Source organism: Moritella viscosa (assembly GCF_900120065.1).
Taxonomy (GTDB): domain Bacteria; phylum Pseudomonadota; class Gammaproteobacteria; order Enterobacterales; family Moritellaceae; genus Moritella; species Moritella viscosa.
This window is the reverse complement of sequence record NZ_FPLG01000139.1, coordinates 115,344-197,385: the sequence shown is the minus strand read 5'-3', so window position 1 is coordinate 197,385 and position 82,042 is coordinate 115,344. Positions and strand designations below refer to the sequence as shown.

The 82,042-nt window shown below is 39.4% G+C and carries 72 protein-coding genes and 1 pseudogene (1 of these 73 running past the window's edge); 37 read left to right on the top strand and 36 right to left on the bottom strand.

What is annotated here, in order from left to right; translation table 11 throughout:
* Positions 1 to 336: 336 nt before the first annotated feature.
* Positions 337 to 654 carry a hypothetical protein gene (locus BT797_RS21595; RefSeq protein WP_139291731.1) on the bottom strand — a complete coding sequence of 106 codons (318 nt, stop codon included), beginning with the start codon at positions 652 to 654 and terminating at the stop codon, positions 337 to 339.
* Positions 655 to 765: 111 nt separating this feature from the next.
* A complete protein-coding gene (locus tag BT797_RS21590) occupies positions 766 to 1,944 on the bottom strand; it encodes a hypothetical protein (RefSeq protein WP_075473476.1) in 1,179 nt (392 codons plus the stop codon).
* A 1,048-nt stretch (positions 1,945 to 2,992) separates the two neighbouring features.
* Between BT797_RS21590 and BT797_RS21585 the strand changes: the two genes are divergently transcribed.
* The 3 genes from BT797_RS21585 to BT797_RS21575 all read left to right on the top strand — a co-directional run bounded on the left by BT797_RS21585 (position 2,993) and on the right by BT797_RS21575 (position 5,774).
* Positions 2,993 to 4,021 (top strand): phage integrase, encoded by a 1,029-nt coding sequence (locus tag BT797_RS21585; protein ID WP_075473475.1) that lies wholly within the window; start codon positions 2,993 to 2,995, stop codon positions 4,019 to 4,021.
* A gap of 356 nt (positions 4,022 to 4,377) precedes the next feature.
* Complete coding sequence (locus BT797_RS21580) at positions 4,378 to 5,139, top strand: SDR family NAD(P)-dependent oxidoreductase (protein ID WP_045110834.1); 762 nt, start codon at positions 4,378 to 4,380, stop codon at positions 5,137 to 5,139.
* The gene (locus BT797_RS21575; RefSeq protein ID WP_045110835.1) at positions 5,139 to 5,774 is read left to right on the top strand and encodes a TetR/AcrR family transcriptional regulator; all 636 of its coding nucleotides are present in this window, start codon (positions 5,139 to 5,141) and stop codon (positions 5,772 to 5,774) included. Before BT797_RS21580 ends, BT797_RS21575 begins: the two co-directional genes overlap by 1 nt.
* Before the next feature lie 20 nt (positions 5,775 to 5,794).
* Here BT797_RS21575 and yqfB read toward each other — a convergent pair whose 3' ends face one another.
* The 3 genes from yqfB to BT797_RS21560 form a co-directional block, all read right to left on the bottom strand.
* Positions 5,795 to 6,115, bottom strand: a complete 321-nt coding sequence (gene yqfB / locus BT797_RS21570; protein WP_075473474.1) for a N(4)-acetylcytidine aminohydrolase — start codon at positions 6,113 to 6,115, stop codon at positions 5,795 to 5,797.
* Between the two features lie 54 nt (positions 6,116 to 6,169).
* A complete protein-coding gene (locus BT797_RS21565) occupies positions 6,170 to 6,820 on the bottom strand; it encodes a DUF2268 domain-containing putative Zn-dependent protease (protein ID WP_075473473.1) in 651 nt (216 codons plus the stop codon).
* Positions 6,821 to 7,131: 311 nt separating this feature from the next.
* Positions 7,132 to 8,040: a LysR family transcriptional regulator gene (locus BT797_RS21560; RefSeq protein WP_075473472.1), complete on the bottom strand. Its 909-nt coding sequence runs from the start codon at positions 8,038 to 8,040 to the stop codon at positions 7,132 to 7,134.
* Positions 8,041 to 8,143: 103 nt separating this feature from the next.
* Between BT797_RS21560 and BT797_RS21555 the strand changes: the two genes are divergently transcribed.
* Both BT797_RS21555 and BT797_RS21550 read left to right on the top strand, forming a co-directional pair.
* On the top strand, positions 8,144 to 8,602 hold the full coding sequence (locus BT797_RS21555) for a DMT family transporter (protein ID WP_075473471.1): 459 nt from the start codon (positions 8,144 to 8,146) through the stop codon (positions 8,600 to 8,602).
* A 2-nt stretch (positions 8,603 to 8,604) separates the two neighbouring features.
* On the top strand, positions 8,605 to 9,048 hold the full coding sequence (locus tag BT797_RS21550) for a DMT family transporter (RefSeq protein WP_045110839.1): 444 nt from the start codon (positions 8,605 to 8,607) through the stop codon (positions 9,046 to 9,048).
* A gap of 189 nt (positions 9,049 to 9,237) precedes the next feature.
* Here the strand turns inward: BT797_RS21550 and BT797_RS24435 are convergent, their stop codons facing one another.
* The 3 genes from BT797_RS24435 to BT797_RS21535 form a co-directional block, all read right to left on the bottom strand.
* Positions 9,238 to 9,555 carry an EamA family transporter gene (locus BT797_RS24435; protein WP_244534281.1) on the bottom strand — a complete coding sequence of 106 codons (318 nt, stop codon included), beginning with the start codon at positions 9,553 to 9,555 and terminating at the stop codon, positions 9,238 to 9,240.
* A 2-nt stretch (positions 9,556 to 9,557) separates the two neighbouring features.
* Positions 9,558 to 9,782 (bottom strand): EamA family transporter, encoded by a 225-nt coding sequence (locus BT797_RS24430; protein ID WP_075473469.1) that lies wholly within the window; start codon positions 9,780 to 9,782, stop codon positions 9,558 to 9,560.
* A gap of 205 nt (positions 9,783 to 9,987) precedes the next feature.
* Positions 9,988 to 11,391: an alpha/beta fold hydrolase gene (locus tag BT797_RS21535; protein ID WP_082293756.1), complete on the bottom strand. Its 1,404-nt coding sequence runs from the start codon at positions 11,389 to 11,391 to the stop codon at positions 9,988 to 9,990.
* Positions 11,392 to 11,685: 294 nt separating this feature from the next.
* Here BT797_RS21535 and BT797_RS21530 point away from each other — a divergent pair, with 294 nt between their 5' ends.
* A complete protein-coding gene (locus BT797_RS21530; RefSeq protein ID WP_045110841.1) occupies positions 11,686 to 12,894 on the top strand; it encodes a multidrug effflux MFS transporter in 1,209 nt (402 codons plus the stop codon).
* A 15-nt stretch (positions 12,895 to 12,909) separates the two neighbouring features.
* Here BT797_RS21530 and BT797_RS21525 read toward each other — a convergent pair whose 3' ends face one another.
* From BT797_RS21525 to BT797_RS21505, 6 genes are all read right to left on the bottom strand, one after another.
* Entirely contained in the window at positions 12,910 to 14,001 is a 1,092-nt protein-coding gene (locus BT797_RS21525; protein WP_075473467.1) for a lipocalin-like domain-containing protein, read from the bottom strand.
* Positions 13,998 to 14,366 (bottom strand): FtsX-like permease family protein, encoded by a 369-nt coding sequence (locus tag BT797_RS24660; protein ID WP_339391029.1) that lies wholly within the window; start codon positions 14,364 to 14,366, stop codon positions 13,998 to 14,000. Before BT797_RS24660 ends, BT797_RS21525 begins: the two co-directional genes overlap by 4 nt.
* Before the next feature lie 38 nt (positions 14,367 to 14,404).
* Positions 14,405 to 16,432 (bottom strand): ABC transporter permease family protein, encoded by a 2,028-nt coding sequence (locus tag BT797_RS21520; RefSeq protein ID WP_339391028.1) that lies wholly within the window; start codon positions 16,430 to 16,432, stop codon positions 14,405 to 14,407.
* A 28-nt stretch (positions 16,433 to 16,460) separates the two neighbouring features.
* Positions 16,461 to 17,138, bottom strand: coding sequence for an ABC transporter ATP-binding protein (locus BT797_RS21515; protein ID WP_045110842.1), 678 nt, complete (start codon positions 17,136 to 17,138; stop codon positions 16,461 to 16,463).
* Between the two features lie 92 nt (positions 17,139 to 17,230).
* Complete coding sequence (locus BT797_RS21510) at positions 17,231 to 18,100, bottom strand: FHA domain-containing protein (RefSeq protein ID WP_075473466.1); 870 nt, start codon at positions 18,098 to 18,100, stop codon at positions 17,231 to 17,233.
* 39 nt (positions 18,101 to 18,139) lie between these two features.
* Positions 18,140 to 19,063, bottom strand: a complete 924-nt coding sequence (locus BT797_RS21505; RefSeq protein WP_075473465.1) for a GGDEF domain-containing protein — start codon at positions 19,061 to 19,063, stop codon at positions 18,140 to 18,142.
* Positions 19,064 to 19,579: 516 nt separating this feature from the next.
* On the opposite strand from BT797_RS21505, the gene BT797_RS21500 reads away from it, so the two are divergent.
* From BT797_RS21500 to BT797_RS21490, 3 genes are all read left to right on the top strand, one after another.
* Entirely contained in the window at positions 19,580 to 20,722 is a 1,143-nt protein-coding gene (locus BT797_RS21500) for an ABC transporter substrate-binding protein (RefSeq protein ID WP_244534282.1), read from the top strand.
* 78 nt (positions 20,723 to 20,800) lie between these two features.
* Positions 20,801 to 21,871: a FecCD family ABC transporter permease gene (locus BT797_RS21495; protein ID WP_045110845.1), complete on the top strand. Its 1,071-nt coding sequence runs from the start codon at positions 20,801 to 20,803 to the stop codon at positions 21,869 to 21,871.
* Positions 21,868 to 22,641 (top strand): ABC transporter ATP-binding protein, encoded by a 774-nt coding sequence (locus BT797_RS21490; RefSeq protein ID WP_045110846.1) that lies wholly within the window; start codon positions 21,868 to 21,870, stop codon positions 22,639 to 22,641. The genes BT797_RS21495 and BT797_RS21490 overlap by 4 nt, the downstream gene beginning before the upstream one ends.
* An 82-nt stretch (positions 22,642 to 22,723) precedes the next feature.
* Here the strand turns inward: BT797_RS21490 and BT797_RS21485 are convergent, their stop codons facing one another.
* The gene (locus BT797_RS21485) at positions 22,724 to 23,938 is read right to left on the bottom strand and encodes a DEAD/DEAH box helicase (RefSeq protein ID WP_075473464.1); all 1,215 of its coding nucleotides are present in this window, start codon (positions 23,936 to 23,938) and stop codon (positions 22,724 to 22,726) included.
* Between the two features lie 269 nt (positions 23,939 to 24,207).
* Positions 24,208 to 28,206 (bottom strand): Lcl C-terminal domain-containing protein, encoded by a 3,999-nt coding sequence (locus tag BT797_RS21480; RefSeq protein ID WP_075473463.1) that lies wholly within the window; start codon positions 28,204 to 28,206, stop codon positions 24,208 to 24,210.
* Positions 28,207 to 28,249: 43 nt separating this feature from the next.
* Here BT797_RS21480 and BT797_RS21475 point away from each other — a divergent pair, with 43 nt between their 5' ends.
* Positions 28,250 to 28,507: a 2Fe-2S iron-sulfur cluster-binding protein gene (locus BT797_RS21475; RefSeq protein ID WP_244534283.1), complete on the top strand. Its 258-nt coding sequence runs from the start codon at positions 28,250 to 28,252 to the stop codon at positions 28,505 to 28,507.
* Positions 28,508 to 28,866: 359 nt separating this feature from the next.
* Here BT797_RS21475 and BT797_RS21470 read toward each other — a convergent pair whose 3' ends face one another.
* Positions 28,867 to 31,131: a TonB-dependent hemoglobin/transferrin/lactoferrin family receptor gene (locus BT797_RS21470; protein ID WP_052678345.1), complete on the bottom strand. Its 2,265-nt coding sequence runs from the start codon at positions 31,129 to 31,131 to the stop codon at positions 28,867 to 28,869.
* Between the two features lie 402 nt (positions 31,132 to 31,533).
* Here BT797_RS21470 and BT797_RS21465 point away from each other — a divergent pair.
* Positions 31,534 to 31,981, top strand: a pseudogene (locus BT797_RS21465) (transposase); the annotation flags it as partial.
* 149 nt (positions 31,982 to 32,130) lie between these two features.
* On the opposite strand, the gene BT797_RS21460 reads toward BT797_RS21465, so the two are convergent.
* Positions 32,131 to 33,000: a LysR family transcriptional regulator gene (locus BT797_RS21460; RefSeq protein ID WP_075473462.1), complete on the bottom strand. Its 870-nt coding sequence runs from the start codon at positions 32,998 to 33,000 to the stop codon at positions 32,131 to 32,133.
* A gap of 231 nt (positions 33,001 to 33,231) precedes the next feature.
* Here BT797_RS21460 and BT797_RS21455 point away from each other — a divergent pair, with 231 nt between their 5' ends.
* Both BT797_RS21455 and BT797_RS21450 read left to right on the top strand, forming a co-directional pair.
* Positions 33,232 to 33,666: a rhodanese-like domain-containing protein gene (locus BT797_RS21455; RefSeq protein ID WP_075473461.1), complete on the top strand. Its 435-nt coding sequence runs from the start codon at positions 33,232 to 33,234 to the stop codon at positions 33,664 to 33,666.
* 74 nt (positions 33,667 to 33,740) lie between these two features.
* A complete protein-coding gene (locus BT797_RS21450; RefSeq protein WP_075473460.1) occupies positions 33,741 to 34,046 on the top strand; it encodes an NIPSNAP family protein in 306 nt (101 codons plus the stop codon).
* Positions 34,047 to 34,094: 48 nt separating this feature from the next.
* On the opposite strand, the gene BT797_RS21445 is transcribed toward BT797_RS21450, so the two are convergent.
* A complete protein-coding gene (locus BT797_RS21445) occupies positions 34,095 to 35,024 on the bottom strand; it encodes an AraC family transcriptional regulator (protein WP_075473459.1) in 930 nt (309 codons plus the stop codon).
* A gap of 118 nt (positions 35,025 to 35,142) precedes the next feature.
* Between BT797_RS21445 and exaC the strand changes: the two genes are divergently transcribed.
* The 8 genes from exaC (at position 35,143) to hutH (ending at position 45,076) form a co-directional block, all read left to right on the top strand.
* The gene (gene exaC / locus BT797_RS21440; RefSeq protein WP_075473458.1) at positions 35,143 to 36,663 is read left to right on the top strand and encodes an acetaldehyde dehydrogenase ExaC; all 1,521 of its coding nucleotides are present in this window, start codon (positions 35,143 to 35,145) and stop codon (positions 36,661 to 36,663) included.
* 366 nt (positions 36,664 to 37,029) lie between these two features.
* On the top strand, positions 37,030 to 37,368 hold the full coding sequence (locus tag BT797_RS21435; RefSeq protein ID WP_045110856.1) for a MerR family transcriptional regulator: 339 nt from the start codon (positions 37,030 to 37,032) through the stop codon (positions 37,366 to 37,368).
* A gap of 70 nt (positions 37,369 to 37,438) precedes the next feature.
* Positions 37,439 to 38,362, top strand: coding sequence for an NADP-dependent oxidoreductase (locus tag BT797_RS21430; RefSeq protein ID WP_075473457.1), 924 nt, complete (start codon positions 37,439 to 37,441; stop codon positions 38,360 to 38,362).
* 199 nt (positions 38,363 to 38,561) lie between these two features.
* Positions 38,562 to 39,266 carry a histidine utilization transcriptional repressor HutC gene (hutC, locus tag BT797_RS21425; RefSeq protein ID WP_075473456.1) on the top strand — a complete coding sequence of 235 codons (705 nt, stop codon included), beginning with the start codon at positions 38,562 to 38,564 and terminating at the stop codon, positions 39,264 to 39,266.
* Between the two features lie 183 nt (positions 39,267 to 39,449).
* Positions 39,450 to 40,661: an imidazolonepropionase gene (hutI, locus tag BT797_RS21420; RefSeq protein WP_075473455.1), complete on the top strand. Its 1,212-nt coding sequence runs from the start codon at positions 39,450 to 39,452 to the stop codon at positions 40,659 to 40,661.
* Positions 40,654 to 41,793, top strand: a complete 1,140-nt coding sequence (hutG, locus tag BT797_RS21415; protein ID WP_075473454.1) for a formimidoylglutamase — start codon at positions 40,654 to 40,656, stop codon at positions 41,791 to 41,793. The genes hutI and hutG overlap by 8 nt, the downstream gene beginning before the upstream one ends.
* 65 nt (positions 41,794 to 41,858) lie before the next feature.
* The gene (hutU, locus tag BT797_RS21410; RefSeq protein WP_075473453.1) at positions 41,859 to 43,529 is read left to right on the top strand and encodes a urocanate hydratase; all 1,671 of its coding nucleotides are present in this window, start codon (positions 41,859 to 41,861) and stop codon (positions 43,527 to 43,529) included.
* 14 nt (positions 43,530 to 43,543) lie between these two features.
* A complete protein-coding gene (hutH, locus tag BT797_RS21405) occupies positions 43,544 to 45,076 on the top strand; it encodes a histidine ammonia-lyase (RefSeq protein ID WP_075473452.1) in 1,533 nt (510 codons plus the stop codon).
* A 56-nt stretch (positions 45,077 to 45,132) separates the two neighbouring features.
* On the opposite strand, the gene BT797_RS21400 is transcribed toward hutH, so the two are convergent.
* Entirely contained in the window at positions 45,133 to 45,723 is a 591-nt protein-coding gene (locus BT797_RS21400) for a DUF2238 domain-containing protein (RefSeq protein ID WP_075473485.1), read from the bottom strand.
* A gap of 292 nt (positions 45,724 to 46,015) precedes the next feature.
* Between BT797_RS21400 and BT797_RS21395 the strand changes: the two genes are divergently transcribed.
* Positions 46,016 to 47,608, top strand: a complete 1,593-nt coding sequence (locus BT797_RS21395; RefSeq protein ID WP_045110863.1) for a BCCT family transporter — start codon at positions 46,016 to 46,018, stop codon at positions 47,606 to 47,608.
* A 234-nt stretch (positions 47,609 to 47,842) separates the two neighbouring features.
* Here the strand turns inward: BT797_RS21395 and BT797_RS21390 are convergent, their stop codons facing one another.
* From BT797_RS21390 to BT797_RS21375, 4 genes are all read right to left on the bottom strand, one after another.
* On the bottom strand, positions 47,843 to 48,181 hold the full coding sequence (locus BT797_RS21390) for a TehB family protein (RefSeq protein ID WP_045110864.1): 339 nt from the start codon (positions 48,179 to 48,181) through the stop codon (positions 47,843 to 47,845).
* Positions 48,182 to 48,276: 95 nt separating this feature from the next.
* Positions 48,277 to 49,668 carry a glycoside hydrolase family 1 protein gene (locus BT797_RS21385; RefSeq protein WP_075473451.1) on the bottom strand — a complete coding sequence of 464 codons (1,392 nt, stop codon included), beginning with the start codon at positions 49,666 to 49,668 and terminating at the stop codon, positions 48,277 to 48,279.
* Positions 49,669 to 49,744: 76 nt separating this feature from the next.
* Entirely contained in the window at positions 49,745 to 50,239 is a 495-nt protein-coding gene (locus BT797_RS21380; RefSeq protein WP_052678347.1) for an FMN-binding negative transcriptional regulator, read from the bottom strand.
* Positions 50,232 to 50,837 (bottom strand): GNAT family N-acetyltransferase, encoded by a 606-nt coding sequence (locus BT797_RS21375; protein ID WP_045110869.1) that lies wholly within the window; start codon positions 50,835 to 50,837, stop codon positions 50,232 to 50,234. The genes BT797_RS21380 and BT797_RS21375 overlap by 8 nt, the downstream gene beginning before the upstream one ends.
* Before the next feature lie 125 nt (positions 50,838 to 50,962).
* Here BT797_RS21375 and pdxR point away from each other — a divergent pair, with 125 nt between their 5' ends.
* Both pdxR and BT797_RS21365 read left to right on the top strand, forming a co-directional pair.
* The gene (pdxR, locus tag BT797_RS21370; protein ID WP_339391027.1) at positions 50,963 to 52,501 is read left to right on the top strand and encodes a MocR-like pyridoxine biosynthesis transcription factor PdxR; all 1,539 of its coding nucleotides are present in this window, start codon (positions 50,963 to 50,965) and stop codon (positions 52,499 to 52,501) included.
* A gap of 429 nt (positions 52,502 to 52,930) precedes the next feature.
* Entirely contained in the window at positions 52,931 to 55,024 is a 2,094-nt protein-coding gene (locus BT797_RS21365; protein WP_075473450.1) for a methyl-accepting chemotaxis protein, read from the top strand.
* Between the two features lie 85 nt (positions 55,025 to 55,109).
* Here the strand turns inward: BT797_RS21365 and glnD are convergent, their stop codons facing one another.
* Positions 55,110 to 57,686 (bottom strand): [protein-PII] uridylyltransferase, encoded by a 2,577-nt coding sequence (glnD, locus tag BT797_RS21360; protein WP_075473449.1) that lies wholly within the window; start codon positions 57,684 to 57,686, stop codon positions 55,110 to 55,112.
* A 417-nt stretch (positions 57,687 to 58,103) separates the two neighbouring features.
* Between glnD and BT797_RS21355 the strand changes: the two genes are divergently transcribed.
* Positions 58,104 to 58,910 carry a RecX family transcriptional regulator gene (locus BT797_RS21355; protein WP_075473448.1) on the top strand — a complete coding sequence of 269 codons (807 nt, stop codon included), beginning with the start codon at positions 58,104 to 58,106 and terminating at the stop codon, positions 58,908 to 58,910.
* A gap of 171 nt (positions 58,911 to 59,081) precedes the next feature.
* Positions 59,082 to 59,249 (top strand): SEC-C metal-binding domain-containing protein, encoded by a 168-nt coding sequence (locus BT797_RS21350; protein ID WP_045110872.1) that lies wholly within the window; start codon positions 59,082 to 59,084, stop codon positions 59,247 to 59,249.
* Between the two features lie 112 nt (positions 59,250 to 59,361).
* Here BT797_RS21350 and BT797_RS21345 read toward each other — a convergent pair whose 3' ends face one another.
* Together BT797_RS21345 and BT797_RS21340 are read right to left on the bottom strand one after the other, a co-directional pair.
* Entirely contained in the window at positions 59,362 to 60,294 is a 933-nt protein-coding gene (locus BT797_RS21345; protein WP_045110873.1) for an exopolyphosphatase, read from the bottom strand.
* Between the two features lie 249 nt (positions 60,295 to 60,543).
* On the bottom strand, positions 60,544 to 60,870 hold the full coding sequence (locus BT797_RS21340) for a hypothetical protein (protein ID WP_045110874.1): 327 nt from the start codon (positions 60,868 to 60,870) through the stop codon (positions 60,544 to 60,546).
* 396 nt (positions 60,871 to 61,266) lie between these two features.
* On the opposite strand from BT797_RS21340, the gene BT797_RS21335 reads away from it, so the two are divergent.
* Positions 61,267 to 63,390: a methyl-accepting chemotaxis protein gene (locus tag BT797_RS21335; protein WP_075473447.1), complete on the top strand. Its 2,124-nt coding sequence runs from the start codon at positions 61,267 to 61,269 to the stop codon at positions 63,388 to 63,390.
* Between the two features lie 105 nt (positions 63,391 to 63,495).
* On the opposite strand, the gene yghU is transcribed toward BT797_RS21335, so the two are convergent.
* From yghU to BT797_RS21320, 3 genes are all read right to left on the bottom strand, one after another.
* Positions 63,496 to 64,353 carry a glutathione-dependent disulfide-bond oxidoreductase gene (gene yghU, locus BT797_RS21330; protein ID WP_075473446.1) on the bottom strand — a complete coding sequence of 286 codons (858 nt, stop codon included), beginning with the start codon at positions 64,351 to 64,353 and terminating at the stop codon, positions 63,496 to 63,498.
* Positions 64,354 to 64,459: 106 nt separating this feature from the next.
* On the bottom strand, positions 64,460 to 66,241 hold the full coding sequence (locus BT797_RS21325; protein ID WP_075473445.1) for a NapC/NirT family cytochrome c: 1,782 nt from the start codon (positions 66,239 to 66,241) through the stop codon (positions 64,460 to 64,462).
* 97 nt (positions 66,242 to 66,338) lie between these two features.
* Complete coding sequence (locus BT797_RS21320; RefSeq protein ID WP_075473444.1) at positions 66,339 to 67,970, bottom strand: cytochrome D1 domain-containing protein; 1,632 nt, start codon at positions 67,968 to 67,970, stop codon at positions 66,339 to 66,341.
* 359 nt (positions 67,971 to 68,329) lie between these two features.
* Between BT797_RS21320 and BT797_RS21315 the strand changes: the two genes are divergently transcribed.
* The 10 genes from BT797_RS21315 to BT797_RS21270 all read left to right on the top strand — a co-directional run bounded on the left by BT797_RS21315 (position 68,330) and on the right by BT797_RS21270 (position 76,090).
* Complete coding sequence (locus tag BT797_RS21315) at positions 68,330 to 68,671, top strand: c-type cytochrome (protein WP_075473443.1); 342 nt, start codon at positions 68,330 to 68,332, stop codon at positions 68,669 to 68,671.
* On the top strand, positions 68,661 to 69,878 hold the full coding sequence (locus tag BT797_RS21310) for a cytochrome D1 domain-containing protein (protein ID WP_075473442.1): 1,218 nt from the start codon (positions 68,661 to 68,663) through the stop codon (positions 69,876 to 69,878). Before BT797_RS21315 ends, BT797_RS21310 begins: the two co-directional genes overlap by 11 nt.
* A gap of 9 nt (positions 69,879 to 69,887) precedes the next feature.
* Positions 69,888 to 70,358, top strand: coding sequence for an AsnC family protein (locus BT797_RS21305; RefSeq protein WP_075473441.1), 471 nt, complete (start codon positions 69,888 to 69,890; stop codon positions 70,356 to 70,358).
* Positions 70,351 to 70,899, top strand: coding sequence for a siroheme decarboxylase subunit beta (ahbB, locus tag BT797_RS21300; RefSeq protein WP_075473440.1), 549 nt, complete (start codon positions 70,351 to 70,353; stop codon positions 70,897 to 70,899). The genes BT797_RS21305 and ahbB (BT797_RS21300) overlap by 8 nt, the downstream gene beginning before the upstream one ends.
* Positions 70,896 to 71,393, top strand: a complete 498-nt coding sequence (locus BT797_RS21295) for an Lrp/AsnC family transcriptional regulator (RefSeq protein WP_075473439.1) — start codon at positions 70,896 to 70,898, stop codon at positions 71,391 to 71,393. Before ahbB (BT797_RS21300) ends, BT797_RS21295 begins: the two co-directional genes overlap by 4 nt.
* A complete protein-coding gene (ahbB, locus tag BT797_RS21290; protein WP_075473438.1) occupies positions 71,368 to 71,898 on the top strand; it encodes a siroheme decarboxylase subunit beta in 531 nt (176 codons plus the stop codon). Before BT797_RS21295 ends, ahbB (BT797_RS21290) begins: the two co-directional genes overlap by 26 nt.
* 2 nt (positions 71,899 to 71,900) lie before the next feature.
* Complete coding sequence (nirJ, locus tag BT797_RS21285; RefSeq protein ID WP_075473437.1) at positions 71,901 to 73,097, top strand: heme d1 biosynthesis radical SAM protein NirJ; 1,197 nt, start codon at positions 71,901 to 71,903, stop codon at positions 73,095 to 73,097.
* A 20-nt stretch (positions 73,098 to 73,117) separates the two neighbouring features.
* Positions 73,118 to 73,954, top strand: a complete 837-nt coding sequence (gene cobA / locus BT797_RS21280) for a uroporphyrinogen-III C-methyltransferase (protein WP_075473436.1) — start codon at positions 73,118 to 73,120, stop codon at positions 73,952 to 73,954.
* 15 nt (positions 73,955 to 73,969) lie between these two features.
* Entirely contained in the window at positions 73,970 to 75,541 is a 1,572-nt protein-coding gene (locus tag BT797_RS21275) for a nitrite reductase (RefSeq protein WP_082287495.1), read from the top strand.
* Between the two features lie 105 nt (positions 75,542 to 75,646).
* Entirely contained in the window at positions 75,647 to 76,090 is a 444-nt protein-coding gene (locus tag BT797_RS21270; protein ID WP_075473435.1) for a copper resistance protein CopD, read from the top strand.
* 43 nt (positions 76,091 to 76,133) lie between these two features.
* Here BT797_RS21270 and BT797_RS21265 read toward each other — a convergent pair whose 3' ends face one another.
* The 6 genes from BT797_RS21265 to nosR form a co-directional block, all read right to left on the bottom strand.
* The gene (locus BT797_RS21265; protein WP_075473434.1) at positions 76,134 to 76,628 is read right to left on the bottom strand and encodes a nitrous oxide reductase accessory protein NosL; all 495 of its coding nucleotides are present in this window, start codon (positions 76,626 to 76,628) and stop codon (positions 76,134 to 76,136) included.
* 52 nt (positions 76,629 to 76,680) lie between these two features.
* Positions 76,681 to 77,499: an ABC transporter permease gene (locus BT797_RS21260; protein ID WP_075473433.1), complete on the bottom strand. Its 819-nt coding sequence runs from the start codon at positions 77,497 to 77,499 to the stop codon at positions 76,681 to 76,683.
* Positions 77,499 to 78,404: an ABC transporter ATP-binding protein gene (locus tag BT797_RS21255; protein WP_075473432.1), complete on the bottom strand. Its 906-nt coding sequence runs from the start codon at positions 78,402 to 78,404 to the stop codon at positions 77,499 to 77,501. Before BT797_RS21255 ends, BT797_RS21260 begins: the two co-directional genes overlap by 1 nt.
* Positions 78,401 to 79,765 (bottom strand): nitrous oxide reductase family maturation protein NosD, encoded by a 1,365-nt coding sequence (locus BT797_RS21250; RefSeq protein WP_075473431.1) that lies wholly within the window; start codon positions 79,763 to 79,765, stop codon positions 78,401 to 78,403. Before BT797_RS21250 ends, BT797_RS21255 begins: the two co-directional genes overlap by 4 nt.
* Positions 79,766 to 79,881: 116 nt before the next feature.
* The gene (gene nosZ / locus BT797_RS21245; protein WP_075473430.1) at positions 79,882 to 81,780 is read right to left on the bottom strand and encodes a TAT-dependent nitrous-oxide reductase; all 1,899 of its coding nucleotides are present in this window, start codon (positions 81,778 to 81,780) and stop codon (positions 79,882 to 79,884) included.
* Positions 81,781 to 81,842: 62 nt separating this feature from the next.
* On the bottom strand, positions 81,843 to 82,042 hold the final stretch of the coding sequence (gene nosR / locus BT797_RS21240; protein ID WP_370429930.1) for a transcriptional regulator NosR. The gene runs 1,921 nt beyond the window's last position; only the last 200 of its 2,121 coding nucleotides appear in the window; the start codon falls outside the window, past its right edge; the stop codon is at positions 81,843 to 81,845.

The following is an 82,042-nucleotide window of genomic DNA, read 5'->3' as shown; positions in this document are numbered from 1 at the left end:
ACAGATTTCGGGACAGGGTCATCCTTGAGCACCAATCAAAAGTAAAACAGTAAGTATTGTGAATATTATATATTTCAATTTAACTCTCCGGATAAATGCTAATTTTGAAGTGGCACTAGCACATAACTCCTCAATAACGGGCGCAGTTTACTGCGCCCGGCGCCAAAGGCGCGAAGTTGATTGACTTGTCAGAAGCCTTCATGTTCGGCCCGTAACTTGAAAATATCCCAACGGCCTTGGCCTCTTTGCCTTGCTCTCTATGAGTATGAGGTAACCGATAACCTCTACCCAAGGCCGAAAACACACCTATTTCCACTATTTCTGTGGAATAACTTTCTACCTCGGAGTTGTTATACAAAATATCGAAAATGCTATTTCTCCTGGCTTTAAAATAACAGGAAGGCCAACTACTTCAGCGTTTACAATTCTTCCATTAGTTGAGAATTCAGCTTCTTTTACTACGATTTGCACATCTCCGACATTACTAACGGAGTACTCCATTTTTCTATCCCAGTCTCCATCATTTATTCCGATAGAGATCATGAAGCCAACTAAACACTCTTTCCTTCTAAGTTGCTGTACATAAAAATTGTATAGAAAAACACCGAGGGCAATAATAGATATTGTGAGCGTAATGTAATCCTTGAGTTGCAACTGATTCTTCTAGGCTTCTAGCGTCTTGCTCACCGGAAAATTAGGAGCGTGGCGAATAATTTTTCAGAGTACAACAACTTGTTAGCCATATATATAAAGTCACAGCTCTTCTTACATTGATAATCTAAACTGTTCTATTTGATTACCGAGTATTTCTTCAGGATTTCGACCATCCGATTTAGCTAACAGCATTGAAATTATATCGTCATCATTAAGTACAATTATCATTTTATTGTGAACTAACCATTGCTCCCGAAGCGTAAATTCACAGCCAGCTGCATCTCCACCTAGCCTGGAAATTATCAATCCGAATAGCCCAGCTCCATAAGGCTTCAAATAGTTTGAAACTTGTAAAACATCTTTTTTACCAACTTTCTTTGAATAATTCTTTGCATCAATAATAATGTAATCAGCAGAATACCTTTCCCGTAAGACAGCCCAAAAACCTTGATCAACATAGTTTGGCATAATGAAATCCCTTCGGTTTACTTTTGGCTTATCTGAGGACTCCGAAATTGGCTTGATCAAGGGAGGTGAGAATAAATGCTCAAGTATTTCACCTATAAGACTTTGATATACGTAACAATCTTTTCTCCCTGGGAAACATTGTCTTAAATCAGAAATGAGCTTTTCTTCTCTCGTGATACTTTGAGAACGTTCAGTGTGATGCAGGATGATAGAGTTATAATAATTTTCTGACATCTTTGGTATTAAGCTATGAAACTCTTTTGATAAAAACTCTAGATCCCAGACTTCAATATCTGAATTTTTTAGTAAAATTAAGTGCTCACTTTTCAGAGTTGCAGGTATTGCCAAAACCAATTTGTAGCTCGTATTGATGCTTTTATATGCGGTTAGCTGGCTTAATATTTGCTCAAACGGCCTTTGACCAGAAGGTGGAAATAACTTACATTCAATTAATAAGCAATCAACTCTTCCTTGATCACCTCTATCAGCTAAAATGTCGGCTCTATAACGCGTCTCGTTACCTATCAAAAGGTCTTTTGACACGGAACCGTAAGAAGGGTGTTTCTCCATGACTTCGGCTAGAAAATTTACAAATTCGATTTCTCTGAGTCCATTTCTTCCTTGGGCATTGTATTCACAAGCTAGAGAGTGCGGATAACTAGTCGAGGTCCTAAAATATGGTATCTTTCCCGGTCTATTTGCTCGCACAAAAACAAGGTCAGCATTACATGACGGGCATTGATATTTTTCAGATCCGCCTAAATTACAAGCCTCTTGTGCACTTACAATCTCATTTGTTATTAATCTTTGAGCGATATGCATAAATTACTCTGAATAATGGCTAACGTTTTAGATAAGCAGCTAATCCAGGCTGCAAAAAAAGAACCTTCTGAGAGGTTCAATACTGAATTAGTCTGCTTCATCTATTTTGTTGGACATCCGTCCACCATGTGGAAATGTCTTTCGTACTACGAGACTAAAATAGTCATTAACATCCCTAACCATAACACTTAAGGCATTGACTTACCTATATTAAAATCACATTTTATGAAATTCAGACGACACGATACCAAACTTTATGAAAACGCTATATATGACTCCGTTTCATCAACTCAATTTTTCTGACTTAACCTCTATACTATTACAGCCCAAACAGAGCAAATCAATTCTATTCCCAGCATTTTTAGTACTGCTTGCCAATCTGGTTTACTGGGCGCTTTATAAGCCGCTTGGACGTTTTAGATAAGCCGCTAATTATATGGAATTCCGTATGATGTGCATCGTATTTTAATTTTATGTCATTAACCATATTAAATTTACCTTATATTACAAGTGGATATATAAAAACATCTGTAATCTATTAAATAAAATAAAAACGTAAACAAGAAATCTATTTACTTGGGTCCATGTAAATAGATTTATTAAAAAATAAATTGTTATATTTCAGTGATATACTTTCTAACAGCACTTGAAACAAAGACTATTTGGCAGTAAATCCACAATTCCCACCAAAAATGGTTAAATCCTATTATACCTGTATATGAAACCTGGCTATCGATAACAAAATATATATAAAATTAATATGACGATATTGTAGATGAGTATTAATTCTAAAGCCAAAATGGGCAGAAACGATTTAGAGTTAAACCGAAAATTTGGGTAATGATTTATCTGCATCCCATCACTACATCTAATATCCCTTTTGTAAAATCATAAGCTTCCATAAAAAGGCATAAACATAATCCATCTATGTTTAAACCTGCGTGATAAAACATAGACTATTGCTACAATTTATATCACTGTATATAAAAACAGTGTTCGTTGTTTTATAATATCAAATACGTCATAAACAGTTATAAGGAAATTCACCATGTCTGTTCGTAACCTCAAAGACGGCCACAAGAAACCTTGGCTTTGTGAATGCTATCCGCAAGGCCGTAACGGAAAGCGTCTTCGCCAGCGCTTTGCCACCAAAGGCGAAGCAACAGCCTTCGAACGTTACACAATGAACGAGATTAATGATAAGCCCTGGTTAGGTGATAAGCCGGACACACGGAAGTTATCAGACTTGATTGAACTGTGGTGGCAACTACATGCTAAAAACCTAAAAAGTGGCGCACATGCACACAGACGTATGATTATAATTTGTGAACACCTTGATGATCCCATCGCAACTAATGTTACCGCCAGGGATTATGCTCACTATCGGGCAAGCAGACGTATGGTCGGTGCGAGTCAGCGGAATGGAATAGAGGAGCTGTCTGCAGCATCACAAAACTATGACCTCAAATGTATGCGGGCAATGTTCAATGAGTTGATCAGATTAAAAGAATGGAACTACCCTAACCCACTTACCAGCATTAATCTTATTCCAAAGTCAGAACCAGAATTAAACTACTTATCCCAGCAACAGATAATAACGCTGCTAAGCTTTGTTCAGGGTCAGTACCACGCAAAACAATTGACACAGATAATTAAGATTTGCCTAGCCACCGGTGCTAGGGTTAGTGAAGCAATGAACCTTAAAGGGTCACAACTATCCAAATATAAGATCACGTTCTCAAACACAAAAAGCCGTAAAAACAGAACAGTTCCTATCTCGGAAGCGCTTTATAACGAAATTTACCAGGATAGAAATGACAAGCTATTTACTTGTAATTACGTGGCAATATGGAAAGGTGTTTCACATTGTTTTACCGATTTACCAAAGGGACAAGCAACGCATATTTTACGACACACATTTGCCAGTTATTTTATGATGAACGGGGGGAATATTCTCGTTTTACAAAAGATATTAGGACACGCAGACATAAGCCAAACAATGCGGTATTCTCACTTCTCTCCAAGCCATTTGCAAGATGCTGTAAGCTTCAACCCACTCGTAAACCTAGCACTGTAACGTGGCGATAAAGTGGCGACAAATAATATTGATATGCACTCATATTCAGAATTATTTAAAAACTGGTTAATTTTATGCGTTAACCAGCCTTAAAAAATGCCCCTTCCCCGATATCACCCCTTGCTAACACTGCACTATAAAACCCTAAGCGATAAAGTTTAAAAACCATTCCGTATCAACAACTTAACTTAAACCCTGTTGTGCACACTGTAACAGAGCACGCTAAACCCAGCTCTCAAATCAACAAAATACTCACATCTTATGATTTACATTTTAAAGGCGCGCTTGTAGATTAAATAACTCAGGGTTATTTAATCCATTTACACTTTCTAATGACAAATACAAAAGGAGTTGCAATGAGTTATACAGTGATAACAGGGGCAAGTGCTGGTATCGGCAGTGAATTCGCGAAACAACTGGCACAGACAGGTCAAAACCTAATATTAGTTGCTCGCCGTAAAGAGAAGTTAGAAGAGCTAGCGCAAACGCTACAAGCCAAACATGGTATTGATGTTAAATGCTTTGCCATTGACCTTGCAGAGCCAACTGGAAGTGAGATATTAGCGACTGAGATCAGCATTAACAACCTTGCTGTCAATGGCCTAATTAACAATGCTGGCTTTGGTGACCGTGGTAACTTTGCAGATTTACCACTGCAGCGCCAAATGCAAATGATCCAATTGAATGTAAGTACCTTAGTCGAACTGACCCACCGTTTAGTACCAAACATGCGTGAACAGAAAAAGCCGTTCATCATCAATGTCGCGTCAACAGCAGCATTCCAAGCGGGTCCTAATATGGCGATATACTATGCAACGAAAGCTTTTGTACTGTCTTTCTCAGAAGCGATACACGAAGAACTTCGTCATCAAGGTATTGCAGTCAGTGCGCTCTGCCCTGGTCCAACTTTGTCTGAGTTTGCTGCAGAAGCCAATATTACCGATTCCAACCTATTTAAAGCTGGGGCGATGACATCAGCAGATGTTGCAAAACAAGCGTTAGCAAACCGTCACAGTGCAATTGTAGTTACAGGTATCAAAAACCAAGTAGGCGTATTGGTTGGCAAAGTATCCCCCCGCTTCATGACCCGTAAAATTGCTGGATGGTTACAAGCATAATGCAATGTATTATTAAATGCCGCGCGACGACACCAGAACAAAAAGCGTTACGTCTTACTCAGATCATAGATGTAACCGCCGCTCGTTTTACAACGCTCAGTTATGAAGACGTTAACCTAAAGCATATCGCTGCCGATGTGGGGATCACCAAAGCAGCCTTATATCGGTATTTCAGAAACAAAGAAACCTTATTTCTAGCTGTGTATACACAAGAAATAGCATGCTTAGCCCAAACAGCAGTGGGTGAAATGGATCAGCTACCGCTGACTGATTCAATTTGTAATACGCTAATAAAGCATCCATTATTTTGTAAACTCAGTGCGATAATGCACACAGCGCTGCAATGTAACTTGACACTAGACGAAGCGCGTCAGTTCAAAAATATATTATTACAGTTCATTGAGCAGTATGCAGCGATGATAAGTGCACATTATGTACTGAGTATCGAGCAAGCTACCGAGCTGTTATTACAGGTTCAGCAGGTGATAATTGGTTGCTGGCACATGAGCCATTCAGTGGGTTCAGTTGCAGAGGTAATTAAAGAAGGACCATTACAGTTATTTGAGCTGAATTTTGCAGACATATTACGCTCGCATATAGCTCGGCTTGTTACTAGCTATCAACAACAAGCCTAGGTTGCGCCGAACATTCAAACTTATCCGTCACTTAAAACCCTAAAACGTATGAAAAATAAGTTTTCTTCTGCCGGATAAATTTTACGAATGATCCACTTAAGAATACACACAAACGGCAAATTTTCAGCTTTTGCATGTGTCCGATTTAATTCACTAAATTTCACAGGCTCAATACTCAAAATTTCAATTTGGCATATTTTACGACTATCTTCGTGAGTACGAACATCTAGAACCTGACCAACTGCATAATGACTATCAAACTTATCACGGATCGTCGCAGTCTTTTTACCCAACAGAATTGAATGTTCCAACCGCTGGAAAAACGTCATACAATGACTCATCAATGACACCTAACTTCTTGTTGAATTGCCTTTAAACACATAACCGCTTGTTGCCTATAACGAAGTGACATCAAAAAACTCACTTGCCGATATATCCCACAACTGTGATGAAGGTATCCCTGTTTTTTTTATGTAATTTGAAACAATATAATACCCCAGTGTATAGCCTGCATGCAGAGGTATTGAATCAGGTTCAACTCCAAAAAACCAAGCATTATGATTGTACTTTAAATTAGTCGCTTCACTTAGCATTCTTGAATGTAAAACATCAATCATATCTTGGTTTATTGCTTTCGCATAAAATGGAATATCACCATTTCTAAGCTCTGTTTCAAAATGGCAGGCTAGCCCTTCGCTTATTAGTGCTTCCTGAAGAGTGTCTCCATACCCAACCCCTTTATGTCGAAAGCAGTGATGAATCTCATGGCCAAGGTTAGGTATAAACTCTGTATTAAGCGCCGTATTCAAGTTGTCATTATCCAAATCGAAGAACAACATTATTTGTTCAGATGATGGACTGTATCCACTAAAACCAAATTCTGGTATTACAAAGTTACCTTCAGAAATAACCACATCAATATTAACGTCTTCCAAAGGCAGTTTTTCACCAATACATTCAAGTGCTTTATCAAAAAGACTATCCAGCCTAGTCAGAAAGTCATCAAATTTTCCATGTGCATTTAACTTATGCAAGAAGATGTTCATATATACCCTAATCTCAACAGCTTATTATAGCAATTTACTTTTAAAATCAATAACACAAGAAGGATATACATGATAACAATATTGTGAATAAATTGAAGTTCTAAATCGCTTGAAGCAATTGGCTTAGAGCTCATGCTTCAAAGAGAACCTTTCGCATCACTGAAAGTATAGCGGCGTTGAGATAAACGACTTGTTAGCTTCTGTTAACTAGTGCTGACTAAAGACCTTAATACCATTACTTGTTAATAATGCAGTAGTAGCACGAAAAAATAGTGAGAAATAAGTATTACGAACATATATATAATAACCTTTTACTTATCCCAATAACCTGCACCACCACCTAACTTATGGCTAATGAACTCGATGAATACTCTTACTTTTTCAGGAAGGTGCTTTCTCTCTGGATACACCGCATATATTGCATGTTTTGGCAGAGCATATTCATCCATAAATGTAATTAATCTTTGAGATTTCAAGTGCTCTGCAACGATAAAAGTTGGCATTTGGCAAATACCTAATCCATTCAGTAATACTTCTAAAATAGCATCGCTATTATTCACGATGAAATTGCCTTTAGGCTCTAGCTTTAGCTTTTTACTATCTTTGTAAAAAGTCCATTCTGCTCCGCCCTGAAATAGGCTGTAATTTATGCAATTGTGATGAGATAAATCTTCTAGTTTTGATGGTGTACCGTGTTTTTTAAGATATTCTGGCGATGCACAGAGTACACTTTTACAATCAGCAAGTTTTTTGGCAATCAACGAAGAACTTTCGAGTTCACCTATTCGGATCCCGACATCATAACCGCCCTCAACTAAGCTTACAACGCGATCATCCATACTCAAGATAACCTTCACATCAGGGTACAAATCTAAGAACTCCTTTATGTAAGGCACGATATGCAAGCGTGTAAAAGTCATCGGTGCGTTTATTTTTAAGGTGCCTTTAGGTATGCCTTGCAGGTTATGCAAGGCAGCAAAACCTTCGTTTGCCATAACAACAGCATTCCTAGCATAATCCGAGAATCGTTCGCCAGCTTCAGTTAGCGTGATACTTCTGGTCGTGCGATTAAATAACCGCACGCCTATATTGTCTTCTAAAACCGATATCCTTTTACTTACTGCTGATTTTGTCATACCCAGCTTATCTGCTGCTGACGAGAAACTGCCATTTTCTACTACAGCAACAAACACTGGTATTGCCGAAAAATCCTCCTTCATATTGTCAACTTTTACTCACCAGTGATTATTTAAACTAGATATTATCATTTGTTTGGTAATAAATTAAAGTACTCTCAAATAATAAAGAGGAATAATTAAAAATATGAATATAAACAGATATTCAATATTGGCTATTGTCGGTGGGGGCTTATTGGCGTTAATGATTAATATCAACAGCCAACTCGCCTTAGAAACATCCGCAATCAATGCGTCATGGGTTGCTCATGGTCTAGGGAGTCTACTGGCATTCTTACTTTATCATATAGCTAAGAGAGCTATCGAATCACCAACTTCTCTAATGAAAGGTCATGTACCTAAATTATACTACTTAGGTGGATTTCCTGGCGCATTTACCGTCATCTTAGCGTCCATAACCGTTAATAGCGTAATCGGCTTATCAGGAACACTAGCATTGGGATTAATCGGACAATTAGTCTGCTCTATTTTTTGCGAAACATTAGGGCTATTTGGACTAGAAAAAAGTAAATTCACACTTATCGAGCTACTTCCGGTTTCCTTGGTTATTTTCGGTTCAATACTCATAATTTCGCTGAGGTATTAAAAATGACACTCTATATTTTACTGGCTTTATTGAACGGATTTTGTATCGCAATAAGTCGCATATGGAACGGACAACTAGCCCGATATTATGGTGCATTTAAGGCTTCATATGTAAATCATATAACAGGTTTTGTGTTCCTCTCAATTGTCATGATTTTATTACTTGAACCTCCACAACTTTCAAATGGTTCAAGTATGTTAGTTTATCTCGGTGGCTTTATCGGCGCTTTTTATGTGGCAATTAATAGTCTTGTCATGAGTCATCTAGGCTCGACTAATACAATAGTGTTGGTTATTGGGGGGCAAATGTGCTTCGGATTATTTTTGGATTCATCGACAAATTCACTCAGCGAATTATTCATCAAAGTACTGGGGGTTATGTCTATTGTCATCGGGGTATATTTAAAACAAGCCATACAACACAAGCGCACAAGTCTTTCGTCTTAATTTGAGTGTGGTATTTTTTAAAGTTTAGTTTGCAATAGAAACGTCTATAACTCACTTGGGAGGTAAAGTCGGCTTAGCGTTGAGACTTCAAAGACACTATTCACATTACATAAAGGGCTCTTCTCCGCTTACTTGACCACAACAGCCGCTGTTAATTTCCTTGTTACACTTTTATATACAGCCTTCGGATTATGTCCCCAAAGATTCATTTAGGAACAGCGACCCTAACAAAATAGCCGAGACAGGAACCAATAGCGTAACCAATAAAACATTAGTTGCTCCTGCCAACTCCAGTATTTTGAAGTAGAGAACATAGGTAATTGCAGTCGAGAGAACGGCAAGTCCTGTAATCGAAGACCATGTTTCTAAGCTAATTCCAACAACATCAAGTTGACCATCTACAGTTAAGGCAATAGGAAACAATACTAGTGTGGATGCTGTAACTTGCCCTGCGGCAGCGTTAAGAATAGATGCCAGTCCAGATGCTATTTGAGTTTGTCCCCACACAATCACGCAAATGGGAGCACGTTATTTAGCAATCCCATCCCTAGAAAAGCTCCCCACACACGTAGTTTCTTGGGTGGGCGCAGTCCAATCATTAGAGCAATAACCCATAACGTTATGGCAGCAATCCTTACCCTAAGGGTCACAATTGTCAACAGAGGAAGCTCTGTCACAACTATACCGACGAAGAAAAACGATCCTCCCCATAGCACGGAAAGCAAAATAAGCATCGCCCATACGCGTGCATTCATTGAGGTGTTAATAGAAATTACTCAGCAGGATACGGATGGAAACATGAACTGAGATGCGGTTAGATAAGTATGATTAACAGCTAAGTAGGATTACACCATATCCATACCATCTGAAATAGAAATGAGAATAATTAGTTTCTGTCATATTGCACTAACTATCTCAATCACAGACATAAAATCAACATTATTGCTCTATCAATGGCTGATTTCTAAGATAAAAAATACCATGTACCACCCCTTTATATTTAGGGCTATTAATATCACTGAGAGACACTGAGATTCGAGACCCATTACCTACCATCACCGCATCCCCTGTCGCCTGAATAGAAATGCCAGCCATATCCAAACGGCTACCATTAATTAACATTGTGTTATGCCCAGATATGTCAGCATTGGTCATGGTAACAACCGACTCGTCAAACGTTAGCGGACTGCTTTGGCTGGAAAAGGTTAAATTCTCAATTTCCACTACAGAATCTTTAATTAACAAACCTCCTGTACTGATGTCTATCAATCGAATCCTGCCACAGTCTTTCACTACAATCGCATCATAATGACCAGAATAAGTTTTATCATTTTCCCCCTGACAAGTTAAAATCCCTTGGTTTTTCTCTGTGCTTGGTAGACTATATTTATCTGTGATAGGTTCGTTGAGTGCAGTTTCTAAGGCACTCATAAAGTCAGCATGGTGGCTTTTCATCGGCACATGCCCTGCTCCTTTAATCACCTGTAAACGTGCGTGGCTCATTTGTTTATTAAGCACTTTCCCTGTGCGAAGTGGTGCGACATTATCTTTATCACCCCAAATAATATTAACCGGTACAGCAACCTGATTAACCGCTTGACTAAAATCTTCTTCAACCAAACTTAACGCAGCATTCATATTGCTTGAGTCGGATACTAACCAATTCCATACATAATCATTCGCTTGTAAAAAATTAGTTATCAAAGTACTTTTGGTCGTAGCCTCTATGATTGATGAGCTAACCTCGTTTAACCCTTCAATTTGCTGTTGCACAAATGTAGATGAATCATCACCAGGCTCAAAGGCCACAATGTGCTTAATAAATGCTGATTTTTCTAATAGTCCAGCAGCATCTACCAAAATCAGCTGTTTAACTAAGTCTGCATACAGTTCGGTATAACGTAAAGCGACCGCCCCGCCCATAGAGTGACCAATGATAATCGCCTTTTCACTACTATATTGCTTGCTAATTTTAGCAATAACATGGGCATAATTAGTCGACAGAAAGCGTCCCTTAGCTGCAGAAAGGCCAAAACCGGGTAGATCGATGGCTATCACATGGTAGTTTTTTTCAAGAGTTGGAATAACACTAAACCAATCTTTCATACCTATTTGGCCAAGCCCATGAATCAAAATGACAGGCGGGTTATGCTTGTTACCGGCTTCTAACACGGCAACTTTGCTATTAAATACCAGCTCATCAAAATAGGATAATTGCCAATGCTCTGCAAGTCGCAATTCAACTGGTTCCGGTTCAACGCTTATTTTTATTTTTTGTTCTTGTTGTTGACTAGAACACGCAGATATCAGCAGTAACATGCATATTGGTAATCTTCTTAACATCTTCCACCCTTAATAAATCAACCAATTGAAAAATAACAATTAATAGTAAGCTACAGCCCTCAGAACACCTAGTACTCGTTACCGAGTCGATAATAATTCAAGTAACAGATCACAAAAATAATTGATTGAGCTGCTTGGAGGCTATATATCACTCGCCCATTAGACCTAATCGGCATGGCGATATTGTGAATGACTAACGGCTACAAATACCGCCTATATTAAGTCCCAATTAGACTTAATGACATTCCAATAAAGTAGATTATCATTTATATAGCCTTAATATACACTGGCTACATGAATATAAATAAAACGCCATTTAACAAAATCCCACTTGCCTTAGCCATGATGATCATTGCTACAGGACAAGTCGGTGTCAGTATTTATCTGCCTTCATTGCCGCTAATAAGTCGTGATCTTGGAGTCTCTCAAGCGGACGTACAGCAACTTGTCACCCTATTTTTAGTCGGCTTCGGATTGTCGCAGCTTTTCTATGGTCCGTTATCAGACGCTATCGGCCGTCGCCCGGTATTTTTTCTGGGTCAAGGTATTTATTTACTGGGAACGATCATGTGTGTATTGCTGCCAGACAGTTATACCGCACTGATTGCGGGACGTTTATTACAAGGTTTGGGCGCAGGTAGTGCATCAGTATTGGCTCGTAGCGTGATCCGCGATAGTTACAGCGGAAGTCAATTAATACAAGCGCTGTCTTATATGTCGATAACAGCGTCTATATTACCAATTGTCGCCCCTGTCGTTGGCGGGTGGACAGCATGGCATTTTGGTTGGCAGTCAGTGTTTAGCTTTGTACTGGTTTATCTCTTGGCTATTGTCACTTTGGGCTATTTTGTGTTGCCTGAAACCCTGCCTCATGCAGTGACGAAGTTTAAGATAAAAAAGACATTACGTGGTTATTGGCACTTATCAAGAAACTACCAAGTGATCTCATCAGCAAGCTATAACTGGATTGGTTATTTATCAACGCTGGTATCCGTGTCACTGTTACCCTTCTTATTACAAGATGGATTAAAACTCAGTGCGGCAGACTACGGTGAAGTAATGATCATACCTTCTGCGGGTCTATTAGTCGGTAGTTTAATACTAAATAAATTGAATAAACGTTTCACCACTAATCAACTGATATACCTAGCATCGATTATTATGATGATTGCAGGTTGCTGGCTAGTGTTTAATGATATGTCGTTAGTCAATTTGATATTTGGTTTTACCCTGTTAACGATCGCACAAGGTATCAGCTCTCCACTGTCGATAAGCATGTTGCTGGCACCACACAGTAAACAGGTAGGCGCAGTGTCTGCATTGTCAGGGTCTGTACAAATGTGTCTTGCAGGGCTTGTTGGCGGGTTTCTGATTAGGCACTTTATTGATAGCCAAATGAATCTCGGTTTGTTTTACTTAATCACAGGTTCATCCATTGCATTAGTGCTCACACACAGCCGTTACAAACAACGCCTTGCTACAAGCGCTAAATGTTATCAATAACACGCAGGTAATTACTCAGTTAACGTAGCCAGTCATTTCCACAAATCCCTCACCGACATGAGACCCCTTAAAACTGACCATCCCCTCAAAATATTCAATACCAAAACGCATGATCTGCTGCTGATTAATCACAGCCACGCGTAAATCAACATTTAAACCAATACTTGATTTATCCACTTGTAAGTCAAACGCATACGGATAATCTAGCGTATTGTCAATATGACTAATCAACTTAATATTATTCGCATCAAGAATATCAATATCGCCATTACGATGCATCAAACTACCATAGATAAAATCCTGTTCAGAAGAACGAATACGGTAAATCATCAAGGCTTTCTCTGTTGACAGGCGTATCGAAAACCAGTCCCAACCCTGCTGATCTTGCGCTAGCATAGCTGAGCCCCACTCGCGGTCAAACCAAGCTGAACCAGTCACATTAAGCCATTGTCCTTGCCATAATATTTTACCTTCTACGTCGATAAAAGGCTGAGAGTAATAATGGCTAGCGATCGCCTCACGCTGATGCTTTTTACTATAGCCCTGCTCGCCTTGCAGAAAAAATTGACTCTTAGTCACTAGCGATAATTTTACCTGCCACGCTTCACTATCAGTACGTGCAGAACCATAGCTGAGTTGCGCAGGTAATAATGCCGCCGACGACTGCCATAACCAGTCATCAATTGCAGCGGTAAAAGGCTGTTCGGTAATCGTTACATTAGTAAGTTCTTCCCGACCTTGGCGAAACACCGCAAGATGCACCTTAGTATCTGCCAACGCACCATGAGCAAAATACCACTGCGCCTGATTAACCGCCGTTCGAAATAATGTCCATTGCGTAGCAAAACGTATTCCAGTGTTACTCTTTAAATTAGCCGTTAAGTACCACCACTCATGACGATAATCTTTATGTGGTGAATGTGCTTGAGGAAAACGAAGCCTATTTTCAGGTAAGGCTTGCGCATATTGCTGTTCCTCACCTTCTCTGACTTTAAGCGGACTTTTATTCTGCTCAGGCGGTGCTTTGACTTGTTCGCCACAAGACAATAACAAGAGTACGACTAATACTACAAACACGAACAATTTAAACATTTTACGTGGTTTCATCTGCTACTCCTTAAATTCAATTTAAACAGTGGGATACCGAGTGCTGGCAATAAGAACAACAATCCGAATATGCTGCTGACAGCAAAAGACCCCACATTGAACATCAGTGGCATTGACCAACCAAAAGAAGCCGGTAATGCCTGACTCACCAATGCACGGGCTAATATCATGGCGATTGGCCAGCTTAAAAGTACGCAGCCCACAGCAAGTAAGCACCATTGCATCAGCATATGAACAAACAGCTCCGCCTTGCTATAACCCAAACTGCACAAAATATATAAATCGGCTTTACGTGCCTGCTCTAAACCATTAGCCGATAAAAACAGGCCAAAGCAAGCAATCACCAATAATATAACTGCGATCAACTGCGTTAATACAAAGGTCTGTGCAAATACCTTCAGCGCTATTTTTTTACTTGTGAGGGCTCATATATTTGATCATCAGCCAACCCCAACGCCAAGCCCACAGCTTCTTTATCGATAACAGTACCGGAACGAAAATACACACCGAAACCACTATAAACCCAGCCTGTAAATAACGGATTAGCTTGTGGTGTATCTAACGTCAGCGAAAACCCCGGATAACCGTATTCATAATAAATACCTTTAATACGACAGTTATATTGCATCTCTCCCTGACGAAGATGGATTAATTGAGCAACGGCTAATTGGCGTTTAAGCGCGAGCTGTTCGTTAATAAAGCACCCCTGCTTAATCTTAGTCGATGACGACTTTAATAATAGCGATGACAGCTGTTGGGATGATTGATAACTGGTCACTTTAATTGAGTCAATATCTATCCTTGCCCAGGTATGCTGATGCAAAGTATATTCATCAATATCATTGTTATTTTGCAGCCAATCTTCCACCTGTTTTTTTTGGCCATGATGATAACGGATAAGTAAATCTGCACTTAATTGTTGATCAAGAAAGCGCACAAACGCCCCCTCAAAACTGTGTACCATTAAAGCGGCTGCAATACTGGTTGTTAACGCAAGATAAAAAGCCGCTAGAGGTAAGTAACGTCGTCTAATCTGATTGCTGGCATCTTGAAAAATATAGTTAACCCGGAAAGAGTTAAATCCAAAAGGCCTCACACACAGCCCACTTAGAAATAACATGCCTTGTAAAAAATGGGGTAAAAACACCACACTCGCGATCAATAACAGGCCATACTTAACCATGATCTGATACCAACTTTGGCTCGGCCACCCACTAAATAACAGCAATAGAATAACCGCTACCGCTAACGTGACCAATCGAGGAAGGTAGCCTTTTATCGTGCTTGTAGAAAAAGTAACATGAGCAGTACTGATCCGCTTAAATTGCTTTGCTAATGCCAGTAATACCGCAACGGATGAAATAAGCAGCGCCCATAATGCGTATTGCCATTGCCAAGCAAAGTGACCACTCATATTCAGTGCATAAATCTGGCTAAACGTGAGTCCCAGCAAGGGCAATAATACGGTCACTAGCGCGACGGCAATCAATACCCCGACAATACTGGCAACAAACACCAGAAATAACGCTTCAAGCAACATGGCTATTTTGATCGTATGTAGTGCAAGCCCCAACAAACGTAACTGCATCGCTAATTCAGCACGTTTATGCCAAGCCTGCTCACCAGCCTGAAACGCAATAAACATACTGACAATAAATCCTAAAACAGCCAATGCCATTAAGTTTAGGTGCAGCGCATCGGCGAACCCACTGCGTTCTTGATATGACCAAGGTTCATTAAGGGATAAATGCGCGGGCAATGCAGCCTCTAACGCCTGCTTCTGTGATGCTGTCAATGGCGCCACCATTAACGCGCTAAAATCAACTTGCAGGGGAAATAACTGCCAAGCGAGTGCAATATCAAGCAGTGCAACCCGACCCCATTGTTCGCTTGTGGTTAAACGAATAGGAATGGGGGTTTTGTCAGCCAATATCAATACAGAATTAACGTCGGGGTTGATATCGATATCAACATCCAGTGACGCCAAATGCGCTTTAGTGAACAAAACGGCTTGATGATTGAATTGGGCAGGATTAGCAATACTCAGCCCCAGCATATCAATAGCAAGGAACTTCAAACGTTCGCCATTCGCAAGATTCTTTCGAAATGTTAATACCGGCGTAATTTGGGTGAAGCCTTGTCTGCGCAAGTGAGCAAAGTCACTCTTACTCACTCGACCACCTTGCTCAGCGACAATATAGAAACCGATAGGACTGGTTAACTGTGCATTGGCTTGGTTATATTGTTGTTTGCTCGCATGATTTAATACCAAAATACACAGCAAGGTGCTGGTAGCGATGGCTAAACTGAAAATTAAGCCCAAATGTAATAGACGATGATGATTATATTCTGCTACCTGGGTTTGTAATACCAGCCACAATTCTTGCCAATCTACTCTGCGGATAAAACTGATCGTATTGCTATCCATCATCGTCTCTACCGCCCCAACTCGATAATCTCTATTTATAGACGTGATTGATTAAGCTTAGCTGACCATCCTCTAATTGATAGATCTTATCCATTTTAGCCGCAACATTGCGACTATGCGTAACGAGTACGAGCGCGGTATTGTGGGATTTAGCCAATTTAACTAACAATTCAACGACACGGTTACTATTATCGTCATCGAGATTACCGGTCGGCTCATCGGCAAGCAATAATTTAGGTTTCGCACTCATAGCTCTGGCAATCGCAACCCGTTGTAATTCGCCACCAGAAAGCGTCGAAGGGTATTGATTTAATAAGACTTTAATATCGAGCTGTCGTGCAAGGGCTCTGCACAACGAAGCATCATAGCGCCCAGCTAAACGAGCGCTAAAGGCGATATTATCTTGAACCGACAAACTCGATAATAAATTATATTGTTGAAAAATGATTCCCAACTGTTTTTTTCTAAGCTCACTAAGCTGCTGTTCATTCGCTTGTACTAGTTCGAGCCCAGCAAGCATGATATGTCCTTGCTGTATCGGCTCTAGTCCAGCAATAAGATTAAGTAAGGTTGTTTTACCGCTACCACTGTCCCCCATCAAGCCTATACATTCCCCTTCGCCCACAGCCAAGCATAGATCTGACAACAACTGTCGTTGACCATGCCCGTCCGTGATCTGGTGGCAGAGAGCCTTAATGGTTAATAGCACTGTTACTCCTTTATAAACGTTCACAGAACAGATATCACTTTGCTTGTATCGCTAATATTAACGACACACTATCGAAAAATTATATTCTTTAATTACCTTCTCTTTAGTCTAGCCGTTGATGTACCTTTAGTTGGGATAACCTCTGCACCGCCAATAATATTTACGTTGTCATAAGCAAAGCGGATTTCTCTTGTCCGCCGTTCAATAGCTTGCGGTAAACTAGATGAATTAGACAATAACTGAACGATTTGTTTACGAAAACGATATACTTGAATGTTAATATGGTTCTCACTCTGCCCTAATATCTTGCTCAGTAACTCCTTATCAATCCAGCCTTGCTCATCAGCTCTCACCCCTTTAATAGCGTCGTCTAGACGTTTTCGAGCCAGGATTAACAGTAAATAGTGATGATTACGTTGTCCTAGATCGTACACCTGCCCACCCATCGTTAATTTCATCGCAACATGTTCTTCATTTTGACTAACGATGAATTGTATTGATACTTGTTCTACAGTTTCAAGATCAGACACATTATTCTGCAACCTTTCTGTTGTAGAGCCAGCGCCAATAAAAAGCCATACTTGTGATCGCCGACTAACCAATTCCGTCACTTTTGGCACCATAGTCGGTAACCCAAGTGTAACCAGTATTAATAAACAATTTGGCGAAGACAACTCAACAATACGCCACGCTTCTCCAGATAGGCTGCCGAAATGAATCAGATCACCCAGATATAAATGGTACTCACGCCTTCGGTGAATTCGCCTGCCATTAACATAAGTACCATTACAGCTAAAATCTTGCAGTACCCACACTCTCCCATTCCAAAAAATTGTTGCATGCATACGAGAACTATCTGCCTCAAGCAATAATGAGTGCGAAGAATTAAACTGCCTACCAAATAGATGTTGCGGCATCAAAGTGACTTTCTCTTCAGTATTAATATTGATAATTTTGGCCATAAATAATTCCATCTATAATTATTAATTTAATCGTATCCGTTACATACATAATTCTGTGCCAGCTGCCAATTCAACACAGTTTCGCCCCTTTGCTTTCGCTCTGTATAAAGCTTTATCCGCACGTGCAAACAAGGTGTCCAATGTATCATCACATTGAAATTCGGCACTGCCGATACTACAAGATAGATTAAATTTGGATAATGAATGATGTATAGTTACCGCATTTTTAATCCCCTGTGCAAAGCATGAAATAAAATATTTATCCACATCATTAATCAAAATTGTAAATTCATCTCCAGCGAATCGAAAAATTTGTACTCGTTCACCACTGAACTGCAATAATAGTTGCGCAAAGTTGGCTAACACAAGATCCCCAGTTTGGTGACCATATTTATCGTTAACGCGTTTAAAACCATCAAGATCAATTATAAGCAATGATAAATCCAGTTGTTTTTTATGGCTATTTTCGGATAATTGTTGAAAACAGTGCTCAAATTTATTTCTGTTAGCTAACCCAGTCAAGCTGTCTTCAAATGCCAATAATTTCATTTTCTGATATTCCATCGCATTATATAATGGATTACTTAACGCCTCAGATAACAGAGCTAATAACGCTTGCTGTGCCATCGTTAGGCGTTGTTCTAAGCTGCACTCTAACTGGCCCAAAGCATAACCATTACGAAATAAATCGAGCCTTAAATTAACATTACCGAGGGCAGACGTTTTAGCTGCCAATGTATTATTATCAACATGAAAAACAAGGTTACAGAGAGGCATGTATTCACGGACGTTTTGCTTAAAAATAGCCAACAAGACTTCAGGATCTAGACTGGATTGTAATTGACTCGCTAAATTCGCATAAGCTCTGTCTGCTGCTTTTGATTTAATCAGTATATTTAACAGTCGCGGATGTGTGAAACTAAGATTAAATAACTTATACGATAACCAAGTGTGTGCTGTCATTGTTATTATCACCAACTTCTGTTTCCAAGTCAGTCATATTAAGCATCTGACTTTACTCGGGTTATTATTAAAATAATAACGGGACTCGTCACTGTTTATATGCCATTTTCCAAAACAAACTATATAAACAGTTTAAATGCAGATTACCACTTTTGAGCTCTAAAAAATATTACAGCTTATTACACTTACAATTATTACACCTGTAATAAGCTACTAAATTACATCTATTTTCTGGATTGGAAATAACAAAGGAAACAAAGCGACGCTCTCAATACACTAATCCCCCCCAAACTTAAGCGCAATAATTAGCCCTATAACGTATTAACAATTATAAATCCAGCATGAATGCTATTCATAAATGATTTTTTTGATACAGGATTACATCTGGATAATAAAATTACGATCTGTGATTGTTATTGGCTAATCGACAATCACAATGAGAATCATTACCATTTGCATTTACCAAGTGTCATATTTTTAGTATTATGCAGCTCTATCATTAACAAACGGAGAAAAATGATGTTAGGTTTTAATCTTAAAATCGCGCAAAAGAGTTTACTGTGCATATTATTAGGCAGTGCTTTTAACTTGCAGGCAGAGGTTGTCACGGTAACGGATATTGCGGGTCGTCAAGTGAGTATTGACAACGAAAAAGTTAACCATATTGTTTTAGGTGAAGGTCGTTTAGCTTACTCGCTGGCCGTTTTGGATAAAGAAGCCCCCTTATCTCGGGTCGTTGGTTGGAAAGATGATCTGATTAAGTATGATCCAGATGCTTATCGAAAATACAAAGAAAAATTTCCCGAAATAACCAAAATAGCTAATCTAGGTAGCCCCTATTCTGGCGATTTAAACTTAGAAAAACTCATTACTTTAGATACCGATCTTTTTATCCTGAATTTAGGTAACTTACTAAAAGCACAAGAAAGTGGATTACTAAAAAAACTTGATAAAGCAGGTATTAAAGTTGTATTTGTCGATTTTCGTCAACGTCCAACACAAAATACAATTCCCAGTCTATTACTCTTAGGTAAGGTATTAAATAGAGAAAAACAAGCCAATGAATTTGTTGATTACTATATTCAACAAATGCGTAAAGTCAGCAGCGTGGTACAGACGAAGAAACTAGAAGAACGTCCGCTTGTTTTTATTGAGAAAGCCGCAGGTTACGATGCAGATGCATGTTGTAGTACGTTCGGTAATGCTAATTTAGGTAAACTAATTGATGAAGCTGGCGGTATTAACTGGGGAAGTCGAAAATTCCCAGGTTACTCTGGTAAAGTAAATCCTGAAGCGCTTTTCACTGATGATCCAGATATCATTATTGGTACCGGTGCCAACTGGGCTGAGGCTAATCCTAATACAGCAGCGGTGTTATTCGGTTACGAAGCCACTGAAGCATCGGCGCAAAAACGCTTAAAAGCACTATCAGAGCGTAAAGGTTGGTCAGCACTAAAATCGGTTAAAAACAAAGAGTTTTACTCTATTTACCATCAATTTTATAACAGTCCTTATCACTTTATCGCCTTACAAGCCTTTGCAAAATGGTTTTACCCAGAGGATTTTAAAGACTTAAACCCTCAGGCTAATTTCAAAGAATTGCACGATAAATTCTTACCTATTGACTTAACGGGTGTTTTTTGGACGAAACTAGATTAATCATGAAATTAAATTAGTTTTTCAATATATGACGAGCTATCAAAAATAGCTCGTCTTTTGTTATAGAAAAGGTCTAAAATGCGCCAACTAAGTTATATAGATAACGGTTTAAACGCCACTAATCAATACCAGAAACGCTCGGTTAAAAAAATTCGTCTCATCGGATTAATTTCGGGGTTACTGCTTTTAAGTGTCCTGTTTGATATTGCCACTGGCCCGGGACATTTCCCTCTAGCAACCGTATTAGATGTCATTTGGGACAAAACTTCACACGGGATTAAGCTTGAGGTTATCATCTGGGACTATCGCATGCCTGTAGCGCTCACCGCACTGGTCGTTGGCGCGATGCTTGGTATGGCAGGCGCCCTGATGCAAACTATCTTAAACAATCCACTGGCAGAACCTTTTACCTTAGGTATTTCGTCTGCTGCCAGCTTTGGTGCTGCACTTGCTATCGTGATGGGCGTAGGCTTAACCCCTAATGTCGGTTCCTTATTGGTGACTGTAAATGCCTTTATTTTCGCACTCTGTACTTGCGCTGTACTGTTAGGCATGACGCGCATTAAAGGCGTTGGTACACAGACTATCGTGTTATTTGGTATTGCGATATTTTTTGCTTTTAATGCACTGTTAGCAATGATGGAATATTCTGCATCAGAAACCCAGTTACAACGTATTGTGTTTTGGATGTTAGGCTCTCTCGGTCGTGCCAGTTGGCAGCAGCTCAGTATGGGATCGTTAATGATGGTGATTATTATGCCATTTTGTATGTCTCGAACCTGGCGACTTACAGCCCTTCGTCTTGGTGATGAAAGTGCAATAAGTATGGGAGTAGATGTAAAACGACTACGTATAGAGATCCTAATTTGCATCTCTCTATTAGCCGCAACAGCAGTAGCATTTGTTGGTATTATTGGTTTTGTCGGGCTAGTCGGACCGCACATTGCAAGAATGTTAGTCGGTGAAGATCAACGCTATTTCTTACCTTTGTCAGCGATGCTCGGCGCAACTATGTTATCGATAACATCAATTGTCAGTAAGACTCTGACACCGGGTATTATTTATCCAGTCGGTATCATCACTGCACTTATCGGCGTACCCGTATTCTTGATTATTATAATCCGTCATTCAAAGGAGCGATTCGAATGAGCTTAGTATTAAATAATTTGAGTGTTAGTTATGGCAGTAACGAAGTATTAAAAAATGCTTCTATCGAAAGTTTAAACACAGGATCATTCACCTGCTTACTTGGTCCCAACGCTGCCGGAAAGTCGACATTATTCAAGGCTATTGCTGGATTGGTAAAACCATCATCCGGCAGTATTTTTTTAAATGATGTAGATGTATCAACATTAAGCAGAAAAGAGCGAGCGAAAAAAATTGCCTATTTACCGCAATCTTTCCACTCTAATGTATCTTTGACTGCATTTGAAAGCATCCTATTGTCATTAAAACACCAATCAAGCTGGCGGGTAAAACAAGCTGACTTACTTCAAGTATCTGCAATCTTAGAGCAACTTTCCATCTCAGCATTGGCCGATAGAGATATTTGTGATTTAAGTGGCGGTCAGCAACAAATGGTAGCGATGGCAAGAATTTTAGTTCGTTCACCCGAGGTTATCCTTCTCGATGAACCCACAAGTGCCTTAGACCTGCACTATCAACTGTCTATTCTATCGACAGTCAAAGAACTCACCATTGCGAACAAAATAATTACAGTAGCAGCATTACATGATTTGAATCTAGCGGCTAAATTTTGTGATCAACTGGCTCTATTAAGTGATGGCCGGATAAAAACTCAAGGAGAACCAGAGGACGTACTCGGATTATCAGTATTGGCAGAAGCCTACAAAGTAACAACCTCACTAGAGTCAACATCGAACGGTTATTTGTATGTTGATGCTCAGCTAGCTGGCTAATATTTTAGGACGGATCTAAAAAAGCGACTCTAAGAGTCGCTTTTTTTATTTATAGTCTTTATTTACACTTATTATTTAAGCGTTATTTTTTCTTCGCTGGACGACGGCGACGTGGTGGTTGTGAGCGTTTTGGTACATAACCTAAGATAGACTCAGGGATACCAACTTTCGCTTCAAAACCTTCAACTTCTTTACGCTCGATAACATGGTCTAGCAATTGTTCGATAGCGCATAAGTTACGGAAATCATCACGAGATACAAATGAAATCGCTTCACCAGTGGCACCAGCACGACCAGTACGACCAATGCGGTGAACATAATCTGCTGCTTCTTCAGGTAAATCGTAATTTACTACACGGTCTAAATCATCAATATCAATACCACGAGAAGCAACACCTGTAGCAACAAGTAAGCTTAGATCACCAGCTTTAAATTCAGCGAGTAACTGCTCACGCATCGCTTGGCTACGGCCACTGTGGAATGATTCAGCTTTAATTCCACGTTTTTCAAGTTGGCTTACTAGTTTAGCTGCACCACGTTTGGTTTCAATAAAGATTAACGCTTGCTTCCAGTCATTTTCAATAATCATGTGGCTAAGCAATGCCGATTTCACATCTTTATCAACAACAGTTAACCACTGGTCAATCTGCTGTGCAGTTGTATGCTCTGGTTCAATCGAAATTTCCATTGCATAGTTAATTGCTGTTTTTGCCAAAAAACGTACTTGATCAGACAAAGTAGCTGAGAACAGTAAATTCTGGCGTTCCTGCGGTAAACGCTCGATGATTTTGTTGATATCATTAACAAAACCCATGTCTAACATTCTGTCTGCTTCGTCGATAACTAGCACTTCTAGTTCGTCAAAGTGAAGCGCACGTTGATGAGCCATATCGAGTAAACGGCCAGGCGTCGCAACCAGAATATCAACACCTTCAATAAGGCGTTGTTTTTGTGGTTCCATATCAACACCACCGTACATCGCCATCGATGTAAGGTGTAAATGTTTACCGTATTGCTCAACGTTTTCAGCTACCTGAACTGCCAGTTCACGAGTTGGTGTTAAGATCAGCGCACGAATACGTTTAGCACGTAGTGTGTGTTTGTGGCTGAACATTTGTAATAGTGGTAATACAAAACTTGCTGTTTTACCCGTACCTGTTTGCGCAGCGGCAATCAGGTTTTTGCCCGATAAAATAGCCGGAATTGCTTTTTGTTGAATCGGCGTTGGTTGCTCGTAGCCTAACTCAGCTACTGCTTGGGTAATTAATTTGTTTAATCCAAACTTAGAAAATGGCATTTATAATCTCAGGTATTTGATAAATAAGTAAAATAGGTAAACTGTTAGGATTGGAATAAGTAACAGTTGGATATTGGCGTGCATTCTAACACGAAGCGAGGACTAACGGGATAATTTAACGTTTGCAGCGATACATGTTTCTCAATCATGGTTCACATTTGTAATGTCAGCGATAATTAATAGAAAAATAAGCCATCCCGCATACAACTGACAGGATGTATACGAGATGTTAAATAAAAATAAGCCCCGATAAGAGGCTAATTTAAAGATTAATTTGCAACAAATCTAAATAGATATTTAGAATAATCATACTGACTTGTCGATATGATTTTTTCCTTCCCCGTATCCATATTTATTGCAACAGCATTATTGGTGATGTAATAACGATTATAATTATACTCATTATGTTTAACATCATTGTACGCGAAGACAATATTATCGGTTGGTACTAGTCCGTAAAATTCTGTTTTAGCTGGGAAACGCCAATTAGATTTTCCACAAATACTATTATGTTTTTGATCTTCCAGCAAAGACTGAGCATCAATATATTTTTTGAAACGTGTATTTTTATCTACGCCACTAAATAACTGCCAAGTTAAGCCACTAATGTTATCACGAGCACATACTGCGCTAGACCGATCATTGACAACCACACCGCTGGAATTCAACAGTTCATAGCTATTTGTTTCCTCTCTAATTAAGCGAGCTAGAACCACTCGATTTTCAGAACCATCCGTCTTTTGTTTCGCAGTTCCTTCACTAGCCTTATTTGTATCATAGGTAAGGACATATTGTTCACCTTGATATGCCATGTTAGACCAATAATAAAAACTTACTCCACCTGAATAATGAGATTTATCGTATTCTGGTAACAAGGCTAAATGGTTAGGGAAAACCTCAGTATCTAACGTTGATTTAGAATTTGAACCAGATATAGCTTTAGTCTTAATTGAAAATAACTGTGCTAAGTGAGGTACTTTCCAATCACTAAACCCACATAATTGGGCTGTATTTTCACTTTCAAGGTATCCATTACTACCTAACACACTTGGAATACCTGCAGACGAAGCATCGTAAGCAATGTCATCTTTACCATTTGGCAATCCATCTTTTAGAAGACTCCAGACTCTGCGTTTTCCGGTTATTTGCGTGTCTTCAACACAGCGCCAACCTTGTTGGTACGTTGTAGCACTAGGTAGGTAATGACCTAGTTCATCTAATTTTGCAAATCGTGTACTAACTAAAGCATCAGCTTTCAATACGCTAAAGCCAGCATCACTTGCTTGTTTTAGACTATCTTTTGCCAACAATTTAGCTTGCGTAAGATCGAGTACAGCAGCATCACCCAGCAGACTAATAAATTTCTGGTACAAAGCCAACAAGCTACTAAAACTAGAATCCAAGTCCACCGTAGATGAATTTAATGCCAATTCAAATGTACTAACTTGCGCGTACAGAGCCTCAACATCGAAAATTGATTGATATAAGCTTAATGTTGCCTTGTGTATTTCAGCTGGCAGTGATGCTGAATTTACCGTTTCTTGTGCTGTGGTTAAAGTAGCAACTTTTTGTTGTACATTTGCTAATCGGTTCGCAAATCGAGCACCTTCAATAAGTACATTTAATCTCAACAAGTTTGGTTGTAAATCGTTGACTTTAGTTTTGTAACTTTCAACTTTAGAGATAAAAGATTCACTTTTAGAGTCCGTTCTATATCTCGCAGCTGTGGCTTGAAAATCAAGCCGTTTTAGCTGATTTGAAAGGTTAGTTAACTCGTCTTCCCATGGCTGAGTCAATATTTCTAACTCTGCTAGTTTTGCGAGAGCCTCTGCTTCTAATACGGTGTAATTTTTGCTTTGTGCTTGGTTTTCGTTCAGCCAAGTTGCTAGGAATGTTTCAACCGAAGCTAATGATTTGGCTTGGTTGCTAATTGCAGCATCAGCAGTCGCTATCGCAGAGTTCACACCTAATAACAGTTCACTGCTTGGAGCTAGGCTCCATTTCGGATAGCCGTATTGCTGCAGCCAAGGGTTTGGTGTGATCTCAACGCCGTTCTTAATAGTAACTGCGATACCATTTTTGTCTGCCCAAAATACCTCCCCAGTCTTAGACATTAGGTAGCGTCTTAGATCTCGAGAAACTGCTCCTCGGTTTGATAGCGCTACCACTTCACTAAATTCCGGCAGTTCCCAACCTGATGTTCCACAATAAGATTTTTGTAATACTTTCTGAGGTATTTCACTTGCGGCACCAAGACCTACCCTAGCAGCCCTTAAAATTGGTTCACCTTGCCCTAGGTCGTTATATTCAGCAATACATTCCTGACTCACCCATGATCCACTATCGTTAAGACTCGCAGGGAGGTATGCCGTTTTCATAGGTACATACTTGAGTGCAATGAAACTACTACTCGTAGTAGAATTTGTTGCCCATAGCACGTTACTATTTAGATTTGATTGCCCTTCAATAGCATCTTTTTTCAGACGTATACCAACTAAAGACTTATCGTACGCTTCACTTCCAATAAATTGTGGGTTTGATGCAACAGGGTTCCAAGTTACACCCTGATCTCGTGTAAATTCGTAATATTTCGGTTCATTAAAATTAGTTGAATGACCGTTAATATCAGCTTTAATATAATCCCATTTAAAACCATTAGTTGGTACAGGATGAGCTGTGTTAATGATGCTTCCACCTGTTGGTGCAGCTAATTGTGGTGTTTGGGTATAAGCATCACTATTGCTTGCGGAATTGCCATTTGGCATACCATTGATTATATTTTTAACGACCCTTAGTTGAACTTCACCAACACCTTTATCTATATCGCCAATGACCACTGGTTTACCTGTAACGGGAGCCCAATTTACTCCTGAGTTAAAGGAAATCTCATAGAATGATAGTTCTTCAAAACCTGTAACGAATGTCCAGTCTAATGTATTCCCACTATCATCAGTGATTAGATTGCTTGGTGCTTCTGGTGCTGCTGGTCGAGCAGTGAAGCCGCTATCGTTAGTCATAATAGCACCGCTTGGGCGTCCATTTACAAGGTCACTTTTAACTCGAACTTGAATAGAATCTTGAGCATACACTTGGTCTGCTAGTTGATAAGGCTTTTGATTAACGGATACCCAGCCAGCACCAAGTACATTAATTTCATAATCATTAGCTAAATTAAACCCTGGTACGAGTACCCAATCTAATGTATCTAGAGCATCGTTGACAACTGGATTTGTCGGCGCACTTGGCTTACTCGGTGTTTCGGTAAATGCAGACTTAGAACACAAAGTATCACCTACTGGATGACGGTTCTGAGCATTTTCCTTCACTCGAACACACACTTTACCTATCGCATATTCTTCATCCGAAATTGAAGCTGGTTTATCTGTAACAGCATTCCACACAACACCACCGTCCAGAGAAATCTCATAATCTGCCACATCGACAAAATCGGTCAGGTTATCCCAATCAAACGTATTATTTGCGTCATCAACTTTACTATTCTTTGGTGCTACAGGCTTACCTGACACCTTGGTAAAGGCTGTCGTTACACTTACTTCTGCGCCTGCTGGTCGACCATTACTGGCGTCTGCAGCAACACGTATTTTAATACTATTTGCTGAATAATCATTATTACCCACCGACAATGGATTGGCGCTGGCAGTCTCCCATGTACCATTCAGGTAAACTTCATAATCGCTAGCCTTCGTAAATCCATCGACAAATGCCCAACCAAATACATCACTGTTATCATCGACAGAGTTAATACGAGGGGCATTAGGTGAATCAGGTGTGACCGAAAATGCTTGGGTTGAGCGTGCAACCAGACCTGCCGAAGCATTTTCGAACTCGCCTAAACGCACTTGCAGTGCACCTACAGCTAAATCAATGTCGTTAATACCTTGTGGTTTATGCTCAATGGTTTGCCAAGTAGCGCCACTATCCAGCGAGTATTCATAACGTGTTAATTCTTCAATCGTCGCAACGAAATCCCAATCAAAAGTATTATTCGCATCATCAACTGAAATACAGTTTGGTGCCGCAGGCTTCAATGTTAAAGTAAAAGCCTGAGTCGAAAGACTTGGCTTACCCGCCTTGAGTTTTTTGTTGGCATTGCCTTTGGTGCGCACTTGCACATCACCAATGGCATAAGCTTTTTTACCGACAGATAATGGTTTCTCTGTAACAGACTGCCATGTTTTACCTTGGTCTAAAGAATATTCATAATCCGTTTTATCAGTAAACAGCCCTACCCCTGCAGAAGATAACAAACAACAAGTTCAGCTTTCATTAGATGCATCAAAAGCTACTGTTATGTTATACGAGCCTGACTTTTCTGTAGAGAAAAAGGTTGTACAAGGTTCATCACTGTTAGAACTATTAGAAAATAATGGCGTGCCAATTATTGGGGCTTGTCGTGCAGGCATTTGTGGTTCTTGTAAATGTAAAGTAACCAAAGGTAAAGTTAACCCGACCAATACCGAAACACTCACAGCTGAAGAAATTGAGCAAGGGTTTGTATTAGCCTGCTCAAGTACAGTCGAGGGCGACCTCACTATGGCACTCGGCTAGTGAATAGCGATATAAAGTAGTACAAGATAAGCATCGAGATATAATTAAGCGGTAGGCTTTATCGGTATCTCGATTTAATTATCGATCTATCCCTCAATCCCAGAATTCACTAGCTCTAATCGAGTACCATCATTATCCATTGGTGGAGTTAATATCAGCTTGAGCCACTATTTGACTACAATCAAATGTCACAGGGGCCACTGTCGTTATTTGTTGTTCCATAACCGCAACATCGATAAAGTCATCGGGAATATCACCAAAATATAACCACCATCTAATTGATGTTCTCTAATCCCATTAACAGTCTAATATGAATGGTTAATAATATTACATATTGCTATTTTTGAGATTTAAATATATTAGAATATATATTTAGTATTGATGCCAAAGTTGATGCTAGGTTCAGATATAGAATCAACATTCGATATAGATGATTTAGTTAAGCCTTTAACTTTACTATAATTCAAGTATTTTTTATTGAGCAGATTAAATACACCACCTCGAATAGTTAAATTTTTAATCGGTTTAGCGTACATAGTTAGATCTAACACACCATATCCCGCCACCGAAAGATTCTTTTTATCACTCCAATCATTACCTCTTTTAGCGGCCATAGCTATAATGGTTGTCTCTAATCCGAATGAACCAGCCGCATTATCATAACCCATACCAAGTACGCCTGTTAGCGGGGCTATAGTGTCTATTGATTTTTTGGTGTTTTTATCTTCACCTTTAGACCATGCACCCGCAAAGCGTAAATAAGTCCCCATAGGTAATGGAGTGATATTGCCTATTTGCAGAGTACTTGACAACTCAGCGCCATAAATACGAACACTATCAAGATTTTCATTTTTGCTAAACATTGATCTAGTACCACGTTTAAATGTCATCCAAGTTGATGTATTTATAAAATCACTATAATCGTTATAATAACCTGATAATTCCCAATCTAATAAATGATTGCTTTGTCGAATACCTATATCAATAGAGTCACTCGTTTCAGACTTTAATTCTGGATTAGCTTGTACTATTACGTTCATGCTTGGTATTGGGTTACGCTCAAAGCTATAGTATAGTTCCTCGGGTGTTGGGGCTTTGAAGCTATGTGCATATTTAGCATATCCACTTAATGAATCAGTAAAGTGATACAACAAGCTAAATTGCCCTGTAAAGGCGTCATCCTTAAAATTGTTATATTCCCCTAAATTACCAACAATTTTACGATCATCTTTAGTGGGACTATATTGATATTGATCATAACGGATACCAGTTGTAACAATTAGTTTATCATCAAATAGATAAGCTTGGTTTTGAGCAAACAACCCCATCTTTTGTAAATGCGTTTTTGGTGGCATTTCTACTACGCCACTCGTATTTTTTCCTGAACTCTCAATATCGCTTGTTTCCATCGTAAATTTTCGGTCTACAATAGTTGAACCATAAATCAAATCATTATTAGATGAGCCTAGGGAAAACGCTTTATTAAATTGCACTTCTAACTGTAGAGAGGTATCTTTTGCGTTTCGTTGCCTTGTGCGGTCTGTATTTGTAAATGGGGGAAAAACCTTGGTTAAGGTATCGTTTGTAGTATTTATAGCTTCAGATGTTTGCCAATTAACCTGCCAATCTAAACTATCAAAAACAGTATTATTTGCCGTCCAAATATGTTTAACACCAATGCGGGCTTGTTTCTGCATATCTTCATAATGATAGTTTGAATATTTATTAAATCCTTTAGAAACGTCTTCTAATGAAAGTACTTTCCCATCGGTTTTTTTCTTAAAATATAATCCCGTAAAAGTCAGATGATTATTTTTACTTGCTTGAAGTTCCAATTTAGAAAGAATATTATCAGAAGTATAATTTAAAGGATCAGCTTCACCGCGTTTCTCTCCATTAACATCATCACCACTGTTATGAGTCTTCAGTTCGTTACCATTACGATGAGTTAGAATTACCATTGCCTTAAGATTTTTATTAATTTCCGCCGCTGCATTAATGGTTTGTTTGTAGCTTTCATCTTTAGATTGATACCCTACATCAACACTTAAGTGACCATTTTGGCCATCGAGTAGATTATCGGGTGTCTTGGTCATCATCAATACACTGCCACCTAATGCTCCACTACCATAAAGGCTTGAAGATGCGCCTTTATTAATCTCAATAGCTGTTAAGTTGTCAATTTCTACTTGTCCTTGACCTTTCCCTAATACATTTGTTTCACCACGACCACCTGAAGCATAAGTGACAGGCTGTTCCACACCATCAATGAGTACTTTGATTCTATTCCCTTCAATACCTCTGACGTTAAAATTCATAGCTCCAAAGCGTGGGTTACTATTCATTGTTACGCTTGGAATATATTTAAAGCTATCTTCAAGATTGCTAGTCATTTGTTTTTTTAGCTCATCAGCGCTAATGACCGCGACACTACCTGCAATATCTGATGGCGGTAACGCTGATCTAGATGCCACAATTACAGTTTTGCCAATTGTTTTTATTTGATTTTTATTATCGAGCTTAATATCATCAATAGTACTTATCGTTTTATTTATGTCTTGAGACATTACATTTGAACTGAATAATGCAATATAAATCGTTAAAGCTAAATATTTTTTACCCACAATAACCTCCAGTGGTTTATTACATTTTTAGCGTGATTAAATATGACCACACCATGATAGTAATGATTATCATTACCATTCGCAGTTATTGTAAAGCCTTCAGAACCCAAAAATCTACAAAGCTAAAATTTAAAATATTGATAAATGCTTGTTTTATGATATAGATAAAGTTTTTATGATATAGATAAGGTTTTTATGGTTTTGTTTGATCTAAAGTGAAATGCAGTTACCTTTAGCACCTATATTTATATAGTTGCACAAATTAGTTTATATTATAAAAACGATACACTTACACGAAAGGATAATATTCTATGGTTGTTAAGGGCGTTGTTGACTAAATTAGGGAACCTTTCGTAAATCTTGTGATCAGATCATTATCACGGATTTTAAAAGGTTCACTTGATGGGTAAATCGAAGAACAAAATCACAAATTGGCCAGAGTATAATCGTGCGTTAACTCAACGCGGCTCGATTACATTTTGGGTAGATGAATCTGCCATAGAAGCATGGACTTGCACTAAACATCATGGAAAGAGTGGTAGAGGATTCCATTTTTCTCTGATGAATGTACCACTACGTAGTCCCAACTATTCAAGTATTAGTAAACGAGCCAAAACGGTTGAAATTAAATATCGTAACCGATCGAGAGGTGCTATCCGACATATCGCTATCGATTCAACGGGCTTAAAAGTTTTTGGCGAAGGCGAATGGAAAGTGAAGAAGCACGTGCCGAACGTGGCGCAAGATCCATCTTGCGGTCGATGTTGATACTCATGAGATCACTTCTGCTGAAATAACCCTCGTTAATGTAGGTGACAGTGAAGTACTACCCACTTTGCTAAATCCTCTGATTAGCCTGCTCAAGTACCGTCGAGGGCGATCTCGCTGTCGCACTCAGCTAACAACAACCAGATGAGTGAGATGAAATAATACACCATTATTTACAGGACTAGCAGCATCGAGGTACTATCAAGTGGCAAGCTTTAGTTCTTTAATACACTACAATTTCAAACGCCATAAGATTCTAATTTCTTGCATTAATGTACTTATTACTGGCTCGTGAGATCTATTTTTAGCAATCACAAAATGTAGTGTAGCTGGAAAGTCGAGAACTGAGATTATTTGAACTTTGCTATCTCTTTCAGCCAAAAGAGCCTCTTCAATTTCTAGAAGACTTAGCCCTAGACCACTTTTCACTAGCTCTAGTCGAGTACCATCATCACTTGTTTTTAATACCGAAGGGATGTCATTTCCAAGTATCCCTTTCAAGAAATCATCAAAAGGACAGTAGTCGCCCATCATTATCCACTGGTGAATCTTAAGGTCTGCTTGAGTCACTATTTTACGACAATCAAATGTCACTGGAGCCACTGTCGTTATCTGTTGTTCCATAACCGCTACACCGATAAAGTCATCCGGAATATCACCAAAAATATAACCACCATCTAATTGATGTTCTCTAATCTCATTGATGGTTTTCCCCGTTGATTGTTGATGAATATCCAAGCTGATACCTGGACAGTTTTCTTGTAAATTTTCGACTAATTCAGGTAGTTTAATTTGTTTGGCAGTTAAGTTAATACCTAAGTGAAATGTCCCTATTATTTCATGTTGGTTATTCGCAGCCAGATTCACTAAATCCAAAGCGCTATCTAGTGTGGTTTGTGCTTTTTTTAACAGTAACTGACCTTTATCGGTTAACGACATGCCTTTACTGGAACGAATAAATAAAGACGTAGAGAGTTCTTCTTCAAGTGTTTTAATATGAGCACTTATCGCAGGAGGTGTTGTATATAAACGTTTTGCTGCTTGCGTTAAATTACCTGTTTGAGCAACAGCGACGAAAGAACGTAAGTGATAAAATTCCAATGTAAATCCCCTTAAATCAGTCCAATTTAATTCTGTGCAGCATTTTTAGTCAGTATATAGCAAATATAATACCAGCTGCTGGATTCAAGTCATTATTTCACCATTCATTTATGTTGAACACTGACTTCAGAAATTGCGAATTTCGCATTTAATCTAATCGCACTAAATTAGCACCATAGAAATCGAACGGTTTGATTCAATCATGAATAACTCATAACACAAGGAAGGTTTATGCCTAACAATACAAACACATTCTTTTACCAAGCAGCACTGGTTCAACAAGCTAACGACTTTTTTACGACTAAACTTGCTTGCGAAACTGATTGTTCAGATGTGTATGCACATATTAAAGAAAATAGTAAAACAAATAATAAAAACTACATATTATTAGATGTACGCTCTACAGAAGCCTTTGATAAAAGTCATGCGATAACCGCTGTGAGCATGCCGCACAGTGAAATCAATAGTGAGTCATTCGCAAAATACGATAAGGACACTTTGTTTGTTGTCTATTGCTGGGGACCTGGTTGTAATGGCGCGTCCAGAGCAGGCTTAAAAATATCAGCTTTAGGGTTTGCGGTAAAAGAAATGATTGGTGGTATTCATTACTGGGAAGATTTTGAACGATACCCTGTTAACCGTCGAGTGACCGAAGTTCAACAATAACGCTAAATCAGTTATAGGTGACCATGATTAATCATAGTGGTCGCTATTATCTCACCTGAAACTAAGAGGTTTAAATGGTTACTTGTTTTATTGAATATATTATTGATGCAAATAAAATTAAAGAATTTGAATATTATGCAAAACTCTGGATCCCGTTAGTCAATAAATTTGGCGGCCAACATCAAGGATACTTTTTACCGTCGGAGGGAACTAGCAATGTCGCATTGGCTTTATTCACTTTTCCAAGTTTGGCTAACTATGAAGAATACCGAAATGAGTCTCTTAAAGATTTAGAATGCGTGGCCGCTTTTAATTATGCCGCACAAACTCAATGCATCAAGAGTTACAAACGTAATTTTTTTCGCCCACTGTTTAAATAAGTATATTTGGACTTAAGATGGAATATTGTATTCGCGTTGGTGCACAGATTAATTCAAAATAGTCTTATGACGATGCTGATATGACTTAGGACTAATACCGTAAAAACGTTTGAAAATACGACTAAAATGACTGCTACTAACGAAACCTAATTCAAAACTAACCTGTGTGATCTGCATACCAATTTTAATCATTTCAGCTGCTTTCTTCAAACGTTGCTGCTGTTGAAATGCCAAGGGGGTACAGCCAAGGTGTAATTTGAATTGATTAAAAAACTTGGTCCGGCACATACACGCAATACGGCAAAGCACCTCTATATCAATGTACTCATTTAAGTGTTGATTAATAAACTCAATTGCCATCGTTAAGCCGCTATGGTCCGGCTGCTGCTGGCAAAATGACATCATAAAATCGCGACTTTGCTGGCGTAACAAACGTACTGTCAATTCAGATACCGCTAAGTTAATCATGTAACTACGATCAGGATCGTTATCGGTATACAGTTCAGTCATGCGCTGCAATAATGCTTGAGTCTGCGCATTATGATGAGTGTGTAGTAACTGCGCCTGATATTGCCAGGGACCAAACTCACTGTGTTTTTCTGCTTTGTAATTTAAGTTGTCTGCTATCTGCGTTATACGGTCCGTTGATATCTCAATCGCGAGACAACGTGTTGGTGCAGCTAAACTAGCAACAGGGAAATCGATTTCAACCGTTTGACAGGGCGCTAATACAAAGGATTCATGCGGTACAAAGTCACTATCACAACTAGCATCCAGAGTGTGCATCACTTTTTTACCACAGAGCATGGCACAAAATAAGGGCTGGTCTGACTTTAATTTCACTCGCTTCGCTTCTTGAAACGTATCATAAATACTTAACTGAGACTCAGGTCCGTCGTAGCTGATTTTGTTTTCAACCATGATTTGTGGCTGAAATTCTGGATCTTTATTAGAGTATCGATTAGATCGTATCTGCATCACACACTTCCTTGTTATGGACTGACAGTCAAATTTTGCGAATTCCCAGCGCACTTCATGACACGTTGTCATGATAACGTCACTCTCTCGCAAAAAACAATAACCAAAGGAAAGAGTTATGATCTATGCAGCACCAGGAACTCAAGATGCACTTATTAATTTTAAACCTCGTTACCAAAATTTCATTGGTGGTCAATGGGTAGAGCCACAAAACGGCTGTTACTTTGATAACATTAGTCCAGTGAATGGCGAAGTCATCTGCCAAATACCACGCTCGAATCACCTTGATATCGAACTTGCACTAGATGCCGCCCATAAAGCCAAAGATGCTTGGGGAACTACATCTGTTACTGCCCGCTCTAATATTCTGCTAAAAATAGCCGACCGCTTAGAAGAAAGCATGACTCAACTGGCAATAGCAGAAACCTGGGATAACGGTAAAGCAATTCGAGAAACTCTCACTGCTGACATTCCTTTAGCGGTTGATCACTTCCGTTATTTTGCTGGTTGCTTACGCGCTCAAGAAGGCACTATCGGGGACATTGACGAAAACACAGTGTCTTATCACTTCCATGAACCATTAGGAGTTGTCGGTCAGATCATTCCTTGGAACTTCCCCATTCTCATGGCAGCATGGAAACTGGCACCAGCACTGGCTGCTGGTAACTGTGTGATCCTTAAGCCTGCTGAGCAAACACCGGTCTCTATTTTAGTACTAATGGAATTGATAGAAGACTTGCTACCATCCGGTGTACTTAATATCGTCAACGGTTACGGCGCTGAAGCAGGTCAAGCCCTTGCCAGCAGCACCCGTATCGCTAAGATTGCCTTTACTGGTTCTACACCCGTTGGCTCACATATTTTAAAATGTGCTGCCGAAAATATTATTCCTTCGACAGTCGAACTTGGCGGTAAATCACCGAACATCTTCTTCGCCGATATTATGGACCATGAAGATGCGTACCTGAGTAAATGTATCGAAGGTGTGGTATTAGCGTATTTCAATCAAGGTGAAGTTTGTACCTGCCCATCACGCTTATTAGTGCATGAAGATATCTATGAGCAATTCATGACTAAGATCATCGAACGAACCAAGTTAATTAAACGCGGAAATCCATTAGATACGGAAACAATGGTTGGTGCGCAGGCGTCGAAAGAACAATTTGAGAAGATCTTAAAATACATTGAAATAGGTAAATCTGAAGGTGCAGAGCTACTTATTGGTGGCGATATTGAAGAAGTACATACCGATTATGAAGACGGATTTTATATCCAACCAACACTGCTTAAAGGCACTAATGATATGCGTATCTTCCAAGAAGAGATCTTTGGTCCGGTGATTGCAGTCACCACCTTTAAAACCGAAGAAGAAGCGCTTGAATTAGCCAATGATTCTGAATTTGGCTTAGGTGCGGGAGTTTGGAGTCGCGACATGAATGTAGCTTACCGTATGGGTCGTAAGATCCAAGCAGGCCGCGTATGGACGAACTGTTACCACATGTACCCTGCCCACGCAGCGTTTGGTGGATATAAAAAATCAGGTGTCGGTCGCGAAACCCATAAGGTTGCTTTAGAGCATTACCAACAGACTAAAAACTTACTTGTTAGCTATGACGTTAACCCGCTTGGTTTCTTTTAATTAACCTTCAATTCTGGTTATTCAATTAGCAGCTTAACGGTTATCTTATTATTGTTAAGTTGCTAAATTAGACCTCCGACTCTGTCGTATTAGTGCTTTTAGTCATGCATGTTTTCATTCATGACAGTTAGTCCATTTTCTTGTAAAGTATTTGTAATATAACAACAACAACTGGCCACATACGACATTAGGGTATTTATTACCGATAGAATTTGAGCAACAGATATTAAGAAAAGTGGCTTAAGTGTGTTTTACTACATCGGATGCTTATTCCATGTGCTAGCATAAAAAATTTGCAATTCCCCTTCTATGTAAGAAGTGAGTTTGTGAATAAAAAATCATTATATCTATGTGAGTTATTAATCTATGTATATCGGTGAAGCATCAAAAAAAACAGGCTTATCTATCAAGGCTATTCGATTTTATGAGAAAATAGGATTGATCAGCCCGCCAGAAAGAATAGGTCGATATAGAATATATAAAGACACAGAAATAGAACTTCTTCTACTAATTAAAGAGGCAAAAGAGTTAGGTGTAACCCTGTCTCAACTTAAGGGCGTTATTGTTTACAATAATGGTAAAGTTGATTGGGCTAAGATAAAATTATTTTTGGCCGAATTAAGAAAACAGTTAATTCATAAAATCGATGATATAAAGGAAAAAATAGCCAACCTTGACGCGTGTTATGACCAAATAAATCCTTAGCCAAGTGTTGACTCTACCCTAATGGGGAGACTGTAGAATGTATCTCAAATAACCCATGTTGGAGAATGAGATGAAAGGTTTAGTCGTTAATAATGAAAATAATATCGAGTTAAGAAACAGCTTGTTAGAGCCTATAGCAGAGCAAGGCGAAATACTAATTCAAATAAAAAGTGCGTCAGTTAATCCGTTTGACCTGGAGAGTGCAAAGGGAACTTATGACGGTTACTTTGCTGAGTATGGTTTTGATAAAGAAGTAAAGACGGGATTGGAATTTTCAGGTGTTGTGATAAGTGATGGCAAGAAGTTTAGTCACGGTGATAATGTATTTGGCTATGTCCATATGCTGACGGGGTGGAAAACCCATGCTGAATATATAGCCATTGATGAAAACTATGTTGCTTTAATGCCTGGTGAATTGAGCTACTCTCAAGCCGCAGCAATTCCGCTTGGGGCATTGACAACCTTAGTTGCTTTACAAGATTTAGGGCATCTAAAAGCGGGTATGAAATTATTGATTAATGGAGCGTCAGGTGGTCTTGGCATTCAGGCTATCCAAATCGGTAAAATTTTAGGTGCACATGTATCAGCGATTGCCGGAAGCAAGCAAGAGGCGTTCTTACTCTCTTATGGTGCGGATCAAGTCTATGATTACAATCAAACCAAAATTGGCGACATTGCCGATGCCTTCGACGTTATCCTTGATTTAACCAATGTGCAAAAACTAGAACACATGAAACCGCTGTTAACACCAACTGGTATTTTTATTCCTGGTGAACCAGATGATGAAAATGGTGGCCTGCTAGAGGATCCGCAAGTGGCTTATTTGATGGTTGCACATGGTGATGTTACCAAACTAACGCGCATTGCAAACTGGGTGTCCGAAAGAAAACTAAAAGCAGTCATAGATAGCGAGTTTAGCTTTGCTGATTATCAACAGGCCATTGCACGTGCACAAGTAAAAGGCAGAAGAGGACGGATAATCATGAGCTGGTAACTATTTCGATATACTAAAGACCATGCATTATTCCTAATCATTATTTACCTTGTTGGAGTCATAAATCTAACAAGGCTTTGTTCACACATAATAACTTGCATTTCATTGCTAACTAATAGATCATTTGTATAGTCAATTAAGTTTAATTGATTACGCCATTATACAGCATTAAAGTTAGACGTTATTAAGGTTAGACGCTATGAACAGTTCGCCGCGCTATATTCAAATCCAAGACTTCATTCTTGAAAAAATCAATTCTCACGTTTGGATGCCAGGAAGCAAGATCCCGACAGAACTCGAATTAACCAAACAATTTAGTGTCAGTCGCATGACGGTAAATAAAGCGATCCGCGATTTGGTCAACAAAGGTCTACTGGAAAGAACGCCACGATTAGGTACGTTTGTCTGCCAGAAAAAAATAGAGTCATCACTGAGTGATATTCGTAATATTGCTGATGAGATCCGTCAACGTGGTAAAAACTACAGCAATAAAGTGTTAACTAAAGTGGCTATACAAGCGGATGATGAGATTGCCATGAGACTAGGTGTTAAGCTTGAAACCCCTATATTCTTCAGTGAAATCATTCACTTTGAAGATGATATTGCACTGCAACTTGAGTTACGCTGGGTTAATCCAGAATTTGCACCAAACTATCTCGAACAAGATTTCAATCTGGCGACACCCAATGAATACCTCACCAAAAACTGCCCATTAAGCTCGATTGAACATACTGTTGAAGCAATAATGCCAAGTGCCTCTATTCAGCAGCACTTGAATTTAACAGCGCAACAACCTTGTTTATTACTCAATCGTCGCACGTGGAGCAAGCAAGATTTAATCAGTGTTGCGCTACTGTATCATCCAGCAGATAAATACAAACTCAGCCTAAAAGCCGAAATATAGCACCCGCATTAAAATCATTATGCCAAACAATGTGTCGGTTTTTTTAAATCGACCACGATCATAAAATCAACTCATTTCATTAACAAAACCAGTACTTAGTCACAACAAGTTAATTTAAAACTTGCCATTTGTATCTAAATTGTCTATTTATTTGTATATACATTTAAATGACGTGAGATTCTGATGAGTTTACTGCTAACGAATACAACAATTGTATCCATGAATCAAAGTGATTCAGATTACCAAACACAGCCTCACTGTTTCATTGCAATTGCGCACGGTAAAATAGTCGAAATAGGTCCGATGCAGCAGTGCCCGACAGCAGACTACACACAAATTATCGATTATCAAAACCGCCTTATTACTCCGGGTCTTATCGATAGCCATACTCATCTGGTTTTTGCTGGTAATCGAGCCAAAGAGTTTGAACAACGCTTAACAGGCGTACCGTATGAAACAATAGCCAAACAAGGTGGCGGTATCCTGTCGACTGTAAATGCGACTCGCGCAGCAAGCGAAAGACAACTTGTTGAACTCGCCCTACAACGTCTATCAGCACTAACCGCAGATGGCGTTACCACGATTGAAATCAAATCTGGTTACGGCTTAACGCTGGAAGACGAATTAAAAATGCTACGCGTAGCTAAACAATTAGAGCTGCATGCCAGTATTAAAGTATCAACAACACTACTGGCCGCACACGCCGTACCACCTGAATATAAAGACAATGCCGATAGCTATATTCGCTATGTTTGTGACGAAATAATACCAGCTGCGGTTGCAGCTAAACTAGTGGACTCTGTGGATGTATTCTGCGAAGGCATTGGTTTTAACTTGGCACAAACGAAAACCGTTTTCGAGGCAGCTTTATCTTATGGATTGGGCATCAAAGGCCACACCGAACAATTAAGTAACCTTGGCGGTAGTAAACTTGCCGCTACAATGGGCGCGACCTCGGTTGACCATATCGAATTCCTTGACGAGCCAGGCGTGAAAGCACTCGCTGAACATGGCACTGTCGCTACCTTGCTTCCCGGCGCATTCTACTTTTTAAGAGAAACAAAATTACCGCCCATTGAACTTCTACGTCAACATAACGTGCCAATGGCATTAGCAACCGATTTTAACCCAGGTACCTCACCTATCGCATCGTTAACTATGATGATGAATATGGGCTGTACTTTATTTAGATTAACGCCTGAAGAAGCATTACGAGGCGTAACCTGCCATGCAGCACGCGCATTAGGGTTACAAGATTCACGCGGTCAAATTCAAGTTGGCTATGATGCTGATTTAGCAATCTGGAATATCGAACACCCAGCACAGTTGGCTTATGAAGTAGCCACACCAAGATTACACTCTCGCATCGTTAACGGAGAGATTTGTGATGACTAAAACAACTGTTCCCGCAGGATCCCTACATAAAATAATGAATCATGCCGCGACTAATGCTGATATTTGGCAGGGTCGAGTTGACGCCGAAGACGGTGACGCAGGCATGCGTTTTCATCAAAAAGTCACTTTAATCGGAGAAAACGATCAGTTAACAAACCAAGCTGGTGTTGTCCTACTCGGTTTCGCTTGCGATGAAGGCGTAAAACGTAACAAAGGCCGTGTTGGTGCAGTACAAGCCCCCGATCTTATTCGTAAAGCACTGGCTAATATGGCATGGCATCATGACAATGCTGCTTTTACAGATAGAGATAGAGATAGAGATAGAGATAGAGATAGAGATAGAGATAGAGATAGAGATACAGGTACTAGCACGTCAACCCTTGTTGATGCAGGTAATATCTATTGCAATGATACTGATTTAGTCGCCAGCCAAAAAGAACTGGCTAATCATGTCGAAACAGCCCTCAACCAACAAAACAAAGTGATGGTATTAGGCGGTGGACACGAAATCGCTTGGGGGACATTCCAAGGATTAGCGCAGCATTTCCAAACAGCAAAAGTAAACAAACCGAAAATTGGCATTATCAACTTTGATGCCCATTTTGATTTACGCACCTATTCGACAGATGATCACGCATTCCCGACTAGCTCAGGCACGCCATTTAATCAGATAGCAAAACACTGTCAGCAACTAGGCTGGGCGTTCAATTATGCGTGCCTTGGTGTCAGTCGCGCCAGTAATACCCAAGCGTTATTCACCCTCGCAGATCAACTTGGAGTGCATTATCGCGAAGACCACCAGCTGGCTTCTTATCACCTTGCCGAGCGTATCGAAGAGTTAATCGCATTTATTGATAACGTGGATTACCTCTACCTGACCATAGATATCGATGTGTTCTCTGCGAGCACTGCACCCGGTGTTAGCGCACCAGCTGCACGAGGGGTGAATTATGAAAGTGTTGAAGCCTTACTACAACCCATATTTAACGCTAGAAATACAGCAGACCAAGCAAAATTGCGAGTAGCTGATTTAGCTGAATACAATCCAAATTTTGATATAGACAATCAAACTGCGCGACTCGCAGCCCGATTAACGTGGGAAATAACCCGCGCTATGTTCAAGCCGACTTAAAATAAAAAGTTAAAGAATAAATAAACTCTTTAAAAAATAAAACGAAAAGTGAAAAGGAAATCAACATGACTGATAAACGTTTAGATACGTCTCGTACTATCATTGCCCCTCACGGCACACAGCTCAACGCTAAATCATGGCAAACCGAAGCGCCATTAAGAATGTTGATGAACAACCTGCACCCAGATGTTGCCGAGCACCCTCATGCATTGGTTGTTTATGGCGGCATTGGTCGAGCGGCGCGTGATTGGGAATGTTACGACAAAATAGTCGAAGTACTAAAGCGCTTAGAGGATGACGAAACACTCCTTGTACAATCAGGTAAACCAGTTGGCGTATTCAAAACCCACAGTAATGCCCCGCGTGTACTGATTGCCAACTCAAACCTAGTCCCGCATTGGGCAAACTGGGAACACTTCAACAAGCTCGATAAAGCAGGCTTGATGATGTACGGGCAAATGACCGCAGGTTCTTGGATTTATATTGGTTCACAAGGTATTGTGCAAGGTACGTACGAAACATTTGTAGCCATGGCTAAACAAAATTTTAACGGCCAAGCACAAGGTCGCTGGGTATTAACAGGTGGTTTAGGTGGCATGGGTGGCGCACAACCGCTTGCAGCTACGATGGCTGGTTTCTCCATGATTGCCGTTGAATGTGATGAATCACGTATTGATTACCGCTTGCGTACAGGTTATGTCGATAAAAAAGCAACAAGTCTTGATGAAGCATTAGCGCTACTTGATGAAGCAATCAAAAACAAGCAACCAACTTCGATTGGCCTACTTGGTAATGCCGCCGATATTTTCCCTGAATTAGTGAAACGTGGTGTCATTCCAGATTGTACTACCGACCAAACATCAGCCCATGATCCACTTAATGGCTATTTACCTCAAGGTTGGACGATGGCACATGCCGCGTCAATGCGTAAAGAAGATGAAGCGGTTGTCGTTAAAGCCGCGAAACAATCGATGGCCGTACAAGTACAAGCCATGTTAGATCTGCAAAAAGCAGGTTCAGCAACCGTAGATTATGGTAATAACATTCGTCAAATGGCATTGGAAGAAGGCGTTGAGAATGCGTTTGATTTCCCCGGTTTTGTTCCAGCCTATATTCGACCACTGTTCTGTGAAGGCATAGGTCCTTTCCGTTGGGTTGCATTGTCTGGTGATCCAGAAGATATTTACAAAACAGATCAAAAAGTAAAAGAGCTGATCCCAGATAATCCACAGCTACACAACTGGTTAGACATGGCCCGCGAACGTATTCAATTCCAAGGCCTACCAGCACGTATTTGCTGGGTTGGCTTAAAAGACCGTCAGCGCCTTGGTTTGGCCTTTAACGAAATGGTTAAAAATGGCGAACTTAAAGCACCGATTGTGATTGGCCGAGACCACCTTGATTCCGGTTCAGTTGCGAGTCCTAATCGCGAAACCGAAGGCATGATAGATGGTTCTGATGCCGTATCGGATTGGCCATTATTAAATGCTCTGCTCAATACAGCAAGTGGTGCTACTTGGGTATCACTACATCATGGCGGCGGCGTTGGCATGGGCTTCTCTCAACATTCAGGCATGGTGATACTTTGTGACGGCACCGATGATGCCCATGAACGTATTAGTCGTGTATTACATAACGATCCAGCCACTGGTGTCATGCGTCATGCAGATGCGGGTTATGATATTGCCAAAACCTGCGCGAAAGAACAAAACTTAGACCTACCGATGCTTAAATAATCTTGGAGGAAAACATGTACCAACTAACAATTAAGCCTGGACAACTTACCCTAGCACAGCTTCGTCAAATCAGTCGTGCCCCTGTGCAGGTGTCGCTCGACCCTCGCTGTTACGATGATATCCATGCCAGCACAGAAATTGTAAATAACGTCATTGCCGAAAACCGGGTTGCTTACGGTATTAATACCGGATTTGGCCTGCTTGCTAACACCCGTATCGCGCCAGAAGATCTCGAAACATTACAGCGTAGTATCGTGCTATCTCATGCAGCAGGTATCGGAGAGTTCATGAATGATGAAACCGTACGGTTGATGATGGTACTTAAAATTAACAGTCTCGCGCGTGGTTTTTCTGGCATTCGTTTATCGGTTATTGAAGCGTTAATACAACTAGTTAATGCCGAAGTTTACCCGTGCGTACCGAAAAAAGGCTCGGTGGGTGCATCTGGCGATCTCGCCCCACTTGCCCACATGAGCACGGTTTTACTGGGTGAAGGTGAAGCTCGCCATCAAGGTAACGTCATTTCGGGTGAAGAAGCATTAACGATTGCAGGCATGCAGAAGATTACGTTAGCGCCGAAAGAAGGGTTAGCCTTGTTAAACGGCACACAAGCATCTACTGCGTTTGGCCTTGAAGGATTATTTGCTGCCGAAGATCTGTTTGCTTCAGCAACCTTATGTGGCGCAATGACAGTGGAAGCCGCGTTAGGCAGTCGCCGTCCGTTTGATCCACGCGTTCATCGTGTACGTGGCCACCGTACACAAATGGACTCGGCGGCTATGTATCGTCACATACTTGAATTTAGCAGTGAAATTGGAAATTCTCATACGGCATGTGAAAAAGTCCAAGACCCTTACTCACTACGTTGCCAGCCGCAAGTGATGGGCGCATGTTTACAACAAATCCGTAATTCAGCTGAAATATTCGAAGTCGAAGCGAATTCAGTATCAGATAACCCGTTAGTGTTTGCCGATGATGGCGATATTATCTCGGCGGGTAACTTCCACGCAGAACCCATTGCGATGGCCAGTGATAACCTTGCGCTGGCGATTGCAGAGATTGGCAGTTTATCAGAACGTCGTATGGCGCTATTGATTGACAGTAGCTTAAGTAAATTACCGCCATTCCTTGTTGATAATGGCGGCGTTAACTCTGGTTTTATGATTGCGCAGGTAACTGCAGCGGCGTTAGCCAGTGAGAACAAGTCTTTAGCCCATCCAGCATCGGTCGATAGTTTACCGACCTCAGCCAATCAAGAAGATCATGTATCTATGGCGACCTTTGCTGGGCGTCGTTTAAAAGACATGGCTGAAAATACCCGTGGTATCTTAGCGGTTGAGCTGCTGTCTGCGGCACAAGGACTTGATTTCAGAGCGCCGCTAAAATCGTCCCTGTTAATTGAACAGGCTAAAGCAGAGCTACGTGAACGTGTCGATTTCTACGACAAAGACCGTTACTTTGCGCCTGATATTGCCAAAGCTAATCAACTGCTCCTAGAAGCGGCCCACAATAAGCTTCTTGCAAGAGACATGCTACCGAGTTTCTAACAACTCAAATTGAATAAAAGCCTTAAATCCATGATTTTATGTACACCTAATCAAATTTAGGGCTTTGCTATGTCATTGAGCTGTCGATCGTGGAACTTAGAGAGTAATAATACTGAGACTATCGCCCCTAATAGTGCAAGCCCCATATCTGATTGGGTATCCCATATATAACCTTGAGTACCTAAAAATGCTTCAGCATTCTCTCCCGTAGTTAACGCTACCCACCATTCGATAAGTTCATAAAACGCACTAAACGCGAGACTCACCGAGATAATAAACAGTACCCGCCAACGATCACCATTGACAACCTTCTTTCGTATCAATAATTCTCTGGCAATTAATGCAGGTACAAAACCTTGGAAGAAATGCCCAACTTTATCGTAGTTATTCCTTTCAGCACCAAATAAACCATCAAAAAAAGGGACTTCGGCATACGTATAATGACCACCTATCATCAAGACAATACAATGTGCCAAAATGAAGCAATACAGCAGTGACGTCAGTCTAAAACTATTATAAGTTGACGCTAGAATAACAGCGCCGATGATTGCAGGTACGACTTCAAGGAACCAAGTAAACTGATCTTTTGGATCAATACCAGACCAAATCAGTACAACTGCGAAAGTTATAATCCAGAGGTATTTAATAATGCGGTACTCCATAAAATAGTATGTATGTCACTGAGTATATTAATGTTAATTCCATGTTACAAAAAGGGCAAGATCAAAAAACAACCACACTCTAAACTACAACCAACATAAAAACATTACCAAAGAGGTAGTGCAAGCCCTAAGTCACTGACAAAAATGATTTTAAAATATCGAAAAAACAAACGTATTGGTTAAATATATCGCAAAACATAATCGATAGGAATGTTGAACTGGAATATTAATAAAATACTGGTAATATACCGCCCCTCACACCCTAAGTGAGAATTTTATGCAACTAAATGCATGCCAGATTGGCGAAGAAGTACCCGTAATACCGAATACCTCAACGCGTCGCAAAAGCGACAAATTGGTTCCAGCATTAACAATTGGCTTCATTAGCTTATTTTTATTGTCTGCGATCATTGACCTCCCTCGTTTCACAACCTTAATTCAAGACTTATTTTCAGCAGCCGCTGGACAATTTGGTTACTTTTGGCAATGGCTAATGGTAGCGAACTTTGCTGTTGCGTTATGCATTGCGGCAACCCGTTACGGTAAAACCCGTATGGGCCTCAAAACCAAACCTGAAATAGGTACGTTCCGCTGGTTAGCAATGATCATGTGTACCCTATTAGCAGGTGGTGGCGTTTTCTGGTCTGCTGCAGAGCCTATTTATCATTTCATTACGCCATCAGCAAGCTATCCTGACATTGTAGGATCAACTGTTGATGCAGTTGTCCCAGCACTAAGTCAAAGCTTTTTGCATTGGGGGTTCCTTGCGTGGTCAGTGCTTGGCACACTCGCAACGATTGTATTGATGTATGCACATCACCATCATGGTATTAAGTTGCGCCCACGTGCGTTACTTTTCCCTATCGTTGGTAATCGTCTAGAAAACCATTGGTTTGGCGCAGTCATTGACGCATGTTCAATTATTGCCGTCGCAGCTGGTACAATTGGTCCTATTGGTTTCTTAGCATCGCAAATGGGCTATAGCCTAGAAGTCCTAATCGGACTTAAAAATGACATGAACTCTCAGCTGATGATATTAGCCGTGGTAGTGTTAATTTGTGCGCTATCGGCCGCATCAGGCATGGACAAAGGTTTACAGTGGCTTAGCCGCTTAAATGTCATTGGCGCGTTCGCATTACTATTAGCGATCCTGATCTTAGGTCCCACACAATTCATTTTTGAAGAGTTTGGTCGTGCATTTGCAACTTATTTGCAAGATATACCAGCGATGAGTTTAACTAGCGATAATCCAGGTTGGAATGTTTGGTGGACTTGGTTCTTCTGGGGCTGGTTCATTGGTTTTGCACCTATGATGGCGATTTTTATTGCGCGTATTTCAGAAGGTCGTAGTATCCGTGAGTTAGTATTGGCTGTTGCCATTGGAGCACCGATTGCTACAAACTTCTGGTTCTCGGTATTAGGCGGTACAGGCATTTTCCTCGAGCTACAAACACCGGGTATCATTTCAGCCCCATTAAATGAAGCTGGCTTACCTGCGGTATTATTAGCAATATTACAGCAATTACCATTAAGCGAAATCTTGCTACCTGCATTCTTAATACTCACGACAACGTTTGTTGTAACCACAGGTGACTCGATGGCTTATTCGATAGCGATGGTTGTATCTGGCGATAATGAACCCGACCGTAAGCAGCGCATATTCTGGGCTGTTATCATGGGTTGTGTTGCTGCAGTATTATTACTCGCGGGTGACGGTGGTTTAAATGCACTGCAATCATTCATTGTGATTACTGCTGTACCAGTATCATTACTTATTGCCGCAACCTTGTTAACAGGGCCAATGGCTGCAATTAAGATGACTAAAGCACAAGATGCGTTACTTGCAGAAAAAGCACTAGCAAAAGCATAACAAACAAAACAGCCTGACATTAATAAGCAATGTGAGCTTAATATTATCAGGCTGTTTTATTCCTCATCTCGAATAACATTTCTTATCAATTCTACCGTCAGTCCTATAGAACGAGCAAAGGCAATTTCAAATTTACCCGACTCTAAACCAAACTGCTTCGCTAACTAAACCAAAGCACATAGGATCATAAACGTAATAAAGTGTTGGTTTTACTGATAGCATTTGAAAGTGCCCTTAATCATTACGCTCAGAACGGTTTTCAGCAACAATATCAGAGTCTTTCTGCGCGTAAAAATCAACTCTAAACTCAGTATCATCCGTCATAAACTCGACCTTATGCCAATACTCCGGCGGTGAAATGGCCGACTCGCCTTTTTCAATCACAACTTCTTGCTCTATCGCACCTCGTCTTTCAGTAAAACCATAAAATTTCAACGAGCCACTAGTAACCTTAATTTTTCCGTAAACACCTGCGCGGGTATTATGTAAGTGTAGAAACATTTTAGGGATATTATTCGGCGTAAAGACGGGCGTTGATTTGTAGTTAACAAAATCAGTTGGGATTGTCGGCATAAGCACACTCACTTGTAGTAAAGATAATGATTAATAGGTATAAAATATACGCCCATTATCCATTAGCGCAAGTAAGATATCCCAACGGTTAAATCTTAAATGTTAAGTGAGGCTCCGCGCGTTTGGATCACATCCCGATACCAGAAGAAACTTTCTTTACGGGTACGTTCTAAAGTACCACTGCCATCATCACGACGGTCAACATAAATAAAGCCATAGCGTTTATCCATTTCAGCGGTTGAGTTAGCCACTAAATCAATCGGCCCCCAACTAGTGAACCCCATCAGTTCAACACCATCTAAGATCGCCTCCCTTGCCTGTACTAAGTGATCGTTCAAATATTGAATACGATAATCATCAATAATTTCGCCATCCGCAGTAACTTCATCACGGGCCCCTAGACCATTTTCAACAATAAACAAAGGCTTTTGGTATCTGTCATACAAGAAATTCAATAATACCCGTAAACCTTTCGGATCGATTAACCATCCCCACTGACTTTTCTCTAAATAAGGGTTTGGTACACTATCAATAATGTTACCAACTTCTTTTTGCTTCGGGTCAGCACTGGCACAGCCGCTGGCATAATAACTAAACGAGATAAAATCGACACACGCTTCAGATAGCGTCTCCAAATCCCCTTCTTCCATTCTTACTTCGATATTATTGTCTCTGAAATAACGCAATATATAACCAGGATATCTACCACGGGTCTGCACATCACCAAAGAATAACCATTTGTTATTCTCGTGTACCGCCGCCATTACATCATCGGGATTACAGGTATAAGGGTAATTCAGCGCACCCAACAACATATTACCAATTTGAGCATCGGGGATGATTTGTTTACACAAGGTCACCGCTTTGGCACTGGCAAGGAGTTGATGATGAATTGCTTGATAAATGGCTTGTTCACCAGTGGTTTCAGGTAAACCTACACCGGTATACGGTGCATGTAACGACATATTAATTTCATTAAAAGTCAGCCACAATTTCACTTTATTTTGGTAACGCTCAAACACGGTTATTGCATAGCGTTCAAAAAATCCAATCAATTTTCGGTCAGTCCAACCACCATAATTATCAACTAAACCCACAGGCATTTCGTAATGAGATAAAGTAACAAATGGTTTTATATCATGTTTAGCTAGCTCATCAAAAATACGGTCATAGTAAGCAAGACCCGCTTCATTAGGCTGACTTTCATCACCATTAGGAAATATACGCGTCCATGCAATAGACAATCTTAAACAAGTAAAGCCCATCTCTTTAAATAATTGGATATCTTCCGGGTAGCGGTTATAAAAGTCGATAGCGAGATCTTTAATTCCCGCGGTTTTATCTGCACGTTCTTGATGATCACTTAAAATCCCTTTAGGTAATAAGTCTGCTGTCGATAAACCTTTACCATCTTGCTGGAATGCACCTTCGATCTGGTTAGCAGCAATTGCTCCACCCCATAAGAAGTCCTGTGGAAATAAATTCATTTGTCCCTCAACTCATAAAACGATCCATGTTGAATGCGATGATAAACTATAATAAATAATGACTAGTTGAACACGTTCACACTTTTAAAATTGAATTTAGCTCAATAATCGATACTTTAAATACCGTAATAGCATTCAGCATATGTGATACGGCGGTTCTGGGCACTTTATCCATAGTCCAAGGTGTCATTTGATTTTGTTCAAAATAAGCACTTGTTAATACCATTTGCTGGTACTTATCTTTTATATCTACTATTTCAACTGCCACACCTACTACATGAGTATTAGAGTATTTCCATGTGGGAACAGTTTGAGGTTTTCGCTCACATGGCGCCACATCATTCGGAGACATGTAACGACTCTCACCATGGAAAACTAAATTAAGATCGACTCCTTCCCTGTCACACGCTTGTCCTTTCAACTTTTTGGCTAATGCGTGTCGATTGCTAACATGACCAATTAAATAACGCGCATCAGCACTTAAATGAAAAGGGATATGGCTAATATTCAGTATATTTTTAGCGTCGATAAATACCAGTGTCGCTAGTGGGTGTTCCTTAATTTCATACATAAGAAAACACCTCTTTAGACTGGCCTGTTTTTAATAAGTTAGCTTTTACTTGCGACCACTCGTCGTTAATAATGCTAAATAAGGCAGTATTTCTGTAACGACCATCTTTTGCACGACGATTCTTTCTTAAAATACCTTCAAACTGACCACCAATACGCGCAATCGCATGACGTGATTGTAGATTGTCTTCATGTGTACAAATTTCAACACGAGTGAACGCTAATGTTTCAAAAACATATTCAAGCAACAGATATTTAGCATGGGAGTTAACATGGCTGCGTTGAAACTCAGGAGAGATAAAGGTATGTCCGATTTCCAAAGCGCGATCGACTTCATTTACGCGAAACAAACGCGTTGAACCCACTATTTTATTGCTCTGCTTGTTAATGATGACAAACGCAATTTGTGACCCGGTGTCCATTTCGTCAATCATGCCACTAATCCAAGTTCGTGTAATTTCGATATTTTCACAAGGGTTTGACTGCATATACCGCCAAACTTCAGCAAAGTTCCCCGCATTATAAAAATCAGATAAATGAGCCATTGTTATCGGCTCCAATTTAATCAATTCACTTTCAAGACTAATTGGTTTTAGCATAAGGTTAGATTTCCTATTCTTATTTTGAATATTGAGTACTGAATACACTATGTTGAATCTTTTCCAATTATGCGTTTATTTGGTATAAGTACTACAACCAGAATTTATAAAAATGGTAGACCAGTTTGAAATTACTTAGCCTAGCACTTGCCATCAATGCGCACATAACGGCACAAACCAGTGCCGAGACTGAACAAAAGATGACAGAACAGAAAAGAAAACGCCGAGCAAAATACTTACTTATCGCCGATGCATTAAAACAAGCAATTAAACAAGGACAGGTAGTTCCAAGTGAGGCACTTCCCTCTGCCCGCACATTAGCCGCACAGTTAAATGTTAACCGCCATACCATTATGGCTGCAGTCGCAGAGTTGGTTGCCCAAGGTTGGATTGAAGCCAAAGAGCGTTCGGGATATCGGGTCGTTAATAAGTTACCCATTCAAACAAGTAAGACGATAAGCAACCTCATTGTTGAGCATCAAACTTTTGATTGGCAGTTTCGACATAAAAAAACCACTGCCACTACAACTGTTAAGGGGGCCACTGCATATAAATACAATTTTTCAGGGGGCCAGCCTGACAACCGCTTATTCCCATTTAATGAATTCAAACACTATTTTTCGCAACTTTTACAACATCCGAAATTTACCAATTTAGGCTATGATAATAATATCGGAGAAACGGATTTAATCACCCAAGTTTCAACATATTTACGTCGCGTCAGATCCATAACAGATAAAGAAATCATGATTTGTAATGGTTCTCAAGAAGGCCTGTACATGGTATCTAAACTACTATTACAAGCAGGTGATAAAGTGGCCGTTGAACAGTTCGGCTATCCACCAGCATGGGCAGCCTTTAAAAGTTCAGGCGCTGAGCTGGCTGTTATAGAACAAGACCATAAAGGCATTATCCCTGAGTATCTAGCTACACAACTTGGAAAGGGAGATATTAAACTCATTTATTTGACGCCATTACATCAATACCCGACAACAGTGACATTAGATGTCAGTAGAAGAATGCAGATATATCAGCTAGCTGCACAATTCGGCGTTGCGATTATAGAAGATGATTACGACCATGAGTTTCATTACGACTCTCAACCAATTGCCCCGATGGCGGCAAATGATCCGCTCGGTTTAGTTATCTATATTTCAACCTTCTCAAAATTAATGTTCGCTGGTGCACGCATTGGGTACGTGGTAGCAAATAATGCATTAATCACGGAGTTAACCGCATACAAAACGTTAATGAACCATAAAAATAATGTGTTAATGCAACAGGCGGTCGCTAAGTGGATGCAACAAGGTGGCTTTGAAAATCATTTAAGACGTATGACCCGCTGCTACCATAAACGCCGTGACTTTTTAGTTAACATATTACGGGGCTATCAACAACAAGGTTTGCCAATCACTTTTGATTGCCCCCCTGGCGGCATGGCACTGTGGGTGGATATGGGCGTATCGATTGTTGGTCTAAAGCAAACGTTACTGACCAAGGATGTGTATTTACAGACCGAGGTTGACTTTAATTTGGTAACAGAGCATTTGATAACCGAACAAAAAAAATCGCAATATCGGTTTATTCGGGTGGGGTTTGCTTCCATGAATGAAGTCGAAATAACGCAGGGAATGAAAATAATAGTGCAGGAATTGTATGGTTAATTTACTCAATAGTAGATCGAGCTAATCGATATATACCTAATTCCTTTCGGTTTGCTCTATCGGAGGCTAGCTGTACTCACTTTAAAAGAACAACCAGTAGCCGACAATGATGATCTAGATCAATTATTTATGATAAAAAAACTAAAACATACACCTTCAGTTTTATGATGTTTCGTTGACAAAAAGAATTATTCACTGCGTCACTAAGATAGCAGGCGTATAATACCAATTTCAAATACCTTTTCAGCCTAATATAATAATAACACTAGTTAAAAAATCCAATTTATGTAACTAAACTGCGCAGTTACACTTTTGTTCAATAAATGACCATTAAAATAAAAACACCTAATTAGGTGTACAACAATATAGGTATACTAATTCCATGACAATAAGTTACAAAACACCGCTCGGGAATGATTAAGGAATAACATGTTTAAAAGTATACGGACGCGTATTGCCATTTGCGCAGGGTTAACAATGGTCTTTACCTTATTAATAGCGATGGGGATGACAACCAGTGCCTTTACTAAAGTAAGCCAAGAAATAACAGAAAAAGTTAAAATACAATTAACGAATGCGACCACTTTGAATTTGCGTTCGACCGCAGCTAATCAAGCTAAAACGATCGAGAATCAACTATTCCCAGTTTTAGCAAACCTTATTCAAATACGTTCCATCATTGAACTAAGCGCACATAGCCGAGCAGATGCTGAAACAATTGTTAAGCAGTTCATTGCCTCACTTAAAGCACAAGACAAAGCTGTTTTTGCTGGATATATGGTATGGGAAGAAAAAACGTGGCCACAAGAGTCAGAATCTAACGTGGCAAAAGCATTCAATACTGAAGGCTATTTAGCGCCATTTTTTTCACCAAACTCACATAGCGGCTTTGATATTGTCGCAATGGATAGTTTTAACAACACAGCTCTGAACGCAAATGGCGAACGAACCGATGATTGGCACTTAATCCCTTATGAAACGGGGAAAAATTTCGTAATGGAACCCTATATGTATCCAGTTCGAGGCCAAAAGGAACTGATAACAACAATTAGCCTGCCATTAAAACTGAGCGGTAAAATCATTGGTTCACTTGGCTTCGACCTTTCTTTGACCGAACTACAGGACCAGAGTCAAAAATTAGCTAAAAAACTCTTTGATGGGAAAGGTAATATCATTATTTCTTCATGGAAAGGCGCTTTACTAGCTAATAGTCAAGATAGCAACCATGTAGGTAAAAAAGTACCATCAGCTTTATCATCGCAGTGGAAAAAAATTCAAGACTTAGCAACTCAGAATGATATAGGTATGATCACTATTGGTAATGATGAGTATGCTATCACTTCTATCGATACGACTGGTGCACCTTGGATTGTAATGGTATCGGTTCCAACCAGCCAACTTACTCAAAGTGTGGCAAAATTTGAAAGTTGGAGCTATGAACAAAATTCAGAAGCACTCAACCAAGGTATTTTCGCAGGCGTAATTGCAGTTGTTATTGGTATTGCTGCAATGAGTTTTATTGCAAATTCACTTGGTAAAGTACTGATTAATTTAGTTGAACGCTTTAAAGATGCAGCCCAAGGCGATGGCGATTTAACCTACCGTATAGAAGTAAAAGGTAAAGATGAAAGTGCGCAACTGGCACACTGGTTTAATATCTTTTTAGAGCGTATGCAAGAAATGTTACGTGCCGTAATGACAAGCGCAAACCAAGTTGATCAAGGGGCTGGCGCTGGCTTACAAGGTGCAGCCAGTACCAAAGAGCAACTCGACATTCAAGTTAATGAAGTTAATTCGTTAGCAACAGCAATTAATGAAATGAGTGTAACAGCTCAAGAAGTCGCTAATTCGGCGATGCAAGCTGCCACAGCTGCAAGCCAAGTTCAAACGAATAGTATAAGCGGTATTGGCCGAATGGATAATGCCGTATCTTCAGTTGATAATTTAGCGGTTAAAATCAACAACGCTCAAAATCAAACTCAAAGCTTGGTTGAATCAAGCACCTCTATCCAAGGGATACTCGGAGAAATAAGTGGTATTGCAGAACAAACCAATCTACTTGCTTTAAATGCAGCGATTGAAGCTGCACGAGCTGGTGAAGCTGGACGTGGGTTTGCAGTAGTGGCTGATGAAGTGCGTAACCTTGCAACTCGAACGCAAACTTCGACTAAAGAAATTGGTGAAATGCTGGCAAGGCTAGAGCAAGAAACACAGTCCATTGTGACATTAATGCAGCAGGGACAACAACAGGCCATTGAAACAAAACAAGAAACACAAGCTGCACAACAAGCGTTCGGGGAGATCAATCAAGCAATTGAAGTTATCAACGATATGAATAATCAAATCGCATCTGCGGCAGAAGAACAAAGCTGCGTATCTGAAGAAATTAACCGTAATGTTGTACGCATTAATGATACCGCAATGGAAGTAATGGAAGGTATGAGTGCTTCAGTCATAATTAGTAACGAGTTAACTGACAGTGCGGCCAATCTGCGTGGAGAATTAAGCAATTTCAAAATATAGAACTTAGCTCAATCTAATTCACATCACAATGAGTCATACATTGTGATGTGAACTTAGTTTTTAAAGCTTTAGGGCTAGTAGCGTATTACGCAATTCGACATACCAATAATTCATTTAAATGTGTCTGCTCTTCATTGGTGATCTGTTCCCCGCTATTCTTGGAGATTAAAAAGACATTTTCTGTCGATTCACCAAGCGAACTGATCTTTGCTGAATGAATCGTTAAATCACTTTGTGAAAATACAGAGCAGATTTCCTCCATGTAACAAGGGTCATCCAATGTGTTGATTTTTAGGAGGGACTTATTTTTTTTATTTGATTTTAAAAACTCTACAACGGTCGTATTTTCAAAGTTTTTCACAAATTTTGGAGTCGACAGATTGCTGCTCGACATTTCATTATTAATTGATTTTTTAACTCGAGTGACTATCTTATCAAGCCTAAATTGGTCAGTTATCGGCTCATCCTTACTATCAAGTAATTTGATTATTTCTAATACCATGCCGTCTTTGGTTTGCATAATCTGCGCATCTTTAATCTTTAACTTAGCCGTTGCTAGGGTATTAAATATATCAACAAAAAGCTTAGGTCTGTCCTTGGTATACACGATTAAACAGGTTGCGCTAGTCGATAAACTATCGGAAATGTAAATCATGTCTTGTTTCACTGAGCTCTTTAGGATTTGCTCCGTAATACATACAATTTCATCCACACTGTTACTACTAAAAAAATGATTCGGTAACGTGAACCATAGCGACACGATATCTTGTTCACTCCATCCCATTCCAATTAGTTTACTCGTTGCGTCATTTCTGTTTTCTCTAATAAGCGTACGAACTTCGAATATATTCTCTATACCTTGCCTTAGCGCATCTCGGGTTGATAAATACAGCTGTTTGAGTTGACACTCGTGCCACTCATTCCAATATTGCTCGTTTGTAGCGATCATATCTGCCACGGTAAACACGTAGAGCGCGTTAAGCTTGTCAAAAGAACCGACCTGTTTCGCAAATTGCTTGATAACATTCGGATCGTTAATATCTTGGGTTTGAATCGTACCAATAAGAAGATCTTGGTTTGCGACTAACCAGTAAACCTGTTTAATGCTTGAGTGTTTTAGTTGGTGTACTTCAGCAAACTCTTTGGCAATAATGGCACTAAGTTGGCTATTTTCAACAGCTTGCTTACCTGATATATGGTGACAAAGTGTTGCTAGAACAAGCGAAACCCTATCTTTAACATGTTGATTTACATTATAAATAAAACTTTTATTATTGAAGTCACGACTAAAACTGTCAATTGCTTGAACCGCTTTACAAGTGTGCTCATCGATGGTGTAAGCGTTATGCATATCGTATTGCATTTGACCTTCGATTTGCTTCCAATGCGCAAAATAGGACGCTAAAATACCGTATCGATGCATTAAACTGAACGCAGTTTTTAACCCGTCAGGTTGTTTTAAAAGGGCTATGAATTCTTCTCGGCATCCTTGGTAACAGCTAAGTTCACCCAGTAATGTTCGCCGAGTTTGTCTCAATAATCTGAGTGTTTCAGGCGCTATTCCGTTAATATCGTTATGTTTAGCAATCAATAAAAATAGTCTCAAGACTTGACGCTTGTCGATAAAGACTTCTTTATATCTTGCTTCAATGAGGTTATTTCGAACCATAAAATATTCATCAATAATACGTTCTGGCTTCTTGGGCTGATGCTTTAAAATATCAAATTGGAAAGAATCACTGAGCATTTGATTCAATTCACGTATACGCGTCATCGCGGTAAACAAGTAACCCATCATGCTTTCAATCGCATGTTGATTATTATCATCACCACCGAAACGCATAAATTCAGCGACTGCCGATTGATGATCAAATAGGAGAACTTCTTGTGGCCGGTTAACCACCGAATGTAATGCCCAGCGTACTCGGCAGACAAAATCATAGGACTCTAATAGCTCAGAGGTTTCCTCTGAGGTTAAAAACCCTGTCGACTCTATCGTGTTCGGGTTATCAATTAAAAAATGCTTTTGTGCTATCCAATGTATGGTTTGCACATCTCTCATCCCACCCGGATTATTTTTTAAATTAGGCTCTAAGTACAAAGCCGTGTTTTTTGCATGTTTATGACGGCTTTCTTGCTCTATTAGCTTCGCATGGAAAAACGCTTTACTTGTCCAAACCTGGTTTTGGAAAAGCACTTCTTTGAGCATTGACGCATGAGACGATGGCCCCAGCAATGGACGAATGTCGAGTAGATTTGTAGCAATGGTAATATCTTCAGCTGCCAATTGAATTGCTTCTTCGAACGTTCTGACAGAGTGACCAATGTCAGTCCCTAAATCCCAAAGCTTAGTGACAAAACAAGACAGTTTTTCTTCGACGTCTTTGGACATCTTACCATCGCTAATAATGGCCAGATCTATATCTGATTGGGGATGAAGTCTTTTTCTACCGTAGCCACCGACCGCATTGATGGATAACGTTGATTCATTCAATTCAAAGGAATACCAAAGTGCAATAAGCAGCTGATCAAAAAATTCAGATCTTTTTTCCATTAGTGATTGGATAGAATCAGTATAAAATTTCTGATTTAACTCATGATCAAACTGTACGATGCGTCGACGCAATTCTGCACCAGAAGTTTCCATTGAAACGAAAGACATATTACTAATCCTTTATAATAGCTTGAACTCGTATTTAAACGGTCAAGCTCTCCCTTAAAAACAGATTTATTTGTTAATCATCAAGGTGTAGGTACCCATGATAGTGCATACCAGCAGTACCAGCGCTTACAAAACCCTGCCGATAATAGTTAGAGCTAAAATGATAACAGCTCTAACTAAATCATTCAATTACGCTGTGACAGCAGGCGCTCACGAATGTCACGTGTGTTTTTCATAACTTTAAATATTAGAGCACTAATTAATTAACATCTTGATAGCATAGAACACTTGCATAAAAACAGCCGTATATTGACCATTTTCATCGCGATTTTGTGGCATTAGCAGCATGAATAATCTAGATAAAGCGTATAATATAAACTCACTCAAAAAATAATACGTCACAGGCTGGCTAAAGACATGCTGCAAAAAGAACTACGACAGGCTAAATCAATTGATAATGTCTACAACTCGGCATATTGGCATTTAGCTCAAAAGGACTATACCCTTGCAGAAATACGCACCAAGCTTGAACGTAAAACAGATAACCAAGAGTGGATTGAAACCGTATTAGACGATCTAGTTAGTAAAAATTACATCAAAAGCGATTTTGATTTTGCTGTTCTTTTTGCTGAATCCGCCTTTCATAATGAACAAGGTAAATCAGCCATCTTGCGTAAATTACGTGCCAGAGGCGTAGATGAAAAAGATGCAGCAGCAGCGATTGAACAAGTGATGGATGATGAGGAGATTGACCAATTTGAGTTAGCCGCATCACGATTAAGAAGCACATTTCAAACCTTTCACTCAACAACCAAAGAGAAAGTGTATTCGCAATTCACCACCAAAGGGTTTTCACGTGCCGAGATTGATCATGCATTGGCCATGCACCCAGAAAAAGACACCTTAAGATCCAAACTCGAAGTCAAAGCTGAAAAAGCAGACTTGAGCCAAGAAACCATGAAGCTATACCGTAAAGGTAAAGGTAAACGCGTCATACGCAGTGAATTGCGCAGCAAGTTAATTAACGTTGAAGATTTTGATAACGTGATAGACCAACTTGAACTGGCTGGTGATATAGACTTTTATCAAAGCTGCTTAGATGAATTAAATAAGAAACGTTACGACACAAGCAACAGCGCGGGTAAATCGAAAGCTTACGCTTATCTATCACGTAAAGGTTTCGACTCTGATGAAATCAAAGAAGCGCTCAACCCATCTGATTAATGACGAACTTAATTGAGAAATTGAATTCAATTGATTAGCAAGAACGCTGCTTATTTAGCTAATTTTGTTCGCAGAGCAATTTATTTACAATAACTTTAACCAAAACCGATAAACTTTGTTATATAATTTCATCAAAGATAACAAAGCACCAATATCGAATAAGGAATAATAATGACAAACCAACACACACACGGCGAAGAAGGTCACGTACACGGTCCAGGCTGTAGTCACCACCACGAACCACAAGCTCCGATCGTAAGAGAAGGCGCTAAAGTTGGCCGTAACGATCCTTGCTTATGTAGCAGCGGTAAGAAATTTAAGAAGTGTTGTGGTAAATAATCACACGCTTTATTAAATAGTACTTTTGACTAAATTAGTAGACGTACTAAATTAGCCATAAGTACTAAAAGCCTCCACTGCTATATTAAATATAGCTTTCGGAGGCTTTTTGCTAACCGTCTGCAGTAATTGTTGTAATCAATTCTTGCTGAATAGCTTCCGCTTCGTCAATTTCAATCTGGCACGTGCCAGCAGCTATGTGCCCACCACCACCATATTGAAGCATTAACTCACCCACGTTAGTTTTCGAATTACGATCAAAAATAGATTTACCTGTCGCAAATACAATATTCTGCTTTTGAAAACCCCACATCTTATGGATAGAGATATTACATTGTGGAAACAGTGCGTAAATCATAAATCGATTACCGGCAAAAATAGTCTCTTCGTCAGTTAGATCAAGTAACACTAAGTTGCCATGAATCGTTGCGCAACGCTGAACCTGTTCTTTAAACAACGTCTCGTGTTCACGGTACAGGTCAATACGTTCCTTCACATCCACTAATGCCAAAATGTCATCAATGCTATGATCTTTACAATAATCAATCAGATCCATCATCAAGGCATAATTCGAGATTCTGAACTCACGGAAACGCCCTAACCCAGTTCGCGCATCCATTAAGAAATTGAGCAGGTTCCAGCCCTGAGAGTCTAATACCTCATCACGGTTGAACTGTGCAGAGTCACCTTTATCAACCGCTTCCATCATTTCGATCCATTCCGCAGGGAATGTGTCGAGACCACCGTAATAGTCCCACACCACACGTGCAGCAGAAGGCGCATCGGGATCAATAATGTGATTAACGCGTTCGCCAGTATTACGAATAGTTTCAGAAAGGTGATGATCAAACGTCAGATGGGCACTTTTAACATAGGGTAAATTTGTCACAATATCATTTGGGGTAATATCAATTTTACCGTCTTGCATATCCTTAGGATGAACAAATTTAATGTCACTAATGAGATCTTGTTGTTTCAACAGTACTGCACATACTAAACCATCAAAATCACTGCGCGTTACTAATCGATATTTTTGTTCAGACATATTTATTCCTTTGTCACATAAGTTTAAACCTAAGATAACTAAAGATAACCGTATAGAAGAGTGAGAATCAAGCGGAGATTGTACGAGAAAGGTTTTGTAACTGCCCAAGCTTGAACTTGCACGCAAAACAAGCCTAAGATGGATGAATAACAATCACAATTTATGAACAAAATTAAGGCACTATAAATTCGCTGCATTGTAGCAATGTGGAATCTATAGTGAATTTATATTAAAAATATATAAATTACTTCATTTTAATTTAACGACATCACCAGACACTGTCGTTTGATACCCGTTAAGCACCCACGCCCAAAACCAATCTTCTTGTACTTCGACATTAATCATTGCATCACCGCCTTGTGATGCAATGGCAGCCTTTTGTGCACGAACAAAACGATCATTTTGTTGGATAGGAATAAAGTTAAATAGCATGATCCCCGTAGCTGTCGCTTCTCCCGGGCCAATAACCGTATATTCACTTTCGCTTAAGTTTTGCGTTTTCATCGAAACACCAGTACAACCAGCTAGCATCGCAGAAGATAATAAAATAGTACTCAACGCTTTGATCATTTTCATTTAGAAACCCTCACATAGAAGTTAAAACGTAGAAATAATTTCAATCGTTCTAAGTCTAGTGATGGCTAAATCTAATGCCCACATGTTGCAGCGAATAACGGCTTAAAACCTTATATTTACTAATAACATGTGATTCATTCGTATTTTTATATAATAGAATAACCGTGAGATCACCCTTCAATAATTCGTTTCAACTCAGTTATAACCGATAAACTAAGTGGCACTTTAGCATTAGCCTAGGCTAGGACTTTCATTTGTTACAACTTTAATTTCTTTGCAACACTTTATTAATCTCGCGTAACTTGGTATAAACATAGTGAATATACTTAGTTAGGTATTTATTTGAAATTTAAACCTAACTGATGTAACTATATTAGGGTATTAAAGGGAATTAACATGGGTTCGTTATCAGTTCAGTGGAAAATCACTTTGCTTTCAGGGTGTTGCATTTTACTTGTCGCAATATCATTAATCAGTTTTACACTTCTATCATCCACATCCAATCAAAAAATAATACAAGTCCAAAGCAGCCAGTCTGTCGGTGAAAAATCCGAACAATTACTGATGAGTGAAGCAAATACACAAGCATCCATAGTCCAAAAATATTTAGACGAAGCAACGTACCGCGCAGAAATGTTAGCCGAGAGCATTGCATTTTTACAGTTTAATGCTGAAGAAAATTTCACCAGCAGTGATGAACTACGAAACTCGGTTTCAGAATTATTAAAGCGGTCAGTACAAAACTTCGACAATATGCATGCCGCATTTACCACCGTCCTCCCCGACATGTTAGATGGTGAAGATGCTAATTATACCAATGCAGATTATGTCAGCTCTAACGATCAAGGTCGTTTTTCAGCTTACTGGTATAAGAATAATCAAAACAAACCCACCTTAACAATTAAAAGTGAACAGCAGATCAATAACACAACGCAGGCCATTAGTGGGCAGGCAAATAATTTTTGGTATAGCTGCAGTATCACCAATAAACGTATGTGTGTGATTGAACCGTATTTATACAATGAGAATGGTGCTACTCGCTTAATCAGTCCTATTACCGTTCCATTACGCAAACAAGGTAAAATAATAGGCGTCACAGGCATAGACCTCAAAATAGACGTTTTACAGCAATATGCACAACGCGCAGACCAAGCTTTATTTGCTGGCGCAGGTAAAGTTCGTATTGTGAGTAACAATGGACAACTGGTTGCTTCTGATGATGACAATGCTGCAATTGGTAAACAAATAGCAGACCCACAATTGAAGCAATGGCTAACCGATGGTGTAACACAATCACAATGGAGTGCAGATCAGCAATCTTTAACCGTCTTCATGCCAATTAAACTCAGCGCGGTCAACTGGGGTATTGTCATCACCATGCCACGAGAAACCGTGATGGCAGACGCGTTAGCGCTTAATCAACTCATTGAAGATCAAGCAAACGAAACCCTTCAAATTCAAATTATTACAGGGATTATTGTTACCCTACTCGGTTTGCTTATTATTTGGTTTGCAGCCGTTAAGTTAGTCGCGCCGATTAAAGATGTTGCAACTCGTCTACAAGATATTGCGAGCGGTGAAGGCGATTTAACCCAACGACTTGATGTTAAATCTACCGATGAAGTGGGCGAACTTGCCATTTGGTTTAATCGCTTTTTAGATAAAATCCAAGGTACGATCAAAGATGTGATTGAAACCTCTGATGCCATCAGTAAAACGTCTAAAGAAGCCGGTGAAATAGCTGAGCTATCACGCCAAGGCAGTGAGTCACAATTTAGAGAAGTGGATATGGTCGCAACCGCCTCTGAAGAAATGACACAAACGTCAGCCTTAGTACTAGAAAATGCAGATAAAGCAGCAGAAATGGCATGCCAAGCAGAGCAATCAGCAAAAGGTGGCCAAGTTGTAGTACAACAATCAGCAGAGACAATGCAAGAGCTAGTTGAGAGAATGGCGATGGCAGTTCCGATTGCTGATGAACTAGAAAAAAACAGTGGTAATATTAGTGCCATACTGTCGGTTATTGAAGGTATATCAGAACAAACTAACTTACTCGCCCTTAATGCTGCGATTGAAGCGGCAAGAGCTGGTGAGCAAGGCAGAGGCTTTGCGGTCGTTGCCGATGAAGTGAGACAACTTGCAAGCAGAACGCACGATTCTGTGGATCAAATTAGAGTGGTTATCGAAGATTTACAATCCGGAACACGTAGTGTAACTACAGCAATAGCAGAAGGTAATCACCTAGCTCTTGAAACTGCAACACGAGTTAAGCAAGCCGTAAATAGCTTAGCGGATATCTCATCATTTGTTGCGGATATCCAAAGAATGAACAGTGAGATTGTCAATGCGGCCAGCGAGCAAAAAACAGTCTCCACAGAAGTGAATGGCAATGTTGCTAATATTCGTGATTTAAGCCAATCAATTTTAGATCAATCTACCACGGCAGAAAAAATAGGTCATGATATTACAAAACTGTCATCACAACAGCAAGTATTGGTTGGGCAGTTTAAAGTCGAGTAGTCGTAAATTTAACGAATAGAAATAGACACAATAATGACCATCACAAGCACCATTGTTCGGCTTGTGCTGGTCATCTTAATATAAATCACGTTTCATGATATACAGTTAAGGTTTTAGTTTTAAAGCCTCAGTGATATCAGCAGCACTATGGCGCTCACTTAACGCTTCCCATGCTTCGCCTGATGTACGATTCACGATTCGACCACGCTGCACAGCAGGACGGTCTGCAATATTTTGAGCCCAACTCCGCAGGTACTTATAACTTGCAACATCTAAAAACTCCGCAGCATCATATGCCTTACCAAGCACCACGTTGCCATACCAAGACCAAATTGCAATATCAGCAATACTATATTCATCACCAGCTATAAATTTATTAGCAGCAAGTTGTTTGTCTAATAAGTCGAGTTGACGCTTCACTTCCATCGTGAAACGGTTAATTGGATATTCAAATTTTGCTGGTGCGTAAGCATAAAAATGGCCGAACCCACCTCCTAAATACGGTGCAGCGCCTTGTAACCAAAATAGCCAATTCAATACTGTCGTGCGTTTCACTATATCTTTCGGTAATAAATGGCCGAATTTATCGGCAAGGTAAAGTAAGATAGCACCCGATTCAAATACTTCAATCGACAATTCACCAGATTGATCCACTAATGCGGGGATTTTAGAATTTGGATTAATACCAACAAACCCGGATGAAAACTGATCACCCTCACCAATATTAATAATGTGAGCATCATATTCAGCCTCAATCACGCCCAAGGCTAATAACTCTTCCAACATGATCGTGACTTTTTGACCATTTGGCGTTCCCAACGAATAAAGCTGTAAAGGATGACTCCCGACGGGTAATACTTTGTCGTGGGTAGCACCAGAAACAGGGCGATTTATTGATGCCCAAGCACCGCCATTATCATCATCGTTTGTCCAAACTGCCGGTGGTATGTATTCACTTTCCATAAAATTTCCTCAACCAACAAAAAAGCACTATATATAATATATAGTGCTTCACATTATTATAGTTTTAAATAGATTACGACTAAAAGTTCATTAGGACTTGATCCCGTTATTGTCTAATTACGTTGATCTCTGCATCAGCGTTATCAAATGCCAATTTATAGCCAAGTGACACATGATGATAGCGTGATTTTGTATAATCATCGTGAATTGCAAAACCAAAGTTGTAAATATTGGCTGCATCCAAATCGATGTCACCTTTTTCACCTGAAACAAGTTTACGTTTAAAGATCACAGTTCTAATTCCAGCAATAAACGTTGACTCAACAGTCGTCGCCCCTTGACCATTATGCATTTGCCTATCGGCTAAGATTGAACCGTCTTCAACTTCTTTAGTATCAACACTGTACCTAATCAAGTCCATATACTTACCTTCATCTACTAATGCTTCTATATCAGACTCATCTTTGAGTTTATCCCAGCCACCAAGTTTTTTACCTCGACGCCCTTTCAACTCAACTTTAGTACGACTTTCTTTGATATATTTAGTCACGATATTCGAAATTTCAGCACGACCAGCCAATGAACTATTTTTATATTCATCATTTGTTGGTTGCAGTGGCATCGTATCGGCATCAACATGGCAAGTACCCCAACAGCCAGCTCGGTCAGCATATTCAACTTCATCTGTTGCTAACATCACTGCAATTTTAACCGCATTATCTGGGTCCATTTTACCTCCGTCAACAAAAGGTGCAGGCGTATGCTTGCCCTCCTTCCAACTGAATCGCATATATAGAAATTCACCATCATGGGTACTATCAACGGTTAATGGAATAGATCCTCGTTTATTAGGGATGATTGTGGGCTCTAAGTCTTTTTCACTTTCTCCCGAAACAATACTAGCCCCCATCTCTGCAACTTCAGCCTCATGACAATCAACACAACGTTCTCCTTTAGTAAATGCGCGTTTACCACCATGATCTCGACCATGGATCCACTCTATCGAAGCAGTGCCAGGGTAGAACACTGTAATTTCTCTACTACCTGCTTTTGACCAGTCTACATTGATTGAGCTTTCTTCTTGTACAGGAACGGCTGCTGAACGGCCAGACTTAGGTTGACTTGCTACAGCTTGTGCTACTGCCGCGTCAATTTGAGCCTGAACTTCTGCTTTAGCAAGTTTGTTAGCTTCTAATCGTTCTTGGGCTTCTTTCTGCTCTGTCGCCTTAACATTCTCCATACCCTGTTTGTATAGTTCAGGCAAAGCTCTAATGAATTCAGGATTTGGACGTTCTAATTCTTCCAGCTCTTCATCCGTTAGCATGTGACGAACATTGTTATGCGCAATCCCTTTATGGCAATCAATACAAGTTTGCCCTATTTCAATCGCCGTCATATGTTGTTTTCTTGCCCGTGGTTTCTGAAATTCAGGATTCATGTTTTGCAGGTTATGACAATTGCGGCATTCTCTTGAATCCGTTTCTTTCATTACCTTCCAGACACTTTTGGCCATCGTTAATCGGTGTTCTTCAAACTTCTCGGGAGTATCAATCTTACCCGTTAGCCATGAGAATACTTCTTTAGACGCTTGAACCTTACGGATCATTTTATAGATCCAAGGCTTAGGAACATGACAATCTGGGCATCCAGCACGTACGCCAGTTCTGTTAGCATAATGAATGGTTGGTTTGTATTCTTGATAAACATTGTCATTCATTTCATGACAACTAATACAAAACTCTAACTTATTTGTTGCTTCCATTCCGGTATTAAAACCACCCCAAAAAATGATCCCTGCAATAAACAAAAGTACCGCACTTGAAATTGATGTACCTAAAATCAATTTCTTATTCCAGAATCCAGCCCACCGTTTCTTATTATTTTTCATATTGACTCCCTCAGGTGACTTTATTTTTTAAACTATGATAAAAAACAAGCCATATTAATATCTTATAAATATGACTTGTTCGTCAGTTTACAAAAAACTAAGTTTTGTGATTCACGCGGTTAAACACATTGAATTTACCTGTTGGCGTTGTAAGGCCTTTAATACGTGTAATTTCTTCTAGCGTTTTCGCATCATAAACAACAATTTCACCAGTTGGGTTCTTCGCATCTTTCCGGTTCCAAACTGAAACCCAAACTTCTGTACCATCATCGTTGAATTCCATGTGAAGCGCAGCTTTACCTTCTTCTTCAGTCACACGAATCGTTTTAACGATTTCATGAGTATCCTTATCAAATACTTGCACAGACTGTTGAACTTCAGGTTCAGGGTGTTTCAGCTGATCAGCCCAAACATATTGTGATGTCTCATGGGTACGGATGAATGCACCAGCACCATCAGTTTCAACTTCATAACAAAGTTTCCACGCTTTATCCGGGTTACCAATTGGATCATTCCCCCAAACAGAGACGAGACCAGTACCTAAGTGAGTTGTACCACCTACAGGGCCACACTCTTTATCAATCCAGTTAGCACCAGGACCTGGGTGAGGAAGCGTATCAACGTCAATCATTGCTTCTAATTTACGTTTCTTGGTATCAATAACTACCATCTTGTTTGATGCATTTGCTGCGATTTGGAAGTAACGACCTGATGGGTCGAAGAAACCATCGTGCAAGAATTCAGCTGATGCGATACTAGTAATTGTAAGATTGTCTAAATCTTTATAATCAACTTGCAGCATTTGCCCTGTTTCTTTTACTGCTACGATGAATGAAGACGTTTTCGGAGCTGTGTAGATCGCCGCTACACGCGCTTCATTAATGAATTCACCTTTAGTATTGTAACCACGAGTAGATACAACTTTAAGCGGGTTTAACGTAACAGCATCCATGATCACGAAATGCGCAGGCCAATAACCTCCAGCGATAACGTATTTACCGTCACCAGATACCGCAATATCACGTGCGTCATAAGCCATCTTAGTTTCAGCAACTAACATTTTTTCAGGCGTTTGCCATAAATCGATCTTGTTAACTTTACCGTCACGCCCGATGGTGTACCAAAAACGACCTACATCTTTCGCTGTATCAATTTTGTGGTTTTCAGTACCTTTAATTACGTGTACAGCATAACCAGTATCAATATGAGTAATAATTTTCTTCGTATCACCATCAATGATTGCCGCAGTACCAGCATCACGTTCGATAATAACAAAGAAATTTTTCCAGTTTAAACCGTGAAGTGGTTTAGTTGGGTAATCTTTCGGTGCAACATACTCTTTGGTGTGCGAACGCATTTGCTCTAGAGACATTTCAGGTGGAACTGGTGGCTCCATTTGGATAAATGTAGCAAGATTGCTGATATCTTTTTTACTAAAAATATCATCAAAATTGTTCATGCCACCTTCAGTTCCGTAAGAGATAATCTTCTCTAGACGTTTCTGACCCTTTTTCAGCGTATTCTTGGGCTCAAGGTTTTTACCTGTCGCACCTTTACGTAGTACACCATGACAACCAGCACAACGTTGAAAATATTGTAGTTGTGCTTTTTCGAAATCAGCTTCAGACAAATGAGGCTGTCCAACAGCCATTGCTAAACTGCTAAAACCAGAAATACTAAGCCCAATTGCAAGGCTAAGTATTGAAAATCCCATTTTCGTTTTTTTCATAAGACATCCCTAACAAATCTAGTTACTTCGCACATTTGTTAAAACATAACGTTCTTTAAAAAAGATATTTATTTTTTTAAATAATGTATCAACGTGGGTGCATGAACGCGTGCAAATAAATGCTTGCGCAATCTAATGTCACGCTTAAAAAACGGTTAAATACCGTATCGCCGCCCAACATACACCACCTTATAGGTAACCCAAAATGACTAAGGTCAATTCTTGCTTACGATTCTTTACAATTAAGCAACCATTTGATCTAAAACAAACCAGAATGAGTAAGCCATTGATAGGCATGCTTTTTATGTGGGATTATAAATATAAACATTTATAAGCAATGCTTTTAGCGGAGAGATTACATGACAAGATTGTTACTTTTAATTAAATATTCTCTGTTTATTACACTAGCAATTATGCCCAGTTATGGACGAGCAGATGGAATCAGTTTAACCCGCCAAAAACAGCTAATTCATTTGCTCAAACAAGATTGTGGTTCTTGCCATGGTATGACGTTAAAAGGCGGATTAGGTCCAGCCCTACTTCCAGAAAACTTTATCAATGTATCAACTAAATTCATTACAAACTCGATTTTACAAGGACGCCCAGGCACCGCAATGCCACCCTGGAATTCTTTTCTGTCGACAAGTGATGCGCAGTGGCTGGCAAACCAACTAAAACATGGAGTTCACGATGGAAAATAATTGGATTTTAACTTTAATTTTAACCTCTACATTAGCATTTACAGGTTGCAGTAACGTCAGTAACACAACTCAAGAATTACGTGCCACTGGAGATTTAGGCGTCATTATTGAGCGAGCCACTGGTCAAATAAAAATTGTTAATCATTCAAATAATAATGAACTTAGTGAAATTGATGGCTTAGGCGATCTATCACATGCATCAGTTGTTTATTCTCGTGACGAACGTTATGCCTACGTTTTCGGACGCGATGGCGGATTAACTAAAATTGATATTTTAAAAAACCAAATTGATAAACGAGTTATTCAGTCAGGTAACAGTATTGGTGGTGCGATAAGTCAAGACGGTAAACTCGTTGCCGTTTCCAACTATACACCTGGAGGAGTAAAGGTTTTCAATAGTGAGACCCTGGAACTCGTTGCCAATATACCGGCCTCATTAATTAAAAATAAACCTGCGCTTAAAAACGGGCAAGCAGCACGATCTAAAGTTGTTGGCCTTGTTGATGCTCCAGGGCAAAAATTCATATTTAGCTTATTTGACACCAATGAAATTTGGATAGCTGATTTCTCTCAAGAAAAGATGACGTTAACTAAATTTAGTGATATTGGTTCATTTCCCTATGACGCATTAATTAGTCCCGATGGCCGCTATTACATTGCAGGTTTATTTGGCGAAGATGGTATGGCATTAATTGATTTATGGCATCTTGAAAATGGCGTTAAGCGAATTTTAAAAGATTACGGTAAAGGAGAGAAAAAACTTCCCGTATATAAAATGCCTCACCTTGAAGGTTGGGCTATTGCTGGTAATCTCGCGTTTGTCCCAGCAGTTGGCCAATACAAAGTCCTTATAATAAACACACAAACATGGTTACAAGTTGGAGAAATAAAAACACACGGACAGCCAATTTTTGTAATGGCACAACCAGATAATCGGCAAATATGGGTTAACTATGCCTTCCCCCGTAACGATACTATTCAAGTATTTAATACTGAAAACTTCAACTTAGTAAAAACATTAAAACCAGGACCCGCAGTGCTTCATATGGAATTTACACCAAGAGGGGAGAATGTTTGGATGTCGGTCCGCGATAACAATGAAGTTCAGATATACGATACCCAAAACCAACAATTGTTAAACACACTAGAAGCAACGAGTCCTAGCGGTATTTTCTTTACAAATAGAGCCCATCAGATTGGTCTTTAGGAGCGGCTCATGTCGATTTCAGTATTACAACAACAGTTAATTAACCAATATCAAAAAGGCTTCCCGTTATGCACACAACCATTTAAACAGGTTGCAGACGAGCTAGGTTATTCAGAAAACGAAGTATTAAATGCGATTCAAGATCTTGATAGTCTTGATATCTTGTCTCGAGTAGGTCCAGTATTTGATCATAAAAAAGCGGGCGCCAGTACACTTGCAGCAATAGCCGTACCAGAAAAACAACGCGATGCGATTGCTGCAATTATTAACCAATTTGATGCCGTCAATCATAACTATGCACGACACCATTTTTATAACTTATGGTTTGTGGTAACAGCTTCTAACCCTGTTATTCTCAAAGATATCCTTGATGACATTGAACATCAAACAGGTTTCCCTATTTTAATATTGCCCATGGAAGCGTCCTATCATATTGACCTGTCTTTTAAGATTGATTTCTCAGGAGTTGACTATGACTAATTTGAAATTAAATCTGCGGTCAGAGCTTTGCCCATTAACTAATGAGCAATCAAATGAATTACGTGTGATTTTAGAAAAAGGTTTACCAATTAGTAACCAACCTTACCTATCCATTGCTAATCAGTTGAACCATATTTCTGGAACATTTGTGTCAGAACAGCAGGTGATTCAACAAATTAAAGCATGGGAAAATAATGGCTTAATAAAACGGTTTGGGATCGTAGTTAAACACAGGCAACTTGGTTATAAAGCTAACGCCATGATTGTATGGGATATTAGTAACGAGGAAGTTGATTCAATAGCAAATAAACTCGCATTAAGAAGTGAAATTTCACTGTGTTATAGGAGACCAAGGCAGCAACCAGAATGGCCTTACAATCTATTTTGCATGATCCATGGCCAAACAACGAATCAAGTTGAAATGCAAATTGCATCCATTATTTCAGAACTTAAATTAGGCCATATCGACAAAAGTGTATTATTTAGCCACAAAGCTTACAAGCAGCATGGTGCAAGATACCAACGGCAGGTTAATCCATGAAAACAACCCAAATTAGCCCCCTTGAAAAATACTTGATCAATACCTTACAAAAAGGACTTCCACTTTGTGAGAGTCCATTCGCATTAATAGCTGAACAAATTAATGATCAGATAGCTAATAACACACTCAGTAACATGCCTAAATGCAATGAGCAACAGGTAATCGAAACACTGAATAACCTATTACAGAGCGGAATTCTAACACGCTTTGGCCCTATGTATGACGCAGCTTGCTTAGGGGGCGCTTTTACTTTAGCTGCAATGGATGTTCCAAAATCTAGATTTGATAAAGTAGCAAACATTATAAACGGCCTCCCTCAAGTGGCTCACAATTATGAACGGAATCATCAACTTAACATGTGGTTTGTTATCGGCACTGAATCACAATCAGAAATAAGCGATGTTATTAGCACTATTGAAATGGAAACAGGTTTAACCGTGTTAAACGTACCCAAACTGAAGGAATTTTATGTCGGTCTCTACTTTGAAGTCTGAAGCAAAAAGCTTAACCCAACCAATGACTGAGCTACAACGACAATATATTTTGTTAACACAAAACGGGTTGCCAATTGTAGCTAAACCTTTTAACTGGTTAGCAGAACAGCTAGGCATTAGCTTGAATGATGTTTTGACTATGACTAAAGATATGCAGAATAAAGGCATAATTCGTCGCATTGCTGCAGTGCCTAACCATTACAAACTCGGATACACGCACAACGGCATGACAGTTTGGGATGTAGTCGATTCAGATGCCAGCCGACTGGGTAAATTAATTGGTGAATTACCTTTTGTTAGTCACTGTTATTTACGTCCACGTCACCTACCACATTGGAATTATAATATTTTTGCAATGGTACATGGCAAAACACAAGGCGACATTGACAAGTTCAAAGCTCAAATACATGAAATTCTAATTAACTCTTTACGTGATCACGACATGCTAACGAGTACTCGGATCCTTAAAAAAACAGGCCTACGCTTAAAGCATAAAGGGGTATAACCATGTTTCGTATTTCTCAACTTCTTAAAACATTAAGTACAGATGCACCAATACCCTCTGTGAGAAAAATACCAGGGCCAGTGGTTATTTGGAATTTGATCCGTCGCTGTAATCTCAGTTGTAGACACTGTTATTCCACCTCTTTAGATATTGATTTTAAAGACGAGTTAACGACTGAACAAATAAAAACAACAATTGATGATCTTGATATTGCACACGTGCCAGTAATCATCTTGTCAGGAGGTGAACCCCTACTACGCCCTGATATTTTTGAGATCACTGCATATGCAAAAGCAAAAGGATTTTATGTCGCTCTGTCTACCAACGGTACCCTTATCAATGAAGATAATATAGAGAAAATTAAAGCCGCTAAATATCAATATGTAGGCATTAGTATTGACGGACTTGAGCAGTTTCATGATCATTTTAGGCGCATGCAAGGTAGTTTCAAAACCTCAATGCATGCAATTAAACTATGTAAAGAAGCAGGCATTAAAGTTGGAATGCGGTTTTGTTTAACTAAAGACAATAATCAAGACTTACCTGCAATGCTCGATTTGATGGAAGAATACAAGGTCGACAAATTTTACCTCTCTCATCTTAATTACGCTGGACGCGGCAAACGAACTGCCGACAGTGATGCCATGTTTCAAATGACAAAAGATGCAATGACTATGTTATTTGAGCGAGCATGGCAACATATTTCTCAAGGTATCGAAACAGATTTTGTCACAGGAAATAATGATGCAGACGGTCCTTTTATGCTTCATTGGGCTGAACAACATTTTGGTCAAACACACCCAATACGCGTTGCAAAACTTCATAAACGCTTGATTAATTGGGGCGGCAACGCATCGGGGGTTAATGTCGCTAACATAGATAATACTGGCACGATTCACCCTGACAGCTATTGGTGGAACCACAGTATCGGTAATGTAAAAGTAGATAAGTTTTCAGATATTTGGGTTAACAGTACAGACCCTTTGATGGTTGGTTTTCGTCAGCACCCTCGCCCAGTTAAAGGTCGTTGCGAGGCATGTATTCACCTTAATATTTGTGGTGGAAATACTCGAACTCGTGCATTTGCTATTAATGGGGATGCTTGGGGCGAAGATCCGGGCTGCTATTTAACAGACAAAGAAATTGGTTTTTCATCCCATCTCCACCAGTCAGAATCAATTCAAGTTAGCTTAGTTTGAACTTGAAAATAGGTAATCATATGAAGAATAAAACAATATTAAATGCAGGTGAAGTGGCTTTAGTGGGCTCGGGCCCCGGTGATGCAGAATTATTAACCCTTAGAGCATTACACTTTATTCAGCAGGCCGAGGTAGTCGTTTATGATCGATTAGTCAGTAACGATATTCTCGAATTATTACCGATAAATAGTGAGAAAATATATGTTGGTAAGAAACAAGCAAATCACAGCGTACCACAGAATCAAATTAATCAATTACTTGTTGAACACGCGAGACGCGGGAAAAAAGTAGTGCGCTTAAAAGGTGGTGACCCTTTTGTTTTTGGTCGTGGTGGCGAAGAAGCTGAAGCACTTTTAAAAAATGGGATTAACTGCCACCTTTGCCCAGGTGTTACAGCTGCATCTGGCTGTACAACTTATGCTGGCATACCGCTAACTCACCGAGGTATTGCGCTTGGTTGTACCTTTGTAACAGGCCATATGCAAAACGATAATCAACTTAATTTACCTTGGGGTAGTCTTGTCGCTAAAACCCAAACAGTCGTGTTCTACATGGGCATAAATACATTACCTACAATCGCCAAAAAATTAATTGAACACGGCCGTGATATCAAAACTCCAGTTGCATTAATTCAATCTGGAACTAAGGATAATCAAAAAACCTATCGAGGTAATTTATCCAATATTGCCGAAATTGCCACAATCAATAACGTTATACCACCAACACTAATTGTTGTGGGAGAGGTAGTTAATCAACTAACCAATAAGCCTTTGGCTAAAGCTGGTTATTTACAAGCCGAGTTACCAGCCTTTCAACCAGATAGGGTATACGATCTTAGCCTATCAAGCGTTATTTGATTTAAGGATTCAATAATGAAAAAAAAACCAAAATACGAAAAACTCTATTGTGATTTACAGAAATTCACTACACGCTTTCCTGTTGCTGGATTCATTATATGTTGTTTTATTTTATTTTTTTCTGAAATCATATTTGCTCAACAAACTCATATAAACACAAGCCAGAATTCAGCAGAAATACTCTATAATGAAAACTGTAAAGTCTGCCATGGTAAAGATAGAATGGGCGCTATGGGGCCTGCTTTGTTTCCAGAAAATTTGTCTCGTCTAAGAAAATCAAAAGCAGTAAAGGTCATTAAACATGGTCGCTTATCGACACAAATGCCGGGATTTGAGAAAACACTATCCACAAATGAAATAGATAAGCTGATTGAATTCATTTACTCCCCAGCAGAGACATTACCGCAGTGGTCTATCGATGATATTAAACGAACTCGAATCGAACACTTCGACCAAGCCAAATTACCAACAACACCGCAGTTCAAGGCCGATTTAATGAATTTATTCATTGTTGTTGAACTGGGCGACCACTCTGCAACCTTATTAAATGGAGATACATTCGAACCAATCACTCGTTTTAAAACCCGATTTGCTTTACATGGAGGCCCTAAGTATTCACCAGATGGACGTTTTGTATATTTTGCATCTCGCGATGGCTGGATCAGCAAATACGATATTTATAATATGAAGACCGTAGCCGAAGTACGAGCAGGCATCAATACACGTAACCTAGCTGTCTCATCCGATGGCAAATACGCCATTGTTGGTAACTACTTACCTAACAATATTGTTATTTTAGATACCAAAGATTTATCACCAATCATGCTTAAAGAGACCATCGGTAAAAATGGGGTCAGTTCACGTGTGAGTGCAGTATACAACGCCCCTCCTCGACACAGCTTCATCGTAGCACTAAAAGACGTTAAAGAAGTATGGGAGATCCCTTACGGTTCAGAAGATCAATTTCCAATTCGACGTATCCGCACCGACGATTACCTTGATGATTTCTTCTTTGACCCCGAGTACGTCAACCTTATCGGTGCATCTCGCGACAGCCATAACGGTCAAGTCATTAATCTTGATGCAAAGAAAAAAATTGCCACTATCGAAATGGCAGGAATGCCTCATCTTGGTTCTGGTATCACGTGGGAATACCAAGGTAAACAAGTATTTGCATCACCCAATATAAAAGAGGGCCGCGTCACTGTGATTGATATGGATAACTGGAAAGTAATTAAAGAGATCAAAACAGATGGCCCCGGTTTCTTTATGCGAAGCCACAGTAATTCACCTTATGCATGGGTAGACGTATTTTTTGGACCGAACAAAGAACGCGTACATGTTATCGATAAGAGCACCCTTGAAATTGTCAAAACACTATCCCCAGTTAAAGGCAAAACAGCAGCTCATGTTGAGTTTACTAAAGACGGGAAATACGTACTGCTGAGTATTTGGGATAACGACGGTGCAGTCATTGTCTATGATGCTAACTCTCTAGAAGAAATCAAACGTATACCAATGAAAAAACCATCTGGAAAATATAACGTTTATAACAAAATTAATTATGAAAAAGGGACAAGTCATTAATTATTAAACAAAACATGAGAAGCACGCATTACTTTATAAATATAATTGTAATGTGTGCTGATATTATTTAACTTAGTAATAAACATGAGTAATAAGGACTTTATTATGTACAATTACATACTTCTAGCTCATCTACTTTCAGCAACGATATGGACAGGGGGCCATTTGATCCTATCGTTCACGATATTACCTAGAGTGCTTAAAGAGAAAAACATTGCTGAAATAAAACGTTTTGAATCTGGGTTTGAAAAAATTGGTATTCCAGCATTATTAATTCAAGTTTCATCGGGACTTTGGTTAGCGCATAATCTATTACCAGATTTTGGTTTATGGTTACAATTTGATAACCCAGTTTCACGATTAATTATGTTTAAATTAAGCTTGCTATTCGCTACAGCTTTATTGGCTATCGATGCAAGATTACGTATTATTCCCAAATTAACTGAAGATAATTTAATATATCTTGCCTATCACATTATTCCTGTGACCATCATTTCTGTGTTATTTGTCGTTGTTGGTTTTTCATTTAAGACAGGGTTATTGTATTAATTTAGGCCAGCAATCCACCCCATCGGACTGCTGGCTTAGTAAACTACAAATCAGCTAAAGTAATTTCATCAAATGTATAAAGTTGACCGCCGAACTCTTGTATAAATACCTCTGCATCAACTTTAGCGCTAAAGCTACCCAATGTTTTACCCATAGCACCAGTTTGACTTGAACCAATAACAAACCATGCATCTTTAGCGTTAACAAAATGGTCGTCTGTTGGTGAACCCCACGGGGTTTTGCTCATATCATGAACAAAAACTTCTTTTACCTGGCGTCTATTTTCTGGTTGTAAAATATAACCAAATAAATCACGAGTTGAACAAAATTTATTTATCGAGTCCTTGTTTGATTCATAGCTTTCCCCTTTTGGTCCAGGGAAATTACTAATTGTCATACCACATAAATGACAGCTATCTGCTTGTTCAATTTGTACTGCGTGGTGAACCATAACCTCTCTTTCTGATTGAGCATTGCAACCAACAGTTAATGCTAGTAGTACTCCTAATGACAGCGCTTTTAGTTTTGAGTTAAACATAAATATATCCTTATTAATTGAGTTAAACTTAAATGCTTTAGTATTTTTATTTTTAGAGTCTTTTACGGGAAAGTATCAAACTTGAAATAATCAAGGGACCGACAACCCAAGCAAGCATGATTAATATAAGTACAGCAACCGATTGGCTACTGTTAACAGCGACAGCAATGATACCTGTCATATCACTTGAATCTAATGCTGCAAGATTTACCAAACGAAATACATCCGCAGGATTAAACATCATGACGTTCACTAACCCTTGCTGCGTGATACCCTCGTCTATTCCCACAAGTGTTGCCAAAAGAGCAAGGTCAAACACAAGTACAAAGAAGAACCACACTATAAGTGCGACTCCAGCTGCTTTTGATTTTTCATTTACCGCAATACTAATGACATAAGCAATGCTGATAAAAGTGAAGCCCAGTAATGTAGCGGTCACAATGAACAAGCCAAATGCTGCAAGTACATCATCAAACCCATACTGCATACCGATCATAACGGCAGCACTACCAAAACCGAGCAACGTAGCAAGGGCAATAATGCAGCCTTGACCAATAAATTTACCAAGTAACAACTGTCCCTTGCTCAACGGATAAGTCAGCAGTAAGAGTAGTGTTCCTGACTCCTGCTCACCGACAAAACTGTCGTAACTAAGCAACAAGGCAATTAATGGGATCAAAAATACAGCTAAGCTAGACAAGCTTGCAATAATGGATGGGAGCGAAACAACCCCCGTCCCACCAGAAGCGGCAGAGCCGTAATAACTTAACCCAAGAGATAGAATTGAAAATACAGCTGTAATTGATACAAACCAACGATTTCGTAATCCATCTTGAAACTCTTTCATCGCGATTGCTAAAATAGAATTCATTACACAGAACCTCTCGCAGTTAAATAGAATTGGTACAACTGATCTAAACTAGCTGGTTCAACGTGCACATCTGCTAATTTGTCGTACGACATTACCTGTTTCAATACTTTTAACTTGTCTTCTTCTTTTACATACAACAAAGCATCTTCTTCACCGATGATGTAGCGCGCTAATAATGAGTCTGTCATTAACTCTTGGTTTATGCCCTTGGTTTTAACTACAACGGGTAAACTCGCTCTTTCACGTAGCTGAACTAAAGAACCCACAGCTAAAATTTGTCCGTCAGCCATAATGAGTGCCCTATCAATATGCTGCTCTACCCCTGGTAAAACATGAGAGCATAAAATAATACTCGCTCCATTTTGCTTTAACTTATCAACCGATTGATAAAACTCTTGTGTAGCGGTTGGATCTAAACCTACAGTTGGCTCGTCCAGCAAAAGTAACTTAGGGTGTCCAAGGAATGCTTGCGCCAGACCTAACCGCTGCCTCATTCCTTTCGAGTAGGTTTTAACTTGGCGTTTCATCGCATGAGTTAGCCCCACTTGTTCAAGAAGTTCAAATACTTGTGTTAATTTCACTGACTTTAAACGTGCAAAATACGTTAATACCTCAATACCTGTTAGATGATCATAAAAACTTACGTTTTCAGGTAAATAACCTATATTGCGCCTATCTTTCCATGCCTCTTTAGATTGCGGGTCTCGACCAAAGATGGTGAGTTCTCCAGATGTTGCTTTTTCGATTCCCAAAATCAACTTCATCATAGTTGTTTTACCTGCACCGTTATGGCCGAACAAGCCTAATACTTCACCTTCTGCTAGCTGTAATGAAATTCCGTTTAATGCTTTAAGTTGTTGAAAGTGCTTACTGACATTTGTCATAGATACGATTGAAGCTGTCATAATTCGTTATTTCCCTCATTTTTTTTCTGTATATTTTGAGAAGGAGAACTGTTACTTACTTGTAGAGAAATAGTATCTCGCGCCATAAGAGGATAGCTGTCTTTAACACCCCCAGGCTTTAATACTGGAAACTGTTTTTGTACCCAACGCAGTAACAGGACTGATGGACTATCAAGTAGTACCTTGGCTTCAGGATACTCCCATACCATCTTGTCAATACTGTCATTAGGTTCAAATGCAGTATCACCTTTACCATCATGATCGAGATCCCAACCAAGATAATTACTCCAATAATTACCGATACCATCAAGACTCCATTCTTGGCGTTTATTGGATACATATTTAACCTGCACGTGGTTATTAATAAAATTATTACCATATATTTTAGTGTGCTCAGAGCCGGCAGTAAGATGAATACCTATTTCAGCCGTATCTACCGTATTGTATTTGATGGTGTTATAACCTGAGTTATAAACAAATATCCCCTTACCATCACGACCTTGAACCTTATTTTCAGGCTTAATCCAAACATCTTTAATATGGTTATTAGAAATCTCAGAAAAGGTAATAAAGTTCATCAGGAAACCATAATCTTCAGTATTAAAACTTCTATTTCCAGATACCACTAATTTACGGGAACTCATCAATGCATATCCGACATGGTTATTATACGAGTAGTTATTTAAAACTTTGTTGTTATGTGAATACATGTAGTGCACACCAAAACGAAGATCGTGCATGGTATTGTTTCGTAGTTCATTCTGTTGACTTGAGATAATATACAAGCCATCGCGGGTTTCACTTATCGAATTTCCTTCCACTAGTGCTTTTGTCACCATTGAAAGTTGAATACCATTACCACGATCTGCCAAACGCAGTGCTGCATTACCTTTTACGACATTATTTTTAATGAGTACGCCTTGACTACGCTGGATCCAAATACCAAATCCATCACCTGATAAATTGTTATTTTTAACAGTTATATTAGTCGATTTTTTATCGGTATAAATACCTGAATTTTGCGCGGTTAAATCACTCCCCCAATTTGTGATAGTTAGATTTTGTACAGTGATATTTGAGTTACGAAGTTCTATAGCATGACCTACACCATTAGCATTAATAACGGTTAGGTCGTCTTCTATTGTTAGATTTTCGCCTATGATGGTAATAGCGCGATTAACGATAAAATTACCTTTATATTCTCCTGCAGAAATAATAACGATATCGCCATCGATGGCAGAGTCTAAAGAAGATTGAAGATCGTCGGATATTGAAACATAAATATTCTTTGCTTCGACCGTCAATGATAAACAAAGAGATAATATTACTGATGTGAATACATAAAATGCATGTTTAGCCATTAACACTCACTTTTTAGTTTCAAAAATGAAACAACTGTTAAATGATTACTTAAAATCAAGAAGTGAGAAGACCTAAGCACTTCTCACTATGTATACCTTAACTAGATCTTATTTGGCTATGCTTCAACAAACATACGACCACGCATTTCCATATGTAACGCATGGCAGAACCAGTTACAGTAATACCACTGCACCCCCGGTTTATCTGCTGTAAACGTAATTGATGCTGTTGCTTGAGGGCCAATTTCCATTTGCACGCCGTGGTTAGTTACACAAAAACCGTGTGTTACGTCTTCAACCATATCAAGATTTGTAACAACAACAGTTACTTCATCACCAAGCTTAACTTTAAACTCACTCATACCATAAATCGGGGCAACAGAAGTCATATAAACACGTACTTTTTTACCATCTCGAATGACTTTATTGTCCATCATCAGGTCTACACCATCGCGTTTTGCAATCGCAACCGTTTCAGCAAACATTGGATCATCTCGTGACCATAGCTTGCTTGGTTTAATTTTACTGCGATGAACTATCATACAATCATGCGGTTCTGCGAATGTTGGTCCATCATGTACCAGTTTCATCTCATCACCAGAAATATCAATTAACTGATCATTTTCTGGACGTAAAGGACCGACAGGTAAGAAACGATCTTTAGAAAACTTACACAATGAAATTAACCACTTGCCATCAGCGTCACGTGTTTCACCCTGCGATGTATGGTTATGACCAGGTTGATAATGCACATCAAGTTTTTGTTTGATGTAATTCACTTTTTCACCATTATGAGCTCGAATAGCTTCTTCAACGTCCCACTTAACAATTTGGCTATCAAGAAATAAGGTTGTATAAGCATAACCACGGTTATCAAATGCAGTGTGTAGTGGACCTAAACCTAGTTCTGGTTCGGCTACAATGGCATCCCGCGGTTTAATCTTGTCATTGAATAGATCAGGCAGACGATCAATAGCAATAATTGATACTGTTGGTGATAATTTACCATTAGCAACAAAGTACTTACCATTAGGTGATGTGTTCATTCCATGCGGTGATTTAGGGACTGGAATATAGCGTGTTAATTTAGAGCCTTTACGACCATTAAGTACCGGTACATTGTTACCATTATAAGTTTTGAATTGACCTGCTTTCAATGCGGCTTCACAACGAGCAAGATCAAATACAACGACATGGTCTCGTTCGGCTGACATCATCTCACTAAGATTCATACCCATTTCAGAGTTGTAAGACGTAGATGCAAAATATTTACCGTCATAATCAGCGTCTGTGTTATCAAGATTACCATCAACCATCACTTGGAATGCCATCTCCATTGATTCGGCATCAATGACATTGAATAACGAACGATAGGTGCTAACATCTTCCATTGATGATTTACCATCATTGTTCATTGGAATTTCAAATTCGCCATTACAAATTATATATTTTGTGTATGGTACTTTTTGAACACGTAAACCATGTACAGCTTGAACATTTGGAACTGTGATAATCTTATCCGCTTTCATTACATCACAACGAATACGAGCAACACGTGAGTTAGCTTTATCGTTAATAAATAAATGCTTACCATTATAGCGACCGTCAGTCATGCTCATGTGAGGATGGTGAGAGTCACCAGCAAGCAGATGGGCACTATCACCTTTAATCCGTTTACTTTCGTCAGTAAGTCCCCAACCAGTTGCGCTATCTATATTAAAAACAGGAATACGCATTAACTCACGCATAGAAGGTAAGCCCATGATGCGAACTTCACCTGAATGACCACCACTCCAAAAACCATAGTATTCATCCAATTCACCCGGATGAACAAATGGACTATTTTCATATTCAACACGCTTTGCTTGCGCCATTGATGAAAACATTGCAGCACTCATTGGGGCTAAAACTGCACCAGCCCCTAATGCTGCAGTTTTGGTGAACAAGCTGCGACGATCTGCATTTTCTAATGTTGCATCTTCAGATATTTCAATATTATTTTTATTATCAACCATAAGACTCTCCGTGATTTCTTGCATCTATAAAATTTAACTTTCCATAACTATTATTTCTAAATCTAGGTATTAACGATTTTAATAATTTGGTCACTTTTTATCTTTTGTTTTTTTCTTGCTAATTTTTTTAATGGTGGGCATTTTTCATCATTAAAATAAGTTACTTGGCAATCCAAACAATAATGACATTCACGCATATTAATTTCGCCATTGGGTTGTATTGCCTGAATTTCGCATTCTTTTGCGCAGGTTTTACATGGTT

Excerpts from the sequence above, each read along its gene's own strand:
- BT797_RS21590 (WP_075473476.1), bottom strand. The coding sequence starts at position 1,944 with ATGCATATCGCTCAAAGATTAATAACAAATGAGATTGTAAGTGCACAA.
- BT797_RS21585 (WP_075473475.1), top strand. The coding sequence starts at position 2,993 with ATGTCTGTTCGTAACCTCAAAGACGGCCACAAGAAACCTTGGCTTTGT.
- BT797_RS21580 (WP_045110834.1), top strand. The coding sequence starts at position 4,378 with ATGAGTTATACAGTGATAACAGGGGCAAGTGCTGGTATCGGCAGTGAA.
- BT797_RS21575 (WP_045110835.1), top strand. The coding sequence starts at position 5,139 with ATGCAATGTATTATTAAATGCCGCGCGACGACACCAGAACAAAAAGCG.
- yqfB (WP_075473474.1), bottom strand. The coding sequence starts at position 6,115 with ATGAGTCATTGTATGACGTTTTTCCAGCGGTTGGAACATTCAATTCTG.
- BT797_RS21565 (WP_075473473.1), bottom strand. The coding sequence starts at position 6,820 with ATGAACATCTTCTTGCATAAGTTAAATGCACATGGAAAATTTGATGAC.
- BT797_RS21560 (WP_075473472.1), bottom strand. The coding sequence starts at position 8,040 with ATGAAGGAGGATTTTTCGGCAATACCAGTGTTTGTTGCTGTAGTAGAA.
- BT797_RS21555 (WP_075473471.1), top strand. The coding sequence starts at position 8,144 with ATGAATATAAACAGATATTCAATATTGGCTATTGTCGGTGGGGGCTTA.
- BT797_RS21550 (WP_045110839.1), top strand. The coding sequence starts at position 8,605 with ATGACACTCTATATTTTACTGGCTTTATTGAACGGATTTTGTATCGCA.
- BT797_RS24430 (WP_075473469.1), bottom strand. The coding sequence starts at position 9,782 with ATGCTTATTTTGCTTTCCGTGCTATGGGGAGGATCGTTTTTCTTCGTC.
- BT797_RS21535 (WP_082293756.1), bottom strand. The coding sequence starts at position 11,391 with ATGTTAAGAAGATTACCAATATGCATGTTACTGCTGATATCTGCGTGT.
- BT797_RS21530 (WP_045110841.1), top strand. The coding sequence starts at position 11,686 with ATGAATATAAATAAAACGCCATTTAACAAAATCCCACTTGCCTTAGCC.
- BT797_RS21525 (WP_075473467.1), bottom strand. The coding sequence starts at position 14,001 with ATGAAACCACGTAAAATGTTTAAATTGTTCGTGTTTGTAGTATTAGTC.
- BT797_RS21520 (WP_339391028.1), bottom strand. The coding sequence starts at position 16,432 with ATGATGGATAGCAATACGATCAGTTTTATCCGCAGAGTAGATTGGCAA.
- BT797_RS21510 (WP_075473466.1), bottom strand. The coding sequence starts at position 18,100 with ATGGCCAAAATTATCAATATTAATACTGAAGAGAAAGTCACTTTGATG.
- BT797_RS21505 (WP_075473465.1), bottom strand. The coding sequence starts at position 19,063 with ATGACAGCACACACTTGGTTATCGTATAAGTTATTTAATCTTAGTTTC.
- BT797_RS21500 (WP_244534282.1), top strand. The coding sequence starts at position 19,580 with ATGATGTTAGGTTTTAATCTTAAAATCGCGCAAAAGAGTTTACTGTGC.
- BT797_RS21495 (WP_045110845.1), top strand. The coding sequence starts at position 20,801 with ATGCGCCAACTAAGTTATATAGATAACGGTTTAAACGCCACTAATCAA.
- BT797_RS21490 (WP_045110846.1), top strand. The coding sequence starts at position 21,868 with ATGAGCTTAGTATTAAATAATTTGAGTGTTAGTTATGGCAGTAACGAA.
- BT797_RS21485 (WP_075473464.1), bottom strand. The coding sequence starts at position 23,938 with ATGCCATTTTCTAAGTTTGGATTAAACAAATTAATTACCCAAGCAGTA.
- BT797_RS21475 (WP_244534283.1), top strand. The coding sequence starts at position 28,250 with ATGTTATACGAGCCTGACTTTTCTGTAGAGAAAAAGGTTGTACAAGGT.
- BT797_RS21455 (WP_075473461.1), top strand. The coding sequence starts at position 33,232 with ATGCCTAACAATACAAACACATTCTTTTACCAAGCAGCACTGGTTCAA.
- BT797_RS21450 (WP_075473460.1), top strand. The coding sequence starts at position 33,741 with ATGGTTACTTGTTTTATTGAATATATTATTGATGCAAATAAAATTAAA.
- BT797_RS21445 (WP_075473459.1), bottom strand. The coding sequence starts at position 35,024 with ATGCAGATACGATCTAATCGATACTCTAATAAAGATCCAGAATTTCAG.
- exaC (WP_075473458.1), top strand. The coding sequence starts at position 35,143 with ATGATCTATGCAGCACCAGGAACTCAAGATGCACTTATTAATTTTAAA.
- BT797_RS21435 (WP_045110856.1), top strand. The coding sequence starts at position 37,030 with ATGTATATCGGTGAAGCATCAAAAAAAACAGGCTTATCTATCAAGGCT.
- BT797_RS21430 (WP_075473457.1), top strand. The coding sequence starts at position 37,439 with ATGAAAGGTTTAGTCGTTAATAATGAAAATAATATCGAGTTAAGAAAC.
- hutC (WP_075473456.1), top strand. The coding sequence starts at position 38,562 with ATGAACAGTTCGCCGCGCTATATTCAAATCCAAGACTTCATTCTTGAA.
- hutI (WP_075473455.1), top strand. The coding sequence starts at position 39,450 with ATGAGTTTACTGCTAACGAATACAACAATTGTATCCATGAATCAAAGT.
- hutG (WP_075473454.1), top strand. The coding sequence starts at position 40,654 with ATGACTAAAACAACTGTTCCCGCAGGATCCCTACATAAAATAATGAAT.
- hutU (WP_075473453.1), top strand. The coding sequence starts at position 41,859 with ATGACTGATAAACGTTTAGATACGTCTCGTACTATCATTGCCCCTCAC.
- hutH (WP_075473452.1), top strand. The coding sequence starts at position 43,544 with ATGTACCAACTAACAATTAAGCCTGGACAACTTACCCTAGCACAGCTT.
- BT797_RS21395 (WP_045110863.1), top strand. The coding sequence starts at position 46,016 with ATGCAACTAAATGCATGCCAGATTGGCGAAGAAGTACCCGTAATACCG.
- BT797_RS21390 (WP_045110864.1), bottom strand. The coding sequence starts at position 48,181 with ATGCCGACAATCCCAACTGATTTTGTTAACTACAAATCAACGCCCGTC.
- BT797_RS21385 (WP_075473451.1), bottom strand. The coding sequence starts at position 49,668 with ATGAATTTATTTCCACAGGACTTCTTATGGGGTGGAGCAATTGCTGCT.
- BT797_RS21380 (WP_052678347.1), bottom strand. The coding sequence starts at position 50,239 with ATGTATGAAATTAAGGAACACCCACTAGCGACACTGGTATTTATCGAC.
- BT797_RS21375 (WP_045110869.1), bottom strand. The coding sequence starts at position 50,837 with ATGCTAAAACCAATTAGTCTTGAAAGTGAATTGATTAAATTGGAGCCG.
- BT797_RS21365 (WP_075473450.1), top strand. The coding sequence starts at position 52,931 with ATGTTTAAAAGTATACGGACGCGTATTGCCATTTGCGCAGGGTTAACA.
- glnD (WP_075473449.1), bottom strand. The coding sequence starts at position 57,686 with ATGTCTTTCGTTTCAATGGAAACTTCTGGTGCAGAATTGCGTCGACGC.
- BT797_RS21355 (WP_075473448.1), top strand. The coding sequence starts at position 58,104 with ATGCTGCAAAAAGAACTACGACAGGCTAAATCAATTGATAATGTCTAC.
- BT797_RS21350 (WP_045110872.1), top strand. The coding sequence starts at position 59,082 with ATGACAAACCAACACACACACGGCGAAGAAGGTCACGTACACGGTCCA.
- BT797_RS21345 (WP_045110873.1), bottom strand. The coding sequence starts at position 60,294 with ATGTCTGAACAAAAATATCGATTAGTAACGCGCAGTGATTTTGATGGT.
- BT797_RS21340 (WP_045110874.1), bottom strand. The coding sequence starts at position 60,870 with ATGAAAATGATCAAAGCGTTGAGTACTATTTTATTATCTTCTGCGATG.
- BT797_RS21335 (WP_075473447.1), top strand. The coding sequence starts at position 61,267 with ATGGGTTCGTTATCAGTTCAGTGGAAAATCACTTTGCTTTCAGGGTGT.
- yghU (WP_075473446.1), bottom strand. The coding sequence starts at position 64,353 with ATGGAAAGTGAATACATACCACCGGCAGTTTGGACAAACGATGATGAT.
- BT797_RS21325 (WP_075473445.1), bottom strand. The coding sequence starts at position 66,241 with ATGAAAAATAATAAGAAACGGTGGGCTGGATTCTGGAATAAGAAATTG.
- BT797_RS21320 (WP_075473444.1), bottom strand. The coding sequence starts at position 67,970 with ATGAAAAAAACGAAAATGGGATTTTCAATACTTAGCCTTGCAATTGGG.
- BT797_RS21315 (WP_075473443.1), top strand. The coding sequence starts at position 68,330 with ATGACAAGATTGTTACTTTTAATTAAATATTCTCTGTTTATTACACTA.
- BT797_RS21310 (WP_075473442.1), top strand. The coding sequence starts at position 68,661 with ATGGAAAATAATTGGATTTTAACTTTAATTTTAACCTCTACATTAGCA.
- BT797_RS21305 (WP_075473441.1), top strand. The coding sequence starts at position 69,888 with ATGTCGATTTCAGTATTACAACAACAGTTAATTAACCAATATCAAAAA.
- ahbB (WP_075473440.1), top strand. The coding sequence starts at position 70,351 with ATGACTAATTTGAAATTAAATCTGCGGTCAGAGCTTTGCCCATTAACT.
- BT797_RS21295 (WP_075473439.1), top strand. The coding sequence starts at position 70,896 with ATGAAAACAACCCAAATTAGCCCCCTTGAAAAATACTTGATCAATACC.
- ahbB (WP_075473438.1), top strand. The coding sequence starts at position 71,368 with ATGTCGGTCTCTACTTTGAAGTCTGAAGCAAAAAGCTTAACCCAACCA.
- nirJ (WP_075473437.1), top strand. The coding sequence starts at position 71,901 with ATGTTTCGTATTTCTCAACTTCTTAAAACATTAAGTACAGATGCACCA.
- cobA (WP_075473436.1), top strand. The coding sequence starts at position 73,118 with ATGAAGAATAAAACAATATTAAATGCAGGTGAAGTGGCTTTAGTGGGC.
- BT797_RS21275 (WP_082287495.1), top strand. The coding sequence starts at position 73,970 with ATGAAAAAAAAACCAAAATACGAAAAACTCTATTGTGATTTACAGAAA.
- BT797_RS21270 (WP_075473435.1), top strand. The coding sequence starts at position 75,647 with ATGTACAATTACATACTTCTAGCTCATCTACTTTCAGCAACGATATGG.
- BT797_RS21265 (WP_075473434.1), bottom strand. The coding sequence starts at position 76,628 with ATGTTTAACTCAAAACTAAAAGCGCTGTCATTAGGAGTACTACTAGCA.
- BT797_RS21260 (WP_075473433.1), bottom strand. The coding sequence starts at position 77,499 with ATGAATTCTATTTTAGCAATCGCGATGAAAGAGTTTCAAGATGGATTA.
- BT797_RS21255 (WP_075473432.1), bottom strand. The coding sequence starts at position 78,404 with ATGACAGCTTCAATCGTATCTATGACAAATGTCAGTAAGCACTTTCAA.
- BT797_RS21250 (WP_075473431.1), bottom strand. The coding sequence starts at position 79,765 with ATGGCTAAACATGCATTTTATGTATTCACATCAGTAATATTATCTCTT.
- nosZ (WP_075473430.1), bottom strand. The coding sequence starts at position 81,780 with ATGGTTGATAATAAAAATAATATTGAAATATCTGAAGATGCAACATTA.